At 39.9% G+C, this 115,343-nt stretch carries 92 protein-coding genes and 1 tRNA gene (2 of these 93 cut by a window edge); 86 read left to right on the forward strand and 7 right to left on the reverse strand.

The features are described from left to right. On the forward strand, positions 1-1,702 hold the 3' portion of the coding sequence (locus tag BLV53_RS09885) for a GH36-type glycosyl hydrolase domain-containing protein (protein ID WP_090300387.1). 1,013 nt of this gene lie to the left of the window's left edge; 1,702 of the gene's 2,715 nt are visible here — the last part of the coding sequence; its start codon lies beyond the left edge, outside the window; its stop codon occupies positions 1,700-1,702. Positions 1,703-1,820: 118 nt separating this feature from the next. Here the strand turns inward: BLV53_RS09885 and BLV53_RS09890 are convergent, their stop codons facing one another. Continuing rightward, on the reverse strand, positions 1,821-2,594 hold the full coding sequence (locus BLV53_RS09890) for a helix-turn-helix domain-containing protein (RefSeq protein WP_090300389.1): 774 nt from the start codon (positions 2,592-2,594) through the stop codon (positions 1,821-1,823). A gap of 379 nt (positions 2,595-2,973) precedes the next feature. Here BLV53_RS09890 and BLV53_RS09895 point away from each other — a divergent pair, with 379 nt between their 5' ends. The 5 genes from BLV53_RS09895 (at position 2,974) to BLV53_RS09915 (ending at position 12,435) form a co-directional block, all read left to right on the forward strand. Then, complete coding sequence (locus tag BLV53_RS09895; RefSeq protein WP_090300390.1) at positions 2,974-4,380, forward strand: ABC transporter substrate-binding protein; 1,407 nt, start codon at positions 2,974-2,976, stop codon at positions 4,378-4,380. A 103-nt stretch (positions 4,381-4,483) separates the two neighbouring features. Beyond that, the gene (locus tag BLV53_RS09900) at positions 4,484-5,449 is read left to right on the forward strand and encodes a carbohydrate ABC transporter permease (RefSeq protein WP_090300392.1); all 966 of its coding nucleotides are present in this window, start codon (positions 4,484-4,486) and stop codon (positions 5,447-5,449) included. Continuing rightward, positions 5,449-6,297, forward strand: a complete 849-nt coding sequence (locus BLV53_RS09905) for a carbohydrate ABC transporter permease (protein ID WP_090300394.1) — start codon at positions 5,449-5,451, stop codon at positions 6,295-6,297. The genes BLV53_RS09900 and BLV53_RS09905 overlap by 1 nt, the downstream gene beginning before the upstream one ends. A gap of 313 nt (positions 6,298-6,610) precedes the next feature. After that, on the forward strand, positions 6,611-10,414 hold the full coding sequence (locus BLV53_RS09910; protein ID WP_090300396.1) for a starch-binding protein: 3,804 nt from the start codon (positions 6,611-6,613) through the stop codon (positions 10,412-10,414). Positions 10,415-10,578: 164 nt separating this feature from the next. Continuing rightward, positions 10,579-12,435 carry an RsiV family protein gene (locus tag BLV53_RS09915; protein ID WP_090300398.1) on the forward strand — a complete coding sequence of 619 codons (1,857 nt, stop codon included), beginning with the start codon at positions 10,579-10,581 and terminating at the stop codon, positions 12,433-12,435. Positions 12,436-12,657: 222 nt separating this feature from the next. On the opposite strand, the gene BLV53_RS09920 is transcribed toward BLV53_RS09915, so the two are convergent. Further along, a tRNA-Glu gene (locus BLV53_RS09920) sits at positions 12,658-12,729 on the reverse strand. A 315-nt stretch (positions 12,730-13,044) separates the two neighbouring features. Between BLV53_RS09920 and BLV53_RS09925 the strand changes: the two genes are divergently transcribed. The 8 genes from BLV53_RS09925 to BLV53_RS09965 all read left to right on the forward strand — a co-directional run bounded on the left by BLV53_RS09925 (position 13,045) and on the right by BLV53_RS09965 (position 23,013). After that, positions 13,045-14,184 (forward strand): glucose-1-phosphate adenylyltransferase, encoded by a 1,140-nt coding sequence (locus tag BLV53_RS09925; protein WP_090300400.1) that lies wholly within the window; start codon positions 13,045-13,047, stop codon positions 14,182-14,184. Positions 14,185-14,187: 3 nt separating this feature from the next. Further along, positions 14,188-15,306, forward strand: coding sequence for a glucose-1-phosphate adenylyltransferase subunit GlgD (glgD, locus tag BLV53_RS09930; protein WP_090300402.1), 1,119 nt, complete (start codon positions 14,188-14,190; stop codon positions 15,304-15,306). 223 nt (positions 15,307-15,529) lie between these two features. Further along, positions 15,530-16,945, forward strand: coding sequence for a pyruvate kinase (pyk, locus tag BLV53_RS09935; RefSeq protein ID WP_090300404.1), 1,416 nt, complete (start codon positions 15,530-15,532; stop codon positions 16,943-16,945). A gap of 805 nt (positions 16,946-17,750) precedes the next feature. Then, positions 17,751-19,652, forward strand: coding sequence for a flagellin N-terminal helical domain-containing protein (locus BLV53_RS17660; protein WP_330388350.1), 1,902 nt, complete (start codon positions 17,751-17,753; stop codon positions 19,650-19,652). A gap of 166 nt (positions 19,653-19,818) precedes the next feature. Then, positions 19,819-20,343 carry an adenine phosphoribosyltransferase gene (locus BLV53_RS09950; protein WP_090300406.1) on the forward strand — a complete coding sequence of 175 codons (525 nt, stop codon included), beginning with the start codon at positions 19,819-19,821 and terminating at the stop codon, positions 20,341-20,343. A gap of 107 nt (positions 20,344-20,450) precedes the next feature. Then, on the forward strand, positions 20,451-21,170 hold the full coding sequence (tsaA, locus tag BLV53_RS09955) for a tRNA (N6-threonylcarbamoyladenosine(37)-N6)-methyltransferase TrmO (RefSeq protein ID WP_242879078.1): 720 nt from the start codon (positions 20,451-20,453) through the stop codon (positions 21,168-21,170). A 14-nt stretch (positions 21,171-21,184) separates the two neighbouring features. Next, a complete protein-coding gene (locus tag BLV53_RS09960; protein WP_090300408.1) occupies positions 21,185-21,751 on the forward strand; it encodes a cytidylate kinase-like family protein in 567 nt (188 codons plus the stop codon). Next, on the forward strand, positions 21,748-23,013 hold the full coding sequence (locus tag BLV53_RS09965; protein WP_090300410.1) for an ATP-binding protein: 1,266 nt from the start codon (positions 21,748-21,750) through the stop codon (positions 23,011-23,013). Before BLV53_RS09960 ends, BLV53_RS09965 begins: the two co-directional genes overlap by 4 nt. Here the strand turns inward: BLV53_RS09965 and BLV53_RS09970 are convergent. Further along, positions 22,993-23,793, reverse strand: a complete 801-nt coding sequence (locus tag BLV53_RS09970) for a biotin--[acetyl-CoA-carboxylase] ligase (RefSeq protein WP_090300412.1) — start codon at positions 23,791-23,793, stop codon at positions 22,993-22,995. The genes BLV53_RS09965 and BLV53_RS09970 overlap by 21 nt on opposite strands. A gap of 171 nt (positions 23,794-23,964) precedes the next feature. Between BLV53_RS09970 and leuB the strand changes: the two genes are divergently transcribed. The 42 genes from leuB (at position 23,965) to srtB (ending at position 80,770) form a co-directional block, all read left to right on the forward strand. Further along, positions 23,965-25,056, forward strand: coding sequence for a 3-isopropylmalate dehydrogenase (gene leuB, locus BLV53_RS09975; protein WP_090300414.1), 1,092 nt, complete (start codon positions 23,965-23,967; stop codon positions 25,054-25,056). 128 nt (positions 25,057-25,184) lie between these two features. Beyond that, positions 25,185-26,855, forward strand: coding sequence for a dihydroxy-acid dehydratase (gene ilvD / locus BLV53_RS09980; RefSeq protein WP_090300417.1), 1,671 nt, complete (start codon positions 25,185-25,187; stop codon positions 26,853-26,855). 266 nt (positions 26,856-27,121) lie between these two features. Beyond that, positions 27,122-28,792 (forward strand): biosynthetic-type acetolactate synthase large subunit, encoded by a 1,671-nt coding sequence (ilvB, locus tag BLV53_RS09985; RefSeq protein ID WP_090300419.1) that lies wholly within the window; start codon positions 27,122-27,124, stop codon positions 28,790-28,792. A 4-nt stretch (positions 28,793-28,796) separates the two neighbouring features. After that, positions 28,797-29,879, forward strand: coding sequence for a 3-phosphoserine/phosphohydroxythreonine transaminase (gene serC, locus BLV53_RS09990; protein WP_090300421.1), 1,083 nt, complete (start codon positions 28,797-28,799; stop codon positions 29,877-29,879). Next, positions 29,880-31,043 carry a phosphoglycerate dehydrogenase gene (locus BLV53_RS09995; RefSeq protein ID WP_090300423.1) on the forward strand — a complete coding sequence of 388 codons (1,164 nt, stop codon included), beginning with the start codon at positions 29,880-29,882 and terminating at the stop codon, positions 31,041-31,043. 1 nt (position 31,044) lies between these two features. Continuing rightward, positions 31,045-32,280, forward strand: a complete 1,236-nt coding sequence (locus BLV53_RS10000) for a DUF1015 domain-containing protein (protein ID WP_090300425.1) — start codon at positions 31,045-31,047, stop codon at positions 32,278-32,280. A 180-nt stretch (positions 32,281-32,460) separates the two neighbouring features. Then, positions 32,461-33,336, forward strand: coding sequence for a mechanosensitive ion channel family protein (locus BLV53_RS10005; RefSeq protein WP_090300427.1), 876 nt, complete (start codon positions 32,461-32,463; stop codon positions 33,334-33,336). Between the two features lie 14 nt (positions 33,337-33,350). Further along, entirely contained in the window at positions 33,351-36,257 is a 2,907-nt protein-coding gene (locus tag BLV53_RS10010) for an insulinase family protein (RefSeq protein ID WP_090300429.1), read from the forward strand. Between the two features lie 195 nt (positions 36,258-36,452). Continuing rightward, positions 36,453-37,361 carry a GTPase Era gene (gene era / locus BLV53_RS10015; RefSeq protein WP_090300431.1) on the forward strand — a complete coding sequence of 303 codons (909 nt, stop codon included), beginning with the start codon at positions 36,453-36,455 and terminating at the stop codon, positions 37,359-37,361. Positions 37,362-37,364: 3 nt separating this feature from the next. Continuing rightward, entirely contained in the window at positions 37,365-38,090 is a 726-nt protein-coding gene (recO, locus tag BLV53_RS10020) for a DNA repair protein RecO (RefSeq protein WP_090300433.1), read from the forward strand. Beyond that, positions 38,087-38,935 (forward strand): hypothetical protein, encoded by an 849-nt coding sequence (locus tag BLV53_RS10025; protein WP_090300435.1) that lies wholly within the window; start codon positions 38,087-38,089, stop codon positions 38,933-38,935. The genes recO and BLV53_RS10025 overlap by 4 nt, the downstream gene beginning before the upstream one ends. Before the next feature lie 28 nt (positions 38,936-38,963). Further along, entirely contained in the window at positions 38,964-40,361 is a 1,398-nt protein-coding gene (locus BLV53_RS10030) for a glycine--tRNA ligase (RefSeq protein WP_090300437.1), read from the forward strand. 43 nt (positions 40,362-40,404) lie between these two features. Beyond that, positions 40,405-41,103 carry a coiled-coil domain-containing protein gene (locus BLV53_RS10035; protein WP_090300438.1) on the forward strand — a complete coding sequence of 233 codons (699 nt, stop codon included), beginning with the start codon at positions 40,405-40,407 and terminating at the stop codon, positions 41,101-41,103. A gap of 58 nt (positions 41,104-41,161) precedes the next feature. Further along, a complete protein-coding gene (locus BLV53_RS10040) occupies positions 41,162-42,805 on the forward strand; it encodes a putative manganese-dependent inorganic diphosphatase (protein ID WP_090300440.1) in 1,644 nt (547 codons plus the stop codon). Between the two features lie 152 nt (positions 42,806-42,957). After that, the gene (gene rho / locus BLV53_RS10045) at positions 42,958-44,490 is read left to right on the forward strand and encodes a transcription termination factor Rho (RefSeq protein ID WP_090300442.1); all 1,533 of its coding nucleotides are present in this window, start codon (positions 42,958-42,960) and stop codon (positions 44,488-44,490) included. Positions 44,491-44,540: 50 nt separating this feature from the next. After that, positions 44,541-45,692 (forward strand): NAD(P)-dependent malic enzyme, encoded by a 1,152-nt coding sequence (locus tag BLV53_RS10050; RefSeq protein ID WP_090300444.1) that lies wholly within the window; start codon positions 44,541-44,543, stop codon positions 45,690-45,692. Positions 45,693-45,770: 78 nt separating this feature from the next. Next, positions 45,771-46,286 (forward strand): DUF4364 family protein, encoded by a 516-nt coding sequence (locus BLV53_RS10055; protein WP_090300446.1) that lies wholly within the window; start codon positions 45,771-45,773, stop codon positions 46,284-46,286. A 130-nt stretch (positions 46,287-46,416) separates the two neighbouring features. Then, a complete protein-coding gene (rpmE, locus tag BLV53_RS10060) occupies positions 46,417-46,623 on the forward strand; it encodes a 50S ribosomal protein L31 (protein ID WP_090300448.1) in 207 nt (68 codons plus the stop codon). A gap of 337 nt (positions 46,624-46,960) precedes the next feature. Then, complete coding sequence (locus tag BLV53_RS10065) at positions 46,961-47,884, forward strand: DUF1385 domain-containing protein (RefSeq protein WP_090300450.1); 924 nt, start codon at positions 46,961-46,963, stop codon at positions 47,882-47,884. Beyond that, on the forward strand, positions 47,884-48,714 hold the full coding sequence (gene prmC / locus BLV53_RS10070; protein ID WP_090300452.1) for a peptide chain release factor N(5)-glutamine methyltransferase: 831 nt from the start codon (positions 47,884-47,886) through the stop codon (positions 48,712-48,714). The genes BLV53_RS10065 and prmC overlap by 1 nt, the downstream gene beginning before the upstream one ends. A gap of 237 nt (positions 48,715-48,951) precedes the next feature. Next, the gene (gene prfA / locus BLV53_RS10075; protein ID WP_090300454.1) at positions 48,952-50,025 is read left to right on the forward strand and encodes a peptide chain release factor 1; all 1,074 of its coding nucleotides are present in this window, start codon (positions 48,952-48,954) and stop codon (positions 50,023-50,025) included. Positions 50,026-50,150: 125 nt separating this feature from the next. Beyond that, entirely contained in the window at positions 50,151-50,855 is a 705-nt protein-coding gene (locus tag BLV53_RS10080; RefSeq protein ID WP_090300568.1) for a LytR/AlgR family response regulator transcription factor, read from the forward strand. Continuing rightward, a complete protein-coding gene (locus tag BLV53_RS10085) occupies positions 50,856-52,214 on the forward strand; it encodes an ATP-binding protein (RefSeq protein ID WP_090300456.1) in 1,359 nt (452 codons plus the stop codon). A gap of 184 nt (positions 52,215-52,398) precedes the next feature. Continuing rightward, positions 52,399-54,300, forward strand: a complete 1,902-nt coding sequence (locus BLV53_RS10090) for an EAL domain-containing protein (RefSeq protein ID WP_090300458.1) — start codon at positions 52,399-52,401, stop codon at positions 54,298-54,300. A gap of 277 nt (positions 54,301-54,577) precedes the next feature. Further along, complete coding sequence (locus tag BLV53_RS10095) at positions 54,578-56,938, forward strand: glycoside hydrolase family 3 C-terminal domain-containing protein (protein ID WP_090300460.1); 2,361 nt, start codon at positions 54,578-54,580, stop codon at positions 56,936-56,938. 15 nt (positions 56,939-56,953) lie between these two features. Next, positions 56,954-57,505, forward strand: coding sequence for a GtrA family protein (locus BLV53_RS10100; protein ID WP_090300462.1), 552 nt, complete (start codon positions 56,954-56,956; stop codon positions 57,503-57,505). 232 nt (positions 57,506-57,737) lie between these two features. Further along, positions 57,738-60,662, forward strand: coding sequence for a glycoside hydrolase family 3 protein (locus BLV53_RS10105; RefSeq protein ID WP_090300464.1), 2,925 nt, complete (start codon positions 57,738-57,740; stop codon positions 60,660-60,662). A gap of 302 nt (positions 60,663-60,964) precedes the next feature. Beyond that, positions 60,965-61,981, forward strand: coding sequence for a glycosyltransferase family 2 protein (locus tag BLV53_RS10110; protein ID WP_090300466.1), 1,017 nt, complete (start codon positions 60,965-60,967; stop codon positions 61,979-61,981). Between the two features lie 219 nt (positions 61,982-62,200). Beyond that, positions 62,201-64,951, forward strand: a complete 2,751-nt coding sequence (locus BLV53_RS10115; RefSeq protein ID WP_170830818.1) for a PA14 domain-containing protein — start codon at positions 62,201-62,203, stop codon at positions 64,949-64,951. Then, on the forward strand, positions 64,951-65,496 hold the full coding sequence (locus tag BLV53_RS10120; RefSeq protein ID WP_090300470.1) for a hypothetical protein: 546 nt from the start codon (positions 64,951-64,953) through the stop codon (positions 65,494-65,496). Before BLV53_RS10115 ends, BLV53_RS10120 begins: the two co-directional genes overlap by 1 nt. Next, positions 65,496-66,269, forward strand: coding sequence for a hypothetical protein (locus BLV53_RS10125; RefSeq protein WP_090300471.1), 774 nt, complete (start codon positions 65,496-65,498; stop codon positions 66,267-66,269). Before BLV53_RS10120 ends, BLV53_RS10125 begins: the two co-directional genes overlap by 1 nt. Positions 66,270-66,285: 16 nt before the next feature. Beyond that, positions 66,286-67,179 (forward strand): hypothetical protein, encoded by an 894-nt coding sequence (locus tag BLV53_RS10130; protein WP_090300473.1) that lies wholly within the window; start codon positions 66,286-66,288, stop codon positions 67,177-67,179. 1 nt (position 67,180) lies between these two features. Continuing rightward, the gene (locus BLV53_RS10135) at positions 67,181-68,314 is read left to right on the forward strand and encodes a hypothetical protein (RefSeq protein ID WP_090300475.1); all 1,134 of its coding nucleotides are present in this window, start codon (positions 67,181-67,183) and stop codon (positions 68,312-68,314) included. Positions 68,315-68,332: 18 nt separating this feature from the next. Then, positions 68,333-69,226, forward strand: coding sequence for a class C sortase (locus tag BLV53_RS10140; protein WP_090300477.1), 894 nt, complete (start codon positions 68,333-68,335; stop codon positions 69,224-69,226). Between the two features lie 287 nt (positions 69,227-69,513). Then, positions 69,514-73,521 carry a vWA domain-containing protein gene (locus BLV53_RS10145; protein ID WP_090300479.1) on the forward strand — a complete coding sequence of 1,336 codons (4,008 nt, stop codon included), beginning with the start codon at positions 69,514-69,516 and terminating at the stop codon, positions 73,519-73,521. 40 nt (positions 73,522-73,561) lie between these two features. Next, on the forward strand, positions 73,562-74,953 hold the full coding sequence (locus BLV53_RS10150; RefSeq protein ID WP_090300481.1) for a SpaA isopeptide-forming pilin-related protein: 1,392 nt from the start codon (positions 73,562-73,564) through the stop codon (positions 74,951-74,953). 162 nt (positions 74,954-75,115) lie between these two features. Then, entirely contained in the window at positions 75,116-76,210 is a 1,095-nt protein-coding gene (locus tag BLV53_RS10155) for a DUF5979 domain-containing protein (RefSeq protein ID WP_090300483.1), read from the forward strand. Positions 76,211-76,229: 19 nt separating this feature from the next. After that, on the forward strand, positions 76,230-76,733 hold the full coding sequence (locus BLV53_RS10160; RefSeq protein WP_090300485.1) for a hypothetical protein: 504 nt from the start codon (positions 76,230-76,232) through the stop codon (positions 76,731-76,733). 15 nt (positions 76,734-76,748) lie between these two features. Continuing rightward, positions 76,749-77,474 carry a hypothetical protein gene (locus tag BLV53_RS10165; RefSeq protein WP_090300487.1) on the forward strand — a complete coding sequence of 242 codons (726 nt, stop codon included), beginning with the start codon at positions 76,749-76,751 and terminating at the stop codon, positions 77,472-77,474. Between the two features lie 16 nt (positions 77,475-77,490). Continuing rightward, entirely contained in the window at positions 77,491-78,348 is an 858-nt protein-coding gene (locus BLV53_RS10170; protein ID WP_090300489.1) for a hypothetical protein, read from the forward strand. A 1-nt stretch (position 78,349) separates the two neighbouring features. Next, on the forward strand, positions 78,350-79,402 hold the full coding sequence (locus BLV53_RS10175) for a MucBP domain-containing protein (protein WP_090300490.1): 1,053 nt from the start codon (positions 78,350-78,352) through the stop codon (positions 79,400-79,402). A 126-nt stretch (positions 79,403-79,528) separates the two neighbouring features. Beyond that, on the forward strand, positions 79,529-80,770 hold the full coding sequence (gene srtB / locus BLV53_RS10180; protein WP_170830819.1) for a class B sortase: 1,242 nt from the start codon (positions 79,529-79,531) through the stop codon (positions 80,768-80,770). Positions 80,771-80,936: 166 nt separating this feature from the next. Here the strand turns inward: srtB and BLV53_RS10185 are convergent, their stop codons facing one another. After that, positions 80,937-81,530 (reverse strand): hypothetical protein, encoded by a 594-nt coding sequence (locus BLV53_RS10185; protein WP_090300495.1) that lies wholly within the window; start codon positions 81,528-81,530, stop codon positions 80,937-80,939. A gap of 176 nt (positions 81,531-81,706) precedes the next feature. Here BLV53_RS10185 and BLV53_RS10190 point away from each other — a divergent pair, with 176 nt between their 5' ends. The 15 genes from BLV53_RS10190 to BLV53_RS10260 all read left to right on the forward strand — a co-directional run bounded on the left by BLV53_RS10190 (position 81,707) and on the right by BLV53_RS10260 (position 94,739). Then, positions 81,707-83,398 carry a VanW family protein gene (locus BLV53_RS10190; RefSeq protein WP_090300496.1) on the forward strand — a complete coding sequence of 564 codons (1,692 nt, stop codon included), beginning with the start codon at positions 81,707-81,709 and terminating at the stop codon, positions 83,396-83,398. Positions 83,399-83,415: 17 nt separating this feature from the next. Beyond that, on the forward strand, positions 83,416-84,405 hold the full coding sequence (locus tag BLV53_RS10195; RefSeq protein WP_090300498.1) for an AIR synthase family protein: 990 nt from the start codon (positions 83,416-83,418) through the stop codon (positions 84,403-84,405). Positions 84,406-84,618: 213 nt separating this feature from the next. Then, on the forward strand, positions 84,619-85,101 hold the full coding sequence (locus tag BLV53_RS10200; protein WP_090300500.1) for an Lrp/AsnC family transcriptional regulator: 483 nt from the start codon (positions 84,619-84,621) through the stop codon (positions 85,099-85,101). Then, on the forward strand, positions 85,098-86,270 hold the full coding sequence (locus BLV53_RS10205) for a pyridoxal phosphate-dependent aminotransferase (protein ID WP_090300502.1): 1,173 nt from the start codon (positions 85,098-85,100) through the stop codon (positions 86,268-86,270). Before BLV53_RS10200 ends, BLV53_RS10205 begins: the two co-directional genes overlap by 4 nt. A 119-nt stretch (positions 86,271-86,389) precedes the next feature. Continuing rightward, entirely contained in the window at positions 86,390-86,887 is a 498-nt protein-coding gene (trmL, locus tag BLV53_RS10210; protein ID WP_015550828.1) for a tRNA (uridine(34)/cytosine(34)/5-carboxymethylaminomethyluridine(34)-2'-O)-methyltransferase TrmL, read from the forward strand. Positions 86,888-86,904: 17 nt separating this feature from the next. Beyond that, the gene (locus BLV53_RS10215) at positions 86,905-87,780 is read left to right on the forward strand and encodes an energy-coupling factor transporter ATPase (protein WP_090300504.1); all 876 of its coding nucleotides are present in this window, start codon (positions 86,905-86,907) and stop codon (positions 87,778-87,780) included. Continuing rightward, entirely contained in the window at positions 87,770-88,624 is an 855-nt protein-coding gene (locus BLV53_RS10220; RefSeq protein WP_090300507.1) for an energy-coupling factor transporter ATPase, read from the forward strand. Before BLV53_RS10215 ends, BLV53_RS10220 begins: the two co-directional genes overlap by 11 nt. A 43-nt stretch (positions 88,625-88,667) precedes the next feature. Then, entirely contained in the window at positions 88,668-89,468 is an 801-nt protein-coding gene (locus tag BLV53_RS10225) for an energy-coupling factor transporter transmembrane component T family protein (RefSeq protein WP_090300509.1), read from the forward strand. 1 nt (position 89,469) lies between these two features. Next, the gene (truA, locus tag BLV53_RS10230; RefSeq protein ID WP_090300511.1) at positions 89,470-90,207 is read left to right on the forward strand and encodes a tRNA pseudouridine(38-40) synthase TruA; all 738 of its coding nucleotides are present in this window, start codon (positions 89,470-89,472) and stop codon (positions 90,205-90,207) included. A 163-nt stretch (positions 90,208-90,370) separates the two neighbouring features. Then, the gene (gene rplM, locus BLV53_RS10235) at positions 90,371-90,799 is read left to right on the forward strand and encodes a 50S ribosomal protein L13 (protein WP_090168074.1); all 429 of its coding nucleotides are present in this window, start codon (positions 90,371-90,373) and stop codon (positions 90,797-90,799) included. A 13-nt stretch (positions 90,800-90,812) separates the two neighbouring features. After that, on the forward strand, positions 90,813-91,208 hold the full coding sequence (gene rpsI / locus BLV53_RS10240) for a 30S ribosomal protein S9 (protein ID WP_090300514.1): 396 nt from the start codon (positions 90,813-90,815) through the stop codon (positions 91,206-91,208). Positions 91,209-91,467: 259 nt separating this feature from the next. Next, positions 91,468-92,523, forward strand: coding sequence for a DUF3795 domain-containing protein (locus tag BLV53_RS17665; RefSeq protein WP_090300517.1), 1,056 nt, complete (start codon positions 91,468-91,470; stop codon positions 92,521-92,523). Positions 92,524-92,763: 240 nt separating this feature from the next. After that, complete coding sequence (locus BLV53_RS10250; RefSeq protein ID WP_090300519.1) at positions 92,764-93,456, forward strand: flavodoxin family protein; 693 nt, start codon at positions 92,764-92,766, stop codon at positions 93,454-93,456. 104 nt (positions 93,457-93,560) lie between these two features. After that, positions 93,561-93,944: a VOC family protein gene (locus tag BLV53_RS10255; protein WP_090300521.1), complete on the forward strand. Its 384-nt coding sequence runs from the start codon at positions 93,561-93,563 to the stop codon at positions 93,942-93,944. 78 nt (positions 93,945-94,022) lie between these two features. Then, on the forward strand, positions 94,023-94,739 hold the full coding sequence (locus BLV53_RS10260) for a sulfite exporter TauE/SafE family protein (protein WP_242879079.1): 717 nt from the start codon (positions 94,023-94,025) through the stop codon (positions 94,737-94,739). A 131-nt stretch (positions 94,740-94,870) separates the two neighbouring features. On the opposite strand, the gene BLV53_RS10265 is transcribed toward BLV53_RS10260, so the two are convergent. After that, a complete protein-coding gene (locus BLV53_RS10265; RefSeq protein WP_090300522.1) occupies positions 94,871-95,746 on the reverse strand; it encodes a LysR family transcriptional regulator in 876 nt (291 codons plus the stop codon). A gap of 146 nt (positions 95,747-95,892) precedes the next feature. On the opposite strand from BLV53_RS10265, the gene BLV53_RS10270 reads away from it, so the two are divergent. The 4 genes from BLV53_RS10270 to BLV53_RS10285 are packed head-to-tail and all read left to right on the forward strand — an operon-like array spanning position 95,893 to position 97,792. After that, positions 95,893-96,117: a hypothetical protein gene (locus BLV53_RS10270; protein WP_026511960.1), complete on the forward strand. Its 225-nt coding sequence runs from the start codon at positions 95,893-95,895 to the stop codon at positions 96,115-96,117. A 15-nt stretch (positions 96,118-96,132) separates the two neighbouring features. Next, a complete protein-coding gene (locus BLV53_RS10275) occupies positions 96,133-97,134 on the forward strand; it encodes an alpha/beta hydrolase (protein WP_090300573.1) in 1,002 nt (333 codons plus the stop codon). Positions 97,135-97,146: 12 nt separating this feature from the next. Then, a complete protein-coding gene (locus tag BLV53_RS17565; RefSeq protein WP_278335390.1) occupies positions 97,147-97,269 on the forward strand; it encodes a hypothetical protein in 123 nt (40 codons plus the stop codon). After that, positions 97,250-97,792, forward strand: coding sequence for a cyclophilin-like fold protein (locus BLV53_RS10285; protein WP_139298947.1), 543 nt, complete (start codon positions 97,250-97,252; stop codon positions 97,790-97,792). Before BLV53_RS17565 ends, BLV53_RS10285 begins: the two co-directional genes overlap by 20 nt. A gap of 194 nt (positions 97,793-97,986) precedes the next feature. On the opposite strand, the gene BLV53_RS10290 is transcribed toward BLV53_RS10285, so the two are convergent. After that, positions 97,987-98,307: a winged helix-turn-helix transcriptional regulator gene (locus tag BLV53_RS10290; RefSeq protein WP_090300525.1), complete on the reverse strand. Its 321-nt coding sequence runs from the start codon at positions 98,305-98,307 to the stop codon at positions 97,987-97,989. Between the two features lie 102 nt (positions 98,308-98,409). On the opposite strand from BLV53_RS10290, the gene BLV53_RS10295 reads away from it, so the two are divergent. The 9 genes from BLV53_RS10295 (at position 98,410) to BLV53_RS10335 (ending at position 111,138) form a co-directional block, all read left to right on the forward strand. Continuing rightward, positions 98,410-99,732 (forward strand): MATE family efflux transporter, encoded by a 1,323-nt coding sequence (locus BLV53_RS10295; RefSeq protein WP_090300527.1) that lies wholly within the window; start codon positions 98,410-98,412, stop codon positions 99,730-99,732. A 209-nt stretch (positions 99,733-99,941) separates the two neighbouring features. Then, entirely contained in the window at positions 99,942-101,174 is a 1,233-nt protein-coding gene (locus tag BLV53_RS10300; RefSeq protein WP_090300529.1) for an EAL domain-containing protein, read from the forward strand. Between the two features lie 268 nt (positions 101,175-101,442). Beyond that, a complete protein-coding gene (locus BLV53_RS10305; RefSeq protein ID WP_090300531.1) occupies positions 101,443-102,540 on the forward strand; it encodes an MFS transporter in 1,098 nt (365 codons plus the stop codon). 69 nt (positions 102,541-102,609) lie between these two features. After that, positions 102,610-103,344 (forward strand): hypothetical protein, encoded by a 735-nt coding sequence (locus BLV53_RS10310; RefSeq protein ID WP_090300533.1) that lies wholly within the window; start codon positions 102,610-102,612, stop codon positions 103,342-103,344. A 4-nt stretch (positions 103,345-103,348) separates the two neighbouring features. Then, positions 103,349-104,911 carry an ABC-F family ATP-binding cassette domain-containing protein gene (locus BLV53_RS10315; RefSeq protein ID WP_090300535.1) on the forward strand — a complete coding sequence of 521 codons (1,563 nt, stop codon included), beginning with the start codon at positions 103,349-103,351 and terminating at the stop codon, positions 104,909-104,911. A 116-nt stretch (positions 104,912-105,027) separates the two neighbouring features. After that, positions 105,028-106,401 (forward strand): sodium-dependent transporter, encoded by a 1,374-nt coding sequence (locus BLV53_RS10320; protein ID WP_207646232.1) that lies wholly within the window; start codon positions 105,028-105,030, stop codon positions 106,399-106,401. 119 nt (positions 106,402-106,520) lie between these two features. Further along, positions 106,521-107,342, forward strand: coding sequence for a TrmH family RNA methyltransferase (locus tag BLV53_RS10325; RefSeq protein WP_090300539.1), 822 nt, complete (start codon positions 106,521-106,523; stop codon positions 107,340-107,342). Between the two features lie 19 nt (positions 107,343-107,361). After that, on the forward strand, positions 107,362-108,657 hold the full coding sequence (locus BLV53_RS10330; RefSeq protein WP_090300541.1) for an ATP-binding protein: 1,296 nt from the start codon (positions 107,362-107,364) through the stop codon (positions 108,655-108,657). A gap of 24 nt (positions 108,658-108,681) precedes the next feature. Further along, on the forward strand, positions 108,682-111,138 hold the full coding sequence (locus BLV53_RS10335; protein WP_090300543.1) for an amidohydrolase family protein: 2,457 nt from the start codon (positions 108,682-108,684) through the stop codon (positions 111,136-111,138). Between the two features lie 32 nt (positions 111,139-111,170). Here the strand turns inward: BLV53_RS10335 and BLV53_RS10340 are convergent, their stop codons facing one another. Next, the gene (locus BLV53_RS10340) at positions 111,171-112,811 is read right to left on the reverse strand and encodes an ABC-F family ATP-binding cassette domain-containing protein (RefSeq protein WP_090300545.1); all 1,641 of its coding nucleotides are present in this window, start codon (positions 112,809-112,811) and stop codon (positions 111,171-111,173) included. A 180-nt stretch (positions 112,812-112,991) separates the two neighbouring features. Between BLV53_RS10340 and BLV53_RS10345 the strand changes: the two genes are divergently transcribed. Then, positions 112,992-115,286 (forward strand): RelA/SpoT family protein, encoded by a 2,295-nt coding sequence (locus BLV53_RS10345; protein ID WP_090300575.1) that lies wholly within the window; start codon positions 112,992-112,994, stop codon positions 115,284-115,286. 9 nt (positions 115,287-115,295) lie between these two features. Continuing rightward, positions 115,296-115,343: the start of an MBL fold metallo-hydrolase gene (locus BLV53_RS10350; RefSeq protein ID WP_090300547.1), read on the forward strand. It continues 576 nt past the right edge of the window; the window shows 48 of its 624 coding nt (coding positions 1-48); the start codon lies at positions 115,296-115,298; its stop codon lies beyond the right edge, outside the window.

Consider the following 115,343-nt stretch of genomic DNA (forward strand, 5'->3'; position numbering starts at 1 on the left):
AGCCTTTGACGAGTTCATGGCATGGGTTGCATTCCAGCCATTTTTACGTAGAGTGTACGGTTGTTCATTCCTTCCATATCATGACTATGGCAGAGGCGGCAGAGGCTGGAGAGATTTGTGGCAGGATTGCCTTTCACTTCTTTTCATGGAACCAGATGATGTAAGAAAAATGATAGTAGCAAACTTTGGTGGCGTTCGAATGGATGGAACCAATGCCACCATCATCGGAGATGGCCTTGGAAACTTCATCGCTGATAGAAACGGCATCGCTCGTGTTTGGATGGATCATGCATACTGGCCACTGAAGACACTTCTTTTATACATCCATCAATCAGGGGATTATGAGATTTTAAAGGAAAAGGTTTCTTATTTTAAGGATTCCATCGTACACAGAGGAAATCTCATTGATAAGAAATTCGAGACAGAGGGAAACTACCAGTACACAGACCGTGATGAGGTTTATAAGGGCTCAATCATCGAGCATCTTTTAGTTCAAAATCTTTGCGCATTTTATGAGGTGGGAGAGCACAACGTATTAAAGCTTAGAGGCGCTGATTGGAACGACGCCCTTGATATGGGAAATAAAAATGGTGAATCAGTTGCGTTCTCATATGCATACGCAGGCAATCTTAAAGAGCTTGCAACGCTGGTTCAGGAATATTCAGCAAATGTTGGCATCGACACCATATTTATTGCAGAAGAGCTTAACATTCTATTAGATGCCACAAGTGAGATTTTTGAATCCGTAAATGCGAAGTCAGAAATCCTTGATAAATATATGAAGCTTGTGGAAAGAAATCTGTCTGGAAATCAAAAAGAGATTCCTGTTGCAAGCCTTGTAAGCAAGCTAAATGAAATGTCAGAATGGTTTACAAATCATCTGAACACACAGGAATGGATTACAGGCGAAAATGGCCAGGGATGGTTCAATAGCTATTATGATGATAGCAAAAATCGAGTAGAGCGATATGACGCTGATGATGAAAAGACTCGCATGATGCTCACAGGTCAGGTATTTGCCATCATGGGAGACGTGGCTACAGATGAGCAGATAAAGCAAATCACCAGTGCAGCAGATAGATATTTATATAAAGAAGAAATCGGTGGCTATAGATTAAATACAGATTTCAAGGAAATCAAAATGGACCTTGGAAGAATGTTCGGTTTTGCATACGGCGAAAAGGAAAACGGCGCGGTATTTTCACACATGTCAGTCATGTACGCCAACGCCCTTTACCACAGAGGCTTTGCAAAAGAAGGCTATAAATCACTTCACGCTCTTTCCGAATCATCCATGAATTTCGTCCGCAGCCACATGTATCCTGGCATCCCAGAATACTTCGACGCCAAAGGTCGTGGAAAATATCCATACCTGACAGGCGCAGCCAGCTGGTATCTACTCACCATGATCACAGAGGTGTTCGGTGTTCGCGGCGAATCAGGAAACCTGAAGTTTAGCCCAGCCCTCCTGGCCGAACAATTCGATAGCGAAGGCAAAGCGTCAATCACCATAAACTTTGCAGGCAAACGCTTCCATATCGTATATACGAATCGTAGCGGTAAGCAGGTAGGCGAATACATAATAAAAGAAGCAATCATAAACGGAAAAGAATTGCCACATGAAGAATCGAAACTCGTAATCCGTCGCGAAGACTTCCCAAGTCTGACCGACGTAAACGAAATAAGTATAATATTAGAATAACTATCACCTCTAGATGAGCCGGTAGTATACAAAGAATGGGTATCTTAAGCGAGACATTCCTAGTCGAGCGTAGATACCCATTTTTTGTATACGTAACCGGCGGACCAGAGGCTAGCCACTACCCTTCAAAATTCATTATATCCCCTTCAGTTCCTTTCCAGTGTGTTCCATAATATTTCTCACGATATTTCTTAGGTGTGAGTCCAGTCTCTTTTTGGAATAGCTGGCAAAAATGACTCTGAGAAGTAAAAGAGTAGTAGTTTGCAATATCCACAAGTGAATAATCGCTGTATCGTAAAAGATTTTTGGACGCCTCAAGCTTTGCCGACCTGATATAGTCACTTGTGGAAACTCCAAGCTCTTCTTTAAAGAGTCTGGAAATGTAGCTGGCAGAGTTGCTGGTGTATTCCGCTAAATCTTTTACAGTGATGCGCTCCTTCAGATGAGAGTATATGTAATTCATACACTCAGTCATTGGGCGAGAAAGCCCTGCATTCTGACGAATAATCTTCATTTTGCCAGTGTAGTCAGTGACCATCCTGTCGTGAAGCTGCTCCATCACTTCTATAGAAGTAATATCATCAAGCTGCTGAATATAAAAATCTGAAAGCCTGTAGGATTTTTCCATCTCCATTCCATTATCTACACAAAGACGTGAAATAATAGCCACCGAAACCACAAAATGATATTTCAAATTCTGAAGCGGATCCTTGGACAGTGTACCTACACCAGCCTGATTTAAAAACTCGTGATTCTCGCAATTCTTTCGAATCGCCTCCACATCCCCTTTAGCAACCTGCTGATAAAACAAAAGCTCAGCATTCTGATGACGGTGTACAATCTCATCCTCGTCATCTGCGTGAAATATAAATTTACTAGCGTCCTTGGTCATTCTTGTATACCTCTTTTATAACCCTATAACGTATCGCCCGTTGGTAGGCTGCAATCTATATATATTAACAGTTACACAACCTGGGCAAGCGCGAGCAGGAAGGCTCCATGCCGAGTGAGGAGCTACTGCACCGCAGCGAGAGTATGGAAGGTGGCCTGCGGGAGCACGGAACACTTAGAAACTGTTGATAGATATAGATTGTAGCCGTAACCAGCGTACACAACCTATATACTTTTAAATCGTAGAAAAGAATAGCATGAATTTATTATTTCTGCAATGAATTTGATATAGGAAAAAACCGCGAAATATTAATATAGTAAACGTTTAAGGGAGATACAAAAAATCTCCGAAGTAAGATTTCTTAAAGGAGGAAAACATAATGAAAAAGAGAGTAGTTAGTCTTATGCTGGCAGTTTCTATGGTAGCAGGACTTACAGCTTGCGGGGGAGACGCAGCTAACTCATCTTCAGGTAGCGACGCTTCAGCGGAGAGCGCATACGTAGCAGAAGGCGAGGAAGGAAAGGTTATCAACATCTACAGCTGGAACGACGAGTTCAGAACAAGAGTTGAGGCTGTTTATGACAAGGTTGACCATACATCAGAGGATGGTACAATCACATATCTTACAGATGGAACAGAAATTCACTGGACAGTAAATCCTAACCAGGATGGTGTATACCAGAGCAAGCTTGATGAGGCTCTTATGAATCAGGCAACTGCAGCAGCTGATGACAAGGTAGATATGTTCCTTTCAGAGACAGACTACGTTGTAAAGTATACAGATGCAGCAGCTGATGTAGCTATTCCACTTAAGGATTTGGGCATTGATCCAGACAAGGATTTGGCAGATCAGTATGAATTCACAAAGACAGTAGCTTCTGATGCAAATGGTGTTCAGAGAGGTTCTACATGGCAGGCTTGCCCTTGTCTTTTCGTTTACCGTAGAGACATTGCAAAGGATGCATTTGGAACAGATGATCCTGATGAAATCCATGCAAAGGTAGCTGATTGGGCTACAATGAAGGCTTCAGGCGAGGAGCTTAAGTCAAAGGGCTATTACACACTTGCAAGCTATGCAGATACATTCAGAGCATATGGCAACAGCATCTCAGCTCCATGGGTTGAGGAAGGCTCAACAGAAATCAACGTAGATCCACAGATTATCAACTGGGTTAAGGATTCAAAGGAATGGCTTGATGCAGGACTCCTTGATAAAAACGTAAAGGGTCAGTGGACAGATGACTGGAACAAGTCAATGGGCTCAGCTTCAAAGGTATTTGGTTTCTTACTTCCAGCTTGGGGTATCGATTTCGTACTTAATCCAAACTGGGACGGCGAAGCAGGTGAGTGGGCTGTAACAGACGGACCACAGGCATTCAACTGGGGCGGTTCATTCATCCACGGTTGTGTTGGAACAGACAATGCTGAGCACGTAAAGGAAATCATGCTTGCTGTAACAGGAAACAAGGATAACCTTATGAAGATTACAAAGGATTACCTTGATTTCACAAATACTCAGTCAGGCATGAAGGAAATTGCAGAGGATGAGAGCTTCGGCGCAGAATTCCTTGGTGGTGAGAACCCATTCAAGTACTTCCAGCCAGCAGCTGCATCTATCGAGATGACAACACTTTCACCTTATGATCAGGGTTGCGTAGAGCTTATCCAGAGCTCATTCGGTGATTACTTCCAGGGTCAGGTAGATTACGACACAGCAAAGGCCAACTTCGAAAAGGCTATCATGGAAAGATATCCAGATATCACAGCTGTAAACTGGCCAGAGTAACAAAAAAATAATAGTACCAATAAATTTTCATTCTTCATTCATCCCAAAACATTTTAAAAATATATAGGGGCAGGGTTTCCTGCCCCGGCTTTTAAGGAGACACATTATGAAAAAATCAAAAAGCATAAGCCGAGGAAAGTATGGCTATTTGTTTATATTGCCATTCTTTGTGACTTATTTCATTTTTTCATTGATACCACTTTTGGACACGATCAGGTATAGTTTTTATGAATATTACCGCTCAGGTCTTCGTATTGTAGGACCTAGTTTCGTGGGATTTGATAACTATATCAACGTAATGGGCAAGGATTTCTTCACATACATGGGAAATACCTTTATCCTTTGGATTATTGGATTTGTTCCACAGATTGTTATCGCACTCTTACTTGCCTCATGGTTTGTAGATGTGAGACTTAAAATCCGCTGCGAACAGTTCTTCAAGGTGGTGATATATTTACCAAATCTTATTATGGCATCAGCTTTTGCAATGCTGTTCTTCACATTGTTTGCCACATCAGGTCCTGTAAACAATATCCTTATAAACATGGGACTTGTAAAGGGACCAATCGATTTCATGGGAACTCCAACAGGAACAAGACTTCTCGTTGCACTGATGAACTTCCTTATGTGGTTTGGTAATACAACAATCATGCTTATGGCGGCAATTATGGGTATCAGCCCTGATATTTTCGAGGCTGCATCAATCGATGGCTGCACACCTAGACAGTCATTCTTCCATATTACATTGCCACTCATCAGACCAATTTTGACATATTCACTTATTACATCACTTATCGGTGGTCTTCAGATGTTTGACGTACCACAGATCCTTACAAACGGTCAAGGTAATCCAAACCGTACCAGCTATACACTTATCATGTGGCTGAACAATTTACTTCGCGCTCCAGATTACGGTAGAGCAGGTGCATTATCAGTTTACTTGTTCATTGTCAGCGGTATCCTTTGCCTTATTGTTTACAGAATGGTAAATGGTCAGGATAACGATGCCAAGGCAGAAAAAAAGGCTGCAAAGAAAAGAATGAAGGCAGCAAAGGGAGGTAAGAACTAATGGCAGGAAAGAATTTTGCATCAGTTGTCAGAAGCTTTATTGCACATTTTGTATTAATCATTCTTGCATTTATGTGCTTATTCTTCTTTTACATATTACTCATCAATTCAACAGCATCACATGCTGAATTGCAGAAGGGCTTTAGCGCATTACCAAAAAGCCACTTCATTGACAATTTCAAGGCTGTAGCAAACGACGGTACATTCCCTATGATGCGAGGCATTGGAAACAGTATTATTGTATCAACACTTTGTGCTGCTATCTGTACATATTTCTCAGCACTTACTGCTTATGGTCTTTATGTATACGATTTCAAGCTTAAAAAAGTGGCATTTACATTCATCATGATTATCCTTGTAATGCCAACTCAGGTTACAGCTTTAGGTTTCCTTAGATTGATTACAAACTTGGGCTTCTATGACACTCTAATACCACTTATCCTTCCTTCCATAGCAAGCCCAGCTGTATTCTATTTCATGTACAGCTACCTTCAGTCAAACCTTCAGCTTTCACTTGTTGAGGCTGCCAGAATTGACGGTTGCGGCGAACTTAAGATTTTCAACAAAATAATCTTCCCTATCATGAAGCCAGCAGTAGCAGTACAGGCCATCTTCACATTCGTAGGTGCATGGAATAACTACTTCGTTCCAGCCCTTGTACTTCAGTCAAAGGAAAAATCAACAGTACCTATCCTTATCGCTACACTTCGTGGCGCAGACTACATGAACTTTGATATGGGTAAGGTCTACATGATGATTACAGTAGCAATTGTGCCAATCATCGTAGCATACCTCTTCCTTTCAAAATTCATCATCGCCGGCGTAGCCCTCGGTGGAGTAAAAGAATAAAGGAAGGCTTCCCCCTGAGGGGAAGAGATAATGCTTTAGCGTTATCTGCCACCGCGGCGAGCGGGAAGCTGTCAGCGCCAGCTGACTGATGAGGGCCGTACCTAAAGGCTTCCAACACCCTAAATACTACTGCGCAACGTTGCGCAACAAACATGACAAAATAATGCTAGAGTTTTTCATTGACTCTAGCATTTTTTATGTGATATTTTAGGAGTCGGGGAAGAAATTCTCATAAATTATCAACAGCGCAACTAATTGCGCAAAACAAGCCTAGGCCACTTGTTTGAAACAATTTATGGGAGGATTCATTTTAATGAAAAAAATGAAGAAGGCGACCAAGAAGGTAGTCGCACTGGGCATGACCTTTGCCATGCTTGCCGGAGTTCCTGGGGGATCACTGAAGGCATTTGCAGCAAATGGTCAGAATTCAAATCAGACAGCATCCGCTGTCAGTCGGTCATCAATTCATGATGGCGCGATTTTACACGCATTTAGCTGGAATTTTAATACTATAAAGGAGAAAATGCCGGAAATTGCAGCCGCAGGTTACACAGCAGTTCAGACTTCGCCTATCAACGAATGTCTCTCTATTTATCCAGGATTAAAGCTTAATGGTACAACAAACGAAGAAGGAAAATGGTATTTCCATTATCAGCCAACAGACTGGGTAATCGGAAACTATCAGCTTGGTAGCAGAGATGAGTTTAAGGCGATGTGTGATGAAGCAGAAAAGTATGGCGTCGGTGTTATCGTAGATATTGATCCCAACCATACCACACCTACTTTTGATCAGGTTTCACAGAATCTTATTGATGCAGCAGGCGACAAGCTTGAGGATTTATATCACATCGGCAAGATGTCAGGTGATATGAACTACTCTGACAGAGTTTCCGTAACCTATGATGTTATGGGCGGTCTTCCAGATGTAGATACAGAAAATCCTGGCTTCCAGCAGTATTTCTACGAGTTCCTTAACGACTGTATCGCATGTGGTGCAGATGGTTTCAGAATTGATACAGCAAAGCACATCGCACTTCCAGATGATGGTGTTGCAAAGGAATATGAAGGACAGGAAGATAGAAACAATTTCTATCCTAACATGAAGACTGCAATTGATGAGTACGGCTCAAAGGACTATGCAGACCTTTTTGTTTACGGTGAAGTTTTAGATGGTGATGCTTCTCGACTTGCTGCATACCAGGATATGCTTGGTGGTACATGTGCCAGCAATTACGGCGGAACTATCCGTAACGCTGTTGACTCTCAGAACGTTTCTGTAAAGAGCCTCAGCGGCTATAAAATCAGCGATGATACATCTACAGGAAATGTTTACAAAGCAGATTCAAACAAGCTCGTTACTTGGGTAGAGTCACACGACAACTACATCAACGACAAGAGCTACAACGAGATTGACGATACAGAAGTAATCCTCGGTTGGGCAATCATTACAGCGCGTGCCGATGGAACACCTCTTTTCTTCAGCCGTCCAGATGGTAGCAGCGCGTCAAATCCATTTGGCAACAATCTTATCGGACCTGCAGGAAGCGATATCTACAAGGCTCCAGAGGTTGTAGCTGTAAACAAATTCAGAACAGCTATGGAAGGTGAGGCTGAAAATCTTCGCAACCCTTCAGGCAATTCTTCAGTTCTTATGATTGAAAGAGGGGACAAGGGTGTTGTAATCGTAAATGCAAGCGATGCAAATTTCGAGCTTGACAGCGAGACTAATCTTGCAGATGGCACTTACATAGATTCTGTAGAAGGCCACGACTCACTTTACACAGTTGTAGAAGGCAATATGTTTGGCACTGTCCCTGCAAAATCAGTTGTAGTACTTGATACTTTGGCTGATGGGGACTATTCCACGCTCTTCTTCCATAACACTAATCATTGGTCTAGCGTCAGCGCTGATGCTCTTGGCACTGATTATCCTGCTGAGGCGCAGGCTTATGACTGGTACAAAGTCACAATCCCAGCAGAAGCATTTACAGTAGTATTCAAGGGTGATGGAGAGCAGTCAGCAGAGTTTAATATCACAAAAGACTCAGGCAAATACATGACAGCTGCCACAGATAAGCTTTATGGTTCAAAGGCTGAGGCAGAAGAGGACCTTGGAATCACCACAAAGACCGTATATTTCCTTAATACAGAGGAATGGAGACCAGCAAACGCATACGCATGGCTTGATGATGGTACTCAGCTTCTTGGTGGATGGCCAGGTATGGCAGCTCAGAGCGACGAAGGATACTGGGTAAAGACATCAGTTAAATATCAAGGAGATGAAGATTTCTCTATCATCTTCAACGGAGATGACGGTCAGACAGTAGATGTGCGCATGGATGACATGTCAAAAAATTATATTGCCGTTACAGAAGTAAAGGATGATGGCAAACGTGAAGTTACTAAATTTGCTTCTAAGGCCGAGGCAGAGGAAGCAACAGGTATAGGCTCAGGCACTATCACAGTTCATTATTATGATGCAGCTGGATGGGGCAAGGTAGGCGTATACACATGGGGAGATGCACAAGTAGGTGAATGGCCTGGTAAGCTGTGTGAAGATGAAGGAGATGGATGGTATAAGGCGACAATCAATGCAGGTCCAAGCTCAAACTTGAATATTATTTTCAATAACTACGCGACAGGTGACGAGGAAGGTCACCAGACAGATGATATGAGAGCTGACAGCTTGAAAAATGTTTACTTCATCGGTGCCAGCTACAAGTATGGTTCAAAGACAGCAGCACTTAAGGCTCTTGAATCAGGTACACTTAAGCTTCAAAAGGGTGACCCTACACCTACTACAGGTGAAAAGGTTGACCGTGAAATCGGTGAGGAAGCTCCACTTGCAGATGATGAGACAAGAGTTTACATCAAGCTTGATGACGAGGGATACGCAAAGGGTGCAAACCTCTATTGCTGGACTGAAGGCGACAAGAATGTGGAATACTTTGGCGGATGGCCAGGAAAGGCTATGACACACATCGGAAACAATTGGTATTCAATCAATGTTAAAAATGAAATGCTTTTCTCAGAGGAAAAGGATTTAGAAGAAGAGCTTTTAGAGTCTGAAGATTTAGAGGAAGAGGAGCTTGAAGAAGCTTTGACAGAGGAAGATACAGACGAAGAATCTACAGATGTAGAATCAGAGGATGCTGATGTTACAGATGAAGAAACAGCAGAAACTGAGACAGAGACTGAGGATGCAGCAGAAGCTGAGGAAGACTCTGAAAGCTTAGTAGAAGAAATCACAGATACATTAGCTTCATTCTTTAATGTATTAGTTTCAGCATTTAGCCCACTTGAGGCACAGGCAGCTGACTATCAGTTGTTTAAGGATGGAATTCACCTTATTACAAACAACAACGATGGTTTTCAGGAAGATGATGTTCAGGTTAGATTTACTACAGTAAGACCTTCTGAATCAGAGTTAAACCCTGTAAAGGAAGAGCCAGTTGAAGTAGAGCCAGAGACTCCTGCACCATCAGAACCAGCTACAGAGGTTCCAACTGAGCCAGAGACTCCAGCTCCAGAGACTCCAGCTGCAGCAGAGCCAGTTGTTACTCCATCAGAGCCTGTAGCTACAACACCTGCTACATCACCTGAGTCAAACAATAATGGCTCGCAGACACCTGCACAACCTGCAGCTTCTACAGGAAATAGCTCAAATGCAGGCGCATCTGCACCACAGTCTGCAAGCCAGAGCACATCTGTTACAACAGCTACATCTGCTCCAACAACTGTAGCAATAGCAGACACTCAGACTCCAACAGCTGCCCCAGAAATAACAGTAGCTTCACAGCCTACAAAGACAGCTGCAGCTACTCCAAAGAAGACAAAGTCAGTAGCTGTTAAGTCAGAGTCAACAAATGATGAAAATGTTTCTGAATCAGAAGAGACAGTAGAAGCTGACTCTAAGCTTGAAGATGAGGTTGAAGATACAGCAGAAGAAGTAGTAGATGAAACAACTACTGCAGATGAAGCTGAAGAAACAATCGAGGAAGAAGCTGTTCCACAGGCAGCAGTCGAGAGCGGCTTTAATCCAGCAATACTCATTGCAATTATTCTTGTAGTTGCAGCAGCTGGCGCCGCAGGCGTCGTAGTATATCGCAAGAAATAGTTCATAAAAAACCAAACCTACCTCAGGGAGACTGACTCCCTGAGGTGTTTTCTTTTTAGAATATTTTTCTTCAATTGGTGAAAACATCCAACATGTGCTACACTAATTTCTGCTATTGAGTCACAATAATATGATTGTGCCCAATGTAGCGAAAGGAGAATATAATGAAAAGAAAAATGGTACTGCTTTTATGCATGGCTGTTGTTGCCACAAGCCTTGTCGGCTGTGCAAAGGATGTACAAAAGTCTGATTTAAGTAACCTAAAAAATAACATTGCAAATGAATTAGGCGAAGTTACACAAGAAACTGTAGGACGAGAATATACATTGTCTACTTATGCGGCTGGTTCCATGGATAATGTCTATACCATAGACGAAAATGGAAATGAGATTAATCACTATAATTTAAAGGATTATCAGTCAGTTTTTGACAAGCTTGGAGTAAATATCGAATCTGCTATCATCTCTGGCATTTATGATGGCATTATGTATTTTTATAATTACAACTACGATGCAGATGTTACAATGGTGGATTTCTATGCTTTGGATACTGCCACAAGCAAAACTGAAAAGTTTTTTTCTGTTAGCACAGATTATGGAGTTTCAAGGGTAGATTATTACAATGACAAGCTTTATATAGACATTCGTGAATACGAAACAAACAAGCATGAGGAACACGTTTTTGCCAAGGCTGAGGATTCTCTTACATTTACTGAAGAAGAATCTGCAATCAGCGATATTTTAGAGCAGGCTGGCGACAATTATGTCTATGCAGCAGATAAAGATTCTTGCTACACCAGATCCTATGATAAATACGGCTTCCTTATTTCTGTAGTTGCAGATGATAATGATAGTGAATTGTGGAGCTATTACAAGGTAACTACAGATGAAGCGATTGCTATAGATAGCCTTCAGAAGGTTAATCTGTCCTTTGATGGCTACAGTGATAAGTGGGTATACATGACCACCTATGGTCAGCCAGATACTGTCCTTGTTTGCTATGACATTGAGAATGATGTTCAACATAAAATTACTAAAGTAAGTAAGTCGGGACTCCTTCTTGGTTACGACAATGATACCGCTAAAGTCTACTATTACGAAGCTGCAGAAAAGAAATATGGCATTTCTGATTACAGCTTTTATTGCTATGACTGTAGCAAGGATTCAGCCACACCGCTTTATAAACAATCCACAATCCCAGGTACTGGCCATACAATCTTTGGTAAAGACGGCTTTACACTTATAAATGGGCAGATTTACGCAATAGAACTTGCAGGTAATACAGCTGGCTGGGTTAAATTTGATACAGATAAAAATATATTTGCTGATTTAAATATGCCTCTGGCTGAATACAGCGTTTTTAAATATGGCACAGTTAACTATGATAGCCATGAAGACCAGTGCCCATATTGCGGCATTGCAATTTATAAGGATTACACTGAAAATTTTGTTTTAGATCCTAAATATTCAGCCCACGCAGATGAGATAAACGCCCTTCTTGCACCTTCTTTAGAATATACTCCACAGGAGATTTCAGAAGCGGATTGTCAGGAAATGCATGCAGATTATCCGGAGCAGTCTTGTGAAACAGATGAAACTTACGTGGACAATGTGCAGATAATAAATGACAGATACCTTGCAGTAGAAATAACAGGCTACTGGTACGGTGGTGGAGCACACGGCATGCCATCTGACGGTCAACGTATATTTGATTTAACCACTGGAGAAGAGCTTGGCCTATACGATTTCTTCAGCGGCTCAGAAGATGAATTTAAAGCTCTTGTAGCTGAAAAAATAAAAGAGGACTATACAAAAAATCCATCACCATATTTCGCAGGATCTACCCAAGAAGCCTACGACCAGGCCTACGAGTACACTTCAGAAGGTGACGTATTCTTCGAATCCGACCACATCACCTACAAATTCGCACCATACATTATGGGACCATTTGCTTCAGGCTACATCACAGTAGATATCCCATACACAGAACTTTTAGGCACCACCACTCTAAACCGCCTATAAAGGAGGCTTCCCCCTCTGGGGGAAGCTGTCAGCGCAGCTGACTGATGAGGGTTAGCCTTCCCCTAGAGGGGAAGGTGTCAGCTTTAGCTGACGGATGAGGTGTCGTACCTAAATTCTCCCAACAACCTAAATCTAAAAAAGCTCCCTCGCCAGAGGGGGCTTAAAAAATATAAATGTATATATAAACAAAAAAAGCATCGCAACCATGCGACGCTTAAAACGCAGTTCCTAGCGGAATCGAACCGCTGTTTTCGCCGTGAGAGGGCGACGTCTTAACCGCTTGACCAAGGAACCAAATTTGTTTCATGTCCTTTCGACAAGACATATATTACTACGCTAAACCCTATCCGTCAACAAGAAATTTCAATTTTTCTATATTCAGAATTATTCCAACATTCAGACATCACACATCAAATGAAACCCAATAACAGACAACGTCATATTCAACAAAAAATCCTAAGAAAACTTTATGGCATTTTAACGGAAAAGTTTCGTCTTTATCGTAAAAAAGTACAAAATATATCCGTGTTCATTGAAAAAATTGTGCAAAACTATTAAACTAAATACATGAAGAGAAAGTAATGTTTCTAGAAAAGGGAGGTATAAGTTATGGCTCAAACTAACATGCTAGCCATGATCTTGGCTGGTGGACGTGGAAGTCGTCTTCATGAGCTGACTAATAAGGTTGCAAAACCAGCGGTTTCTTATGGCGGTAAATACCGCATCATTGATTTTCCACTTAGCAATTGTGCAAATTCAGGTATCGATGTAGTGGGGGTTCTCACTCAGTATGAGTCTGTTTTACTGAACAGCTATGTAGCTGCAGGTGGCAGATGGGGCTTAGATACCAAGGATAGTGGTGTTTTTGTTTTAACACCACGTGAAAAGGCAGATTCAGGTCTTGATGTTTATCGAGGCACAGCAGATGCTATTTCACAAAACATCGACTTTATCGATGCATATGACCCAGAATATCTTTTGATTCTTTCAGGTGATCATATTTATAAAATGAACTACGACAAAATGCTCCGTTTCCACAAGGAAAAGGGTGCAGATGCTACTATTGCAGTCAGAGGCGTGCCTATGAAGGAAGCCAGCCGTTTCGGCATCATGAATACAGACGGCAATGGTCGCATTATCGAATTCGAGGAAAAGCCTGCAAAGCCAAAGAGCAATCTTGCTTCTATGGGTATCTATATTTTCACCTGGAAGACATTAAGAAAGCTTTTGGTTGAAGATATGAAAAATCCAGAGTCAAGCCACGACTTTGGTAACGACATCATTCCAAAAATGCTTGGGGATGACAAGCAACTTTGGGCTTACGAGTTTTCTGGCTACTGGAAGGACGTAGGAACAATCGATTCCCTTTGGGAAGCAAATATGGATCTTTTGGATAGCGACAACGAGCTTAATCTAAATGATACATCATGGAAGATTTACACCGAGGACAACGGTATTGTTCCACAATATATTGCATCTACAGCTAAAATTGACGAGGCATACATTAATCAAGGCGCAGCAGTAGGTGGTACAGTGCAGCGCTCAGTTATTTTTACTAATTGCAAAATTGCTCCTGGAGCAAAGGTTGTAGACTCCGTTCTGATGCCTGGCGCGATTGTAGAAGAGGGGGCTGTTGTCACCAGAGCTTTGGTAGCAGAAAACATCAGAATAGGTAAAAACGCCAAGGTAGGCGATAAAAAGAGCGAGGAAATCCTTCTCGTGGCTAAAAATGTAAAGGGGGAGGATTAAGCTATGGCAAACAAAGCATTTGGCGTTATTAATTCGGCAGCAAACTATATCAGAGTAGAAGGACTTCACGATTACAGACCAATCGGCGCATTTTCGTTCCTTGGAAGATTTCGTGTAATCGATTTTCCTATTTCAAATTTTAGTAATAGTGGTATCAACCGTATTCACGTATATCTGAACAGCCGTCCACGCTCAATAGTCGAGCATATCGGCTCAGGACGTCACTATAACATCAACTCAAAGCGAGGCAACCTGCAGCTTCTGTTCACTCAGAAAAATGGTGCCAGCTCAATTTACAATACTGATATTAATGCCTATATCGAAAATTGTGAGCAGATAGAGCGCATGCCACAGGATTATGTAATCATTGCTCCTAGCTACATGGTTTACAAGCAGGACTTCCAGAAGCTTTTAGACGAGCATGTTGAAAGTGGCACAGACATCACCATTCTTTATCACAAGGTTGATCAGGCCAAGGAGTACTACAGAGCCTGCAATGTGGTAAATCTCAACAAACAAAAGGGTGTTGTCAGCTTGGAGCGCAACATGGGTACAGCCAAAGAAAAAAATATTTCCATGGATACCTATGTAATGTCTAAACAGCTTTTTGTAGATTTAGTCAGAAAGGCCAGGAGAGAGTCTTCTGCATATTCTCTTGCAGATATGATAGCTTTAAACTGCGATACGCTGGATATCCGAGGCTATCAGCACAAGGGATATTTTGCTCCAATCACCAGTCTTGATGACTATTACAGAGCAAATATGGAGCTCCTTGATTATGCAACCTCAATGGAATTTTTCAAGTCAGACTGGCCATTCTATACCAAGACCACAGATGCATGCCCAACCCAGTACTTCCACGGTGCTCAGGTTGTAAATTCCATGATATGTAATGCAGGTCTTATTGAGGGAACAGTAGAAAATTCAATCATTGGACGTAATGTCCATATTGGTAAGGGAGCAATAATTAAAAATTCTATCATTCTGTCTTATGCAGATATTGCAGATGGCACCTATATTGAAAATGCAGTCATAGACAAATGGGTAAAGGTGAAAAACGTCAAAAAGATTGTTTCAGATTCCGTAACCCCTGCCTATGTAAAGCGAAGTGACATTCTGTAGAATATACGACAGGGCGTGATAAATACATAAAGGCTCATAGTATGATGCTTTATTCGTCAGCTATGAGCCCTTTTTTTGTGTATTTATTGTTAAAAATGGAAAAAAATAACTTCTTATATTTACTGAAATGAAGAATGGTGCTATTATGTTAGGGATTTTTGATTTTTAATAATATGTGTGTTGTTATGTGTTGTTAAAAGTATTAAATAGAGGAGTTGTTAATATGAGAAAAACAAAGATTATCTGCACTATTGGTCCAGCATCCATGAACGAGGAGACACTCACAGCTATGGCAAAAGCCGGCATGAATGTTGCCAGAATGAATTTCTCTCATGGTGACCATGAAGAGCAGGGCATGAAGATGGATTTAGTAAAGAAGGTTCGTAAGAAGCTCAACCTTCCAATCGCAATCCTTCTTGATACAAAGGGACCTGAGTACCGTATCAAGACATTCAAGGATGGTTCAGTTACTGTAAAGGAAGGCGACGTATTCACATTCACAACAGATGATGTTGAAGGTGATCAGACACGCGTTTCAGTTACACACAAGAACCTTCACAACGACCTTTCAGTAGGTGATGTTGTTTCTGTATGTAACGGTATCGTATTCTTCGAGGTTACAGAAATCAAGGGTCATGACGTTATCACAAAGTGTACAGTAGGTGGTACAATGTCAAACAAGAAGTCTATGAGCTTCCCTAACAAGGTTATGTCAGGCCCATATCTTTCAGAGCAGGACAAGAAGGATATCCTTTTCGGTCTTGAGAACGACATTGATTTCGTAGCAGCTTCATTCGTATCTACAAAGCAGGATATGATCGAGCTTCGTTCATTCCTCGATGAGAACGGTGGTAAGGACGTAGTAGTTATCGCTAAAATCGAGAACCAGCCAGGTGTTGACAACGTTAAGGAAATCCTTGAAATCGCTAACGGTATCATGGTTGCTCGTGGTGACCTTGGTGTTGAGATTCCATTTGTTAACCTTCCAGCAGTTCAGAAGGAACTTATCGCTACAGCTCGTTCACTCGGCAAGAGCGTTGTTACAGCTACAGAAATGCTTGAGTCTATGATTTCTAACCCACGTCCTACACGTGCTGAAATCTCTGACGTTGCTAACGCTGTTTATGATGGTACATCAGCTATCATGCTTTCAGGCGAAAGTGCACAGGGTAAGTACCCAGTACAGGCTGTTGCTACAATGGCAGAAATCGCTGAAACAACAGAAAAGGATATCAACTACGAGAGACGTTTCCGCAAGGATGATATCGAAATCATCAACACTGCAGATGCTGTTTGCCACTCAACATGTTCTATGGCTATGGACGTTGAAGCAAAGGCTATCGTTGCTTGCACAATGTCTGGTTACACAGCAAAGCGTGTTAGCCGTTTCCGTTGCCCTGTAGACGTTATCGGTATGACTACAGACAAAAAGGTTTGGTTAAGACTTGCTCTTAGCTGGGGTGTTACACCAGTTCTCGTTGACAAGTTTACATCACTTGACGTTATGCTTCAGCACGCTACAACACGTGTTCAGCAGATGCTCGACTTAAAGTCAGGCGACAAGGTAGTTCTTACAGGTGGCCCAATCGACGGTACAGTAGGAAATACAAACACAATCAAGGTTGAGACAATCGCATAATAATTGCCAATACAAAGGGCTTCTCCACCAGGAGAAGCCCTTTTTTAATAAGGCTTCCCCAGAGGGGGAAGCTGTCAGCGCCAGCTGACTGATGAGGGCTTGGCCTTCCCCTTGAGGGGAAGGTGTCAGCATTAGCTGACGGATGAGGTGTCCGTACCTAACGGCCATATATCCATCCCTCTGCGCCAGCAGAGTACGCTCCCAAACCACTCCATCCACCACATACTTTATTCACAGACTATTCACACATCTACCACCATCTATACATAATTATCAGATATCATATACTCATCTCGAGAGAGATACAATTTTTTCATAACATTATTCTCCCTTTTAAAAGAGACGCTCCGCTGGCGTCTCTTTTACATGTGCACAAATTCAAGTTTTAAATATACTATCTTTATTTTTCACAATTTGGTCTAAAGTTTTTACACACATCACCGATAATTAAATTAGATGGAAGCAGTAAATTAATATTTTTGCTATCCACCTAGGCAGTTATTTTTCATAAATCGCGCGGAAGAATCGCTGCCAAAACAACTATAAGAACTGCAATATGGCAAATCCGATGTGCAGTTCAATGCAGCTTTACAATTGAATAAAGCGCATAGTTATACTACTAAGTTCCTACCTTGATAGCTTGGGGAGGTTGGTCACTCCTCTTGTTATATAGATACGGACTGTCGCCTATAGTATGTAGCATTCCATATCATTGAATAAACTTATTGAAATTAAAATTAACGATGCACGCCTAGCGTGCCTCTTATGAATGGAATCTTAAGAGTATCTACAAGGAGGTAGAAATATGGTAGTACAACACAATATGCAGGCAGCTAATGCTTCAAGAATGTTAGGTATAACAACAACAGCACAGGGAAAGACATCTGAAAAACTTTCTTCTGGATTTAGAATTAATAGAGCAGCAGATGATGCAGCAGGTCTTTCAATTTCTGAAAAGATGAGAAAGCAGATTAGAGGTCTGGATCAGGCTTCAACAAATGCGTCAGATGGTATTTCGGCAGTACAAACTGCTGAAGGTGCTCTTACCGAAGTACATTCAATGCTTCAACGTATGAATGAGCTGGCAGTTCAGGCAGCCAATGGTACAAACAGTGGCACAGACCGTCAGTCAATCCAGGATGAAATTTATCAGTTGACAACTGAAATTGATCGTGTAGCTGAAACAACAAAATTCAACGAAACATATCTGTTAAAGGGTGCTCCAGATGGTGTAAAACTTACAAAGAATGTAAGTGCACATGACGCTGGACTTGATGGAAAGCTTGTAGGGAATGCTGTAAATGGTACATCATTGTTTACACTTAACAAGAAACTCGAAGCTGGTGACAGAGTAATGATTGGTGGCAAGGAATACAACATTGGATCTGGTAAGTCTACCGATAGCTATAGAGATGTAGCTACATTACAGTCAACAGCACTGAAGGTAGGTGACAGTGTAACAGTAGATGGAAAGACTATTACACTTACAAAAGATGTGAAGGCAACTTCTGTAATCGGCACTACGCCAGTTGTTGGTGATCAGATTATTGCTAAGGATGGTACTGTATATGAATATAAGGCAGCATCATCTGTAACTGGTGGACCTGTAGCAGGCTGGTATGACAAGTCTACATATCAAGACACTGCTTTATATGGAGCAGAAAGTCATTCAAAGGCCACAGGTCAGATTGCGCTTGATGGAGCAACATGGAAACATGCTGATGCTGCTAGTGGCTTGAATGAGTTTAAGATTGTCGATAATATTAAAGATGGTGAAAAATCAGCCTTTGGTTTGGGCAGTGGTGGAACAATCACAGCAGATAATCTTAAAGGTAGTGCTCTTGCACCTGGTGATACAGTTACACAGAGTGGTGAGGAGAAAACTGCAGTAGCTACAGCTAATGCAACAATCAATTCACTTCAAGATGTAGCCAAGGCTATTGGTGCATTAGACAACACAAAGAAAGTTACCATAAGTAATATTGATGGAACAAATTCACAACAATATAACATCGCTGAAACGGCTGACCAAGAAAACAAGGCAACAAATACCCTTACTCGTGAACACATTATAGAGCTCTTAAAGGAGGGTCAGCAGGTTGATGTAGCTGGCACTAAGATGACAGTTGCAGGAGTTGAAGCAGCAGATACATCAAAGATTTCAAAGACACGTGCTTACACATTGATGGCAGAAGAACTTCAAAAGGCATCATCTATTGGTACAGATACAGAGGCTAAAGTTACAAACAACAACGATGGTACATTCCTCATCAAGCAGGGCACAGTAAGTTACGCAAGCTCGCTAACATTTAATCTTCATGTAGGCGCTGACGCTGATATGACAAATAAGATTAATGTTGAAATCGACACTATGAACGCAGCTTACCTAGGAATCAAGAAAATCAATGTTGCAGATGATACTGGTATTTCAGCAACTTATGCAATCGATGCTATTTCAGACGCTTTAGCAAAAGTATCTGCTCAACGTTCAGCGCTTGGTGCTGTTCAGAACAGATTAGAGCACTCAATTGCTAACTTAGACAATATCGTTGAAAATTCTACTGCTGCTGAATCACGCATTCGTGATACAGATATGGCGGACACAATGGTTACATACAGCAAGAACAATATTCTTGCTCAGGCAGGCCAGTCAATGCTCGCACAAGCAAATCAGTCAACACAGGGTGTTATGTCAATACTTCAGTAACATTAGCGTGGCCAAACGCATTAGTACAAAAGGCTTCGGCCTGGTACTATCCACAAAATTGGGGTCCCTTGGGGCCCCATTTTTTCTATAATCTTAGGATACTTGAAAAGAAAATTATATGAGAGTATAATCTTAATATATATGTTTATGTTTCAAAGGAGTTACAATGAAAAAAGTAGAAGATTACATAAGAACCATTCCAGATTTCCCAGAACCAGGTATTATGTTTAGAGATGTTACAACTATTCTTCAGGATGCTGAGGGCTTCAAGCTTGCCATCGATGAGATGATAAAGCTTCTTGATGGAGTAGATTGTGATGTTATAGCAGGTGCAGAAAGCCGCGGATTTGTTTTTGGCGCACCAATTGCATATGCACTTGGCAAGCCTTTTGTACTCATTCGCAAAAAGGGCAAGCTTCCTTGCGAAACTGTTGAAAAGACTTACGATCTTGAGTATGGCACAGCAACAATTGAGATGCACAAAGATGCAGTTAAGCCAGGCCAGAAGGTCGTTATTGTAGATGACCTTATTGCTACAGGTGGTACAATCGAAGCTGCATGCGCACTTATCGAGGAACTTGGCGGCGAAGTAGCTAAAATCGTATTCCTCATGGAGCTCAAGGGGCTCAACGGTCGTGAAAAGCTCGCAAAATACGACGTAGCTTCAGTAGTTTCATACGACGGCAAATAAATAAACGTATTTAGACTAAATTTTTGGGTAGTACATCAGTTCGCGTGTGCTACCCATTTTTGATTTTTTAGTACCGCTGCCAGCTGAGAGTAGCGAGAGCGTGCCGAATGAATACATATATAGTTTTGCTGGAGTATATTATTAGCATGGAATTAACAGAGATAGCACATATAAACACAGGATTTACACAAAAATTTGGTATACCTAGACAGAGTGGATTAGTTAGTGAAATAGGCCACATCATCTTCACCCCAGAATTTAGAAACCCCACATTCATAGAGGGTATCACAGAGTATGATTATCTATGGCTTCTATGGGGCTTTTCTAAAAATAAGCAGCTATCAGGTGGCACAGTACGCCCCCCAAGGCTGGGAGGTCAAAAGCACATGGGAGTTTTTGCTACCAGGGCACCATATAGACCAAATAATATTGGTTTGTCTTCTGTAAAACTTTTAGAGGTGCAGCAGTCTGAAGAATTTGGTTCAGTGCTTGTGGTGAGTGGTGTGGACATGTTGGATGGAACACCTATTTTTGATATAAAACCCTATATCCCATATGCCGATTCTCATCCTGAAGCCAGAGGTGGATTTACAGATGATTTATCAAAGGGTATACAGGTAAAGGTTAATTTTCCAGAGGAGCAATTGCAAAAGCTTCCTGAGGAAATAAGAACATCAGCCATAGAGCTTTTGTCCCAGGATCCAAGGGCGGGCTATGACCGTGGTAAACAGCGTGATTTTAAGTTGGCTTATCACGGATTTGATATAGTATTTATAGGTAAAGAAGGAGAAATAGTAGTAACTGATGTATTAAAAACTCATGTTTAAGGAGGGGCTCATTTATGTATGATTACATTACGATTGAACGTAAATATGGTAGCGGTGGACACAGCATCGCGGAGAAACTTGCAAAGAAGTTGAACTACCGTCTGTATGATCGCGGTGTAGTTGTGGAGACCTGCAAAAGAATGGGGCTGTCTTACGACCAGGTTTCAGGTATGGATGAGCAGACACCTATAAAGGCATTTTTTAAGGCACCTGGTGAGAATCTTTCGATGGAAGAAAAGATTTTTAACACTGAGGTAGAGATTATCAGAGAAGCTGCCGAACAGCCAGGATGCATTTTTGTAGGACGTTGTGCCAGCGAAATATTAAAAGACAAGAAATGTCTTAGAGTATTCATTACAGCAGATGAGCCGTTTAGAAAGGGCAGAGCTGTTTCAGTAGAAGGCATTGAGGGAGCAAAGGCTGAGGAAGTAATGCGCAAATTTGATAAAAAGCGTGAGAAATTCTTCCAGCTTCACTCTGGAGAAAAATGGGGTTCATCAGAGTATTTTGATTTGATTCTTAATTCGGGACAGTTAGGTGAGGATGCTTGTGTGACACTGTTGGAGGCGCTGGCTAAATGAAGGTAGACGTCTTAAAAAAGATTTTAACCGATAGCCGTTCTGTTGCCATGTCAAAGCCTTGTGATGTGCGTGAATATAGCTTTGAAAATGGTGTTAATTATATTTTGGGAGGCCTTAGACGCTGTGGCAAATCTTCTATCATGTGTAATCAGGCCAGACAATTACACGATAGAGGTGTTGCTTGGGAGCAGATTTTTTATCTTGATTTTTCAGATGAATGTCTGAAAGATTTTGTGGCAGAGGAATTCGATATGCTGCTTCTGACAACACAGACCATTTCTCCAGGAAAGACGTATTTTTTCTTTGACGAGATTGCCAGAGTGGAAGGATGGGAGGAATATATCCTGAAATTTGCAAAGACTGATTCACTTGTCTATGCATCTGTCAGCAATGGTTTGCCAACTGACTCTGGAATCCAAAGCCTTATAGAAGAAGGCTTTGAGTTTATGCCTATTTATACATATAGCATAAGGGAGTATTTGCTTGCAGCCAAAATTTCCTGTGATTCTGAGTCTCTTGCAAATCCCAAAATTGCACGTCTTGCGGATGATAGCTTTAGTGAGTATCAAAGCACAGGAGGCTTTCCATTTTCTGGTTCGTATTTACGTAAGAGGGACTATATTGAAGGCATTTTACAGAACGAAATATTGAGTGGGGCTATTGCCCATAATGAAATTAGAAATACCATGGGCTTTAGATTGATTCTCAAGAAAATGGCTGAAAATATTGGAGTGGAGCTGTCAAATCAAAAGCTTCATAGCCAAGTAGCCACTGCTGGGGTGGTGCTTTCGCGAGATGATTTTATGGATTACGTGGATTATGCCAAATCATCTTTTATAGTATTTTCCATAGATAATCATTACGCAAAAATTACTCCTGACAAGAACAGTGTGCCTAAATATTTCTTTACAGACGTGGGACTTTTGAACCAGGTAAGTATGCAAAATGATGTTGTATTATTAAAAAATATAGTTGCAGTTCAGCTAAAACGTAAATACGGTAATGATTTAGAATACTATAAATCAGGACAGCTGAATGTGGCAGTTGATTTTTATATTGAAAGCGAAGGACTGGCAATTATAGTGATTAATTATTTCCAAGGTCTTGAGCGAAAAAAAGGAATAACCAGCTTTGAGGTGTTAAAATCAAAACATCCAGAAATCACTAAGTTTTTAGTGCTGACAAAGTCACAGGAAGAAATAGAGGAGACTCCAAATATAAAGGTTCAGATTCTTCCTGTATTAAAATATCTTTTGAGCTAATAATTGATTAATTATTTCCGCTGCCAGTTGATTTTTTGTAACGGTGCTTGCACCAGGCGCAAAAATGCTGGCGGCGATTTCTTTTATATCGGTAGGAAATGAATTGATATCAGAATCAAAATTTATGCCAATTCCTACAACAATCCACTGTACATCCCCAGTTTCAAATTCAGTTCCTGCCTCGGTGAGGATTCCACATATCTTTTTTTTATCTATAAATAAATCGTTGATAGGCTTGATGTATGGTGTAAGCCCAGTGAGCTCATTTATGGCAGAACAAACTGAGCCACCAGTGGCTGTAGTAATTTCATCAGGCACCAAAGTCTTAAGATGTTCTGGTCTAAGCAAAATACTCATATAAAGCCCACCTTTAGGTGAATAAAAACTATGATCTCTGCGACCGCGACCTTCGGTTTGTTCAGAGGAAATAATCAAAGTTCCATGAGCTGCTCCAGTGATAGCCAGCTCTTTTGCAATACGATTAGTAGAATTAATAGTATCGTATATACGGATTAAATCAGTCTGATTTGAATACAATGCTTTTGCCGTCGGTTTTAGATAAGATAATATTCCAGCAGCAGATAAAATGTCATTTCCACTAGCCAGCATATATCCTTTGTTGCTGATAGCATCTATTGAATATCCATTTTTCCTAAGCTCATTTATTGCCTTCCAAATGGCGTTCCTAGAGAGCCCAAGCGCATTTGCCATTGCAGCACCTGATGTATAAGTATCTTTATTGTTTTCTAGAAATTCCAGTACTTTATCTTTTGAACTCATTTTCACCTCTGTTTAACACTTTAATGTAGTAAAGTTTACTAACACTCCAAATTTATTTTAGAAGTATTTAGGCTATTTTGTCAAAGATAAGAAAAAAGACTTAGCCTTCTTGAATTTCACGCTTTACTGTATTAAACTGTTTAAAATAGTTTTAATAGGGAAGGATTTATTATGACTTATAATGTAGGCGTAATTAAAGGAGACGGAATTGGTCCAGAGGTTGTTACCGAGGCGGTTAAGGTGCTTGATGCTGTAGGAACAAAATTTGGTCATCAATTCAATTACACAGAAATTCTTATGGGTGGTTGCTCTATCGATGCCACAGGTGAGCCACTGACAGATGAAGCTATTGCAGCAGCTAAAGCTTCAGATGCTGTGTTGATGGGTTCAATCGGTGGCAACACATCTACAAGCCCATGGTACAAGCTTCCTGCTGACAAGCGTCCAGAGGCAGGCCTTCTAAAACTAAGAAAGAGCCTTGGGCTTTTCGCAAATCTTCGTCCAGCATACCTATACAAGGAATTAAAGGAAGCGTGCCCACTTAGAGATGACATCATCGGCGAAGGCTTTGACATGATGATTATGCGTGAGCTTACAGGAGGTCTTTATTTCGGTGAGCGTTCCACAGTAGAAGAGGATGGTCAGCTTGTGGCAAGAGATAGCCTAACATACAGCGAAGGTGAGATTCGCCGTATTGCAAAACGTGGTTTCGACATTGCTATGAAGCGTCGCAAAAAGGTCACATCTGTAGACAAGGCAAACGTTCTTGATTCCTCACGACTTTGGAGAAAGGTCGTGGAAGAGGTGGCAAAGGACTATCCTGAGGTTACATATGAGCACATGCTTGTGGACAACTGTGCAATGCAGCTTGTTAAAAATCCAGGACAGTTTGATGTCATTCTTACTGAGAACATGTTTGGAGATATTTTATCTGATGAAGCATCAATGGTTACCGGTTCCATCGGAATGCTTTCGTCAGCTTCCCTAAATGATACAAAATTCGGTCTTTATGAGCCATCTGGAGGCAGTGCACCTGACATCGCAGGACAGGGCATTGCCAATCCTATAGCTACAATTCTTTCAGCAGCCATGATGCTTCGCTACAGCTTCGATTTAGATGCTGAAGCAGCAGCTATCGAAAATGCGGTAAAAAAAGTTCTTGAGGACGGCTATCGCACCATCGACATCATGCCACGTGGCGATGAGGTCGTGACACAGGTCGGTACAGTGCAGATGGGAGATTTAATCGTAGAGAGATTATAAAAGGCTTCCCCCCCCTTGGGGGAAGCTGTCACCGCAGGTGACGGATGAGGGCATGTACATACGACCCTCATCCGTCTGCTTCGCAGCCACCTTCCCCCAGAGGGGGAAGGCTTTGAAAGGAGTCAAAAATGAGAAGTGATAACGCAAGAGCTGGCATGCAGCAAGCTCCAGCTCGTTCTTTGTTTAACGCTTTAGGTTTCACACCTGAAGAAATGAAAAAGCCAATGGTAGGTATCGTATCTTCGTATAATGAAATCGTACCAGGCCATATGAATATTGATAAAATCGTGGATGCCGTAAAGTTAGGTGTAGCCGAGGCAGGCGGTGTTCCAGTAGTGTTCCCAGCTATCGCTGTTTGTGACGGTATTGCAATGGGACATATAGGAATGAAATATTCCCTTGTAACACGTGATTTGATTGCTGATTCTACAGAGTGTATGGCACTTGCTCATCAGTTTGATGCACTTGTTATGGTACCAAACTGTGACAAAAACGTACCAGGACTTCTTATGGCAGCAGCAAGACTTGACCTTCCTACAGTATTTGTATCAGGTGGTCCTATGCTTGCAGGTCATGTGGGAGGTCAGAAGCGTTCACTTTCATCTATGTTTGAGGCAGTCGGCGCACATGCCGCTGGCAACATGACAGAGGATGAAGTTGAAAATTTCGTAGAAAATGTATGTCCAACCTGCGGAAGCTGTTCAGGTATGTATACAGCTAATTCCATGAACTGTCTTACAGAGGCACTTGGAATGGGCCTCCGTGGAAATGGTACAATCCCAGCTGTTTATTCAGAAAGAATTCGTCTTGCAAAGCATGCAGGTATGGCAGTTATGGATATGTACAATAAGGGCATCACAGCTCGTCAGATTATGACAAAGGAAGCTGTTTTAAATGCTCTTACAGTAGATATGGCACTTGGATGCTCTACAAACTCAATGCTTCATTTGCCAGCTATTGCTCACGAAATCGGTTTTGATTTTGACATCGAATTTGCAAATCCTATTTCTGAAAAGACACCAAATCTTTGTCACCTTGCTCCAGCAGGTCCTACATACATGGAGGATTTAAATGAAGCAGGCGGTGTTTGGGCTGTTATGAAAGAGCTTGCAGATATAGGACTTCTAAATACAGACTGTATGACAGTTACAGGAAAGACAGTGGGAGAGAATATCGCAAATGCGGTAAACAGAAATCCAGAGGTAATCAGGCCTGTGGATAATCCATATACAAAGACTGGTGGTCTTGCAGTACTTAAAGGAAATCTTGCACCAGACGGTTCAGTAGTAAAGCGCAGTGCAGTAGTTCCAGAGATGCTCGTTCATGAAGGACCAGCCAGAGTATTTGATAGCGAGGAAGATGCAATCGCAGCCATCAAGGGTGGCAAAATCGTTGAAGGCGACGTAGTCGTTATTCGCTACGAAGGTCCAAAGGGTGGCCCTGGTATGAGAGAGATGCTTAACCCTACATCTGCAATCGCAGGTATGGGACTTGGTTCATCAGTAGCCCTTATCACAGATGGTCGTTTCTCAGGTGCCAGTCGTGGAGCTTCTATCGGACACGTTTCACCAGAAGCAGCCGTAGGTGGTCCAATCGCACTTGTTGAAGAAGGCGACATCATCGCCATCGACATTCCAAACTACACCATGACACTAAAGGTTTCCGACGAAGAGCTCGCAGCGCGTAAAGCAAAATGGCAGCCACGTGAACCACGCGTCACCACAGGCTATCTTCGCCGCTACGCAGCTCAGGTAACCAGCGGAAATCGCGGTGCGATTCTTCGTACACCAGAATTGTAATACTTTAGTTACGACTACAAGTATTATATTGCACTTTTAATCTATTGATTATTTACATGAGTAATATAATAGATTGTTATCTATCAGCTCATAGATGAGCCTGTAGCTGTCAAGGCTGTGTGTCACTTTTTGAGGAGTATAGCGATAAAGTGACATCAAATAAATTTGATGTCAGGAGGCTTTAGCCGACGATAGCGATTTCAAAAAGTGATACACAGACTTGATAGCGTAACAGGCGGACTAGGAAATGTGAGAAAGGTAAAGATATGTTATTAAGTGGTTCAGAGATAATTATAGAGTGTTTAAAAGAACAAGGGGTAGACACTGTATTCGGCTACCCAGGTGGTGCGATTCTTAATCTCTACGATGAGCTTTACAAGCACAGCGATGAGATTCACCATGTGCTTACCAGCCACGAGCAGGGCGCAGCCCACGCAGCAGATGGCTATGCCCGTTCAACAGGAAAAGTTGGTGTTTGCTTTGCAACTTCAGGTCCTGGTGCAACTAATCTTGTAACAGGTATCGCCACAGCTCACATGGATTCAGTTCCAATGGTGGCTATCACCTGCAACGTTACACTTCCTCTTTTAGGAAAGGATTCCTTCCAGGAGATAGATATAGCAGGCATCACAATGCCTATCACAAAGCATAATTTTATTGTTAAGGATGTAAAGGATTTGGCAGAGACTATCCGTCGCGCTTTTCTTATTGCAAAAAGCGGCAGACCAGGTCCTGTACTTATTGATGTGCCAAAGGATATTACAGCGCCAAACAATAAATACGAATACATGCCAATGAAACCAATTCCTACAGGTCGTGTTAAAAAGAGTATCACCGAGGATGCGTTAAATGAGGCTGTAAAGCTTATTAAAAAGGCTAAAAAGCCTGTGATTTTCGTAGGTGGTGGCGCAGTTCTAGCTAATGCAGCAAAGGATTTAAAGAAATTTGTTGATTTGGTAGATGCACCTGTTTGCGACACACTTATGGGAAAGGGCGCTTTCAATGGTACAGATGAAAGATACCTTGGGATGCTTGGCATGCATGGCTCAAAGGCTTCAAATCTTTCTGTATCAGATTGTGATTTGCTTATAGCAGTTGGTACCAGATTTTCAGACAGAGTGCTTGGCAACCCAGAAAAATTCGCAAGCAATGCCAAGATTCTTCAGTTTGATGTAGACCCAGCTGAAATCAATAAAAATATCATGACAGACCATGCAGTGGTAGGTGACGTTAAAGAGACACTTTCACGCATCAACAAAATGCTAGATCAGCAAAGCCACGCTACATGGGTTAAAAATTGTCAAAAGCTTTCTGAAAAATATCCTCTTACAGTTCCAGCAGAGGGACTTTCGGGCCAGTATATTGTGGCAGAAACCTATCGCCAGACAAAGGGCGATGCAATCATCACTACAGAGGTGGGACAGCATCAGATGTGGGCTGCACAGTTCTACAAATTTAAAAAGCCACATCAGCTTCTTACATCAGGTGGACTTGGAACCATGGGTTACGGTCTTGGCGCTGCAATCGGTGCAAAGACAGGAAATCCAGACAAGACAGTCATCAACATCGCAGGAGATGGTTGCTTTAGAATGAACATGAATGAATTGGCAACAGCGGCGAGAGAAAAGTTGCCAATCATAGAAATAGTTGTCAACAACCACGTGCTTGGTATGGTTAGACAATGGCAAACAATTTTCTACGGAAAACGCTATTCCGCAACTGTGCTTGATGATGGCGTGGATTATGTCAAGTTGGCTGAGGCAATGGGCGCAACAGGAGTAAGGGTTACATCTCAGGACGAGTTTAAATCCGCATTGTCGGAGGCACTTCGATCCGAGAAGCCTGTGCTTATTGACTGTATCATCAATTCAGATGACAAAGTATGGCCAATGGTAGCACCGGGAGCACCTATTAATGAGTTTTTCGAGGAGGATTAATGAAATGAGCAGAGTTTACAATTTTAGTGCAGGTCCAGCAGTATTGCCTGAGGAGGTTTTAAGAGAGGCAGCTGATGAGATGCTTGATTATAAGGGCTGTGGTATGTCCGTAATGGAGATGAGCCACCGTTCAAAGGTATTTGATGAGATTATCAAGGATGCTGAGGCAGATATCAGAACACTTATGAACATCCCTGACAATTACAAGGTACTTTTCCTTCAGGGTGGAGCTTCACAGCAGTTTGCAGCTATCCCTATGAACCTTATGAAAAATAGAAAAGCTGGTTATATCATCACAGGCCAGTGGGCAAAGAAGGCTTTCCAGGAAGCAAAGATGTATGGCGAGGCAGTAGAGCTTGCATCTTCAGCAGATGAGACCTTCAGCTATATTCCAGATTGTTCAGACCTTCCTATCACAGATGATATGGATTATGTATATATCTGTGAGAACAATACTATCTACGGCACAAAGTTTAAGACTCTTCCAAATACAAAGGGGAAAGATTTGGTTGCAGACGTTAGCTCATGCTTCCTTTCTGAGCCAGTTGATGTGACAAAGTACGGCATCATCTATGGTGGTGTTCAGAAGAACGTTGGACCAGCTGGTATGGTTATCGTAATCATCCGTGAGGACCTTATCCGTGATGATGTACTTGAAGGCACACCAACAATGCTTAAGTACAAGACTCAGGCAGATAATGACAGCCTTTATAACACACCACCATGCTACGATATCTACATCTGTGGCAAGGTATTCAAGTGGCTTCTAAAAAACGGTGGCCTTTCAGCTATGAAGGAGCTCAACGAGAAGAAGGCTAAGATTTTATATGATTACCTTGATTCTTCAAAGCTTTTCAAGGGTACAGTAAGAAAAGAGGACCGTTCGCTTATGAACGTACCATTTGTTACAGGCAACGAAGAGCTTGATGCTAAATTTGTTAAAGAGGCAACTGCAGCTGGTTTTGTAAACCTTAAGGGTCACAGAACTGTTGGTGGTATGCGCGCATCTATCTACAACGCAATGCCAATCGAAGGTGTTGAGAAGCTCGTAGAGTTTATGAAGAAGTTTGAGGAGGAAAATGCATAAATGTTTACTTACAATTGCTTAAATCCAATTTCAGATAAAGGTTTAGTTAACTTTTCTACAGACTACAAAAAGGTAGAGACAATCGGTGACGCAGATGCCTGCCTCGTTCGTTCAGCAGCTATGCACGATATGGAGCTTGGTAACAAGCTTGCATGTATCGCAAGAGCAGGTGCAGGAGTTAACAACATTCCTCTTGATAAATGTGCAGAGGAAGGTATCGTAGTTTTCAACACACCAGGAGCAAATGCAAATGGTGTTAAGGAGCTTGTTTTTGCAGGAATGCTTCTTGCATCTCGTGATATCGTAGGAGGTATCAACTGGGTTCTTGAAAATCAGGGAGATGAAAACATCGGCAAAACTGCAGAAAAGGCTAAGAAGGCTTTTGCAGGAACTGAAATTGCAGGCAAAAAGCTTGGTGTTATCGGACTTGGAGCCATCGGTGTAAAGGTGGCAAATGACGCTACACATCTTGGCATGGAAGTACTTGGCTACGACCCATACATTTCTGTAAATGCAGCTTGGAACCTTTCACGCAACGTAAAGCATGTTACTAACGTAGAGGATATCTATAAGGAATGTGATTTCATCACTGTTCATGTACCACTTCTTGATGCTACAAAGGGTATGATTAATAAAGAAGCTGTTCAGATGATGAAGAAGGGCGTTGTTATCCTTAACTTTGCCCGTGATCTTCTTGTTGATGAAAAGGCTGTAATCGATGGTATCGAAGCAGGCAAGGTTCGTCACTACGTTACAGATTTTGCAAATCCTACAACAGCAGGCAAAAAGGGCGTTATCTGCACACCTCACCTTGGTGCGTCTACAGAGGAAGCAGAGGATAACTGTGCAGTTATGGCTGTAAAGGAAATCATGGATTATATGGAAAATGGAAACATCATCCATTCTGTAAATTATCCTGATTGTGATATGGGTGTATGTACAGCAGAATCTCGTGTAGCTATCCTTCACAAGAATAAGGCAGGTCTTATTGCAAGCTTTACCACAATCTTATCTAAAGAAAATGTCAACGTAGATGACATGACAAATAAGAGCCGTGGCGACTATGCATACACACTTCTTGATCTTGGAAGCAAGCTTACTGATGCTGTAGTTGAAGAAATTAAAAATGTAGATGGAGTAATCAAAGTTAGGGTGGTTAAATAAAATGGCACATGTGATACCATTTAAAGCGATTCGTCCATCAAGAGAAGAGGCTGCTATTATAGCAGCCCTTCCTTATGATGTGTATAATCGCAAAGAAGCATACGAGAAGGTAAAAGAGCAGCCAGGTTCATTCCTTGCAATAGACAGGCCTGAGACACAGTTTTCAGAGGATGTGGATATGTACTCAGATGAGGTTTATTTAAAGGCTGCAGAAATGTTAAATAACTGGATTGAAAAGGGGCGATTCATCCAGGACAATGAAGAATTCTATTACGTGTACGAGCTTACTATGGATGGTCGTTCACAAACAGGAATTGTGGCAGCGGCATCCATTGATGACTATGCAAATTCAGTGATTAAAAAGCATGAAAATACCAGAGCAGAAAAGGAGCAGGATAGAATCCGCCATGTGGATACCTGTAGCGCTCAAACTGGTCCGATTTTCTTAGCCTATAAAGCTGATGAGACAATCACTGGAATTGTCGAAAAAGCAAAGACCAGAAATCCAATCTATGATTTTACAGCGGAGGATGGAATTAGTCATCGCTGCTGGATTATAGATGATATGATGAGCAGAGCTTTGATAGCTACTGCTTTTGAAAAAATGGAAAGCATCTATATTGCGGATGGTCACCATCGTGCCGCCAGCGCAGTAAAGGTGGGAATGAAGCGAAGAGAGGAAAATCCAGGCTACACAGGTCATGAAGATTTCAACTTTTTTTTGTCAGTACTTTTTCCAGATGACGAATTAAAAATCTATGATTACAATCGTGTGGTCAAGGATTTGAATGGACTTGCACTAGAGGAATTCCTTGAGGAATTAGATAGCATTGTTGATATTATTGAAACCTCAGAAGCTCCAATCAGACCTGCTAAAAAAGGTCAGTGGGCTATGCTTTTAGACTCCACCTGGTATTTGTGTCAGGTAAAAAGCGAGCTTCTTATAGATGACCCAGTGGAAGGGCTTGATGTATCATTACTTCAAAATTTAATTCTTGAGCCTCTTCTTGGAATTGAAGATCCAAAGACAGATGAAAGAATTGATTTTGTCGGAGGTATCAGAGGTCTTGATGAATTAGAACGTAGATGCCAGACAGATAGTAAAATAGCCTTTGCTATGTATCCAACCAGCATTGCAGAACTTTTTGCAGTTGCAGATGCAGGACTTTTAATGCCACCAAAGAGCACTTGGTTTGAGCCTAAGCTTAGGAGTGGGCTTTTTATACATAAGATATAAAATAGAATATACATATAGAGAACACCTCATCCGCCCTTCGGGCACCTTCCCCTCAAGGGGAAGGCAAAAAAGAAGGCTTCCCCTTGAGGGGAAGCTGTCAGCGCAGCTGACTGATGAGGTGTTTTTTTTGCGCATTTATGCTATACTTAATCAGATTGTAAAAAACTGGAGGCAATTATTTTGGAACCAATTACAGATACAGTTACAGCGGAAGAGCTAGTTCAAGATATACAAAAAGGAGTGCTTCAACGACAGATAGAAGCCATGATTCCAAAATTTTGGAGCTTTTTGTGGTGTATAGTCCTTGCGTTAGTGGTATTTTTCATAGGCACTAAAATCATAAAGGGAATAATCAAGCTTTTCCACAAAGCCATGGACCTTCGTGATTTTGATGCAGGCGTAGAGACCTTCTTAGAGTCGGTTATCAGATGGATATGCTATATCATCCTTTTTACCATTATTTTAGGCTTATTTGGCGTGACTACCACATCCATTTCAGCAGCGGTAGCAGGTCTTGGTGTCACTATTGGTCTTGCCTTACAGGGGGCACTTTCAAACTTCGCAGGTGGTATACTCATTCTTCTCATGCACCCATTCAGAGTGGGTGATTACATCATCGAGCATGCCACAGGCCAGGAAGGTGTTGTAGAAAAGATTAATATCATCTACACCACACTTAAAATGATAGATGGTCGTATGGTTCAGATTCCAAACGGCACACTTTCATCAGCATCTCTCATTAATTGCACATCTGTAACACGCAGAATGTTCAATGAAACAGTTGGCATCAGCTACGATAGCGATATTAAAAAGGCTAAAAAAATTATGCATGAAATCGCTGAAAAGCAGGACCATCTGATTACATCAGAGCCAATAAAGGTCTTCGTGGCAGAGCTTGCTGACAGCTCAGTACAGATTGGTCTTAGATTTTGGGTTGAGACCGAATACTACTGGCAGACAAAATGGGACGTGCTTGAAGAAATCAAAAACAGATTTGACAAGGAACACGTGGAAATCTGCTTTAATCAGCTTGATGTACACATAAAAGAAAAGTAATTTAGAGGTTTTTAATGAATAAATCATACGAATTATTAAAGGAAGAAAAGCTTGAGGGACTTGATTCTCTCGGATTTATTTTCGAACACAAAAAGACAAAGGCTAGGATTTGTTTCATCTCAAATGATGATCCAAACAAAGTCTTTTATATTGGATTTAGGACTCCACCAAAGGACTCCACAGGTGTGGCTCACATCGTAGAGCACACAGTATTATGCGGCTCAGACAAATATCCTGTTAAGGACCCATTTGTTGAGCTGGTAAAGGGAAGTCTTAACACCTTCCTTAACGCAATCACATATCCTGACAAGACGGTCTATCCTATCGCCAGCACCAACGATGCTGACTATATGAATCTTATCGATGTCTACATGGATGCTGTATTCCATCCAAATATCTACAAATATCGTGAGATATTTGAGCAGGAGGGCTGGCACTATGAAATGGAAAATGAGGACAGTGACCTTACTATAAACGGTGTAGTTTACAACGAGATGAAGGGAGCATTTTCGTCACCAGATGATGTGCTCAACCGTCAGATTTTAAACTCATTGTTCCCAGATACCACTTATGCTATTGAGTCAGGCGGTGACCCAAAGGATATCCCATCACTTACTTATGAGGATTTCCTTGCTTTCCATAGCAAATATTATCATCCTAGCAATTCATACATCTATGTTTACGGTGATGTGGACATCGATGAATTATTAGAGTACTTAGACACTAAATATCTCCGCCATTACGACTATCTTGAGGTTGATTCTGAAATTCAGCTTCAGAAGCCTTTTGACAAGCCTGTTGAGATGACCTTTGATTATCCAATTGCATCAGACCAGGATCCGGAGGACAGCACATATCTTTCATACAATGTCTGCATAGGTGATGTGCTTGACCCTAACATGTACAGAGCCTTTGATATTTTAAATTATGCCCTCGTATCTGCACCAGGAGCGCCACTTTATCAGGCTCTTATCGACGCCAATATCGCGGAGGATGTAGAGTGTTCATTCGAGGCTTCACAGCGTCAGATGTATTTCAGCATTGTAGCTCGTGGCGCCAATGAAAGAGATAAACAGCGTTTTGTCGATACTATAGAAAATACTCTTAAGGCTGAAATCAAAAAGGGAATTGATAAAAAGACACTTTTTGCTTCTATTAATGCAGAGCAATTTAGAGCGAGAGAGCTTGATTTCGGTAGCGCACCAAAGGGACTTATCATTGGTCTGCAGCTCCTTGATAGCTGGCTTTATGACAAGAATCAGCCATTCCTTCATCTGCACGCAGTAGAGATTTTAGATAAAATCAAAACAAGAGTTGAAAATGGCTTATTTGATTACATTGCAGATGTTTATCTGCTTTCAAACAATCATAAATCAATCGTCACTCTAAGACCAAAGCAGGGCATGACCAGCTCAGATGATAAAGAGCTTAAGGAACGTCTCGCTAAGCTTAAATCTGAAATGACACCAGAGCAGATAAAGGAGGTTGTAGAACATACAGCCTACCTCAAGGAATATCAGGAGACACCAAGCTCAAAGAAGGATTTAGCAAAAATCCCAATGCTTTCCAGATTTGATTTGACCAGAGAGGCCAGACCAATCGACCTTGAGGTGTTTGATGAGGATGGAACCACTGTCCTTCATCACAAGCTCAGCACCAATGGAATCCATTATTTTAACATGGTATTTGATATTTCAGATATTTCACTTGAGTGGGTTCCATATGTTTCAATGCTGGAACGTTTCCTTGGCTTGCTCGACACTAAAAATTACAGTTATACAGATTTCACTAATGAAATGTATTTGCACACTGGAGGTATAACCACCAATTCATCAATACATGAGGTATATCATTCTAAAGATGATTTTAAGATGACCTTCCAGGTTCGTTCAAAATTCATATATGACGAGGCTGATGCCGCAATTAATTTGGCTCTTGAGATGATGCTCAATACAGATTTTTCAGACGAGAAGCGCCTAAAGGAGCTTATTGTAGCTGAAAAGTCTCACCTTGAATCTATTTTAAGTGCCCGAGGCAATCAGATAGCAGCCACAAGAGCACGACTCGGAATCTCAAAGAAGGCCAATTTCACAGAGGCTGGTAGTGGCTTAAGCTTTTACCGTTTCCTCGTCGATTTAGAGGAAAACTTTGACGCTAAAAAATCTGAGACTATTGAAAAGCTAAATCAGCTTTGTAGAATAATTTTCTCACAGGATAGATTAATTGTTTCTTCAACAGGAAAACGCGAGGTACTTAGCCAGACAAGACGACTTGTTGATGAAATCAGACCAAAGCTTTCTGATGAGAAATACGTATTTGAAAAGACAGTATTTGCTCCACATAACGTGCGTGAAGCCTTAAAGGATGCTTCCCAGATTCAATATGTTGCAATGGCTGGAAATTTTGTTTCTGAGGGCTTTGAATACAACGGAACATATAGAATTCTTAACACCATTTTAGGTTACGACTATTTCTGGATTAAAGTTAGAGTCCAGGGAGGAGCATACGGTTGTAACATGAGCGCAGGACGCCAAGGTGATTTAGTATTCGTATCCTACCGTGATCCAAATCTTGCAGAAACCATCAAGGTTTTCGAGGAGACAGGAGAGTACTTAAGAAACTTCGACGCTGATGATAGAGATATGACAAAATACATCATCGGAACCATCAGTGGAATGGACACACCACTTACCCCATCCCAGCGTGGAATCAGAGGTCTTAATGCATACCTTTCAGGTATGACCTACGAAGACATCCAAAAGAACCGTAACGAAGTCTTAGATGCCACCGTAGAAGACATAAGAGCCCTTGCAGCCCCAATAGAAGCTGCCATAGCTCAGCGCAACATCTGCGTAGTAGGCAACGAAGACGCCATCGAAAGAAATCGTAACCTTTTCGACAACGTCGAAAGCCTATATTAAACAAGCGTACTCACACCGAACCTAATTTTTGCCCCAAAACGTACGCAAATAGAACACCTATCAAATTTAAATGAGCCTGTAGCTGTCAATGATAGCTGCCCATTTTTGAGGAGTATAACAAAGTGATCTCAAAAATGGGCAGGTATCATTGATAGCGTAACAGGCGGACTAAAGTAAATCAGAGGAACCAAAAATATGAGTAATTTTAAATCAGGTTTCGTAACCATAGTTGGTCGCCCAAATGTTGGCAAAAGCACACTGATGAACCATATCATCGGTCAGAAAATTGCCATCACAAGCAACAAACCACAAACGACACGAAACCGTATTCAAACTGTATACACAGATGAAGAAGTAGGTCAAATCGTATTTCTTGATACTCCAGGTATGCATCAGGCTAAAAACAAGCTTGGTGAATACATGATGACTGCTGCCAAAAGCACTATCAATGAAGTTGATTTGATTCTCTGGCTTATTGAGCCAGATACAAAAGTTGGTGCAGGAGATAAAAAAATCGCAGAGCTGTTATCCACAGCGGAGGCTCCAGTGATTCTTGTTATCAACAAAATTGACATGGCAGATGGTGCAAAAGTCGGTGAAACTATTCAGGCTTTCAAGGATTTATGTGAATTTATCGAGGTGGTTCCAGTGTCTGCTCTTAGAGGCGAAGGCTGTGATGATTTGCTTGCAACCATTTTCAAGCATCTTCCAGAAGGACCAGCTTTCTATGATGAGGAAACAGTCACCAATCAGACCTTAAGAGAAATCACTGCTGAAATCATCCGTGAGAAATCTCTTCATGCACTTAACGATGAAGTGCCACACGGCATTGCTATCGAAATCGACAGCATGAAGGAACGCCCAGGCAAAAAGGCAATGTGGGATATAGAGGCCACTATCATCTGCGAAAAGAACAGCCACAAGGGAATTATCATAGGAAAAGGTGGTGCAATGATTAAAAAAATCGGCACCAATTCCAGATATGAAATTGAAAAGCTCCTTGATGCCAAGGTTAATCTTAAGCTTTTTGTTAAGGTTAAAAAGGATTGGCGAGACAGCGAGTATGAGCTTAAGAATTTTGGATATAAAAAAGAGGATATTTAATTAATGGGACTTGTAACCCTTACCGGGATTGTTCTGAGCTGCTCAGATGTAGGAGAATTTGATAGACGTCTTGTGATTCTCACCAAAGAAGCAGGAAGGGTTACAGGATTTGCAAAGGGGGCTCGCAGGCCAAACAATCCAATGATTGCTGCCTGTTCACCATTTTGTTTTGGCACCTTTGAGGCATTTGAAGGTCGCAGCTCCTATCATGTAACAAAGGCCAACATCACCAACTATTTTCGCAATCTGGCCATGGACTATGACAAGGTATGTCTTGGTTCCTATTTTTTGGAGGTGGCAGATTATTTATCAGTTGAAGGCGCGGATGAAACAGCTAGGCTTGCACTTTTGTATCAAAGTCTTAAAGCCTTAGAATCTGATAAATTCTCCCATCGACTTTTGAAAAATATCTACGATTTAAAGACTTGGGTTATAGATGGTGAATATCCTAATGTATTTTCATGCATGACCTGTGGGAAAAAAGAAAATCTTGTTGCTTTTTCCGTGAAACTTCATGGAATGTTGTGCACCGATTGTGCAAAACGCGAATCCGGAACAGAAATATCCAATTCTACCTTATACACATTGCAATTCATTGTTTCATCTAAGATAGAAAAGTTGTATACTTTTGTACTGAATAATGAAACGGAAGAAGAATTGACTAGAATTTTAGCGGCTTATCGATTAAACTATAGGTCGCACAAATATAAAAGTGAGGAATTTTTATGACACAAAGTAGACCTGGTGGTTCGACAGGTACACGTGGTAGAAATTCTAGAAGTACTGGCAGTAGAAGTACCTCTAGTAGAAATACTGCAAGTAGAAGTACTGCAGGAAGAAGCTCTGCAGGTCGTCCACGACAGGGAGTTGCATCAAGAGAACTTCAGGCAACCAGAAGAAAAAGAAGACAGCGAGAGGTAATGCGTAATCGCATTTTATTTGGTATAGGATGTCTGGCAGTGTTAGCACTTCTAGTATTTCTTATTATCAAGCTTATAGGCTTTGTTATGAATTCTGGAAGCATAGCTGAAAATAGTACACTTACTTTCGATAAAAGCGGTAAAGTTGTTTTTGAAGAGGTCACAGATTTTGATACAGATATCTATTCTAAATCTGAGCTTAGAACCTACACCAAAGATTTGATAGATAGCTTTAACAATACTTATGGAGAAAAGGCTATCACACTTGATAAAATCAAAATCAGTGGTGATAAAGCCTACATCAAAACAACCTACAAAGATGCAGATGCATACAGCAGCTTTACATCATATCAGACTTTCAATGGAAGCTATGATGACGCTGCAGCTGCAGGCTATGATTTTGAAGAATTATTCTGTCAGGTAGCAGATGGTACAAAGGGGGAGGCGCAGGCTGTTATAGCAGGCGATACCTTCACGGGCTATCAGATTGCCATAGTTAACGAAAATGTTAATACCATAGTCCCTGGGCAGATTAATTATATATCAGAAACATCTACAGAAATTGTTGATGATAGTACAGTGAGCATCAAACAGGCTGATGGCAATGAGGATGCTACAGACACTGTATATATCATCTACACTATAGATAAATAGTTAACAATTGAGAGAGGAAATATTCATTATGGAAAAGACAATGGAGAAAATTATAGCTCTTGCAAAGACAAGAGGCTTTGTATATGCAGGTTCTGAGATTTATGGTGGACTTGCTAATACATGGGATTACGGAAATCTTGGCGTTGAGCTTAAGAACAACGTAAAAAAGGCATGGTGGCAGAAGTTCGTTCAGGAGAATCCATACAACGTTGGTGTTGATTGCGCTATTCTTATGAACCCACAGACATGGATTGCTTCAGGCCACCTTGGTTCATTCTCTGATCCTCTTATGGATTGTAAGGAGTGCCACGAGCGTTTCAGAGCAGACAAAATCATCGAGGATTTTGCAGCTGCCAATAATATTGAGCTTAAGTCTTCAGTAGACGGATGGAGCAAGGAAGAGATGAAGGAATTCATCGACAGCAACAACGTTCCATGTCCTACATGTGGCAAGCACAACTTTACAGATATTCGTGAGTTCAACCTCATGTTCAAGACCTTCCAGGGTGTTACTGAGGATGCTAAGAACACAGTATACCTTCGCCCAGAGACAGCGCAGGGTATTTTCGTAAACTTCAAGAATGTACAGCGTACATCTCGTAAGAAGGTTCCATTTGGTATTGGCCAGATTGGTAAGTCTTTCCGTAATGAAATTACTCCAGGTAACTTCACATTCCGTACACGTGAGTTTGAGCAGATGGAGCTTGAGTTCTTCTGCAAGCCAGGTTCACAGGACGAGTGGTTCCAGTATTGGAGAGCTTTCTGCCGTGATTGGCTCATTTCTCTTGGTATGAAGGAAGATGAGATGCGTCTTCGTGACCACGATCCAGAGGAACTTTCATTCTACTCAACAGGCACTACAGATATCGAGTTCTTATTCCCATTCGGTTGGGGCGAGCTTTGGGGTATTGCCAGCCGTACAGATTACGACCTTACACAGCATCAGAATGTTTCAGGTCAGGATCTTACATACTTCGATGATGAGACAAATGAAAAATATCTTCCATATGTAATTGAGCCATCACTTGGCGCTGATCGTGTAGTTCTTGCATTCCTTTGCGCAGCATACGACGAGGAAGAAGTAGGTAAGGACGGAAAGAGCGATGTTCGTACAGTTCTTCATTTTCATCCAGCCCTTGCACCAGTTAAAATCGGTGTTCTTCCACTTTCAAAGAAGCTTAACGAAGGTGCAGAAAAGATTTTTGCTGAGCTTTCAAAGAAATACAATTGCGAATTCGATGATAGAGGAACAATCGGTAAGAGATATCGTAGACAGGATGAAATTGGTACACCATTCTGTATTACATATGACTTTGATTCAGAGGAAGACCATATGGTTACAATCCGTCATCGTGATTCAATGGAGCAGGAGCGTATCGCAATCGCTGATTTGGATGCATATTTTGCAGACAAATTCACATTCTAATTTTAGAGTCTGACTCTAATAAAAAATAAGGAGAGAAAATGCTATGGAAAATATCAATGTAGAGCAGGTTCAGCTCGATGATGATGTTATGGTTTCAAATGCCGAAAAGCCAGAGTACGAGCAACAGGCACCTGCTATGAACGTCACATCAATCGAGTTTGACAATGGAGAGGATTTGCTCCTTGAACAAATTGATGCTTTTCGTGATAAGGCTACACAGCTTTCTCAGCTTATCGCTGCAAAAGAACAAAAGGCAGCTGAGCTTGAGGCTTTGGTTCGCGAAAAAGAAGCTATCAATATAAAGCTTCAGGAAGAGCTTAACAGAAAGCAGGAAGAGGCTGATAATCTTGTAGCAGATGTTGAGACTCAGGTAGATAGAATGATGCAGGTTGTTAAAAATAACATGGATCAATTAGAGCTTGACATTAAAGGACAAGTAAGTGATAATCAAGAGTCCTACGAAACTCATAACAGAAACCTTCAAGACACATTGCGCAATGTTTCAGCAGGTCTTGATACAATTCAAAATGAACTTTCAGAGAAGACACATTCTGAATCAGTTCATCTTTACAGAATGATTCAAGAACTATTAAAGGAACATGACAATAGTGAAGAGCAGGCTGTTAAGGCTTTAGAGCACTACAGCTCACTTAAGAAGCTTTCAGTAGTTGTTATTGTACTCCTTGCAGCATCGCTTGGGGTAGGAATAGTATCACTTTTGATTTCGCTTGGAGTAATTTAGGATTTTGTGGGGGTTTTACAAGGTAAATATTAATTAGCAATAGATATACGGAGTAGTTATGCCGAATAAAGTTTTTGTTATCGGACACAAAAATCCTGATACAGATAGTGTTTGCGCAGCTATAGGCTATGCTTATCTTAAGAACGCACTATCAAAGGGAACAGTTTACGAGCCTAAGAAAGCAGGTCAGCTTAATGCTGAAACACGCTATGTTTTAGAGCGTTTTGGAATTGAAGAGCCAGAGACTATCACAGATGTAGGCGCTCAGCTTACAGATATTGAATATCGTAATTTGGCTCCTGTAGATGGACACATCTCGTTAAAGCAGGCATGGGAAATCATGCTTGAGAGAAATGTTGTTACACTTCCTGTTGTAGGAAGAACAGGTAAACTTGAAGGAGTCATCGTAAATGGTGATATTGCATATTCATACATGGATGTTTATGACAATAGTATTCTTTCACGTGCCCGTACTCAGTACAGCAACATTATCAGCACACTTAATGGTACACTTGTCACAGGTAATCCACATGCTTACTTTGTAAAGGGAGCTGTTGTTATCGCATCTAGCAACCGTGAGGATTTGATGGATGACATCAACCGTGACGATTTAGCAATCGTTGGAAACATTACAGCACGACAGCTTATTTGTATTGAGGCTGGTTGTAGTTGTCTCGTTGTATGCGGCGCAAGCAGCGTAGAGCCTGAGGTTGCTAAATTAGCAGAAGACCATCAGTGTGTACTTATCACTACCGAATATGATACTTTCACAGTAGCCAGACTTATACATCAGTCAATGCCAATTCGTCAGTTTATGAAAACTGAAGATATTGTTAGCTTTGAATTAGATGACTATGTAGACGATGTTCGTGAAATTATGAAGACAGTTCGTCACCGAGACTTCCCTATTCTTGATGAAAACCGTCATTATGTGGGAATGGTTTCACGTCGTCTTCTCTTAAATATGCAAAAGAAGCGCATTATTCTTGTTGACCACAATGAAAAGTCACAGGCTGTTGATGGAATCGATCAGGCTGATGTGCTTGAGATTATCGATCATCACCGCCTTGGTTCGCTTGAGACTGTTTCTCCTATTTACTTCAGAAATCAGCCTCTTGGTTCTACAGCAACAATCGTTTCCCTCATGTACGAAGAACGTGGTGTAGATATGCCAAAACACATTGCAGGTGTGCTTTGTTCAGCAATACTTTCAGATACATTGATGTTTAGATCACCTACATGTACACCTACTGATGAAGCAATGGCTAGAAAGCTTGCTGAAAAGGTTGGCGTAGATGTTACTGAACTTGCTACATCAATGTTTGAGGCAGGCAGTGACTTCAAGGATAAGACACCTGACCAGATTTTCCACCAGGATTACAAGGTATTTACAAGTGGAGATATTCAGTTCGGTGTTGCACAGGTTAGCTCAATTTCAAAGACACAACTGTCACATATCAAAGATGGAATTCAGAACTATATGAGTACAGTTCAGTCTTCATCAGATTTAGATGCTGTATTTGTTATGCTTACAGATATACTCAATCAGAGTACAGAACTTCTTTTTGTTGGCGATTCAGCAGACAAGATTATTGCAGACGCCTTCAGAATGCCTGTAGCTACAGATAGCTACATTCTTGAGGGAGTTGTTTCACGTAAGAAGCAGCTCATTCCACCTATCATGGAATCATTACAAGAGTAATAATAAGGACTTCAAGGATTTTTTTTGAAAATCCTTGAAGTCCTTATGTTTGCAGTATATAATTCAACTAGCATCACTTGATAATTCATTAGTCGATTCGACTTTTAATTCCAATTGAATTTATTTATTTTTTATATACTAAGGAGAGTTAAATGAGAGAAAAATATGAAAGCTTGGCAGTAACAGTGCTGAAAGATTTGGCTAAAGCTAGGGGAATAAAGGGCGCATCCTCTATGAGAAAAGCTGAATTAGTTGAAGCAATGCTTGCGCAGGACGAGCTTGAGGCTAAAACATCAGAGCCTGAAGTAGAAGAACCTGTTGATAAGCAGGAAAAAAAAGAAAAAACAGAGAAATCTGAGAAAGCAGAGAAGGTCGAAAAGGCTGAAAGACCTGAACGTGCAGAAAGAGCGGAAAAAGCTGAGAAAATCGAGAGAAATGATAGGGCGGATAGGTCTGATAGACCTGAGCGTAGAGTTCGTCCAAGACCTCAGGCGGACATTGAAAAGTCTGTAGAAGAGCATAAAGAAGCTTCAGTTCCTCAGGATATTCCTACAGATGGTCTCCTTCCAGCGCGAGGAATTATCGAGGTAATGAGTGACGGTTTCGGTTTTATTCGTTGTGATAACTATATGCCAGGAACAGACGATGTGTATGTTTCACAGTCTCAGATTAAAAAGTTTAATCTTAAGACGGGTGACATCATTATTGGAAAGAAGCGTTTCAATAATCCTACAGACAAGTTCGCAGCTCTTATGATTATTGATACTATCAATGGCTACGACCCATCGGCAGCGACACGTCGTCCTAACTTCGAGGATCTTACACCTATTTTCCCTAATGAGCGTATTCGTTTAGAGCGCCAGCGCAGTTCAGTTGCAATGCGTATTGTTGATTTGGTTAGCCCTATCGGTAAGGGACAGCGTGGTATGATTGTAGCCCAGCCTAAAGCAGGTAAGACTACACTTTTAAAGGAGGTTGCTACATCTGTAAATTATTCACATCCAGATATGCACCTTATTATCCTTCTTATTGACGAACGTCCAGAGGAAGTTACAGATATGAAGGACACAATGAGAAATAGCAAAAACGTAGAGGTTATCTATTCTACTTTTGATGAAAGCCCAGAGCACCATAGACGTGTTTCTGAAATGGTTATTGAGCGTGCAAAGCGTCTTGTTGAGCATGGTCAGGATGTTATGATTCTACTTGACTCTATCACCAGACTTGCCAGAGCATATAACCTTACAGTTCAGCCTTCTGGTAGAACACTTTCAGGTGGTCTTGATCCAGCAGCTCTTCATATGCCAAAGAAATTCTTTGGTGCTGCAAGAAACATGCGAGAGGGCGGAAGCCTTACTATCCTTGCAACAGCACTTGTAGAAACAGGTTCAAAGATGGATGATGTTGTTTACGAGGAGTTCAAGGGTACAGGTAACATGGAACTTATCTTAGACAGAAAGCTTTCAGAAAAGAGAATATTCCCGGCTATCGATATTACAGCATCAGGTACACGTCGCGAGGATTTACTCCTTTCAAGAAAAGAGCTTGATGCGATGGAAATAATGCGAAGAGCTATCAATAGTGCCCGCAAGGAAGACGCTATTGAAACTATTTTAAATATGTTTGCACATACAAAATGCAATGATGACTACATCGACATGGTAATTCGCAAGAGAGTAATATAGTTCAATTATAAAATTGAATTAATTAATAGATATTTCAGGAGGGAATAATAATGGCATCAATTGACGAAACAGCGGTATTTTTACACAAGCAGTGGAACGGTAAAATCGAAACCACTTCAAAGGCACCTGTTAAAAACAGGGAGGATTTATCCATCGCCTACACACCAGGTGTAGCTGCACCTTGCCGTATCATTGCAGAGGACAAGGATCAGGCTTACAACTACACTATAAAGGCTAACACCGTGGCAGTGGTAACAGATGGTTCAGCGGTACTTGGACTTGGAAACATAGGTCCTTTAGCTGGTCTTCCAGTAATGGAAGGAAAATGTGTATTATTTAAAGAATTCGGTGGTGTCAATGCATTCCCTATCGTTTTAGATACTCAGGATCCAGACGAGATAGTAGCAGCAGTAAAGGCTATAGCTCCTACCTTCGGCGGTATTAATCTTGAGGATATTTCAGCTCCTAGATGCTTTGAAATTGAGGAGAGATTAAAAAAGGAATTGGATATACCAGTATTCCATGATGACCAGCATGGTACAGCTATTGTTGTACTTGCGGGTATTATCAATGCTCTTAAGGTTGTTGGAAAGCAAAAGGAAAACTGCAAGGTTGTTGTAAATGGTGCAGGTTCTGCAGGTATTGCGATTACAAAGCTTCTCCTTACTTATGGCTTTAAGGATGTTACAATGTGTGACCGTCAAGGTATCATTGGTCCAGATTATCCAGATTTAAATTGGATGCAAAAGGAAATGACAAAGGTTACAAACCTTTCACATGCTACAGGCTCATTAGCAGATGCTCTTGTAGGTGCTGACATTTTCGTTGGTGTATCAGCTCCTGGTATTGTATCAAAGGAGATGGTTTCATCAATGGCCAAGGATTCTATTCTTTTTGCAATGGCAAATCCTACTCCAGAGATTATGCCAGATGAAGCAAAGGAAGCAGGGGCAAGAGTAGTAGGAACTGGTCGTTCTGATTTCCCAAATCAGGTCAACAATGTAGTTGCATTCCCAGGTATTTTCCGCGGAGCGCTAGAGGCTCGTGCTACTGCCATCACTGAGGAAATGAAGCTTGCTGCAGCTGAAACAATTGCAAATCTTGTTGATGAGGATCAGCTTTGCGACAATTTCATTCTTCCAGAAGCCTTTGACCCACGTGTTCCAGTAGCAGTAGCAAATGCTATCAAAGCTTTAGTCTAATTTTTGTATTTTATCAAATATATGGTTATCAGGTGTTAAGCCAACACTTGGTAACCTTAAAATATAAGGAGGGATACCATGGCAGAACCGACCATGATTTATAAGATTACAATACTAGAATTACTTAATCGAAGTGGTTTCCCGCTTAGCAACAGTCAAATAACCGATTTCTTCTTAGAGGGGGATTTGACAGACTATTTCACAGCCCAGCAGGCCATCAGTGATGATGAGGATGCAGGCCTTATTATTTCTACTATAAACCATAACAATACTACATATTCGATTACAGATGAGGGCAGGAAGACCCTTGATTTATTTAAAGACAAAATAACCAAGGCTTTGTCCAAGGATATAAATAAATATTTAACAACCAATTCCATCACCATGAAGGAGGAGAATTCTTACAAGGCTTCTTACTTTAAGGCAGATAGAGGTGGTTTTGTGGTTCAGCTTCGTATCACAGAAAATGATATACCAACTATGGATTTGTCATTTCATGTAGCATCAAAGGAACAGGCTGAAACTCTTTGCAATAACTGGAAAGTTAAGTGTCAGGACGTGTATGATTCTATACTTGACATACTACTAAACTGATGTTATACTTGTGAAGCTGTTAATCGGGATGAAATGCGATTAACCTCGCATTTAAACAGCTCTTCGAGATTCTTAATCTCACAATTACAGTTGGAAATTGTAAACATTAAAAAATGAGAGGTGAAATTCAATGAGACAGGGTATCCATCCAGATTATTATCAGGCTACTGTTACTTGCAACTGCGGTAACACATTCGTAACTGGTTCTACAAAGGAGAGCATCCACGTAGAAATTTGTTCAAAGTGTCATCCATTCTACACAGGCCAGCAGAAAGCTACACAGGCTCGTGGACGTATTGACAAGTTCAACAAGAAGTACGGTATTAACGCACAGTAGTTTGTTTTATGGACTTTTAAGGGTTGAGATTCGTCTCAGCCCTTTTTCCGTGTATAAATACGTATAGCACATTTATGAATATATGCGTACATCATAATATTTCATGAATTACGTAGATTTCATTTATTAATGCAATAGTAAATTATTATATAGCCTACATCCCTAGATGAGCCTGTAGCTGTCAATGATACCTGCTCATTTTTGAGGAGTATAACAAAGTGATCTCAAAAATGGGCAGGTATCATTGATAGCGTAACAGGCGGACTAAAGTATAGAGACAACGTAGAAAAGAAAATAGGTGTACTTGGCTATTAGAGAGTATTAGGGGATTTTGACCATGAAATATTCAGGAATAGGTGGTCAGGCTGTGATGGAAGGCGTCATGATGCGCAACGGCAATAAATACGCCGTAGCAGTCAGAAAGCCAGATAAAGAAATCGCAGTAGACATTAAAAATACAAAAGATACCAATGATATATGGCACAAGCTTCCTATAATCAGAGGTGTCGTGTCCTTCATCGAGTCCTTGACCATAGGTCTTGGAACCTTGATGTATTCGGCATCCTTTTACGATGAAGACGAGGTAGATAAATCCAAGCTCTCAGAAGAGGAGCTTAAAAAGCTTGAAAAAAAGGAAAAGGCAGAAATGGGAGGCACACTTGTCCTTTCCTTTGCATTGGCATTAGGCGTTTTCTTTGCAATTCCTTATTTTATTTCCCTTGGTTTAAATCGTTTTGTAGAATCTCAGGCTTTGATTGCATTTGTTGAAGGTATCATTCGTATAGCCATTTTCATAGGCTATGTGGCGGTTATTTCACGCATGGACGATATCAAACGCACCTTTATGTACCATGGTGCAGAGCACAAATGTATTAACTGCGTGGAGGCAGGCAAGCCACTGACAGTTGAAAATGTTAGAGGAGCCACAAGATTTCACAAGCGATGTGGCACCAGCTTTATATTTATAGTTTTTATTATTTCAGTATTTGTATTTATGTTTATATCCTTTGATAATACATGGATTAAGCTTCTTGCAAGACTTTTGCTTATTCCAGTTATCGCAGGTATTTCATATGAGTTTATTCGTTTGGCAGGCAGATATGAAAATAAATTCGTAGATGTTATTTCCCAGCCTGGACTGTGGTTACAGCATCTTACAGTTATGGAGCCAGATGATGATATGATAGAAGTTGGAATTGCTTCAGTAGAGGCAATATTTGACTGGAAGAAGTTCCAAAAGGAAAATGAGGGTTGTTTCTAATGACTTTTAGACAAGCTTTAGAATATGGAGTTCAAATACTTGAGTCTGAAAATATTACAGACGCAAAAATAGATGCCTGGTTGTTGCTTTCCTACGTGAGTGAACTCACAAGGGCTCAGTATTTTCTCAAGCAAAATGATCAGATAGACGAACTTATTTTATACAAGTATAAGGACGTTCTATTAATGAGAGCTAAGCGCACTCCACTACAGCATATCACTGGAGAGCAGGATTTTATGGGGCTCACATTTTGGGTAAATGAGCACGTGCTTATTCCACGTCAGGATACAGAAACTCTTGTGGAGGAGGCTTTAAAGGTAATTCCTACCGGAAGTCATATTTTAGATTTGTGTACAGGCAGCGGATGTGTTATTATTTCACTTGCTGCACGTGGACAGGGCATCACCGGAATAGGTGTTGACATCTCTGAAAAAGCCATAGAGGTGGCTAGAGAAAACGCCCATCGTCTGGTTGGACAAAGGGTAGTCTTTGAAAAAGGAGACCTGTGGCAGCCAGTCACTGGTAAATTCAACGCTATCGTGTCTAATCCACCATATATTCCTTCAGCAGAAGTGGAAAAGCTAGAGACTGAGGTAAAGGACCACGAGCCAAGGTTGGCATTAGATGGTACAGAAGATGGCTTGTTCTTTTATCGTGAAATCACAGCCCATGCAGCCGAATATCTTAATGATGGAGGCTGGCTTTTAGTGGAAATCGGTTATGACCAAGGCCAGGCAGTTCATGACTTGTTCGTAGCAGGCGGTTTCAAAGACGTAGAAATAATAAAAGACCTACCCGGCAAAGACCGCGTAGTAAAGGGCCATCTATAGCGCCCTCCCACTACTTGCGTAGTGAATAACTGACGAATACTAGATATTTTAAATAGCATTCACTCTAAGTACCCCTTTAGATGCTTGTAAGCTATAAAGTTTATTTGTGAGAGTATAGTGAAAACGATGAGCAAATAAATTTTATAGCTTACAAGCTACACAGCCTAAAGTCCAAGTGATTGCGATATACAATTTATAAAGGTTACGAAGATACACACAACATGGAGGTATTTAAACATGTTCGACAGATTAGAAGATTTAGTTTTAAGATATGAAGAAGTTATGAACCTTCTCTCTGAGCCAGATGTTGCAAATGACAATGCCAGATTCAGAGCCTTAATGAAGGAACAGTCAGACCTTGCTCCAATCGTAGAAGCATACAAGCAGTATTCATCTCACAAGCAGAACATCGAGGATTCTCTTGCACTTCTTGAAGAGGAAACTGATGAGGAGATGAAGGAGCTTGCAAAGGAAGAGCTCAACGAGTCAAAGGCTGAGGTTGAAAGACTTGAGCAGGAGCTTAAGATTCTTCTTCTTCCAAAGGACCCTAACGATGACAAAAACGTTATCGTGGAAATTCGTGCAGGTGCAGGTGGAGAGGAAGCAGCACTTTTTGCAGCAGAAATTTACCGTATGTATGTACACTATGTTGAGTCACGTGGATGGAAGGTTGAGCTTCTTGAAGCAGATGAAACAGGTATTGGCGGTATGAAAAACATCGAGTTCATGGTTAAGGGAACAGGAGCATACTCAATCCTTAAATATGAATCAGGTGTTCATCGTGTACAGCGTGTTCCTGAAACAGAGTCACAGGGCCGTATCCAGACATCTACATGTTCAGTTGCAGTTATGCCAGAGGCAGAAGAAGTAGATATTCAGATTGATGAAAAGGATATTCGTATTGACGTAATGCGTGCATCAGGAAATGGTGGTCAGTGTGTCAATACAACTGATTCGGCTGTTCGTCTTACTCACTATCCTACAGGAATTGTTATTTATAGCCAGACTGAAAAGTCACAGCTTCAGAATAAGGAAAAGGCTTTTGCACTCCTTCGTGCAAAGCTCTATGATTTAGAGTTACAAAAGCAGCAGGATGCTGAGGCAGCAGAGCGCCGCTCACAGATTGGTACTGGTGACCGTGCTGAGAAGATTCGTACTTATAACTTCCCACAGGGCCGTGTGACAGACCATAGAATCAATCTTACACTTTACAAGCTTGATAAAATCATGAACGGAGATATTCAGGAAATTCTGGATGCTCTTATCGCAGCTGATCAGGCAGCAAAGCTCGCAAAGATGAACGAAAAATAATATTAAACTTCTAGTAGAGGCAAGCTTCTATAAAGGTGACTGATGGGGTTTTTTCTTCGTCAGTCACCTTTTTGCAATTGATGGCAGACTTGCACACTCCCAATTTAATATGCTATTTTATTATCATGACTAAAATATGTATTGTAGAAGATGAGGTCGACCAAGCCGAGTTATTAAAAAACTACATAAATCGCTACGCTAATGAGCATAGGCTGCCATTTTCTATTGAGCATCTTTCAGATGGTATCGATCTGGTGGATGACTATAAGGGCCAGTATGACATTATATTGCTAGATATCCAGATGAAGCATTTAGACGGAATGGCTGCAGCGGAAAAGATACGAAAGGTGGATTTAGATGTAATCATAATTTTCATTACATCTACAGTTCAGTATGCTGTTCAGGGGTATGCGGTGGATGCTTTGGGTTATGTGCTAAAGCCTGTTCCATATCCGCAGTTTGAGCAGATTTTCGATAAGGCCATTCAACGAGTGGAGTCCAAGCAGCATCATGTGTATATCAGGGTTTCGGTAGATGATAAACAGTTAAAACTGGATTGTGATACTATCATTTTTATAGAAAGCCAGCGTAATAACGTTATTATCCATACAGTGGATATGGATTACACTACACTGGGTCCTCTTAAAAAGTTTGAGGAAATGCTTATTAGTCATGGCTTCAGTAAATGCCATAATGCCTATCTGGTAAATCTTTCTTTTGTAGAAGGAGTGCAAAAGGAAGAGGTAATATTGGAACATAATATTACCCTTCCAATCAGTAGGGCAAAGAAAAAAGAATTTATGTCAGCATTAACGGAGGATATTCTTTAAATGGATTTATCAGCTTTTTTGGCGCCAATTAATATTCAGGATACACCACGACTTTTTACCGCTATAGCCGAATGGCTGGCGGTTTTTGTATATTTTAATATCTATAAAAGAAAATACCACGGTAAGATTTTTGTTTTTCAATGCATAATAGTTTTTGCTGTTCAGACTTTATTTCAGTTCATAGCCGGTTTACTGCCACTATATTTATGGATTTTAGCGATGATAGGAGCCGTGGGGCTTATGTATCTGGCGCTTTTTTTGATACTTGATATCAAACCTAAGGACTGTGGGGTAATCACCACCCACGCTTTTGTTTTGGCAGAGTTTGCAGCCAGTTTATATAAGCAGTTTTTTGTTTGGTATATGTTTTTTACAGGCCTTGATGGAATAGCTTCATCGGCAGCTGTAATGGTAGTGATTTTTGCCATAACATATGTGGTGTTCTATCATTTTGAGAAGGATAACATTTCTTCGGACAGAAATCTTAACATTACAAATACGGAGCTTATTAGTGTTTTGGCCACAGGAATTGGTGCTTTCATTATGTCAAACATCAGCTTTGTAAATACAAGAACCCCATTTTCTTCATCTGACAACATGCTTTATGTTCGTACACTGGTAGATTTCGGAGGCTTGCTTATGTTGATGAATCAGATGGGACGTAGAAATGAGCTTACTCTAAAAAATGAAAGTAATGAAATAAATCAGCTGTTTCAAAAGCAGTATGAACAGTACAGGCTGGCCATCGATAATTCAGAAGCACTTCGCAAGGAAATGCATGATATGAAGCATTATGTGATGGCTCTTAAAAATGAGGATGATCCAGCTCGTAGGGCAGAGGTTTTAGAGGACATGGAGCAGGCCATTGCCATTCAGGAATCCTTTATGAACACTGGCAATAAGGTCTTAGATGTTATTCTTACTACTAAAAGCCTGCAGTGCCAAAAGAAAAATATTACTTTGAGCGCCATGGTTGACGGAGATTTATTATCAGGCATTCACGTAAAGGATATATGTTCGCTTTTTGGAAATATTTTAGATAATGCTATTGAAGCCACCCAACAGGTACAGGATGTAGAAAAACGTCTAATTACACTTTCTGTAAGACGACGCAATCAGTTTATTATTGTGGAGTGTGAAAACCGTTCAGAGAGTGCTAACGTCAGACTTCGGAAAAATCAGACTAGAAGAATATTTGGTAGATCAAATCTTCCAAAAACTACCAAGGAAGATAACGTCAAGCATGGTTTTGGACTGAAATCAATTGCTCAGGTGGCGGAAAAATATGGCGGTGCTATGAAATGCTCCTACGAGGATGGTTGGTTTAAAGTTAAGGTTTTACTTTCAGCTCAAATTTAAAGTTTTATTGATTAACGGTATAGAAAAGCAAGGATATACGCCTTGCTTTTTTGTTTTATCATTTTATTACATAGAATAACTACTAAATGTTCACATCTATAGTGTATTATTAGCCCATAAAGTGACGTGTTATATTTTCTTGTCTATTCAAAAGCAAGAGACCTATATAGATTGAGAGCTGCTTATGTGGAACATGGATTATGCAATCCCAAGCTTAATGATTCTTACTGTTATTGTTGGACATTATGTTTCGCTTCCGAGATTGCCAGTAAAAAGGAATAGGACATTTGTATACCTGATTGTTATGGTTTATTTAGGTATAACGCTTGATATTGCATCAACGATGGCTGATATGAACTATCAGTCTTATAGTAGTGCTGTTCTTTACATTCTTAATTCCGCGTATTTTATATTCTTCTTGTGCGCAGGTTATTCATTCTTCTATTTTACAGCTGTAGTTTTAAATTCAAGTTTTTTAAAAAATACTGGTACTGTTTTCCTAAGTCAGCTGCCGCTAAATTTGACTAATCTTATTATTCTTAGTGCCCCTTGGACTAAATGGTTTTACTATATTGATGAGACAGGCTATCATAGCGCTCCATTGTATTATTTACTTTATGCAGTGTGGGGAATTTATATCATTTTTTCTTATGTGGCTATAGTATATCGACAATCAGAGGTTCTTAGAAAAAGAGAAATTCAAATCCTTACTGGATGCAACACAGTGCTTTTAATTGGTTTACTTGCACGATACCTGTTTCCGGCATGGCTGTTGGAGCAAATCTTTATTTTGGCTGCATTTATAGTACTGTTCTTAGGATTTGAAAATCCTGATATGCTTCTGGAAGAGCGTACATATATCTTTAATAAGGTGGCTTTGAGAGAATATGTAGGTGAATTGAATGGTATTAAGTCAATAGACGCCATAGTTATCTGTGACAGAAGCTACTCAGAAAAATTAGAGCTTTATGGTGCAAAGCAGACAAATCAGGGTGTGTATCTGGTTCAGAATTATATGCATTCTAAGTTCCCGGGTTATTTGATTTTCTACTACGGAAACGGCAGATTTATAATGTTTAACCGTAAGAAAACTGGTCATAATTGGGATGAAGTATACAGATTAATAAAAGATCGATTTATCAAGCCATGGGTTTCTAAGAATACAGAAATTTGGTTTTTACTAGGTGCAAGTACCATTCATTTGGAGAACGAAGAGATACCTTTTGAAACTATAATTCGTGTGTTCGACGAGGCTTTTGCGATAGCAGAAAATGGAAATGATGATAGCCTTCAAAAAATCGATAATACCATCATAGATAAAATAACTAAGGAACGAGAAATAATTCGCTCTTTGGATAAGGCCATTGAAGAAGATGGAGTGGAGATATTCTTACAGCCTATAGTAAATAGCGAAACAGGAAAGCTTGCCGGTGCAGAGGCACTTGCAAGAATAAGAGACTCAGAAGGAAAAATAATTCCACCAGGCTTGTTTATCCACATTGCAGAGAAAAATGGTAAGATTAATCAGCTTGGAAAACAGGTATTTAGAAAGTGCTGTGAATATTCTATTAATCCTGATATTCAAAAGCTGAATTTGTCCTTTATTAATGTTAATCTATCGCCTGTTCAGTTCATGAGAATGGATTTGGTCGAAACACTAAATAATTATGTAAAGGATACCGGTGCAAACGGTGATTTTATTCATCTGGAGATAACAGAAGAAGCATTGATAGATGAGCAGTTAATTGATAGACAGATTTCATTGTTGACCACAAATGGATTTAAATTTGTGCTTGACGATTATGGAACAGGCTATTCCAATATTTCGAGACTACGTAAAACACCATTTATCAACATTAAGCTGGATATGAGTATTGTTTGGGATTATTGCAAGAATCCAGATTATGTGCTACCTAGCGAAATCAGCGCATTTAGAAAATCCGGCTTTGAGATTACAGCTGAGGGTATTGAAGACGAGCAGATGGCTAAAACAATGTATGAACTGGGCTGCACCTATTTGCAGGGCTACTATTTCTCAAAACCTTTGCCTGTAAATGAGTTTATAGCTAAATATGAATCACAATAATTTGATAATGCAAGTTATCCGTGATTTTTTACAAGTTGTCCTTCGGGGCAACTTTTTTTATGTCGTCATGTTAAATTATTCTCATCTTAATAACAGCCGGTCGTATATAGATTTGGCCATTTTTACGAGCTGGTAGTCTGCAATCAATTGTGTTTCTAAAGCGAAGCATTCCAAGCTGAGTGTAGAAACATCATTGATTGTACTCGTAACCAGCGGATTAGTAGCTAGCCAAAGCTAAAACAAAAACGTTCGGCAGGCAAAAAAATGGAGGATATAAATGGACGCTAGAGAAATCATTTCACAGCTTACATTGATGGAGAAGGCCGCCCTCTTAAGCGGTAAAAACGAGTGGGAATCAAGAGATATACCACGTTTGGGGATTCAGTCTATCACATTTTCTGATGGACCACATGGTTTGCGTCGTCAGGAAGGAGCCGGTGATCATTTAGGATTAAATGCATCTCTTCCAGCTACCTGTTTTCCTACTGCAGCAACAGTAGCCAACAGCTGGGATCCTAGCATCGGAGAGGAAATCGGTGCAGCTCTTGGTGAGGAGGCAGTTGCTCAAAATGTAGATGTACTTTTAGGACCAGGTCTTAACATGAAGCGTTCTCCATTATGCGGACGTAACTTTGAGTACTTTAGTGAAGATCCAATCCTTGCAGGAAAGATGGCTGCTTCTTATGTAAGAGGTATCCAGAGCAAGCATGTTTATTCATGCCCAAAGCATTTTGCGGTCAACTCCCGTGAATATCGCAGAATGGCAATGAATGCTGTTGTTGATGAGAGAACACTTCGTGAAATTTATCTTACAGCTTTCGAGATAGCTGTTAAGGAGGGTGGCGCAAAGACAATCATGTCTGCCTACAACGAAGTAAATGGCAAATATGCAAATGAAAATGAGCACCTTCTTGTAGATATTTTAAGAAATGAGTGGGGCTTTGATGGAATAGTAGTTACTGACTGGGGAGCAAGCAACGACCATGTTGAGGGTGTGAGATGTCAGTCAAACGTTGAAATGCCAAACCCTGGCCTTGATTCAGCAAGAGAGCTTATCAAGGCCGCTACAGAGGGCGAAGGCAGAATCACAGAAGAGGAAATCGACAGAGCTATCCTTCCTATCATCGAGGCTGCTATTTACTTCAAGGAAAATGACCATACAAAGGGATTCGATAAAGAAGCTCATCATGCAATCGCAAAGAAGGCTGTTATTAATTCAGCTGTTCTTCTTAAGAATGATGAGGATATTCTTCCACTTAAGGCAGGCACTACTGTTTGTCTTAGAGGACCATTTGTGGATAAGCCACGTTATCAGGGCTCAGGAAGTTCACAAGTTAACTCTACAAAGGTTGAGACAATAAGAGAACAGATTTCAAACTACGATTTAAAGGTAGTAGATGATCCAGAAAAAGCAGATGTTGTTTTATTCTTCTTTGGATTAGATGAAATCGCTGAAAGCGAAGGCGCAGACAGAATGTCTATGGATGTTCCAGAATATCAGATTAAAGAGCTTGAGAGCCTTACAGTATATAACAAGCACATCATCGGTGTTATGAGTGCTGGTTCATCAGTAAAGATGCCATGGCTTGATAAATTACAGGCACTTCTTCACGGCTACCTTACAGGACAGGCAGGAGCATCTGCAATGCTTGACCTTCTTACAGGCAAGGAAATTCCAACTGGTAAGCTTTCAGAGTCTTATCCATTTGCTTTTGCAGATTGTTCAGTGGCTAACTACTCAGACACTGAAAAGAGAAATCTTCAGTACCGCGAGGGACCATTTATCGGATATCGCTACTATGATACAGCAGATGTGGCAGTTCAGTTCCCATTCGGATTTGGTCTTAGCTATACAACATTTGAGTATTCAAAGCTTTATGTTGGTGAAGAAGGTGTTAAGTTCACCATTAAAAATGTAGGCGATAGAGATGGTGCTGAAATTGCACAGCTTTATGTGGGCAAGGAGGAGTCAGGACTTATTCGACCAAAGAAGGAACTTAAGGGCTTCAAGAAGGTATGGATTAAGGCTGGTGAGTCAGTAGAAATTGAAATTCCATTTGATGATAAAACTTTCCGTTATTTTTCAACTGTATCAAATAAGTGGGAAATTGAAGGCGGTGAGTACCAGATTTACATCGGTTCAAATGTTTCTGATATCGAGCTTAAGGGACTTATCACAAAGGCTGGAACAATCGAAGAGCTTCCTTATGATATTGAAACACTTCCTAGCTACAAGACAGGAAAGGTTAGAAACGTTCACTATGAGGAATTTGAAAAGCTTTATGGCAATCCACTTCCAGAGGAAAAGGTAGGAGAGCTTGATATAAATGATGCTCTTTGCCAGATGAAGGATGCCAAGAGTGGTCTGTGCAGACTCGTATACAAGATACTAAAGAGCAAGCTTGATCAGTCTTATGAAAAGGGTGTGCCAGATTTGAATATCATGTTCATCTACAACATGCCATTTAGAGCAATGAGCAAGATGACAGCCGGTGCCGTATCCCGTGATATGGCCGAGTCAATCGTAACAGTAGCAAACGGCCATTTCTTCAAGGGACTTGGAGGCATAATCTCAGGATACTTTAAGAATGCTCGTGAGAATAAAAAATACGAAGAGCGTTTAAGTCATAAAGAATAACGAAGGAGACTAGAAATGAATTTTTGGAACAATTTTGCAGATAAACATCCTGCGATAGCCAAGTGGGTTCGTGAAGGCGGTTTATTCGTAGTGGTAAGTAACTTAATCACAGTATTTAAGTATTTATTACTTACTTTTTTACCAGCAGCCTTTGCATTCTTAGGTGACCGTTCATTTGGCTGGCCAGGAATTCCACTTACAATCGCAGGAGAAACATTCCAGTGGAATATTTTAGGATATGATCAGGCTCATGGTGGACTTGCATATTTTACAGCATACATGATAGCTATGATTATCGGTGAAGTAATCAACTTCCCAATTCAAAAGCTTGTAGTTTTCCGTAACCACGAAAAACCAGGCAAGCAGATTGCATGGTACATACTTGCATTTATCGTAATCACATGCATAGTTAACTCAATCAACTGTATCTGGGTTGCAGTAGCCGGAAAATTCGTTCCAGCCGCTGTCTACAACATAGGAACCACAGTCTTAAACGGAGGCGTTTCCATGGTGGTCTTCTTCTTCGTAAACAAGATCATCTTCCCAGAAACACCAAAGAATGCATAATTCGTTTATAAAAATCACGACTTATTAATGCACTTAGAGCTTTAGAGGAGCTGGACTGCATAACCTGGGCAAGCGCGAGCAGGAAGGCTCCGTGCCGAATGAGGAGCCACTGCACCGCAATGAGAGCATGGAAGGTGGCCTGCGGGAGCACGGAGTACTTGGAGTCCAGCGGACTAAAACTTTGAGATATATTTTTACTATTATGAGGAAATAATAGGAAGGAGAAGAGAGAATGTTATCAATCAACATTGCGGACGTTATCGCCGTCCTCAAAACAATGATCCCACAGCTGGTAGCTATCGGCGTAGGACTCGTTCTCGCAATCATCGTCACAATCGGTGCGATGAAAGCAAAGAAGCCTCTTAAGGGCTTTATCAGAAAGGAAGCATGGATTGCTTTCGCACTTGTAGTAATTATTGCAGCTAATGCAATTTTACTCGGACCAGTTTACTCAATGGTAAACATGGCAATGGGTGGTGGCACAATTTCAGATGAAGCCATCGACGAGGCAAAGGCACTTTGTACAGAAATCGCTGAGGAAGGTATTGTACTTCTTAAGAACGATGACAAAGAGCTTCCACTTGCAGAAGGTTCAAAGGTTAATGTATTTGGTTGGTCTTCAACAAATCCTATCTACGGTGGTACAGGTTCAGGTGCACTTTCAGATGCATACCCAACAGTAGACTTCCTTACAGGTCTTACTGATGCAGGCATCGAGTACAACCAGGATCTTGTGGATTTCTACAAGGGTTGGAGAGATGCAAGACCTACAGTAGGTATGATGGGACAGGATTGGACAATCCCTGAACCAAAGGTTTCAGAGTACTCAGATAAGATTGCAGCTGCAAAGGATTATTCTGATACAGCTATTTTCTTCATCGCACGTTCAGGTGGTGAAGGTGCCGATCTTCCAATGAGCTATGATGGCAAGGATACATTCTCTACAGAGGGTATGTTCGGTGCTTCTGGTGTTCGTTACTCTGATCAGGCAGATGATTTAGATGCATCTAAGTCATATCTTGAGCTTTCAAACAGAGAGCAGGCACTTCTTGATGAAGTTACAGCAAACTTCGATAAGGTTATCGTAGTAGTAAACTCAGCTAACGCTATGGAGCTTGGCTTTGTAAATGAGTATCCACAGATTAAGTCAGTTCTTTACTGCCCAGGTACAGGCCAGACAGGTTTTGATGGTCTTGGTGAAATCCTCGCAGGTAAGGTTAACCCTTCAGGTAAGACAGCTGATACATTTGTAGCAGATCTTACAGCAACACCTACATACAACAACTTTGGTGATTTCGATTACACAAACGTTGAAAAATTCGGGTTTGACAATATGTTTGCAGAGGGTGGCAAGGCTTACCCTACATTTGTAAACTATGTAGAAGGTATCTATGTAGGATACAAGTACTATGAGACAGCATTTGCAGAAGCAGAAGCTGGCAACATGGAGTTTGATTACGACTCACAGGTTCTTTATCCATTTGGTTATGGACTTTCATATACATCTTTCTCACAGGAGATGGGTACTATCACAAATGATGGTAAGACAGTATCATTTGACGTAACAGTTACAAATACTGGCGATGTTGCTGGTAAGGACGTTGTAGAAGTTTACTACAACCCACCATACACAAACGGTGGTATTGAAAAGTCAGCTGCAAACTTAATCCAGTTCGCAAAGACTTCTATGCTTGAGCCAGGTGCTTCTGAGACAGTTTCTATTTCATTTGCACTTGAGGATATGGCTTCATATGACACATACGGCGAAGGCTGCTATGTACTTGAAGCTGGTGATTATGAGATTTCTATCAACTCAGATTCACACAACAAGATTTCTACAGACACAGTAAATGTTGCATCTACAGTAGTTTACGATGATTCAAACAAGCGTGATTCTGATCAGGTTGCAGCAACAAATCAGTTCCAGTTTGCAGAGGGTGATTTAACATACCTTTCACGTGCAGATGGATTTGCAAATTATGCAGAAGCAACAGCAGCTCCAACAAGCTATGAGATGTCTGCTGAGGTTGAGGCTACATACTTCAACGAAACAAACTATGACCCTACAGTTTATAACAATGATGCAGATGAAATGCCTACAACAGAGGCAAAGAATGGTATCGAGCTTAAGGAACTTAGAGGTTTAGATTACGACGATCCTAAGTGGGATGAACTCCTTGATGAGATGAGTGTTGCTGATATGAATACACTTATCGAGCTTGGTGGATATGAGACTTCAGCAGTTGAGTCAATCGGTAAGGTTATGACTTATGACTGTGATGGTCCTGCTTCAATCAACAACAACTTTACAGGACAGGGTTCTATCGGATTCCCAGCAGCAGTTATGATTGCCTGCACATGGAACAAGGATATTGCTCTTGCATTTGGTCAGTCAATCGGCCGCATGGCAAACGATATGGACGTATCAGGATGGTATGCTCCAGCAACAAACACTCACAGATCTGCATTTGCAGGACGTAACTTCGAGTACTACTCAGAGGATGGCGTACTTGCAGGTTGGATGTGCGCTAACGCTGTAAATGGTGCTAGAGAGTGGGGCGTATACGCATACGTTAAGCACTTTGCTACAAACGATCAGGAAACAAACAGAACAAACTTCCTTTGCACATGGTTAAATGAGCAGTCAATGCGTGAGATTTATCTCAAGTCATTCGAAATCACATTCAAGAACTCTAACCCAGGTGCAACAATGGTAGCATTCAATAACATTGGTACTATTCCAGCAGAAGCTTGCCCAGAGTTACTTAACACTGTACTTCGTGGCGAGTGGGGATTCAGAGGATTTGCTGAAACAGATTACTTTGGTGGATACGGATATCAGGATTCTGACCGTATGATCAGAAATGGTTGTGACCTTATGCTTGCAACATACTCTACACCACAGTCAACAGTTACAGATCAGACATCTGCAACATCAGTTATCGCTATGAGACAGGCATCAAAGAATATTCTTTACACAGTAGTAAACAGCCGTGCATATGATTCAGATATCAGCGCAGGACTTCCTACATGGCAGAAGCTTCTTTATGCAGCAGATGTACTTCTTGTTGCACTTCTTGCATTCCTTGAGTACAAGGCTGTAAAGTCTTATCTTAAGAAGAGAAAAGAAATGGAACCAACAGTAGAAGCTGAATAAACAACATGAGGGGCTCGCAAGAGCCCCTTTTTTAAAAAGTCGATTATTGAATAAAAATATAGCATTTGCTAAAATAAATTAGTTTATAGATAACAATACTTGATATCACTAAAGCGAAGCATTTCAGGTGAATGTTAGTGACATCAATTATTCTTATCAATAAAAACTTTAGATGAGGTTTGTAGATAACAATGTTTGATATTACTAAAGCGAAGCATTTTAAGCTGAGTGTAGTAATATCAAGCATTGTTATCGTAACAAACCGGACTAAGATATTCATAAAATTAAGGAGATAAATTCTTATGAAATTACTTTCGTTTGCTGTACCTTGCTATAATTCAGCAGCGTACATGGAGCATTGCATTGAAACACTTCTTCATGGTGGTGAAGATGTAGAAATAATCATAGTTGATGATGGTAGTCAAAAGGACAACACAGCTGAAATTGCAGATAGACTTGCGGCAGAGCATCCAACTATCATAAAGGCCATCCATCAGGAAAACGGCGGCCACGGCCAAGCAGTAAACACAGGACTTAAAAATGCCACAGGTTTATTCTTCAAGGTGGTAGATTCTGACGACTGGGTAGATGCAGAAGCCTATGACAAGGTTCTAAAGACTCTTCGCCTTTCTGTTGAACATGGCAAAAATCTAGATATGCTTATTTCAAACTTTGTATATGACAAGGAAGGTGCAACTCATAAAAAGGTAATGTCATATTCAAATCTCCCTGTTAACCAATATTTTACATGGGATGATACAGGACACTTCCGAAAGGGACAGTACATTCTGATGCATTCAGTCATCTACCGTACAAAACTCCTTAGAGATTGTGGATTAGAGCTTCCAAAGCACACTTTCTATGTGGACAACCTTTATGTTTATTATCCGCTTCCATATGTTAAGACTATGTATTATCTGGATGTTGATTTCTACCGCTATTTTATTGGTAGAGATGATCAGTCTGTAAATGAAAAGGTTATGATTTCCCGTATTGACCAGCAGATAAGAGTCAACAAACTCATGCTTGAAGCATATGACTACAGAAATATCAAAAATTCACATGTAAGAAAATACATGTTCAACTATTTAGAGATGATAACAGTTGTTTCCACTGTGCTTCTTATGAAGAGTGGAACTAAGGAGCATCAGCAGAAGCGACGTGATTTATGGAAATACATCAGAAATTATGACTATTATCTCTATCGTAAGCTTCGTTATGGAATTATGTGTGGAACCACTAACCTTCCAGGTCACGGTGGAAGAGCAATTTCAATCACTGCATACAAGATTGCACAGAAAGTAGTAGGCTTTAATTAATCACCATTTTTAACAAAATAATGAAAAATTTAGGGGCTTTAACCGGTAAAATGGCCGGTTAAAGCCCTTTTTTTGCCATGAAAACCAATTTCTTGCCAGTTACTTTATCTTATAGAGATAGTGATTTAGTATAACATTTGGACACAGTGAGATATTTTAGTCCAAATATTGTGTAACTAATTGTCTTATGTTAAGGGGGATTTTGGTATGAGGAAACGTTTGCCAAAAATTAATAAGTTAATCGCCTTGATTCTCGCATTGGTGTTATTCACTTCGTCTTCCGTAGGAGTCTACGCAGAAGGTGATGTCAATATTACCTCAATCGAGAATATTTCTGTGGATACGTCATCTGAGGATGCATCAGAAGAAACAAAAGAGCCTTCTGTTAGGGAGAGGAAGGACGCTGATGCGCAGGGAGAATCTGAAGATGAGAGTACTGGAAAAAGTGAGAAGTCAGTCATTAATGACAAGACTTCTGACTCTACCCAGGATGAAGAAAAGGATAAAAATATAGAAGATAGTTCAGATAAAACCGATGAAGCTACTACGGTTACTGAGGATGAAAAAGAAAAAACTTCAAATAAAAACACTTCAAACAATGAAACTGAACTGAAGCATTCTGATGAGCATGAGCTTGAATATCAAAGCCTGGGAAATGGAAGACACAAGGTAACATGCACCCAGTGCGAAGATTTTGAACCAACTGAAGAGGCTTGTGATTTTGATGAAAATGGTAAATGCAAAGACTGTGATTTTTATGACGAAACCAAGGATTCTTCAAAAAAGAAGGTTCAAAAGGAAATGACTCTTTCATGTGAATATGAAGGTGTCAGATTTGAGGCCCATATTGAAGATGACACCTTTGAGACAGAGGAAGTGTCGCTTGTTGTCGCAGCTGTATCAGAAGATATAGAAAATCTTGTTAAAGAGAATGCTGAAAGTTTAGTAAGCTCTGGTTATAAAATCGAAGCACAAAATTTCGACATTAGCTTCAAACATGGCGATTCTGTCATTAAACCAAACAAGAAAGTAAAAATAACTGTATCTGGTTTAAAATTTGCACCAAAGGCTATCTCTCATATTAAAGGTAGCAATGTAGGTGTAGAGCTTGAACAAGGAACTGAGTGGGATATAAACGAAGATGGTTCTGTGTGGATTTCTTCAGAAGATTTCTCACCATTTATTTTTATTACATATGAGGAAAAGATGGCTGATGTTCCATCAGATGGAATTCTTTATGGTGGAAATCCAGAAAATCCAAATAGCCCATATGGTTTCGGTGGTACAGAAGAAAAGCATTTGGACAAGCTTTACCGCTTAAACGAAATTCAGGAAGGTTATTGTGCAGTAAGGATACTTAGTCACAATAGTGAGCATGATTCATATCCTGTTATCGCTCCATACACTTTACAACAGAATTTATATTTTGTGTATGATCCGGAAGGCGTCGAGAATTATTCTATTCATTTATATCTAAAAGCACCTGAAAATTATACGATTGCTTCTGTTTGTTTAAAGGGTGGTTCAAATATTACACCTAGTGAAGACGGGGCCTATAATATCCCTCTTGAAAAGATATCAGAAGAAAAAAATGTTAATGAAATCGTTGTAAACCTTAAGAAGATTGAAATTAAGTGGGATGACAACAGTGAGCCTACATATATCAGTGGGGGAACATTAGTAAATTATAAAGATTCAGAGATAGAAGACTCAAAAGGATATATTAGAAAGAACTTTGGAGATGCTTTTCATTTTAACCAGGGCGATGAGAGAAATCCAGCAAGTAACTATTGCTATTATCGACAGGTATATCAAGGCCTTGCCTCTGATACATACGATCCGGAAGATGGAGGATTTAAGCTAGCAAATGGCATTGATATCCTTTTTAAGAATAATTCTGAATACATTAAGGATTATCGCTCAAATGTAGGTATCGAGTTTAAAAAAGATGTAGATGGCTACTGGACTTTGGATAGTGATACATCCAGATATGAAATAGTTACAGAAGATGATAAAGATATTTTAAAACAGGTATCAGGAGAAAAATCCTTTAGACCATTTGGTGATGACGATCATTTTGGAATGATTCTTCCAATTGATTTTACAATTGATGGTGAGGGTAAAAATTCAGATGGCAAGGATACCATTTTCAAATTTGCAGGTGACGACGATGTATTTGTTTACATCGATGGAAAACTTGTATTGGATTTAGGTGGAATTCATGACTCTGTTAATGGTCAGATTAACTTTAACACAGGTGATATCCTGATTCAGGGTGATAATGAAAATATTCTTACATCAAGTGTTGATGGTAGCTGTTACAGATTAAAGAATTTAGGTTCAAAAAATCTTTACAGTATAGTAGGTCCTAAAAAGTCATTTGTAAGAGATAAGCATCAGCTCACAGTTGTATATTTTGAGAGAGGTGCACATCTTTCAGATTGCAGAATTAGCTACAATTTTAACGCTATCAATTTTGTTAAGGATCCAGGATACCTTAACATTGTAAAAACACTTAAGAATTATCAGGCGGAATTTGGAACAGCTGTGTCTGTGTTTGAAATCCAGTATAGGGATCCAGATGGAACAGCACATAGCTACACATACTCATATGATTTCAATGAGTCTGGAACAAAGGATTCAATATTGCTTGAATTGCCAGCAGATACCGAAATTACGGTATTTGAGTGTTATTCGGGAGCAAGCTACAGCCTTGAATCTATTAGTACAAAAGACGGAACAGTAACAGCTAGTGATAAGACGCCAACCGGTAAAGAGGCTGTTATTACTATTGCGGAGGGCGAAACCTCTAAAGTAGAATTTGTTAATAGCTATGATGGACGCACAAATTACGGCACTATTAGCATCACAAATGTATTTAAAAAGAATGCAGAAAACATATTTGAATTTTTAAAAAGAGTTTTGGGGTCAACATTTTTAGGAATAGAACTTGAGGGAGGTGAGCAGTAATGAATAAAAAAATGATATTTACAGTTGCTGCTTCACTTTTAGTTATTGGAAGTATTGCAGTAAAGCCAGCTATGGCATATTTTACCGATACTCACACAGGTAAAGGTTCGGTTGCCATGACAATGGAAATGGGGGACATGAAAATTGTTCCAGATGAAAATGTTAGTGTAATGACTAAAAAAATCACTGTTAAAAATACAGGTGATGTTCCGGTTATGGCTAGAGTAAAGGTCTTTGCAGGTAGTACACATGATCTCATATTTAGCTCTGAGGAGTCTTTAAACTGGAGTGAGAATTCTGATGGGTATTATTACTACAATGCAAAGCTTGAACCAACCATACATTCATCTGAACTGGTTTTAACCATTGATCCTAAAAATGAAACTTCAGGTTCATTTAATGTAATCGTGGTAGAAGAAGCAACAAGGGTTCAACCAGATGGAAGCTATGATTGGAACGAAAAGGTTGAATACACAGCAGAGGCCGAAGTAGTCATCAATGACGATGCAGAGGAAGAAACTACAGATGAAGGAGGTGCTAACTAATGAAAGTAGATGTTAAAAATCCTTTATTCATTTTAGCAGCAGGTGTTCTTCTAGTGACAGGCAGTATTGTGGGGGCTACAAAGGCTGCAGATTCAGGTACGCCTAAAGCTCAGGCAGTTACTTTTTCCACCGCCAACCTTAGTGTAGAGCTGCAGGAAAAGCAATCAGGAAAGTTTGTTACAATCCAGGAGACAAGAAATGCAGATGGTTCTTTGAACCCAAGCGCCCTTGGTAAGCTGGAATTTACTTCACTAGAAAAAGTAAATGCTGGTGAAGAAATGCCTGATCCTTCTATAACATACGATGAAGAAGTGCAGGTAAAAAATAATGGCGATTGCCAGGAGTATATAAGAGTTGTAGTTTATAAAAACTGGATCAATGCTGATAAATCTAAAAATGATGCACTTGATATTTCAAGCGCAAATTTACATTTAGTTAATCCAAGCGAATGGATAGTGAAGGAATCTGATTCCAAAGAATGTACAACATATTATTTGAAAAAGGCCTTAGATGCTGAAGATACAGCAAAACTGTTCGATACTATTTCCTTTGATAATAGCATCCTAAATTCAGTTCCAGAGGTGACAACAGAAAAAACGGATAAAGGAACTGTTACAAGAACAAATATTGTATATGAGTACAATGGCAAAATTCTTGAGGTTGAAATGAGAGTTGATGCGGTTCAGACTCATAATGCCAAGGATGCAATTCTAGGGGCATGGGGCGTCGAGCCTACAATAGATGCTAATGGAATTATCACAGGTATAAATTAGTAAAGGAGAGTAAGGTATGAAAAAGAGAATAATGAATTTCGTTCTTGCTCTTACAATTGTGTTAGCAGGAACAATTGGGGCTACAGCTTCTGTAAAAGCAAATGAGACAGCAAAAGATTGGATGACATTTACCTATAATGGAGGCAGTGAAACGGATTTTACAGCAAAGGCTGCTGACGGATTTACACCATTTTCAGATGTTATGCCAGGTGATACTATTACTTATAAAATAAAATATGTTAATGGTCACGACAAGACAGCCAGCTTCTATATGAATGCTGAGGTTGTCAAATCTTTGGAGCAGGCGAATAAAGAGGTGGGTGGAGCTTATTCCTATACAATTACAAATAACGGACAAGAGCTCTTTTCAAATAACAGTGTAGGTGGCGATTCAACTGAAAAGCTAGGACTTACACAGGTAAGTGGCGATACCGGTCTTTATTTTACACTTGGTGATGTTCCAGCTTCTGGAGAGGGTACAGTAGCTGTTTCTATTACTTTGGATGGAGACACGCAGGCAAACATATACAAAGATAAAATTGCAGAATTACAATTTTTCTTTAGGGCAGAGTCAGAGGCTTTAGGAAATAAAGTAATTATCAAAGAAAACGAAAAGGTAAATACATCAACAAGTGTTGTTAAGGAGTCTGGAACTAAAACTGTAAAAAAACAGGTGGTAAAGACACTTGATAATGGGGCTGAGGTCGTTCAGATTGATGACAGTAGTGTACCTCTTGCAGCAAATGATACAACAGTGTTGAATGACTCTACTAATGCAAATATAAATACACCTGTTACTGGAGATTCTATTCTTCCGTTACTGGCATGTGTTGTTGCATTTTTATCGGGGGTAGTTTTGATAATTTACTACTTCAAGCTTAAAGCAGACAAGAAAAGGGAGGTGGCCTAAGATGAAATATATTCTTAAGATTTTAGGAATCCTCCTTGCAGCAGTTGTTCTGATTAATTTAGCTTTCGGTACATCATTTTTTGTCAAGGCAGCTGAAAGCTATACTATAACTATTTCTCTTGGTAGTAATAAAGAAGCGTATTTTACAAACAGCTCTTCAAGAACAAAGTCATTTGTACTTCCTACAGGAAAAGTCAAGGTTTCTGATTTAGTAAAAGACATAGACATAAAGGCTGAAAGCGATGGAAGTATTAAGTATTCAGTTAAAGGAATCAGATTTTCAGGAGAAGATTATGTGTACACTGTTGATGATTCCATAAATGTATCAAGGGATGAGACATACGTGGTGGCTTACGGCGCATCAACTATCCAAAAGTATATTGTAAAATATACAGATGAAAACGGAGCGCTATTAGATGAATCAAAACTTGGAGCTGGAGTTAGTAATCCAGAAGAGTTTTATGGGGTCTATGGTGAAAAAATACTGGTTCCAGCTCGTCACGTACAGTATTACACACCAGATGAGGAGTCTAAGGTTGTAAAAAACGGCATAGACTCTAAGAATGCTGATGGAATTACAGAAATCACCTTTAAGTACTCAAAAGTAGAAAATGAAGTGGTGAAGGTTGTAGATAAAACAACCACGGTGGTAGTGAATGATGATCCTGTAATCCATTATGAATATGAGTACGTGGATGGACCAACAGCAGTTAGCACTACAACAAACACAAATCCACAGGTGGTGACAAACAGGACAGAAAGCTCAAATAACACTGGAACCGTTTCAAACCGCCAAACATCAACATCACAAGTGAATACAGCTCAAGAGCAAGCGGGTACTTTAGATGAACAGACTTCAACTACAGCAGAGGGCGATGGTAATAGTGACGCTGATTCGGCAGATAATACCACTATTTCAGATGAAGAAGTACCACTAGCTGGCAGCGACGACAAAGAAGAAATCAATATACCTGAAGAGGATGTGCCAACGGCAGCTCAGGTCAAGACCAGCCAAAGGGCTCTTATAATCTTAATAATGCTTGTCCTGATTGTAATAGCAGTATTTGTTATAATGTATGTTATGGAGCAAAGAAAAAAGGCTCCAATTACCCACAGAAAAAAGGATAAAAAATAAGAGCCGGGGTGGAAGCATATGAAACAAAAACTTGTTAAAATTGCCATGGTTTTATTGTTTTTATGTGGATTTGGATTTATTGCATATCCTACTGTTTCTAATGAATGGAATACCTATGTGCAAAGCACCATAATTAATGATTACGAGGACGTTTTAGCTGATTTTGATGAAAATGACTATGCTAAAGAATGGAAAGCAGCCAAAGATTTTAATGCTAATATTCAGGAAAATGCCATAGGTAGTGACTATTTTGAGACTGGTGCACAAGGAGATGCAGTTGAGCCAACTGATACATTTTTAACATCAGAATATTACAAAGTCCTAAATGTAAATGGTGATGGTGTGATGGGATATTTATCTATTCCAAAGATAAATTTAAAGCTTCCAATCATGCATGGAACTTTCGATAAATATCTTCAAAAAGCCCTTGGTCATATGAATGGAACAGCATTGCCAATCGGAGGTGTGGGAACACATTCTGTTATAGTAGGACACAGGGGGCTTCCTGCAGCAGAACTATTTACTAATCTTGATAAAATGCAAATAGGAGATAAGTTTTATATTCATGTGTTAAATGAAACCTTAGCCTACGAGGTGGATCATATAGAGCCCATGATAGAGGCAGAAGATTTGGATGCACTTACGTCAGCAATGGCGGTACAACCAGATAAAGACTATGTTACTTTATTTACATGTACGCCGTATGGAGTTAATACTCATAGGTTGCTTATAAGGGGCACACGTGTGGAATATATAGCCGAAGACGAGCCTCCAACAGGTACAGCAGCAGTTATTCAGACGGTCCATAATTATTATTTAGTAATAGCAATCATTGCGTTGCTAATGGTGGTAATCCTGACTATCATAATCAAAAGGGTACTAAATAAAAATAATAGTATTAATAATATATAATTGGAAAAAACTCAGAGGATGCGTAAATCCTCTGATTTTTTTTATGTAAAAATAAGAGGATTGAAAAAAATACTCATATTATGTTGCATGAGGCGTATGTTAATTTGCGGTATATTGTGCATGTTACGGAATATTTGTGTACCTAATAATGGAAATAATTGCCAAAAAACAGAATATTATTGCCAAAATGATGATTTAACAGATAAAAAAGGATATACTACTGTCTATGAAGTTATCCATCATAACTTCTAGGGGATCCGATAGGCTTGGTTAAGTGAGGATGAATTATGAAGAGAAAGAATTTGGTAAATAAAATTATCTCATTAACACTTGTCGTAATACTGTATTTGACTATGTCTGCAAGTTCGTTTGCATACACCGTTATGGATAAAGATGCGAATCATACTGATATAGTGATTCAGGACGAAAACAAGGCGGATGATGTATCAGATGTTTTGGAAGAAAATAAATCTGATACATTAGAGCAGAACATAGAGGCTTTAGAAGAGTCAGAAGCTTTAGAAGAGTCAGAAGCTTTAGAAGAGTCAGAAGCTTTAGTGGAACACAAGCCTGAAACAGAATCATCTGGAAATCAGCCAAGGGGTGGTATCAAAGAAGTGCTTGAAAAAGTTACTGAAGATGCTACTAGTCTTATTGAGACAAAGGAAGATGAAAACAAGTCAGAAGAAATTGTTCCTTCAGCAGAATCAGAAGATTCTCCAAATGAAGAGATATCCGATACTGATGAAACAAAAACTGATATTGACAAAAAAACATTAAATGATGATTCAATATCAAAAAAAATAGACAAGATCAAGAAGAAGGTTGAGGATAAGAAATCAAAGAAAATAAAAGATGCTAAGGAACTGGATGGAGATGAAGAGTCAGAAGATTCAGAAGATTCTGATAAAGACAAAATCCTTGAAGAAGATGAAAAGTTAACCAAAAAGAAAGAATGTGAGCACGAACTTGTTTACATTTCAAATAAAGATGGAACACACAATGTGCATTGTAATAAATGTGATATCGAAGAATACACAGAAAGCTGCGAATATGATGAAAGTGGTGTATGCATCTATTGTGGGGTTAAGAGGTTACCAGATCCTATTTTGACATACGAGGATGATGAGGTAATAGTAAAAGTTTCCGGAGCTGTTCCAGAAAATTCTGATTTAAAGGTGACTGCTATAAAGGAGGATAATGAGGAAACAAGAGAGATTTATGAGAATCTTGAAAACCAGTTAAATAGCAAAGCAGAAGATAAGGCATATGTTGTAACTGGTTTCTTAGCATACGACATTTGTTTTATAAATCAGGAAACAGATGATGAAGTAGAACCTAGTGGTGATGTAAAGGTAACACTAGAGTACAAGGGAGAGGTTCATCAGGGAGAATATTCTAGTGATAATGGTTCTAAAAGCGAGGTCTTGGTTCAACACTTCAATGAAATAACAGATGAGCTTGAGAACCTGACAGAAGCTGGAAAAGCTATTGTAGAAACAACAGATGAGCTAAATGTTACAAGTGCTGAATTTACAAGCGATAGTTTTTCAACCTATGTAATTACTTGGGTTAAAACAGAAAAACGTGAAGTAAAGCTAAATTTAAAGAATAAGCTTGAGGATGGAACAGAACTATCAGTTGGAGCAAATGAGAGAGTACTAAATCCGCCAACAAACAGTAGTGTATCTTATAATATCAAGGACGAATTTGTAGAAAAAAACAAAATAGATGGTTACACCTTTGTAGAAGCAAAATTCGGAGGTTCTACTGTTACAAAAGTTCAAATAACTCCTTCGAATGGTGAATACGCAATCCAACTATTTAATGGAAATAGGCAGGTAGGTGATACCCTTAGAACAAGTTCAGGCAGAACTAAGCTTTATGTGGACATTGATTTGATTTATAGAGCTGATACTAGACTCATAATTACAAATGTTGCAACAGGTGGTGCTGCTATAGATACCACTACAGCTTATACGTATCAGATATTAGATTCAGGCGGTATACCACTTGCAAATCATCCGTATGAGAGTGACAAAATTAGTTCTAATTCTCTAAAAACTAATGAAGAAGGAAAATTAAATATTGCACCAGGTGAGACGGTGAAACTACAAGATTTACCGGATGGTACATATACTATTACAGAGAGTGCAATAACAGGAAAATATTCTTTTGATAAGTTTATAACAAGAATATATCTTGCTGGAACCCAACAGGCCGAGTTTACACCGGATAATATGTCAGCTAGAACGATTCAGGTTGAACTTTCAGAAGCAAATATTCCAAGTATTAAATTTAAAAACTGTTATACCGAAACGAACATTACACCAACACAAACAGCAGAAAAATATAAATACATAAAATATATTGCTTCAAATGATAATTATGAATTGAGTTTCCAGTTCAAAGGCCCTGCTGAAAAAATTGAAACTACAGTAAATGACCAGGAAACATATGATGTTGCGAAAAAGAAAAACGTAGATATAGTACTTGTAATAGACAAGTCATATTCTATGAGAGATGATCCAAGCAGTTCAACGACCAAAAATATTGATTATGTTATTAATGCGGTTGATAGCATGATAACTGTTTTTAAAAGTAAGGATGATATTGATGCCAAATGGAAGGTTGTAGACTTCGGAACCACAGCAAAATTGGTTTCAGGTGCATGGATTAATACGGAAGATGTACAGGCAACAATAAAAAGAGAATACCTTGGTGGCACAAATTATCAAGCAGGTCTTGAGTTGGCACAATCGGAATTGACCTCAGGCGGAAGAAATGATGCGGAAAAAATAGTTATTTTTTTAACTGATGGACATCCTACTCAGTATAATACGGCTTCAGGAACAGGCGGAGGTGGTGCTTACACTAATGTAACAACCTATAATGCATCATTAACTGCTGCAGGGAAAATAAAGTGCTCTCAGTTTTATGTTATAGGTATGAATTTGGGTACGCTGAATGTATACAATTGGTATTGGACCCCGCTTTGGAATTCTAGCGCATTTTCAGAATCTGCACTGGTATTCCTGAACAAGTTGGCAGATAAAGCTACAGCAACAAAAAAAGAAGCTTACAACGTAGCTGCTAATGAGGTGGGAACTTTATTTGCAGGCCTTGCTGGTACTATATCATCAGAATCTACCGGAGGCGTGACCTCTGCTATTAGATACAATTATGCATCTAAAGTAACTATGGTTGACCAGCTTAGTGAATATGCAGACATAGTTCCTGGTTCAGAATTTAGAATTAGTGTTAGTAGAGGTGAAGATGATTCGCCGGTACTTAGACCAGGAGATACTGAGGAGCCAAGAACTTCAGGAGTTATAGGTGCTGACGGCACTATGACTACACCTGCATACTATTATCTTGAAGATAATGTGACACTAGAGGCGAGATATGATTCTGCCACCAAGACCATGAAACTGATTTTCCCTGCGGATTATAAACTTAGCAAGGGTTATCTTTATTCGGTCAAGATGGTCGTCCAGCCTAGCGACGCAGCCTATGAAAAATATATCGAACTAGGTAACAAATATAACGCCGTAGGTGATATTGGAACAGATCACTTTAGCGCAGAAGAGCCTACCTCAGGTGGTAAAGAAGGCTTCTATTCAAACGACGCACAAAATGCAAAGACATATTTCACTTATAAGGGATTACCAGATCATGTAGATTTCCCTAAACCTGTAATTCAGGTTCATATGGAAAATGAGTGGGAAATATATAAAACAGATGGCATTAAAGTGATAGATGATGAAGAAGTTCCTGAAAATATGCTAACAAATGCAAAATTTAATCTGGTCGAATACACTACAAATAGTGATTTAGAAGATGCAGATGAGTCCACCGATGTGAAATCCTACACAGGTATTAGTTCTGGAGATGTTGGCATAAAGGGATTGATTCGATGGTCAAAAGGAGAAAGCACGGAAGCTACATCCATAGAAACAAATAAGACCTATAAGCTCATCGAAACCGATGCACCTACAGGCTACATTAGAAATGCAGATTATTGGATTATTACTTTGGATTCAGACAATAAGCCTACTGTAGAGAAGTTTGATAAATCAGGACTTAGTCAGGGTGAGTATGTAGTAACACCTGTAAGAAATGGAAAAGTAATGACCTACAAATTCTATTTCAAGAATGTTAAAAATGAAACCAATTTACCAAATACTGGAGGAGGTGGAACGACACAATCAAGGAATTTAGGTTACATGCTGATGCTCACAGCGACAGTTATATCATATCTAAATTACTTTAAGCAAAAGAAGCAAAAAAAATAATGTAGTGGAAGTAAATGGGCTATTTTCAAAGGAGGCAAATATGAAAAGAATCAGAAAAATTTTAGTTTTTGCTCTTACCTTTGCCATGGTGCTTGGAATGACAATTACATCATCGGCAGCTGAAAGTGCAACAATCACAATCTCAGGATTGACGGATGGAGCAGTTGTTACTTACAAACAGATTGTAGAGCCAAGTGAAACATCTGCGACGGGTTGGAAAGCAGTAGATCAGCAAGTTGAGACAGCTCTCAAAACCCTTACTACTGAGGCTGAACCAGATCCTATTTTAGGTTATGAGAATGCTTCTGATAGTGATAGAATGGCAGCTCTTTCGGGAATTGCAACATCTACACAGGGTGGTTCAGTAATCACGGTTTCTTCAGCTGGTTTATATTTAATCAATGCAACGGATCCTAATGGAAAATATATCTATAAACCAATGATAGCATCTGTAGGATTTGATTTTGATGATGCTGGTACTCCTTCTCTTAAAAACGCTGCAGTTGTGGCAAAGAAGGGACCAGTAGAAGTTGAAAAAGTTGGTGATACACAGCATATCGAAATTGGTGATATTGTTAATTACACAGTTACATCGATAATTCCTTTTATTCCTGATGGAAGCACAAATCAAGTATTTACCATCACAGATACTATTACAAATGGTGAATTTGTAAAGAATGATGCGGGTGAGTTTCTAGTGAGCCTCACATACGGAAATAAAACAGAAGATAGAGTAGTTGCTGTAACAAAGAATGCTGATGGAAAAGAGACATTTACAATTGATTTATTTGATCTTACACAGCTTAAGGATGATGATGGAAAGACTAATGCAGCTGCTAATACAGAACTTACAATCAAATATTCTGCAAAGGCAACCGATGTAGTAATAACTAATGATGCTTATCCAACATATATGGATAATGTGCCAGGAGAACATGTTTCATTTAAGTCAGTAACTGGTTCTATTACAATTACAAAACTTGGTGAATACGAAGAAAAATTACCAGGAGCTAAATTTGTAATTATAAAGAATGGAAAGTTTGCAAAATTGGCAGAGGAAACTAATAAGCTGACAGGTTGGGTAGATACAATTGGAGATGCTACAAAACTAACAACTGGTGAAGATGGAACGGTAACAGCTTATGGTTTTGATAGAGATGTGGAGAATTACAAGGTACAAGAAGTTGCTGCACCTCCGGGATATTCTCTTAATGGTGATTTAGCAGATGTTAGGTGGATGACTGAGCCATTTACTCAGGATGGTGTATTAATTGAAGATCAGCAGGCTAAAGCAATGGTACAGAATACACAGCTTATCACACTTCCATACACTGGTGGTTCTGGCACAGCTTTATTCACCGCAATCGGTGTTATTCTGATGAGTGTTGCAGCAGGAATATATTTCGCAAACAAAAGAAAAATGTCTAAGTAAACTAATTATAGGGAAGACTCTCCAGCATGGATAAATGCTGGAGGGAGAAATCCCTTTTAAGCTTCATAGTTGAAAGGAGTACATTTGACAAGTGTAATCCTTTGAATAATGAAGAAATCTATAATGAATTTTATGGCCTAGTGGCTTGGAAGGGAGTCGCCAGTGATTAAAGGAATTAATAGAAAAAAAGGTCTGATAGGAATAGTATTAGCTGCAGCCTTGGTTGTAGGAACGTTAGGGGCTCATAGTATTCATGCAGCAGGTAGAGTGGACACTGATGCTACAGTTAAAATCACTGCAAATATAGATTCGGGGGATGGTTCTGTATTCGCATCGGAATATAAGGGAATAGTGGAAATTGGCATATATAAAGTTGCTACTGTAGATGAGGTGGGAACTTCACAACTTTTGGATGAGTTTAATGATGGCACTGTAGATTTATCAGTTCTTAAAATCGATTCTGAAAATAAGCCATCTGTAGAAAATATTACGTCCAAAATTGTAAATCCGGCTAAGGATATTATTGAAAAAAACGGTGATATAGAGCCAACAAGAATTATTACTTTAGATAGAAGTAAAGATGAAAAAACTTCCAGTGTTGACATCGAAGCTGGAGCGGGAATATATCTCTATCTTCCAAAAACCGTAAAGGATGAGAAATATAAATATGAATTTACACCATATATCATCTATGCTCCGACAAGTGATTATATTATGTCAGGCGGTGCAGGCTCAGATGAATGGAAGTATGAGTCTGTGTTTACACTTAAATCAAAAGCTACACCGCTATATGGCTCACTAAAGATTATTAAGCACCTGGATAAATTTAATGAGAACCTTCAGGCACAAAGTTTCGTATATACGGTAAAAGCTGTGTTGGATGGCGAAACAGTATTTAACTCGGTTTATAAAATTGATATGAATGGAGCAGGATCGGCAGAGAAGGTTGTAAACAAAATACCGGTGCAGGCTATAGTAACAGTTACTGAAAGCTATGCAGGTTCAAGTTACATCTCGACAGACGAAAGCAATGTAAAGACAGTTGATGGAATAGTGGCAAATGAAATAAAGACAGTTGAATTCAACAACACCTACAACGGAAAAAATATAATAGGTGGTATTGCAGCAGAAAACCAGTTTGTTGTTGAAAATGGTGTTACCTATTGGATTGATGAAAATGGTGACAAGATACCTCAAACAAAGCCAATAAACCAGGATTTGGAGCCAGAGGTACCGCAAGAAGAACTACCACAATAAGAGAGTGAGGTAAACGGGTATGAAGAGAAAGTGGTTAATACTAGCTGCGCTGGCAGTAGTCACACTAAGTACGATAGCTGTAACTCCTTCTATAGCTTACTTCACCGATACTGTACAGACTAATGGAGCAATTGAAGTAAAACTTGGTGATGGCAAGCCAAAGATTGATGAAGAAGTAAAAAACATGACTAAATATGTCACCATTAAAAATACTGGTGATTATGATATTTTTGTTAGAGCAAAAGCTATTTATCCTGATAATTGTACTTTAACCTTACAAAAAGAATCAGGATGGGAGCAGGGTGAAGGTGGTTATTATTATTATGAAGCACCCTTAGCACCAGGTAAGTCAACAGGCTCTCAGCTGAAACTAAAAATAACAAAAAATACAGATTTAGATTTAGACTTTAATGTGGTAATTGTCCAAGAAGCTACAAAGGTGGTTTACGATGAAGATGGTAACGCAACACCTGCCGATTGGACCAATCCTATATCTTCTGAAACAGAAATTCCAAATGATTAATAAGGAGGGATGAGTATGAAAAAAATAAATAAACGCCCTCTTGTGATTCTGGCACTTGGAATTTTAATTGTGGGTGCAAGTACAGTAACTGCCACAAGAGCAGCTATTGTTTACCAGACAGAGGCGGAGAGAGTAAATTTTTCTACAGCTGTATTTTCAGTTGATTTACAGGAAAATGTAGATGGCAAGTATGTTTCTCTTGATGATAAGACAGGTCTTCAGTTTCCTGAGATTAAAAAAGATGGTTCTCTTAAAATAGGAAAGAAATACACAGAGGATGTAAAGGTTGTTAATAACTCTAATCCTGATACAGGCTATAGTGAATATGTCAGAGTAGTCGTTAGAAAAAGCTGGGTTAGAAATGATAAAAAGCAAACAATTTTAGATCCGGAATTGATCAACATAGAAACAGCCAGTGGATGGATAGAGAATAAAGCTGAGTCTACAGATGAGATGTCAGTGTATTATAGAACCACTCCACTAGCCTGTGGTGAAGAAGCACCTTTTATCACTTCAGTGACTATTAACAGTGACATAACAAAATATGTTACAAATGTTGGAACTGAAACCGCTATTAAAAATGAATACACATACAATGGCGAATCAGCAAATATAGAACTTCAGGCAGATGCGGTTCAAACTCATAATGCAAAAGATGCAATGTATGCAGCATGGGGGGTAAAAGCAGAGTTTACAGCTGAGGATGATGGAAATATAACAAGCATTAGTCCTGTAGAATAGGAGAAAGGAGCAAGATATGAAGAATAAAATACTAAATTTAGTTCTTGCTCTGGCCCTTACATTATCGGGATTGGCTGGAACAAATAATATAGTTCTTGCTAAAAGCCAGACTGCAAGCTGGGATGTGACCTATACAGGAAGCAAGCTTGAATCCACCTATGATGTTTCTAAAAGTACTATCACAAATATGATGCCTGGAGATGAAATTACATATTCTGTAGGCTATAAGAATGATTCGGGTAAGGCTGTAGATTTTTATCTAAGTACAGATATTATAAACTCCCTTGAAGACAAAAGTGCCGATGGAGCAGATTCAAGTGCAGCCTCAGGTGGTGCCTATTCTTACAAAATCAGCAACCTGATAGATGGACAGGAAAAAGTGATTTATGATAGCGAAGTACTTGGTGGAGAAAGTGCTGTAAAAGGTCTCAATCAGGTGAAAAATAGTTTAGAGGATGGAAAGGCGGCTTATATTGGCCTAGGGCAGATAGCAAATGGCAATCAAGGGATTATAAAGGTTGATATTAAGCTGGATGGCAATTCTCAAGACAATTCCTATATGTACACGCTTGCTACACTGGATGTGAGATTCGGTGTAGAGGAAGTTAAAACATCATCTAATAATACAAAGGTAGTGGATGAAGTTATTACCAGAGATGTAGTTTATACTCTTCCAGGAGACCAACAGGTAGTAGTTATTGACGATCCAAATATCCCACTGGATGGTGGCCCAGTAGCCGGTATTGGTGGCAGTCCTGTAACAGGTGATTCGCTTGTGCCTATTATCGGATGTACGGTAGGTTTGCTGGTGGGAACGATGCTTATAGGCTGCTATTTTATCGTAGTAAAGAAAAATAGGGAGGAGGTAGCCTGATATGAAGCTAAAGAAACAGTTAGCTAGTTTAATACTGACATTTGCTTTCGTATTTGTCGGATTTATCTCTGTAACAGATATGGTTTCCGCGGCTGAAAGTGAAGGCTACACTTACACTATTAAAATTATCCTTGGTGGAACAGGGGAGGAAGGCGCAAGTTTTGTAAATTCAGATGGAGATTGTTTAAAATTTTCCGGATTAGAATATGGGCAGACATTTACTTTTAATCCAAAGGATGAAGTCAAAATTACTCCTAAGACCACAAAAGATGAGGCTGGTAACGAAGCAGCTTTTTCAAAATATTATGTAAAGGGAATGCGAAGAAGCGGTGCCAATGATGCAATCACAGAATCTGCCTTCAAAGTAACTCAGGATGAAACTTTTGTAATAGCTTACGGCGTTGGTTCTGTTGTGCCCTATGTAGTAAGATTTGTTGATGGTTCTGGAAATCCTCTTCTTGCTGATGCTACATATTATGGAGCTGCAGGAGAACAGGTTTCAGTACCTTCCAGATATATCGATGGTTATACTCCAGATAAACTTAATGAAACTATTGCTTCACTTAAAGAAAACCAGATAGTTACATTTACCTATGCAAGAAATACTGGTGGAGGTGGCGGTGGAACTATTTACAATACCTCTGAACGTGTAAATTATAGAACTGTTCAGGGTGAGGGCAATCAGGTTACACAGACAGTACCAGCCGGTCAGGCTGAAAATGCAGCTGGTGTCACAAATAACAGAAATCAGAATGCAGGACAAAATCCTCAGACCCCTAATGCAGCTCAGGATGAAGCAGGAAATGCTGGTGCCGCTGATGCAGAGGCAGATGTAGATGAAATACAGATAGGAGATACAGAGGTTCCTTTGGCTGGAGAAGATACAACTACCATTCCAGACGATGAGACTCCGAAGGGTGGAGAAGAGAATAATCCTCGTCAAATAAACTATTTTAGATATCTCATTATATTGATATTAATAGCAATATTTATAATTCTTATGACCTTGATTGGAATTTATAAGGTTGAAACTGAGAAAAGACGTAGAAAATAAGATATAACAGCTCTTTTAGATAGGGGAAAATCTTTTAGTAGAAGAAAAGGCAGCTTTATTTTAAGGTTGTCTTTTTTTCTGCAAAAGAAAGAATTATGTGGTAGGATGTTGCTAAAGGAGAGAATAATGAAAAAACTAGGGAATATTATAATTATTTTACTGATATTTATTTGTGCACCAATAGCTATTCCAAAGTTTATAGGATTTGGGGAGTTCAATGTTATATCAGGTTCCATGGAACCGGAAATACCTGTGGGTTCCTTAGTATATGTAAAACCAACTGAATTCGATGATCTAAAGGAAAGAGACATTATTGCTTTCGAATCTGGTGCAAGCGTAGTTACCCATAGAATAGTTTCTATTGAAAAAGATAACCAGTTAATTACTACAAAAGGTGATGCCAATTCTAACCCGGATTTTATGCCTGTGGCCTACACTAATATAATAGGTAGGGTTTCGCTACATATTCCGTTTTTGGGTTATGTGGCAGCAGGGCTTTCTAAACCTATTGGAAAGCTTATAGCTGCAATCATTTTAATCATAGGAATTCTCCTGACAAATTTTAGTGAAAAGTTGGCAAATAAAGATTGTAAAACAGAACGGGGTGCAAAACAATCTGTAAATCCTAATTTATTTTTAGCTTTAGGAATCGTAATTGTTCTTGGTTCCCTAGGTGGTTTTTTATACATTTTTTTAGGATACCAAAAAGATAAGGATTATTATGCGGAGATTCAGGATGAATATTTTAAGTGGCCGTACCAGCAGTATCCAGAAGGACCTCAAGGAGGTGAGTTTCCCTGGTACGAATCAATGTACGTTGACTTAGAGGGATTGCAGCAAATAAATTCGGATGTTATAGGATGGATATATATTGAAGGAACAGATATAAATTATCCTGTTTTATATTCAGGTGATGATACTGCCTATCTACGCACCAATCTAAATAAGGAACATGCTAATGCAGGTAGTATTTTTTTGGAAGGGTATAATCTTCCAGACTGGAGTGATAGTCACAATATCATCTATGGTCACAACATGAGGGATTTATCTATGTTTGGAAAACTCAAATATTACAAATCCGATGATAGTTTTTACGATGACCACAAATATTTTCAAATTATTACTAAAGAAGGAAGACAGCGCTACGAGATTTTTTCATATTTTGATACGGAGGCTGCTTCCTGGGTATACACGGTTCCATATTATGACAATCAGGAATTCGCAGATTACATAGAAAAACTAAATGCAGATTCCTACAAAAAAACTGGTGTAGAAGTAAAATCCTCTGATAAGGTGGTAACCTTGTCCACCTGCTCTGATACTGGTATACGATTTACTGTTCATGGTGTTTTGGTGGACACACAATAGTAGCAGATGTAGTTCTACTGGCTAATGATTTGGCAGCTCCTACTCTTAAATGGAGAGGACATACCATACTTGGAATAACAATGCTAGCTGGATTTTTGCGATTGGTAAAGTGAAAAAAGAGAAATAAATAATAAAGCCTGCAGAGGATTTTCCCTGCAGGCTGTTTTTAACTGATTTTTTGAAGGATTGCATCCTTAAGAAACAACGAACTTTGTTCAACCTGGTTTTTAAGTAAATCAAGCTTTGTATCCATTTGCCTGGCTTTGTAGCACTGAGCCAGCATAGTGTAGGACTCGCTGATATCAGTGCCAGCACCAACTGCAAATTCAAGCACTGAAATCACATCATCTATACGCTCGGCCTCCATCAGGCTTTCAGCATATTTGTTCAAAAGTACGCAGGTTCTATCAAAATCATCCCCAATTTTGCTCATAGTTTCAAAATTTGGCACTCCGTAGGCCAGCTTAAGGTCTGTGTTTGTCATACCTGTAAGGTTTAAAAGTCTATGAGTAGACAATTCCTGTAATTCTTTTTCGATTTCAATTACTTTTTCGTCGCTACTAAAATTTAATGGAAATTTCTCTATTGGAATGGTAATATATCTTAGATTAGATATATCTTTTGCAGGGGTGATGTTAGCCTGGCGTTCTCTTTCCCAGAATTCATTTTCCTGCTGCTCACGCTTGGCTTTCAGATAGTTTAGTCTCAAAGCCAAAAGTACTACAAATAATAAGAAAAAAGGTAAAATAGGAAAGCCCATGGCGACTCCTTTATAAATAATAAGAGGTGTTAATATGAAACGTTCAAAAAAACATCAGCTTGTAGCCAGCATTGTTTTAGTGGTTGTAGTTTTAAGTATGCTCATTACCACTATTGCCGCTGCTCTCATATAATTATTCTAAAAATATATGGTTTTAATGTCAAATAGAGGATGTTATGAAAAGAAAAATTATATCATTATTACTAGCGACAACACTAACCATAGCCGTCCCTACTACAGCTATGGCGGAAGAAGTAGATACTGCCACTGAAGAACAGGCCAATGAACAGGCCGAAGCAGTAGAGGAAGAAGTAGTTACTGATAATCGTATAATTCCTGATGGAATCACCATTGGAGGTATTGATGTATCTGGCAAGACTGTCACTGAGGCAGAGGATGCCATTCATTCATATTTTGCAGAATATGATGATGTGGCCTTCACACTTACAGCCAATGATCAGTCCATAAGCGCTACAGGTGGTGACCTTTCCATTGGTGCTAAAAATTCAGATATTGCAGCTAAGGCAGCCACCTTTGGCAGCTATGGAAATATAGCTGAGCGTTTCAAAGCAAATAAAGATATTTCAGAGGGGCGAGGCAAAGAGTTTGCATTGTCTCGTGGAGCAGATGTGAATGGTATTATTTCCTTTCTTAAATCTGCATCATCTCAGGTAAATGACGAGGCCAGCGATGATTACCTTACCCGTGAAAATGACCAGTTTGTTTTTCACGAGGGTAAATCAGGTGTGGTTGTTCAGATTGAGGAATCTGCAGCAGTCCTTAAAAATTTCATCGAAAATGAATGGGATGGTAATGAGGCAACAGTAGACCTTGTTACAGAGATAAAGGAACCACGTGGAAGCAAGGAAGAGCTTGCTGAAATCAAGGATTTGCTTGGTGCATTTTCCACAGATTACAGCTCATCATCTTCAGCCAGAAAAAACAACGTGGCAAACGGTGTAAGCTTTATTAATGGCACAATCCTTTATCCAGGAGATGAGCTTTCAGTATTAAATACCATCACACCTTTCTCTGCAGAAAACGGCTACATGCTTGCCGGCTCTTACGAAAACGGTACCACTGTTGAGACCTATGGTGGAGGTATCTGCCAGGTTTCTACCACGCTGTATGGCGCAGTACGTGCAGCAGAGCTTGGGGTTGTTACCAGAAGTGCTCATTCCATGATTGTCACATATGTAAAGCCTTCTATGGATGCAGCCATTTCAGAGTCTGGCAGCAAGGATTTTCAGATTAAAAACAACAAAAATTATCCTATCTACATAGAAGGGCATTGCGACGGAAGCAATGTTTATTTCAACATATATGGTAAGGAAGAGGATGACGCGGGACATTCAGTAGATTATGAAACAGAAATCACTGCTGTAAATGTCCAGAACACCACCTGGGTGGCAGATCCAAACGTTCCTCTCGGTAAAATGACTACCACAGTGAGTGGACATACAGGATACACAGCCCGCCTTTGGAAAATCGTATATGAAAATGGTGAAGAAGTCAGCCGTGATGTGTACAACAACAGCAAATACAATCCATCTAACAGAACTGTTACAGTAGGTATTGCATCAGCAGATCCAAATCTTTCTTATGCTATGCTTCAGGCTGTTGCATCACAGAATCCTACAACTATCGCAAATGCGATAGCGACCTACGCACCGGGAATTGGAAATTCTACATCATTTACAATAACACCAAAGTACCAGGTAACAAATCCTACAGACACAACTACAAAGTCAAACACAACAACTACTACACCTAGTACATCAGCTCCATCTACACAGACAGCACCAGCCACAGAGGCAGCACCTGCTACAGAGGAGCCAGCAGGTACGGCAGATGCACCTGCTATCTAATAAATAAAGGCAATAATATGGAAATTGGAAAACTACCAGAGAGCGTACTTAAGCGCTCTGTCATAAAACAACTACATGTAAAAAGACCGGAGGTTTCAAGCGGTCCAAGTGTTGGCGAGGACTGTGCAACAGTTCAGCTGGCACCTGATGAGGAAATGGTTTTATCCACAGACCCTATCACAGGAACAGCGTCAGATATTGGTGAGCTTGCAGTTACTATTTCGGTAAATGACCTAGCTTCAGCGGGAGCAGAGCCTGTAGGTATTTTGCTTACAGTGCTTCTTACACCACGCATGAGAGAAGCCAAACTAAAGCACATCATGGAGCAGGTTGATGCAGCCTGCAAACGCTACAATGTTCAGGTTATTGGCGGTCACACTGAAGTCACAGAAGCAGTCAATCAGCCTATCATTTCTGTCACAGCAGTGGGCAAGGTAAAAAAAGGCCAGATGGTTTCAACCGCCGGCGCCAAGCCGGATATGGATATCGTAATTACGAAATGGATTGGCCTTGAAGGCACATCTATAATTGCAAAGGACCACGAGGCTGAGCTTCTTACCAGATTACCACAGTCCCTTATAGATACAGCAAAGGGCTTTGATAAATATTTAAGTGTTCTCCCTGAAAGTAAAATCGCTGTTGAACACGGAGTAGCTGCCATGCACGATATCACTGAAGGCGGTATTTTTGGAGCACTCTGGGAGATGGGTGAAGCATCAGGTGTTGGTCTTGATGTGGATTTAAAATCCATCCCAGTAAAGCAGGAGACCATAGAGGTATGTGAGTTTTTTGGCATCAATCCATACGAGCTTATCTCATCTGGTTCAATGCTAATAGCCACCAGTGATGGCACTGGTCTGGTCAGAAAACTTGCGGACGCGGGGGTAGCATCCGCCATTATCGGGAAGTCCAACTCTTCAAACGACCGTCGCATCCTAAGCGGTGATGAAGTACGCTTCCTAGAACCGCCAAAGACCGACGCGCTATATAACGTAAATGCGAACTGAAAGTAATGTATAACTAAAAACATATTTATTATTGGCCACCATACAGATTAACGACTCTAGGTGAGCCCGTAGGCTACAAACTATATATCTCTTAAGCGAAGCATTCCAAGCTGAGCGTAGAGATATATAGTTTGCAGCCGTAACGGGCGGACTAAATTATTTGACTTCACCTAAAGCTGTAGTCTGTTGTCAGTGGCAGACAAGGGGTGAAAAATGAGAGAAAAGATTTTAACTTACATTGAGCATAACAGCAGAATAGATTTAGAGGATTTAGCAATGATGCTTGGCTGTGACCAGGCTACAGTAGTTAACGAGCTTGAGCGCATGGAGAAGGAGCACATCATTTGCGGTTATCCTACACTTATCAACTGGGAAAAGGCCAGCGTTGAAAAGGTTTCAGCACTTATTGAGGTACGTGTAACTCCACAGAGAGGAATGGGCTTTGACAAGGTTGCTGAACGCATTTATAACTATCCAGAGGTTGATGCTGTATATCTTATTTCAGGAAGCTATGATTTCATGGTTTCAATCGAGGGTCACACACTTAGAGAGGTAGCAGATTTCGTTTCTGCAAAGCTTTCTCCGCTTGACTCAGTGCTTTCTACACAGACCAACTTTGTCCTTAAGAAATACAAGGACCACGGTATTATCATGGCAGAAAAGCACGCTGATGAGAGGGAGAAGGTGAGCTTATGAGAAACCCTCTAAACAAAACTATTACAGAAATTAAGCCATCAGGTATCCGAAAGTTTTTTGACATTGTTGCTGAGATGCCAGAGGCTATTTCGCTCGGTGTAGGCGAACCAGATTTTGATACACCATGGAAAGTTAGAGATGAAGCCATTTATTCTCTTGAGAGAGGACGTACATTCTATACCTCAAACTCTGGTCTTAAGGAGCTTCGTATAGAAATCGCAGATTTTTTAAAGCGTCACTATGATTTGCATTACGACCCACTTACAGAAATGCTTATGACTGTAGGTGGTTCCGAGGGTATTGATGTTGCACTTCGTGCAATGCTTGATCCAGGAGATGAGGTACTCATTCCTCAGCCTAGCTACGTTTCCTACGAGCCATGTACTATTTTAGCTGGTGGTGTACCAGTTCCAATTCCCCTCAAGGAAGAAAACGAATTCCGTCTCAAGCCAGAGGAATTAGAGGCTGCTATTACTGATAAAACAAAGATATTAATTATGCCATTCCCTAACAACCCAACAGGCGCTGTTATGGAAAAATCAGATTTAGAGCCAATCGTTGAAATAGTTAAAAAGCACGATTTATTTGTGCTTACAGATGAAATTTACGGTGAGCTCACATACACAGGAGAGGGACACGTATCCATCGCTGCATTCCCTGGCATGAAGGAACGTACAATCTATATCAATGGTTTTTCAAAGAGCCATGCCATGACAGGATGGAGACTTGGTTATGTTTGTGCACCAAAGGAAATCACAATACAGATGACAAAAATCCATCAGTTTGCTATTATGTGTGCACCTACCACTAGCCAGTACGCAGCTGTTACTGCAATCCGTGACTGTGATGAGGATGTAGCAAACATGCGAGAAGAGTACAATGACAGACGTCGTTATTTGCTCAATCGCTTTAAAAAGATGAACATAAAATGTTTTGAGCCATATGGAGCTTTCTACATTTTCCCATCTATTGCTGAGTTTGGCATGACATCAGAAGAATTCTGTACTCGTCTGCTCAAGGAAAAAGAGGTAGCAGTAGTACCAGGCACAGCTTTTGGAGACAGTGGTGAGGGTAATGTGCGTATTTCTTATGCATATTCTCTTGAGGCGTTAAAAAAAGCCATGGACCGCATTGAAGAATTCGTTGAAGAATTACGTATACAAGAATAAAAAAAGTAATAAACTAAGGAGCAAAATGTAGGTGACAATCTCATGTCTCTTAAGCGAAGCGTTCTAAGCTGAGCGTAGAGATGTGAGATTGTTACCGTAACATTTTGAGCAAAGACTATATGTTAAATATTATATTACACGAGCCGGAAATTCCTGCAAACACAGGAAATATCGGCCGCACCTGCTGTGCCACTGGCACACGCTTACACTTGATTGAGCCACTTGGTTTTGTTCTCACAGACAAAACAGTTAAGCGTGCAGGTATGGATTACTGGGACAAGCTTGAAGTATTTCGCTATGATGATTGGGATGACTTCAAAGCAAAGAATCCAGATGCAAAGATTTATATGGCCACCACAAAGGCCAAGCGAACTCACACCGAAGTGAATTATGAACCAGACTGCTACATAATGTTTGGCAAGGAAAGTGCAGGCATTCCTGAGGAAATCCTTGTAGACAATGAGGAGAATTGTGTTCGCATTCCAATGGGGCATGATATTCGCTCACTTAATCTGTCAAATTCTGTTGCCATCATATTGTATGAGGCGCTCAGACAAAATGACTTCCTTGGACTTGAAACCGAGGGTAATTTACATAGACTCAACTGGAAAGAATAAAGGAATAGTGGGTACCAATGTCAATTATTAAATCAAAAGAATTAGTACATGAATATATAAGACGTGATGAAGAGGGCAACGTGGAATCTATCCAGGTGGCCCTTGACCATGTCAACCTAAATGTAGAACCAGGGCAGTTTATTTCTATTTTAGGACACAACGGCTCTGGTAAATCTACTTTTGCCAAACATATCAATGCACTTCTTACACCTTCAGAGGGAACTCTTATCGTAGATGGGATGAATACCTCAGATGATGAGTTTACCTTTGCGGTTCGTCAGACAGCAGGAATGGTTTTCCAAAATCCAGACAATCAGATAATCGCATCTGTTGTAGACGAGGATGTAGCATTTGGACCTGAAAATATCGGCGTTCCAACAGAAGAAATCATTAAGAGAGTGGAAAAGTCTCTTAAGATGGTTGGAATGCATAAATATAAAAATCATTCACCTAACAAGCTTTCAGGTGGACAAAAGCAGCGCGTAGCTATAGCTGGTGTTATGGCTATGGAACCGAAGTGCATCATTTTGGATGAGCCAACAGCCATGCTTGATCCTGACGGAAGAAAGGATGTACTACAGGCGGTTCACACTTTAAATAAGGAAAAGGGCATCACTGTCATCCTTATCACCCATTACATGGAAGAGGTGGTTGATTCTGACTATGTTTTCGTCATGGAGAAGGGTAAGGTTTTCATGGAGGGAACACCACGTGAAATATTTAAGGATGTAGAGCTTTTAAAGGAGCACAGCCTTGATGTACCACAGGTTACACTACTGGCTCATGAGCTTAGAAAAGAGGGCTTGCCTTTGCCAGAGTGCATTTTAACTCGTGAAGAGCTTGTTTCAGAACTTGTAAAACTAAAAAATGGAGGATACGTATATGGCAGATAATATTTTGATTTTGGACCATGTATCCTACAAATACAGTCCAGGTACTGCCTATGAGGTCACAGCCCTTGATGATGTAAGTCTTTCCATTAAAGAAGGCGAGTTCATCGGCGTTATTGGGCATACAGGAAGTGGTAAATCCACATTAGTTCAGCATCTTAATGGTTTGATTAAGGCTACTGAAGGTCACATTTATTTCCGCGGTCAAGACATCTATGACAAGGATTACGACATAAAGGAACTTCGTACTCAGGTAGGAATGGTATTTCAATATCCTGAGCATCAGCTTTTCGAGACTACCGTCTTCAAAGATGTACAGTTTGGCCCTAAAAATCAGGGCTTGGATGAAAAAGAACAGATAAAGAGAGCCTATGAGGCGCTTGGTCTTGTTGGTCTTCCAGAAGAATTTTATCTCGCATCACCATTTGAGCTTTCAGGTGGACAGAAGAGAAGAGCAGCTATAGCAGGTGTTCTTGCAATGAAGCCTGCGGTAATCATACTAGACGAGCCAACAGCTGGCCTTGATCCAAAGGGACGTGACGATATTCTTGGTATGATTTCTGATATGCATAAAAAGCGTGGAGATACTGTAATACTTGTTTCACATTCTATGGAGGATGTGGCAAATTATGTTGACCGTATCATAGTAATGGATTCAGGGAAGCCACAATTCGATGGAACTCCAAAAGAGGTATTTACACATTACAAGCAGCTTGAGGCTATGGGGCTTGCAGCACCACAGGTGACTTATGTTATGAACGACCTTAAGGATGCAGGTATGTCTGTGGATACAAGTGCCACAACAGTAGAAGAAGCAAAAAATGCTATTCTTGCTTCGCTTAAATAATTAGCCGAGACCAGCTTAAGGCTTGGACTTTAAGAGGAAAAATATGTTAAGAGATATAACTTTAGGACAATATTATCCAGCTAATTCAGTACTGCATTCCCTTGACCCAAGAGTGAAGCTTTTTGGAACCCTTATTTTTATTATCACACTTTTTTCAGCAAGCAATGTTATATTATTTGCAGCTGTAATATGTGTTCTTATTGGAATAATAAAACTAAGTCATGTTCCATTTTCATTTATGGTAAAGGGGTTGCGCTCAATTGTTGTGCTGCTTATTATAGCTGGACTTTTCAATTTATTTTTGACACCGGGCAAAACTCTGGTTTCATTTTGGATTTTTTCAATTTCAGATGTTGGTTTGAAAAATGCGGTTCTCATGACAAGCCGAATGATTTTGCTTATCATCGGTACATCTATCATGACCCTTACAACCACACCAAATCAGTTGACAGATGGTCTTGAAAAATCTTTAGGTTTCATGAAAAAAGCGGGAGTTCCTGTTCATGAAATTTCAATGATGATGTCGATAGCCCTCAGATTTATCCCTATATTGATAGAGGAGACTGATAAAATTATGAAGGCTCAAATGGCTCGTGGAGCAGATTTTGAGTCCGGTGGGCTTATAAAAAAAGCAAAAAACATGGTTCCACTTTTGGTACCGCTTTTTGTTTCCGCTTTCCGTCGCGCAAACGATTTGTCTTTTGCTATGGAGGCAAGATGTTATAATGGCGGAGAGGGACGTACCAAAATGCGTCCTCTAAAATATACAAGTCTTGACCAGAGAGCGTATATTTGCATAGCAATTTATTTGATAGTTTTTTATTCAGCAAAGGTAATTTTATAATATGCGAGTAATGATTGTTGTGGCCTATGACGGGTCAAATTACAGCGGTTGGCAGATTCAGCCAAACGGTGTCACAATTGAACAGAAATTAAACGAGGCTCTTACAGATCTTTTGCAAGAGCCTATCTCTATTATAGGAGCAAGCCGAACAGATGCAGGGGTTCATTCCCTTGGAAATGTTGCAGTTTTTGATACAAATTCACGTATGCCAGCTGACAAAATCAGCTTTGCTTTAAATCAGCGCCTGCCAGATGACATTGTGGTTCAGTATTCCTGCCAGGTAGAGGATGATTTTCATCCACGTTACGCTCCATGCCGCAAAACATACGAATACAAGATTTTAAATCGTAAAATGCCTGATCCAACCAAACGCAAAGATACATTCCATTATTACTACGATTTGGATGTGGAAAAGATGAATGAGGCAGCTGCTTATTTGATAGGGCAGCATGATTTTACGTCTTTCTCATCTGTTAAAGCTCAGGTTAAATCCCGCGTTCGTACCATTTATACAGCGCGAGTGTTCAAGGAAGATGATGTGATTCATATTCGTCTTACAGGCGATGGATTTTTATATAACATGGTCCGCATTATTGCCGGAACTCTCATAAAGGTGGGAGCTGGAGAGATGGATCCAATGTATATGCTTGAAATTTTCCGTGGCCGCAATCGAGAGCTTGCTGGCCCAACAGCTCCAGCGCATGGTTTGACCATGATTGGAATTGAATATGATTTTTAATATTGACGAATTAAAAAATGCATTGTATAATGTAACGGATGATGTAGTGAGAAGACTTGATTCTGTTAGCCCGGGGTCAGGTTTTACTATAACTTTTCCGAGACGGTGCCCGGACATCACTTTCTTGGAGCTTTTTTAAGATTTATTTAAGGAGGAATTCTCAATGAATACTTATATGCCAAACCCATCTCAGATTGAGAGAAAATGGTATGTAGTTGATGCTGAAGGACAGACACTTGGTCGTCTTTGTGCAGAAGTTGCAAAGGTTTTAAGAGGTAAGAATAAGCCAGTCTTCACTCCACACGCTGATTGTGGTGACTATGTAATCGTAGTAAATGCAGAGAAGATTAAGGTTACAGGTAAGAAGCTTGATCAGAAGATCTATTATCATCACTCAGACTATGTTGGTGGTATGAAGGAGACAACTCTTCGTGAGATGCTCAACACACACCCTGACAGAGTTATCGAGCACGCTGTTAAGGGCATGCTTCCAAAGGGACCACTTGGTCGTCAGATGTACACAAAGCTTTTCGTTTACGCTGGACCAGATCACAAGCAGCAGGCACAGAAGCCAGAAGTGCTTACATTTTAATAGGAGGTAGATCATGGCTAATACAACAAAGTATTATGGAACTGGTAGAAGAAAGTCTTCTGTAGCTAGAGTATATCTCGTACCTGGCACAGGCAAGATTACAATAAATAAGAGAGATATCGACGAGTACCTTGGTCTTGAGACATTAAAGGTAGTAGTTCGTCAGCCACTTGTTGCTACAGGTACTGTAGAGAAGTTTGACGTTATCGTTAACGTTAAGGGTGGCGGATACACTGGCCAGGCTGGTGCTATCAGACACGGTATCTCACGTGCACTCCTTGAGGTAGATGCTGAGTACAGACCTACACTTAAGGCAGCTGGATTCCTCACAAGAGATCCACGTATGAAGGAGCGTAAGAAGTACGGCTTAAAGGCTGCTCGTCGCGCACCTCAGTTCTCAAAGAGATAATCTTTCGAGATTCAAAAAGAATTTACAAACCTCAGAAACTCAGTGTTTCTGGGGTTTTTCTTTTATCTATAATTGTATTCAGTTGTGGTGAAACACAGAAAATTTTGTACCGTAATGGTCCCTGGGGACGGGGTTAGTGGTCCACTTTTGAGCTTAAAGATTAAGGATAAGGCTTGCCTATTTTAATATGACTTTATTAAAATGTAAGAAAGAACAATGGAATAATAATGCTGGATTAACCGATGAGAGAAGATAGATTATGGATAAATCATGGTCAGAAAACAATAAAGAAATACAGAAATTGCTGACGAAGGAAGCAACCTTTAAAGATGCTATTCAGAAGCTTTTGGCTTTCCGGGAGGAAATGTTTGAGCAAATTACTCAGATTGTGAGTGGATACCCGGATGAGGCCTTTGCCAAAATGCCTTTTGCGGGTGCAGATGGATATCACAGTAAAACCCTTGCCTATTCTATCTGGCATATTTTCAGGATTGAAGATATAGTTGCCCATGAGATGATAGCAGGGGATAGTCAAATCTTTTTTACACATGACTTTCATAATCGCATTTGCGCACCTATTATTACTACGGGTAATGAACTTCAGGGAAACGAGATTGCAGAGTTTTCAGAAAAACTGAATATTAAAGAACTATATCTGTATGTAAAAGCTGTAAAGGAGTCTACGGATCATATTCTTGGAGATCTGACATACAAGGATTTAAAGCAAAAATTCGGCGACGATGTAAAGGAAAAACTTATCCGCAGTAAATGTGTCAGTGAGAATGAGAATGCCTTTTGGCTGATTGATTACTGGTGCGGAAAGGATATAAAAGGACTGATTCAGATGCCATTTAGCCGTCACTGGATCATGCATATCGAAGCCATGCGCCGCATCAAGAATAAACTCTGCAAGATAGCACGAAAGGGTGTTGATCCTATTGCTTATTGTGGCTTTTCCTGTAATCACTGTTTCCTTTCAGAGTGGTGCGGATCCTGCAGAACGAAGTACAATGTCTGCTCTTTTGCCACCTGTGCTGAGGACAGAATATGTCCGAATGTGAAGTGCTGTAAGGAAAAAGATTTGGACGGATGTTATGAGTGTGATGAGCTCGAAAAATGCAATAAAGGATTCTATATCCCATCAAATGACGGAGCAAATGCAGCAAAGGCTCAGGCATTATATATAAGGAAATACGGAAAGAAAGAGTTCTTAAAGGTTCATGACAGACTACATGAGAAGTATGACTTCCAAAAGACACAGGAAGTTTTGGGACAGGATTATAAGGAAGGACTGAGAATTCTGGAGGAAACTTGAAAAAGCCTATAAATATGCTATTGTATCAACAACAGAGTTGCCAGGTGCGAATATCACTTGGGACCTAGCCGAGCGTGGAGCTTGGCTATTTTACTTTTTACATGAATTAAACTGAAAAGGACAGTATTACACTTTTGTGGAAAAATTATATTTGATAACAGGGCTCTGGTATAAGAATATTTTGTCTGGAATATTTCAGAATGGTAAAACTAGAGTTGTGAGAAGGGAGAAACAGAGGTTATGAAAATAGTAATTATCCATGGGCAGAGCCATAAAGGTTCCACGTATCATATAGCAAGAAAATTAGCAGAAAAAATCGGTGGGGATATTCAAGAGTTTTTCCTTCCAAGGGATTTTGATGAATTTTGCATTGGATGTACAACTTGCTTTGTCAAGGGAGAGGAGCAATGCCCACATCACGCAAAGCTGCAGCCAATTACAGAAGCACTTGATATGGCTGATGTGATAATCTTGGCAAGCCCTGTGTATGTATTTCATGTAACAGGTGCTATGAAGGCGCTATTAGATCATTATGGATTTCGATGGATGGCACATAGACCTGAGGAGAAAATGTTTAAAAAGCAGGGTGTATGTATTTCAACTGCGGCAGGGGCTGGCACAAAATCAACAAATCAGGACATGGCTCACAGCTTGTTTAATTGGGGCGTGCCTAGAATATATAAGTTAGGTTTTGCTGTGGCTGCAACATCTTATGATGGTATAAGCCCAAAGAAAAGGCAGGCAATAGAAAAGAAAACGGAAAAGATCGCAAATAAAATAAAGAAAGCTAATCAAAGGAGAATAAATCCAAATCTTAAATTACGCGGAATGTTTGCCATTATGCGTATAGTTCAAATACATGGTTGGAATCCAAAAGACATGGATTACTGGAATGCAAAAGGGTGGACTAAAGACAAGAGACCTTGGAGGTAAATATGCAAGAATTAGTATTACACAGAGTTTATAAGCATTGAGAAATTTTAGCCTGACAGGAAAATGTAGTGTTTATATGAGAAACTGAAGAAAAAGGTGAATGTATGAAAATTGAACACATAGCAATGTACGTAAACGACTTGGAAGCCACAAAAGATTTTTTTGTAAAGTATTTAGATGGAAAGGCTAATGATGGATACCACAATACTAAGACAGATTTTCGCTCATATTTTATTTCATTTGACGATGGGGCTCGACTTGAAATAATGAACAAGCCAGGCATGGTGGATGCAGATAAGCATTTAAATCGTACTGGATTAATCCATATTGCATTTTCTGTAGGAAGTAAGGAGCGTGTAGATGAACTTACAGGGCGCCTTAAAGCTGATGGTTATGATGTTGTAAGTGGACCAAGAGTAACAGGGGACGGCTATTATGAAAGCTGCATTGTTGTAATAGAGGGAAATCAGATAGAGTTAACGATTTAGCAGATAAATTAAAAGCATCTGCATACAGAAATCGTGAAAAACAATTGATAAGCCTGGATTTATAAGGGGGATTATTACTTGATTTTGTGGATAATTGCCACGCTGTGTGCGTTTTTTATAAAGGGACTTTGTGGTTTTGCAAATACATTAGTCTTTACATCTATTTTAGGATTTGGAGTGGCAAACGTTAATATATCGCCAGTGGAATTATTACTTGGGTATCCGACAAATCTAATATTGACTTGGAAGAATCGTAATAAGCTTGAGAGAAAAGTCTATATTCCTTTAGCATTGTTGGTTTTGGGTGGTAGTATTCCGGGAGCAATCCTTCTAAAGAATGTTGATGTTAGGCATTTAAAAGTGTTCTTTGGAATCGTTGTTATTCTTATAGCTGTTGAAATGTTTTTTAGAGAATATCAACGTACAAATGCAAAGGATTCTAATCTTTTACTAGGTATCATTGGCTTGATGTCTGGTATATTATGTGGCCTTTTTGGGATAGGAGCGTTGCTTGCTGCCTATGTTGGGCGAGTGACTAATTCAACGGATGAATTTAAAGCCAATTTAAGCGCGGTTTTTATTGTTGAAAATACTGTAAGAATCTTTACATATTATTTGCTTGGAGTATTTACACTTAATTCATTGAAACAAACAGTAATCCTTATTCCGTTCATGATTATTGGATTGTTTGCTGGAATGGAGAGTTCAAAAGTCTTGGATGAAAGAGTTGTAAAAAAGATTGTTATAGTTCTTTTGGTAATATCAGGGGTATTTTTAGTTGGAATGAATTTGTAGTGTTAACAGACATCGACAACTTCATATTATGATGAGATGCTTTCTGGGAAGGACTGAAAAATGGAATTAAGAAAAATAAACGAGAATGATGTAGATCTAGGGGGACGGGTTTAGTAGTTCAAAAAGATGGGTTATAACACTAGAACTTTTAGGTGTGATAAAAATCTTTCTGCTATAGGTGTAAATGCCTGATAGCGGTTCCATGCGAAATATATTTTGTTTTCAAGCTTAGGAGACAACGGTCTGAATACAAGGCCGTTGTTTTTTGATGTATCAATAAGGTGATTATAGGTGAGAAGATACCCAAGACCTTCCATTGTGAAAATAGAGCCATTGTAGGAAAGACGGAAAGAACCTTCAAGCTGAAGTTCAGAAAATCTGCTCCCGGCCCATTTCTTTATATCTCCGTTCCAAGCCTGATCTGAGCAGAAAAGAGGTAATCCTATCAGGTCATCCAAACGAATGGATTCCTTTTTTGCCAGATGGTCATTTTCAGGAATGATAAGTCCCCAGGTATCAGCCTGTGGAAATTCTATATATTCATACTTTCTGATGTCCGGCTGCTCAACAAGAACAACAAAATCAAGAAGCCCTTTTTCTGTTTTTTCAGATAGCTGCTCTGTATCACCACTTGTGATGTGATAGTGGAGATTGGGATAGCTTTCTTTAAAGGTCTTGATTGCTCTTGCAAGGAATCTTAGCTGATAAGATTCTGCAAGTCCCAGGTAAAGATCGCCTCCGCTTATGTCATCAAGTGAAACAAATTCCTGCTCGATTTTATCAGCCATGCTCACAAGATCTTCTGCGCGGTTTCTGAGAAGAATTCCTTCTTCTGTCAGCTTTATACTGAAACTGTGCCTTGTAAATAGCTTCTTACCCAATTCTTCTTCCAATGATTTTAATTGTTTGGATAGAGTTGGCTGAGTCACATGCAGTATCTCAGCGGCTCTGCTCATGTTTTCTTCTCTTGCTACAGCTAAAAAATATCTTAAAGTCCTGATTTCCATGGTGATTCCTTTCCTGTACTGCTCATTGCTGAATGATATGCCAAAATGGAATAATATGATATTCATTATAACTATTAGCAAAAAATCTTACAAGCTCATACAATAGAATTGTAAGTGAAATAGTTACATGGAAATGAGGAATACTCATGGATAAAGAATATCTAAAGCAAAGCCTTTCAGATGCGGGATGCTGTAATGAGGCAACAGACACTATCCTGGAAAGATTTGAGTCAGGCAGTATCGATGAAATGGTAAGGCTTCTGAAAAAAGAAAGATGCCGTGCCATGGACGAGTACCACGAAAGCGGGAGAAAAGTTGACTGCATGGATTTCATGCTAAGAAAAATCGAAAACGAAATGAAGCAGAGATGACGGAGGTATCAAATGATGATCAGAACAGAAGAACTTAATTTAGTAACAGAGTGGGATAAGACCTTTCCAAAGAGTGAGAAGATAGAACACAGCAAGGTGACATTTGCAAATCGCTACGGGATAACTCTTGTGGCAGATATGTATATACCAAAGGATACAGATGGCAAGCTTCCGGCTATTGCAGTATCAGGACCATTCGGAGCTGTTAAGGAGCAGTGTTCAGGATTATACGCTCAGACTATGGCTGAAAGAGGATTTCTTACAATAGCCTTTGATCCCTCTTTTACAGGAGAGTCAGGCGGCAACGTAAGATATATGGCATCACCTGATATCAATACAGAGGATTTTATGGCTGCAGTTGATTTTCTTTCACTTAATGAAAAGGTAGATCCGGAAAGAATAGGAATCATAGGAATCTGCGGATGGGGCGGAATGGCTGTCAATACAGCGGCTCTTGACACAAGAATCAAAGCTACAGCTGCAATGACCATGTATGACATGACAAGAGTTAATGCAAAAGGTTACTTTGATGCCGATGACAGTGAAGAAAAGAGATATGAAGCGAAAAAGGCTTTGTGCGCTCAGCGTCTTGAAGATTTAAAGAATGGAGAATATAAGCGCGCGGGAGGTGTTGTAGATCCTCTACCTGCAGATGCACCTTTCTTTGTAAAAGACTATTTTGATTACTACAAAACTGATCGTGGATATCATGCTCGTTCCCTTAATTCCAATGATGGATGGAATGTGATAGGCTGTGAATCTTTCGTGAATCAGCCAATCCTTAAATACAGCAATGAAATCAGAAGTGCAGTGCTTCTTGTACATGGCGGGAAGGCTCACTCCTGCTACTTCAGTAAAGACGCTTATGCTGACATGATAAAGGACAGCAAATATGCTGATAATAAAGAACTGATGATTATTCCAGATGCAGTTCATACAGATCTGTATGATGGAGGAGATAAGGATTATATTCCGTTTGACAAACTTGAGAGCTTCTTTAATGAATATCTTAAATAAGGAAAGATGACAATGAGTAAGGTGCTGATAATAAAGACAAGTCTGTTCTGTGGCGGAATAAATGACATGGGTGAAGCAGAAGGCAAAGAAGAGGAAAAGCGGGAGGCTTATGATTTTGGAAAATCTCTTTTGTAAAAATACAGGTAAAATGCTTACAGCATTATGTGTGATGGCTGTAACCCTCTATACTGGATGTGGATATAATGAGTATGCACAGGCTAAAACGAACAGTAATACGGCAACGGAAGATCACTTAAAGGATGAAGAAGACGTAATTACTAATGATGAAAGGTCGACAGAAAGTATGCTTAAGCTTTTTATAAATGATGAAGAGATACAGGTAATCTGGGAAGAAAATGAATCAGTAGAAGCTCTGAAGAATCTGGCTGAAGATAAACCTATCATCATTGATATGTCTATGTATGGCGACTTTGAGCAGGTTGGCTCTATTGGTCAGTCTATTCCAAGGAATGATAAGCAGATGACTACAAGTGCCGGGGACATTGTTTTGTATTCAGGTAATCAGCTGGTAGTGTTTTACGGTTCAAATAGCTGGGCTTATACAAAGCTCGGGCATATTGAAAATATATCTGCGGAAGAAATGAAAAAAAGGCTTGGTTCCGGGGACGTTAACGTAACAATAAGTATTACTGAATAAGCTTATGAGAAGCGAGGCAATATGATTGAAAAAAATGTCACCAGCCGCATACAGTAGCCTACCATACACAACAGGTAAACAGCAACTCGTAATGCAAATGCCTAAAACCATGCACTTAGAACTACAAGAAAGTTCTCAAAGAGATAACAATTATTTTTACTATATCTCCTCAGTTTCAAGGCTGAGGGGCTTTTTTATTCTAATGTTTTTTTATAGTCTTTTCCCCATGATTCCATAGAGCTTATGATAGGTCGCATGGATTCACCGAGGCCAGAAAGGGCATATTCAACTCTTGGAGGGACTTCTGGATAAACTGTTCTTGTTATAATCCCATCTTCTTCCATTGATCTAAGGGAATCTGTCAGAACTTTCTGGCTGATGCCTTCAAGACTGTTTTTTAGTTCATTAAAACGCCATGGTCTTACAAGAAGGTTTCGCATAATCAGTAATTTCCATTTGCTTCCTAAAAAATCACTGTATGGGGAATATCGGTACTGAAGAATGAATGGAATAATGGTATCGGTGCAATGTTAATGCAGCATCTGGGTTATGCGATTAACCAATTGTGAATATGGGATATTTCTCTTATCATTTAATCAAATGATAAGGGGGTTTTTATGAAGGAGTCTTTTGAAAAAAAGGTAATAAATATAGCGATACCGGTCGCACTTCAGTCAATGCTCCAATCGTCGTTTTCCATGATAGATCAGATAATGGTGGGACAGCTTGGGGAAAAGAGTATAGCTGCAGTGGAGATAGCAGGGAAGCCCGGATTTATCTATTCATTTGTTGTCGGTGCAATAGGCACTATAGCGGGAATCATGATATCCCAGTATATTGGGAAGAATGACAGGGAGACTGAGGAAAGAAGTATCTGTGTGAATTTTCTTGTAATGCTACTGACAGGAATAGCGTTCTTTTTTCTGTCAATGGTGTTTCCTTCACAGTTTATCAAGATGTTTACTGATGATGTGAGCGTCATTAATGAAGGAAGCGCATATCTGGGAATAATAGGGTGGACATTCATTCCGCTTGGTATAAGCAATATTTGTGGTGTTGCCTTAAGATGCAGAGGAAAATCCTCATGGCCATTATATGCGGGTTTTATTTCTGCGATAATTAATACAGGTCTTAACTATTGTCTGATATTCGGAAACTTTGGTATGCCGATGCTTGGAGTCAGGGGCGCGGCCTTTGCCAGCGTTATTTCCCAGATAGCGGGGGCTGTCCTGACAACCGTGATGTTTTTTGCCCTGTATGGCAGGATTGGCTTCTCGGTTTCTCTGGAAAAAGAAAGATTCTGGCAGTATCTGGCCATGCTTATACCTGTTGTATTAAATGAATTTCTGTGGTCTGTTGGTCAGAGCATCAATACCTTCGTATATGGTCATATGAGCACAGACGAACTTGCCGGAATGTCACTTACGGGTTCGGTTCAGGGACTTACTATTGGGGCACTTAGCGGAATCGCCCAGGCTGCAGGAATACTTGTAGGAAAGCGTCTTGGTGAAAGGGAGTATGATAAAGCATATCAGGAATCAAAAAAGCTATGTGTGTATGGTCTCGCTGGAAGTATCATACTGTCAGTAACAATAATAGTATTAAAAGCTCCTTATGTGCATTTGTTCAATGTGGCGGATGATGTAAGAACCATCGGCTTAGCTCTTCTAACCGCTTTTGCAGTACTTATGCCGATAAAGGTTCAGAACATGATACTTGGAGGCGGCATCATACGCAGTGGCGGCAGAACAAAATACATCATGATGATAGATATGCTTGGCACTTGGCTAATCGGAGTGCCACTTGCTGTTTTGACAGGTCTTGTATTCAAACTGCCCATTGTGTGGGTGTATTTTATTCTGTCACAGGAAGAACTGGTAAGGTTCATAATTTCAATATTCATGTTCAGAAGCAGAAAATGGATGAATACCATTGAGTGAGGAAGAATATGTGGGATGATTACGATGGTGGGCGACAGGTCGGAGAGTATCTCAGAAATATAACCTGATTGTTAAAGGAGTTGGCTATGAAAAGGGATTAAAAAACTTTCGCATTTTCACATAATCACAAATTTGATACATTTATCGAGTACAATAATACTAGGTGTATTTTGTGGACGTTGTAGACGTAAAAATTGAGAGTGATTAGTATGAACGATACAATGTATGAACAAATAGTTTCAGCTATAGAAAATAAAGAGCTACAGGCTTATTATCAGCCTCAGTACAATCCACGTAAAGGTGTGATTGGTGGAGCAGAGGCTCTAGTTAGGTGGATAAAACCTGATGGAGTTATTGTTTCGCCAAGTTACTTTATACCTGAACTAGAGGCAGCAAACAAGGTTGGTGTAGTGGATTGGTACATAGCTGAAGAGGCCTGCAAGACACTTAAAGAGCTTGGACCTAAAGCTGTGAAAATAAGTGTTAATTTTGGTCGGGAACATGCAAAAGATGAAAATTTTGTAGATAAGCTCAATAAAATTGTAGAAAAATATGACATTGATAGAAGCTTATTTGGTGTTGAAATTACAGAGTCTTATTTGGCAGCAGATAAGGACGCTGTTATAGAGTGGGTTTCTAGAGTGTCAAAAGCAGGCTACACAGTATCAATTGATGATTTTGGTTTTGGAATGTCTTCACTCTCCTTTGTAAAGGATGTTCCAGCAGAAGTACTAAAGATAGATAAATCCTTTTTAGAGGATAATTGTCAATCGGAAAAAGGACGAATTACACTTGAAGCAGTTTTTTATTTAACCCATAGACTCAGACTTACGACAGTAGTTGAAGGCATAGAGACAAAGGAGCAACTGGATTTCATCAATACCTGCGATTGCGACTATATACAAGGATTTATATTTTCAAAGCCTGTACCACATGATGACTTCATATACATGTGTACGAAAGAAAATCCAGTATTAAATGAGCATTTTGATCCCATATCTAGAAGTACCGCTTTTGGGCAGGCTATGATGCTGATAGATGCAGTATATAAAAAGTTTTCTATAATCATTTTTGCCAATCTGACAAATAATAGCTATCACGTGATGAAAAAAAGAAATTTCATCGATGCTATAATTCCGGAGACCGGTACCTATGATGAAGGTGTAGGGGTAGTAAAAAGTCTTTCGGATGAAATTGACTATCCTGAAATTGACAGGGCATTTTCTAGGGAAAATTTAATTGCAGCATACAATAGAGGTGAAGAGAAAGTCCTTAGGATAGTTAGACAGCATGATAATAATGGAGTGTATCATCGCATTGCTATAGAAGATTATTTTATGGATAACCCTGACAATGACGATATATTTATGGTCTGCTTTATCCATAGAGTTGAGTACGCTGATGAAGTGTATTTGAATAACACCAGGCCTATTAATGATTAATGATAATAAAGAATGTTATTTATAAGAAAATAGAGACAAATATTGGCTAATCGTTTACAAGAAATAAGCAATATGATAGACTTTCTGTGGTATAAAATGAAAGAAAGGAGGGCGTATTATGAATTGGAAAAATGAGAACATACATTTGATGAAAGGTTCTATTTTATTGGATTACAGGGGTAGTGCGCCCTTTTTTAGGCAATAAGTAGCTTAAATTACAAAGCGACACTATCTCCTGATTCTACTAAATAGATAAGGAGATTTTTTTATGCAAAAAATTAATATAAAAGCACAAATTAAAAAGTTATATTGTATAGATAGTTTTGGAGCACTTATGATAGCAGGTGGCTCCTGGGTGGCACTTTTAGCCGCCAGAGGATTTTCAACTATTGAGATTGGATGGTTTGAAAGCATATTTCACGTGGTAAGTATGATATGTGAAGTGCCATCTGGGGCAGTGGCCGATGTATTTGGCCGTAAAAAATCAATGGTTATGGCACAGCTTATGTCTATGCTTTCAGCTCTTGTGATGATTTTTACAGATTCATTTTTATCAATAGCAGTAGCCATGGGAGTCAGCGCCTTAAGCTATAATCTGGCTTCAGGAACCCGGGAGGCCTTGGCTTACGATAGTATGAAACAGGCAGGAACAGAAGAAGAGTACGAATCATTTGTATCCACGGATATGATTATTTATGAAGTATTTAGTTCTCTTGCAACCCTTCTAGCAGGTGTAGCATTAATGCTAGGATATAAAAAGGCATATCTTATTGATATTTTAATGGGAAGTGTAGCATTATTATTTGCTTTATCTTTGACAGAGGTTCATGCCAAAGGTCACGAAAATATGGATGTTGCATCACGTTTTAAGGATGTAACTATCGGCAGCATTAATTTCATCAGGGATAATCGAAAGGCCCGTCTTATTATTTTGTATAATGCGTTGATTGGAGCGGTGGCTGTGCTTATAGGATTTTTCCTTCAGGCGAAGCTGCCGGAGGTGGGACTAAAAGCAATTTACCTGGGACCAGCACTGTTTATCATTGGAATATCAGGTGCCATAGGCTCCAAGGCTATTACACATTTTAAACACTTTGGATATAAGTCAATTGCCCTAATCAGTCTTTGTGGAGTGGTTTTTGCTATATTATCAGTATTTATGGGCAATCCTTATATAATGATATTAGGCGCCTGCGTTGGAGCATTTGCTGATAGTTTTATAGAAATACGCTCAGACGTGGTGCTAAACAACATGATTCCATCTGCTCAGCGAGCAACACTTATGTCTATCAATTCATTTACTTTTTCTGTGATAATGATAGTGATGTCACCTGTTTTCGGACTCATTTTTCAATCTAAAATCTAAGCAATACAACAGTTTTTCACTCTTTTAAAACATTTCTATGGTACGCTTCATACATCGGAGGGAATACCCATGACCAGGATGATGAAGCGTGCCTTAATTAATTGGCTTTTCAGACTGTTTATTTTCATATCAATTTTTGGAGCATACCTATTTAAAAAGGAAATTTTGATTGAGTTCATGACACATGAATTTACATTTGGCATTTCCGAATATGGTATCAGCCCGTTGCATGTGCTTTGGGCTATTTTCATGATAATGATGCTTCAACATATTTTTCCTCATAAGGAGCTGTCCATGGCCTATAAAAAAGGTAAATTGGAGGAGTATGTTCCAGTGGAGGGCTTTTCAAGGCTTGAACTACTTGAGTTTGTCCAAGGGATGAATGTGAAGGCGTGGATAGTGATGCTTGTGTGGCTCACATTCAACGCAGTATTTGCAGTTTTGTATTTATTCAAAATCATTGGTGCTGCAGACATGCTGATGCTTACGGTTTTCTTTTATTTAAGCGACTATTTGTGTATAATATTTTTCTGTCCGTTTCAGACATTTATAATGCATAATAAGTGTTGTATTAACTGTAGGATATACGATTGGGGGCATTTTATGATGTTTACCCCAATGCTTTTTATTAAAAATTTCTTCTCATGGAGTTTGTTTTTTACAGCTCTTATTATTCTTATAAAATGGGAATACAATTACGCAAAGCATCCTGAGTTCTTTTGGTATGGAAGCAACAAAAGGCTTCAGTGCAACCAGTGTCAGGAGAAGCTGTGCGTAATCAAGAATAAAATAAAAGGAAAATAGATTTATGAGTATTTTAAATGTGGAGCATTTGTCCCACGGATTTGGTGACAGAGCAATTTTTGAAGATGTATCATTTAGGCTTTTAAAGGGCGAGCATATAGGACTTGTCGGAGCTAATGGCGAAGGCAAGTCTACTTTTATGAATATTATCACAGGAAAGCTTCAGCCAGACGAGGGTAAAATCGAATGGAGCAAGAAGGTTCGAGTGGGTTATCTGGATCAGCATACCGTCCTTGAAAAGGGAATGACCATAGGCACAGTTCTTCATAGCGCCTTTGATTTCCTGTATGAGATGGAGCAGGAGATGAATGACATCTATGCAAGCCTTGGTGACGTTACAGACGATGATGAAATGAATAAACGCATGGAGGAGGCTGGAACTATAGCAGATCTTCTTACCATGCATGATTTTTATATGATTGATGCAAAGGTGGAGGAAGTAGCGAGGGCCTTGGGTGTCCTTGATTTGGGCCTTGATAGAGATGTTACAGAGCTTTCCGGAGGTCAGCGTACTAAAGTATTAATGGCAAAGCTTCTTTTGGAGAAGCCAGATATCCTTCTTTTAGATGAGCCTACAAACTATCTTGATGTGGAGCATATCGAATGGCTCAAGCGTTACCTGAACGAATATGAAAATGCTTTTATTTTGATATCCCATGATGTTCCATTTTTGAATTCGGTTATCAATCTGATTTATCACATGGACAATAAGCAGCTGAATCGCTACGTGGGAGATTATGACAAATTCCAGGAAGTCTATGCCATGAAGCAAAGTCAGCTTGAGGCAGCCTACAACAGACAACAAAAGGAGATTGCCGAGCTTAAGGATTTTGTGGCTAGAAATAAGGCTAATGTAGCTACAAGAAACATGGCAATGTCGCGTCAGAAAAAGTTAGATAAAATGGACGTTATTGAGCTCGCCCAGGCAAAGCCAAAGCCAGAATTTTACTTCAAGGAAGCCCGTACTCCAAGCCGTGTTATCTTTTCTACCAAAAATCTTGTTATAGGATATGATAAAAATGAGCCTCTTACAAAGCCTTTAAATCTTGAAATGCAGCGTAAGCAAAAGATAGCTTTAATTGGCGCCAATGGTATTGGAAAGACCACTCTTTTAAAGAGTATCCTGGGGCTGATTCCACCTCTTGAAGGTACAGTTTATCAGGGAGAATTCCTTGAAATAGGATATTTTGAGCAGGAGATGGATCAGCATATTTCAACCACCTGTATCGAAGAAATATGGAACGAGTTTCCATCCTACAATCAAAACGAAGTACGTTCTGCATTGGCAAAATGTGGACTTACCACAAAGCATATTGAGAGTCTTTGTAGAGTGCTTTCCGGTGGAGAGCAGGCCAAGGTTAGATTATGTAAGCTTTTAAATCGTGAGACAAACCTGCTTGTTTTAGACGAGCCTACCAATCACCTTGATGTGGAAGCAAAGGATGAGCTTAAGAGAGCATTAAAGGAGTACAACGGTAGTATTCTCATGGTTTGTCACGAGCCAGAGTTCTACGACGGTCTTGCCACTGATGTGTGGGATTTCTCTGATAGTAGTTTGAAAATATAACAAAATTAGTTGAATTGTCACAATGGACAAATACTCCGAATCATAATAAAATAAAAAGGCGATTTAACAAGTTAAAGAGTTAAAAGATTAAATCGTTAAAGAGTTTTTGGAGGAGTATAAAATTGAACAAAAATAATCGCGGCAGCTTTTCAGGCAAAATAGGCTTTGTCCTATCGGCCGCTGGAGCATCAGTTGGTCTGGGAAATATTTGGAGATTCCCATATTTATGCGCAAAATACGGTGGAGGAATCTTCTTAATTGTATATGTTATTTTAGCGTTGACTTTTGGTTACACAATGATTGTTGCAGAAACCGCTATAGGCCGGCACACAAACAAAAGTCCTGTAGGTGCATTCAATCAGCTGAGCCACAACAGGTTCATGAGGTTAGGAGGCTGGATTAACGCCATTATTCCTATACTTATTGTGCCATATTATTCTGTAATCGGTGGTTGGGTAACAAAATACTTTTTTGAATACTTGCGAACCGATGCAAAGGTCATCGCAGGAGATAATTTCTTTACAAGCTTTATCACAAATGGCTATGAATCAGAGCTGTGGTTTATCGTATTTTCCATACTAGTCCTTGTTGTAATTTACATGGGCGTAGAAAATGGTATTGAGCGAGTTTCAAAGTTTGTTATGCCAATACTTGTGGTACTTGCGGTTATCATTTGTGCATATTCAGTTACAAGACCTGGTGCTTTGGCCGGAGTAAAATACCTATTTGTTCCAAACTTCAAGCATTTTTCCATAATGACAGTAGTTACTGCCATGGGCCAGATGTTTTATTCACTTTCAATTGCGATGGGTATTCTGATTACATTTGGTTCGTATGTTAAAAAAGAAGTCAGCATTGAGGAATCCACTGAGCAGGTAGAGATTTTTGATACTGCAATAGCTGTACTTGCCAGCCTTATGATTATTCCAGCGGTATTTGCTTTTTCAGGTGGTGACGAATCCACACTTAAAGCAGGTCCATCACTTATGTTTATCACCATGCCAAAGATTTTCGCCAGCATGGGCTTTGGCAGAATAATCGGAGTGCTTTTCTTTGCACTAGTATTATTTGCAGCAGTGACCAGTGCCATCGCATTAACAGAAAGTGCTGTTTCCACATTTTCAGATGAATTCAAATGGAGCAGAAGACGTGGCGTTACTATAATGGCAGTTATTATGGTAGTGCTTGGCAGCCTTTCATCCCTTGGAAACGGACCACTTGCAGATGTTAGAATCATCGGTATGCAGTTTTTAGATTTCTTTGATTTCCTTACAAATTCGGTGATGATGCCAATAGCAGCCCTTGCAACATGCATCCTTGTCACAAGATTTATGACAGTAGAAAAGCTAGAAGCTGAAGTAGAACAGGCCAATCATCCATTCAAGAGAAAAGCAATTTTTTCATTTATGATTAAATTTTTATGCCCACTTTTTGTTGTAATTATTTTAGTAAGTGCAATTTTAAATGTGTTTGGTATAATTTCTATGTAAGAATATATAAAACGAGGATATGGTATCCTCGTTTTATTTTTTAATTAAGATTTCTTTTGGTTAGCTTAGGAAAATGTTCAAAAGAATTTAAAAATCTATTTTTGAGGGTTTATTTTTATATGAATATTGTTAGAATAGATGACATTAAAGATGAGAGGGTATCCATCTTTACTGAATATAATGAAGCACAGTTGTATCATTTCTTTGAACCAAATGGTGGGATATTTATAGCTGAAACGCCCAATGTGATCGAAAGGGCATTGAACCGTGGCTGTGAGCCAATGGCCTTTTTTGTGGAGGAAAAAGCCTATGATACAGATGTAGTCAGAGAGCTTTTGTCAAAGCTTGATGTATCAGCTGTTATAGATATTTTCGTAGCAAAGCTTGATGTGATAAATAGAATCACAGGATTTAATCTTACAAGAGGAGTGCTTGCAGCCTTTAGAAGGCCTGCACTTCCTAATGTGGCAGATTTATTGGAAGCCAGCAACAAGGTGGCCATTCTAGAGGATGTGATGAATCCCACAAATGTAGGAGCAATATTTCGTTCTGCGGCAGCTCTTGGGGTGGATGCTATTTTTTTGACTCATGATAGCGCAGACCCTTTTTATCGTCGCGCCGCAAGAGTGGCTATGGGGACATCCTTTCAAGTACCGTGGACATACTTTGAAAAGGGCAGCGACTATGTAGATAAGCTTCATCAGCATGGATTTAAGGTGGTATCCATGGCACTGAAAGATAATGCTATAACGCTTGCATCTCCCCAGCTTAAAAATCACGATAAGCTTGCTATTATATTTGGTACAGAAAGCACAGGCATCAAGGATACAACTATAGCAAAAAGCGACTATGTTGCGATTATTCCGATGCATCATGAGGTGGATTCATTAAATGTGGCTGCGGCAAGTGCCGTAACCTTTTGGGAACTTTGTAGTAAGTAGCGAGAATTTGGAGGCAAAAATGTACGAACTTATTTCAAGACTATTAATGTTTGGTGATTTGACAGAGGATAGCATCCTTTATAGACTGGGGCGCACCATTGATAGGGTGGAATCCGGCGATTACAACAAACGTGAGGCTACCAGAGAGATTAATGCTATCTCCAAGGAGCTTTTGATGCTGGCCACAGACTATGGCTTTGATGACAATCTCTGGCACAATTACATAGCCTTTTACATCATTACAAATGAAAATCCATTTTCACTTGTTACTGAAAAAACAGATGTAAAGCCAGGCTCAGTTAATCATTTGGTGGAAAATGATTTCAAGATTTTAAAGGCCATTTTTGATTATGATTTTACAGCCCTTGAAGAGAATCTTAACCTTGAAAGCTTCTCCGTATTTACGAATTACACTGCAGTGAATAAGAATAAGCAGATGTATAACAGAAACGTGAGTGAGAAGGTTCGTACACTTTCAAAATCCCTTGAGGCTCAGGCAGATTATAAAGGATTCTTTACCGTAATTACGGATTTCTACAAAGCATATGGTGTTGGAATGTTTGGTCTTAACAAGGCATTCCGTATAGAAGAGGTGGGGGATAACGATATGAAGTTTGTCCCTATCAACAACATGGAAGAGGTTGTCCTTGATGATTTGATTGGCTACGAATATCAAAAGAAGCAGCTTGTAGATAACACCGAAGCCTTTGTTCAGGGCAAAAAAGCCAATAATGTGTTGCTGTTTGGTGATAGCGGCACAGGCAAATCCACAAGCATAAAGGCCATTGTAAATCAATACTATGACCAGGGCCTTAGAATGATTGAAATATACAAGCATCAGTTTAGATATCTTTCAAAAATCATCGCCAGCATCAAAAACAGAAATTACAAATATATTATTTATATGGATGATCTTTCCTTTGAAGAGCACGAAATAGAGTATAAGTTTTTGAAGGCTGTTATCGAAGGCGGTGTTGAGACACGACCTGACAACATTCTTATTTATGCTACATCAAATCGTCGTCATCTCATCAAGGAGACCTGGAACGATAGAAATGACCAGTCAAATGCAGATGACAGACATCATTCAGATACAGTGGAAGAGAAGCTTTCACTTGTACATCGCTTTGGTGTTACAATTAGTTATAGCAAGCCATCTCAAAAGGAGTACTTAGATATAGTGCTTGCTCTTGCAAAACGTGTAAATATTGCTATTTCAGATGAAGAGCTCATCGCGCAGGCGAAAATATTTGAAATGGAGCAGGGTGGCCTGTCAGGAAGAACAGCCCAGCAATTTATAAATTATATTAGTTAAAACAGATAAATGGAGGTTTTGAGAATGACATATTTCACATGTTTTTTTCTTGATAATGAAAAGGATATAATCGTAAATCTTTACAAGGATTTAGACAGGATGTTTTACGTTCTCAAGACCCCAAATCATGCCACAGGCAATCTCATCAGAAACATCGCAAAAATCTGCGACCTGCCTTTGACAGAGGATGAGGATGGAATGCTCATTATCGAGGGGGAGGTTCCATGCTACATCGATGGGAGAAATGCTGAAAGCTACATTTTTATGCTAAAGGGCACAGAGGTTGCAAATATCTACAACGATGGTTTTGTTAAGGTCAAGGCTACCATATCAGCTATCGCAAAGACCTTGATGAGCCAGACTAAAAATTTTGCTCTTCCAGTTGGAAAAACTATTTTTAAAACGTATATACGTAGAGAACTTAAATTCAGAGCTGATATGCACACTCACATGAATGGAAATCTTTCCGGAGATGTGCTTATCGCATTAGGTATTTCCCATCAAATCAGATACCCTTTGTATTATGTTAAAAAGCTTGATTTGAAGCTTACAGATGTTCAGTGGAAGCTCCTTTATGAACAGCGCGAAAAGGTTGCAAGACAGTTTGTTACATCAGGGCTTCAGGGGAAATACTTAGATAGAAGAATTAATGATAATACATTTATCAATTTTGCAGACTTGATTTTAAACAACATCGATAATGCAGAAGAAAATATCGTTAAAATCCGAGGCTCACTTGCAGTAATCAAGGACGGTCAGGCTGTATTTACTAACCTTGAAAAGGTTTATCTGTATCGCTATGTATTCTGTAAGGGAGTTGAAAGCGAAAGCAAAATCACATTATCAAAGGTTGAAATGATTCCTGATGAGGATGTTAAAAATTCCTTGCTTCAGATGATTAGGGATAAGGAAAATCCTGCCTATTACAGGAACACTATTTTTCAGGACAAGCTTTTATGGATTGCCAGAAGCTATAAAAAGCAGGGTATCTACTACGCAGAAATCAGTGATACAACTCTGGTAAAAAAATATGAATCTCTTGAAATGCTTCGTCAGATTCATCAGGTAATGCCAAGCATTTACAAGGAAACTGGAGTTATGATTCGTTTCCTTGCTGCAATGCGTCGTATTCCACTTACCATCATCAAGGATGCCGTGACACCTGAAAATTACTTAGAGCAAAACTTAGAGGTGCTTAAGGCCACAGCATTAGATCCTTATGTGGCTGGTTGTGATTTTGTAGGAGAGGAGATTAACGATATTATCACCTTAAAGCCTGCATTCAAAGAATTGGTAAAGATAGCCAGCAAAGACCCAAGCTTCGTAATTCGTGTGCATGCAGGAGAAAACGACAGTCAAAAGGATAATATTTCACATTCTATTTTGTGTGTAAAGGAATCTTTGGCCCCTGGCCAGCCTATGCCTAAAATGCGTCTAGGGCACGGTCTTTACACCTATAGCCCAAGCAGTAAAAAGGGTAGAGAAACCTTGAAGCAGCTCAAGGAAAATAATGTGGTCCTTGAGTTTCAGATTACCAGCAACGTTAGACTTAATAATCTAAACTCCCTGGAGAATCATCCGCTGAAAAACTATTTAAAAAATGGAATCAGCTGTGTTCAGGGAACGGATGGTGCCGCTTTATATGGTACAGATGCCATAGAAGAGCAGCTTTCCTTGGAAAAGATGCTTGGACTTTCTGATGATGAGCTTCGACTTATGAAGGAAGCGGAAACCACCATTATTGAGGATGCTCAAAGGTCATATTCAGAGAAAAAAGTAGCTTTTGCAGAACTTCTAGGGGACAGGGATTTAGAGGATGTCCTTCTTGAAAAGATGCAGACTGTGAAGATTTCAAATGGCAAGTCAAGGGGAGCAGCAAAGCTCGATGCCAACACAGAGCTTAAGGAACAGATTTCTGAAATCACCTGGGACAGACTGCCTGTTGTTATTATAGGTGGAAGCTTTAATACAGAAAATCGCTCGACCAAGCTAAGCGCCAATGCCACCAGCCAGATAGATGAGATGTTAGAATACTTAAATCCTGAGGAGGTATGCTTTGTAATAGGGCATAAGCTGTCAGGCTATGAAAAATATCTGTTGGAGCATAACACAAAGGGATTTAGGATTTATTCCTTTGTACCAGCCGTTATTACAAAATCAGAGGCAGAGCGCATTAAAAATTCTGATGTAAAGGTTAGAGTTTCAACAGAATCTCAGGGAATGGGCATCTACAAGAGCTTCAATTACGAGATTTTTGAGCGTCGTCCATCCATGGTGGTAGCTTTTGATGGAAATAGTGCAGCTACCAATCTTATTCAAGAAGCAAAAAATGGAAAGGGTAAATCTGCTATTTTCGTTTGGGCAAACTCTAGAACATTGATGCAAAAGGCACAGTCGTTGCATGGATACGTTCATGCTTTTGACAATGATAACACACTGGTTTCAGCCATTGATGAGACCATAAAAAAGGCTTCCCAATAAAAAACTGGGAAGCCATATTTTTACTTGATCAATTAATCATCAGCAAGCTCGTCAGAAGAAAGTTCAAGAACTGTACGCTTACGAGCCATTTCATCAGACTCAAGGTACTCATCGTATGTTGTCATCTTGTCGATCATCTGTCCGTTTGGAAGGATTTCGATGATACGGTTTGCAGTGGTCTGCACGATTTCGTGGTCACGAGAAGAGAAGAGGATTACACCTGAGAACTTCTGGAGACCAGTGTTAAGTGCTGTGATTGATTCCATGTCAAGGTGGTCAGTAGGCTCATCAAGCATAAGAACGTTGGAGTTTTCAATCATCATACGAGAAAGAAGAACACGAACCTTTTCACCACCGGATAATACCTTCATCTTCTTAGCGCCGTCATCACCAGCGAAAAGCATACGACCAAGGAAACCACGTACATAAGTAGCATCCTTAATCTCAGAGAACTGTGTAAGCCAGTCTACAATGAGAAGGTCTGTGCTGAAGATTTCAGTGTTGTCCTTAGGGAAGTATGACTGTGAAGTAGTAACACCCCACTTGTAGCTTCCTTCGTCTGGTTCCATCTCGCCAGCGAGAATCTGGAAGAGAACAGTTTTAGCTTTTTCGTTCGAACCAACTAAAGCAATCTTGTCTTCGCGGCCTACGTTGAATGAAAGGTGGTCAAGGATTAACTCGCCATCAATAGTCTTTGTAAGGTTTTCAACTGAAAGAACTTCATTTCCGATTTCACGAGCTGGTCTGAAATCGATGTATGGGTACTTACGGCTTGAAGGACGGATATCATCAAGCTGAATCTTTTCTAATGCACGCTTACGAGATGTAGCCTGCTTAGACTTAGAAGCATTAGCAGAGAATCTCTGGATGAATTCCTGTAATTCCTTAATCTGTTCTTCCTTTTTCTTGTTAGCTTCCTTACGCTGCTGGATGATAAGCTGTGAAGACTGATACCAGAAATCATAGTTACCAGCGTAAAGCTGAATCTTGCCGTAATCGATATCTGCTGTATGTGTACATACTTTGTTAAGGAAGTATCTGTCGTGGGATACTACGATAACTGTGTTTTCGAAGTTGATAAGGAACTCCTCAAGCCAGCCGATAGCATCTAAATCAAGGTGGTTAGTAGGCTCATCGAGAAGAAGAACATCTGGTGAACCAAAAAGTGCTCTTGCAAGAAGAATCTTGACCTTAAGGGCACCTGGAAGCTCAGACATCTGTGTGTAGTGATATTCTGTGTCCACGCCAAGTCCGTTAAGAAGAGTAGCGGCGTCTGACTCTGCATTCCAACCATCCATCTCTGCGAACTCTGTCTCAAGCTCAGCAGCGCGGATGCCATCTTCGTCAGAAAAGTCTTCCTTCATATAAATAGCGTCCTTTTCCTTCATGATGTCGTAAAGGCGCTGATTTCCCATGATAACAGTATCAAGTGCAGTAAATTCATCATATTTGAAGTGATCCTGCTCTAAGAATGAGAGACGATTGCCTGGACTCATGGTGATTTCACCGCTTGTAGGCTCTAACTGACCTGATAAAATCTTAAGGAATGTAGATTTACCAGCGCCGTTTGCACCGATGATACCGTAGCAGTTTCCTTCAGTAAATTTGATATTAACTTCTTCGAAAAGAGCTTTCTTTCCGAAACGAAGAGTAACATTATTTGCTTGAATCATTGAAATTTTCCTTTCAAAAAAATAACTAATTAAAAAAGCCTGAAATATCTTAACAAAAAAATATAAAAAAGTCTATAAATTCACAGAATTTTCGGTATCTGCATTATTGCTTTTTAGAGTGTTAAATTATATAATGTTTAATAAAAATTTTTCAGGAAGGGTGGTGATATCGTGGCAGAGATGGATAAAGCTGAATTAGAAAAACTTGAACACAAAATCTCTATGGAAAATCGCGGTGTCATCGCTACAACAGATTTTGTAGACCCGGATGAGCTCTATAGAGAGCTTATTTCGCGCGTCCAGAAATACCATCCTAATACAGATATTTCCATGATTGAAAAGGCTTATCACATTGCAGCTGAAGCCCATAAGGATCAGCGACGCAAGTCAGGTGAGCCTTATATCATCCATCCACTTTGCGTGGCTATTATCCTAGCCGATTTGGAGCTCGATAAGGAAACCATCGTGGCTGGTATTCTTCACGATGTTGTTGAGGATACCATCTACACCAAGGAGGAGCTTGCAGAGCTGTTCTCAGACGAAGTTGCAGAGCTAGTTGATGGCGTCACCAAATTAGGCCAGTTAAACTACGATGCAGATAAAGTGGAAATCCAGGCAGAGAACCTCCGAAAGATGTTCCTTGCCATGGCAAAAGATATCCGTGTCATCCTTATAAAGCTTGCAGATAGACTTCATAACATGCGTACTCTTAAATACATGAGGCCTGAAAAGCAAAAGGAAAAAGCCCGTGAGACCATGGAGATTTATGCCCCATTAGCACAGCGTTTGGGTATCAGCAGAGTTAAAATCGAGCTGGATGATTTATCACTGAAATATCTCGAACCAGACTCATACTATGATTTGGTACAAAAGATTGCTCTCAGAAAGAGCCAGCGTACTGAATATATTAATTCTTTAGTAGTAGATGTTAGAAAGCACATTGAGGCTGCTGAAATTAAGGCGGAAGTTTACGGTCGTGCCAAGCATTTCTTCAGCATCTATAAAAAGATGGTCAACCAGCACAAAACCATCGATCAGATATACGATTTATTTGCAGTCCGCATTATAGTAGATTCCATCAAGGACTGTTATGCTGCGCTTGGTGTTATCCACGAGATGTACACGCCTATTCCAGGCCGTTTCAAGGACTATATCGCCATGCCAAAGCCTAACATGTATCAGTCCTTGCATACCACTGTTATCGGCCCAAATGGCGCACCATTTGAGATTCAGATTCGTACCTACGAAATGCATCGCACCAGCGAATACGGTATCGCAGCTCACTGGAAATATAAGGAAAGTGGCGAGGGCTCTTCAGTTGTAGGCGAAGAGGAAAAGCTTTCATGGCTTCGTGAAATTTTGGAGTGGCAGCAGGAAATCTCCGACAATAAAGAATTCTCTTCTTTATTAAAATCGGACCTTAATCTGTTTTCAGATACAGTTTTCTGTTTTACACCTAGTGGAGATGTTAAGAACCTGCCAAATGGCTCTACACCAATAGATTTTGCTTATTCCATCCATTCAGCGGTAGGCAATCGCATGATAGGTGCCAAGGTCAACGGCAAATTGGTTCCTATCGACTACGTTATCCAAAATGGTGACCGAATCGAAATCGTTACATCTCAAAACACCAATGGACCTAGCCGAGACTGGCTTAATATCGTAAAGTCATCACAGGCTAAAAATAAAATCAACCAGTGGTTCCGCACCCAGTCAAAGGACGAAAATATTGCCAAGGGCAAGGAACTTCTCATAAATTCTGCCAAGCAAAAAGGCGTGGATTTGGGTGACATCAACAAGCCTAAATACCAGGAGCTCATCAAAAACAAATACGGCTTCCATAGCTGGGAGGATACCCTTGCAGCCATAGGCCAGGGTGCCATCAAGGAAGGTGCAGTAATCAACAGAATGTTTTCTGCATGGCAGAAAGAACATCCTATAAAGGTTACTGATGAGGATGTATTGGCAGAGCACGCAGCAGGCTCAGATAAGATTAAGCCAAAGTCTAAAAATGGTATTACCGTTAGTGGACTTTACGATGTTTCTGTGCGCTTTTCTAAGTGCTGTAACCCTGTTCCGGGAGACGAAATAGTAGGCTTTGTTACCAGAGGCCGTGGTGTTTCTGTCCACAGAACAGACTGTATTAACATGATTAATCTTCCTGATTTTGAGAAGGAGCGCCTAATCGAAGCAGAGTGGGCTCCAGGCATCGAGGAAGAGGGCAAGCGTGGCGGTGTTTACCTTACAGAAATCAACATCTACGGGAACAACCGTACTGGACTTCTCGTAGACATCACACGTATTTTCACAGAGCGTGAAATCGACATTGATTCTATCCATTCAAAAACCAGCAAGCAGGGTGTTGCCACAATCACTATCAAATTTGGCACCCAGAGCAAGGAGCAGCTTCGTTCCCTTGTTGAAAAAATCAAACAGGTAGAATCGATTATAGACGTAGAAAGACCTAGAGGATAATTTTTTTAAATGAAAGTAATGCATATATTGTTGCCAGTTTGCGCCATGAACTGCTAT

Source organism: Pseudobutyrivibrio sp. ACV-2, assembly GCF_900107545.1.
In the GTDB taxonomy this organism is placed as follows: domain Bacteria; phylum Bacillota; class Clostridia; order Lachnospirales; family Lachnospiraceae; genus Pseudobutyrivibrio.

What these genes read in the sequence shown, in the direction of transcription:
- BLV53_RS09890 (WP_090300389.1), bottom strand. Translation starts at nt 2,594, where the DNA reads ATGACCAAGGACGCTAGTAAATTTATATTTCACGCAGATGACGAGGAT.
- BLV53_RS09895 (WP_090300390.1), top strand. Translation starts at nt 2,974, where the DNA reads ATGAAAAAGAGAGTAGTTAGTCTTATGCTGGCAGTTTCTATGGTAGCA.
- BLV53_RS09905 (WP_090300394.1), top strand. Translation starts at nt 5,449, where the DNA reads ATGGCAGGAAAGAATTTTGCATCAGTTGTCAGAAGCTTTATTGCACAT.
- BLV53_RS09910 (WP_090300396.1), top strand. Translation starts at nt 6,611, where the DNA reads ATGAAAAAAATGAAGAAGGCGACCAAGAAGGTAGTCGCACTGGGCATG.
- BLV53_RS09915 (WP_090300398.1), top strand. Translation starts at nt 10,579, where the DNA reads ATGAAAAGAAAAATGGTACTGCTTTTATGCATGGCTGTTGTTGCCACA.
- BLV53_RS09925 (WP_090300400.1), top strand. Translation starts at nt 13,045, where the DNA reads ATGGCTCAAACTAACATGCTAGCCATGATCTTGGCTGGTGGACGTGGA.
- glgD (WP_090300402.1), top strand. Translation starts at nt 14,188, where the DNA reads ATGGCAAACAAAGCATTTGGCGTTATTAATTCGGCAGCAAACTATATC.
- pyk (WP_090300404.1), top strand. Translation starts at nt 15,530, where the DNA reads ATGAGAAAAACAAAGATTATCTGCACTATTGGTCCAGCATCCATGAAC.
- BLV53_RS17660 (WP_330388350.1), top strand. Translation starts at nt 17,751, where the DNA reads ATGGTAGTACAACACAATATGCAGGCAGCTAATGCTTCAAGAATGTTA.
- BLV53_RS09950 (WP_090300406.1), top strand. Translation starts at nt 19,819, where the DNA reads ATGAAAAAAGTAGAAGATTACATAAGAACCATTCCAGATTTCCCAGAA.
- tsaA (WP_242879078.1), top strand. Translation starts at nt 20,451, where the DNA reads ATGAATACATATATAGTTTTGCTGGAGTATATTATTAGCATGGAATTA.
- BLV53_RS09960 (WP_090300408.1), top strand. Translation starts at nt 21,185, where the DNA reads ATGTATGATTACATTACGATTGAACGTAAATATGGTAGCGGTGGACAC.
- BLV53_RS09965 (WP_090300410.1), top strand. Translation starts at nt 21,748, where the DNA reads ATGAAGGTAGACGTCTTAAAAAAGATTTTAACCGATAGCCGTTCTGTT.
- BLV53_RS09970 (WP_090300412.1), bottom strand. Translation starts at nt 23,793, where the DNA reads ATGAGTTCAAAAGATAAAGTACTGGAATTTCTAGAAAACAATAAAGAT.
- leuB (WP_090300414.1), top strand. Translation starts at nt 23,965, where the DNA reads ATGACTTATAATGTAGGCGTAATTAAAGGAGACGGAATTGGTCCAGAG.
- ilvD (WP_090300417.1), top strand. Translation starts at nt 25,185, where the DNA reads ATGAGAAGTGATAACGCAAGAGCTGGCATGCAGCAAGCTCCAGCTCGT.
- ilvB (WP_090300419.1), top strand. Translation starts at nt 27,122, where the DNA reads ATGTTATTAAGTGGTTCAGAGATAATTATAGAGTGTTTAAAAGAACAA.
- serC (WP_090300421.1), top strand. Translation starts at nt 28,797, where the DNA reads ATGAGCAGAGTTTACAATTTTAGTGCAGGTCCAGCAGTATTGCCTGAG.
- BLV53_RS09995 (WP_090300423.1), top strand. Translation starts at nt 29,880, where the DNA reads ATGTTTACTTACAATTGCTTAAATCCAATTTCAGATAAAGGTTTAGTT.
- BLV53_RS10000 (WP_090300425.1), top strand. Translation starts at nt 31,045, where the DNA reads ATGGCACATGTGATACCATTTAAAGCGATTCGTCCATCAAGAGAAGAG.
- BLV53_RS10010 (WP_090300429.1), top strand. Translation starts at nt 33,351, where the DNA reads ATGAATAAATCATACGAATTATTAAAGGAAGAAAAGCTTGAGGGACTT.
- era (WP_090300431.1), top strand. Translation starts at nt 36,453, where the DNA reads ATGAGTAATTTTAAATCAGGTTTCGTAACCATAGTTGGTCGCCCAAAT.
- recO (WP_090300433.1), top strand. Translation starts at nt 37,365, where the DNA reads ATGGGACTTGTAACCCTTACCGGGATTGTTCTGAGCTGCTCAGATGTA.
- BLV53_RS10025 (WP_090300435.1), top strand. Translation starts at nt 38,087, where the DNA reads ATGACACAAAGTAGACCTGGTGGTTCGACAGGTACACGTGGTAGAAAT.
- BLV53_RS10030 (WP_090300437.1), top strand. Translation starts at nt 38,964, where the DNA reads ATGGAAAAGACAATGGAGAAAATTATAGCTCTTGCAAAGACAAGAGGC.
- BLV53_RS10035 (WP_090300438.1), top strand. Translation starts at nt 40,405, where the DNA reads ATGGAAAATATCAATGTAGAGCAGGTTCAGCTCGATGATGATGTTATG.
- BLV53_RS10040 (WP_090300440.1), top strand. Translation starts at nt 41,162, where the DNA reads ATGCCGAATAAAGTTTTTGTTATCGGACACAAAAATCCTGATACAGAT.
- rho (WP_090300442.1), top strand. Translation starts at nt 42,958, where the DNA reads ATGAGAGAAAAATATGAAAGCTTGGCAGTAACAGTGCTGAAAGATTTG.
- BLV53_RS10050 (WP_090300444.1), top strand. Translation starts at nt 44,541, where the DNA reads ATGGCATCAATTGACGAAACAGCGGTATTTTTACACAAGCAGTGGAAC.
- BLV53_RS10055 (WP_090300446.1), top strand. Translation starts at nt 45,771, where the DNA reads ATGGCAGAACCGACCATGATTTATAAGATTACAATACTAGAATTACTT.
- rpmE (WP_090300448.1), top strand. Translation starts at nt 46,417, where the DNA reads ATGAGACAGGGTATCCATCCAGATTATTATCAGGCTACTGTTACTTGC.
- BLV53_RS10065 (WP_090300450.1), top strand. Translation starts at nt 46,961, where the DNA reads ATGAAATATTCAGGAATAGGTGGTCAGGCTGTGATGGAAGGCGTCATG.
- prmC (WP_090300452.1), top strand. Translation starts at nt 47,884, where the DNA reads ATGACTTTTAGACAAGCTTTAGAATATGGAGTTCAAATACTTGAGTCT.
- prfA (WP_090300454.1), top strand. Translation starts at nt 48,952, where the DNA reads ATGTTCGACAGATTAGAAGATTTAGTTTTAAGATATGAAGAAGTTATG.
- BLV53_RS10080 (WP_090300568.1), top strand. Translation starts at nt 50,151, where the DNA reads ATGACTAAAATATGTATTGTAGAAGATGAGGTCGACCAAGCCGAGTTA.
- BLV53_RS10085 (WP_090300456.1), top strand. Translation starts at nt 50,856, where the DNA reads ATGGATTTATCAGCTTTTTTGGCGCCAATTAATATTCAGGATACACCA.
- BLV53_RS10090 (WP_090300458.1), top strand. Translation starts at nt 52,399, where the DNA reads ATGTGGAACATGGATTATGCAATCCCAAGCTTAATGATTCTTACTGTT.
- BLV53_RS10095 (WP_090300460.1), top strand. Translation starts at nt 54,578, where the DNA reads ATGGACGCTAGAGAAATCATTTCACAGCTTACATTGATGGAGAAGGCC.
- BLV53_RS10100 (WP_090300462.1), top strand. Translation starts at nt 56,954, where the DNA reads ATGAATTTTTGGAACAATTTTGCAGATAAACATCCTGCGATAGCCAAG.
- BLV53_RS10105 (WP_090300464.1), top strand. Translation starts at nt 57,738, where the DNA reads ATGTTATCAATCAACATTGCGGACGTTATCGCCGTCCTCAAAACAATG.
- BLV53_RS10110 (WP_090300466.1), top strand. Translation starts at nt 60,965, where the DNA reads ATGAAATTACTTTCGTTTGCTGTACCTTGCTATAATTCAGCAGCGTAC.
- BLV53_RS10120 (WP_090300470.1), top strand. Translation starts at nt 64,951, where the DNA reads ATGAATAAAAAAATGATATTTACAGTTGCTGCTTCACTTTTAGTTATT.
- BLV53_RS10125 (WP_090300471.1), top strand. Translation starts at nt 65,496, where the DNA reads ATGAAAGTAGATGTTAAAAATCCTTTATTCATTTTAGCAGCAGGTGTT.
- BLV53_RS10130 (WP_090300473.1), top strand. Translation starts at nt 66,286, where the DNA reads ATGAAAAAGAGAATAATGAATTTCGTTCTTGCTCTTACAATTGTGTTA.
- BLV53_RS10135 (WP_090300475.1), top strand. Translation starts at nt 67,181, where the DNA reads ATGAAATATATTCTTAAGATTTTAGGAATCCTCCTTGCAGCAGTTGTT.
- BLV53_RS10140 (WP_090300477.1), top strand. Translation starts at nt 68,333, where the DNA reads ATGAAACAAAAACTTGTTAAAATTGCCATGGTTTTATTGTTTTTATGT.
- BLV53_RS10145 (WP_090300479.1), top strand. Translation starts at nt 69,514, where the DNA reads ATGAAGAGAAAGAATTTGGTAAATAAAATTATCTCATTAACACTTGTC.
- BLV53_RS10150 (WP_090300481.1), top strand. Translation starts at nt 73,562, where the DNA reads ATGAAAAGAATCAGAAAAATTTTAGTTTTTGCTCTTACCTTTGCCATG.
- BLV53_RS10160 (WP_090300485.1), top strand. Translation starts at nt 76,230, where the DNA reads ATGAAGAGAAAGTGGTTAATACTAGCTGCGCTGGCAGTAGTCACACTA.
- BLV53_RS10165 (WP_090300487.1), top strand. Translation starts at nt 76,749, where the DNA reads ATGAAAAAAATAAATAAACGCCCTCTTGTGATTCTGGCACTTGGAATT.
- BLV53_RS10170 (WP_090300489.1), top strand. Translation starts at nt 77,491, where the DNA reads ATGAAGAATAAAATACTAAATTTAGTTCTTGCTCTGGCCCTTACATTA.
- BLV53_RS10175 (WP_090300490.1), top strand. Translation starts at nt 78,350, where the DNA reads ATGAAGCTAAAGAAACAGTTAGCTAGTTTAATACTGACATTTGCTTTC.
- srtB (WP_170830819.1), top strand. Translation starts at nt 79,529, where the DNA reads ATGAAAAAACTAGGGAATATTATAATTATTTTACTGATATTTATTTGT.
- BLV53_RS10185 (WP_090300495.1), bottom strand. Translation starts at nt 81,530, where the DNA reads ATGGGCTTTCCTATTTTACCTTTTTTCTTATTATTTGTAGTACTTTTG.
- BLV53_RS10190 (WP_090300496.1), top strand. Translation starts at nt 81,707, where the DNA reads ATGAAAAGAAAAATTATATCATTATTACTAGCGACAACACTAACCATA.
- BLV53_RS10195 (WP_090300498.1), top strand. Translation starts at nt 83,416, where the DNA reads ATGGAAATTGGAAAACTACCAGAGAGCGTACTTAAGCGCTCTGTCATA.
- BLV53_RS10200 (WP_090300500.1), top strand. Translation starts at nt 84,619, where the DNA reads ATGAGAGAAAAGATTTTAACTTACATTGAGCATAACAGCAGAATAGAT.
- BLV53_RS10205 (WP_090300502.1), top strand. Translation starts at nt 85,098, where the DNA reads ATGAGAAACCCTCTAAACAAAACTATTACAGAAATTAAGCCATCAGGT.
- trmL (WP_015550828.1), top strand. Translation starts at nt 86,390, where the DNA reads ATGTTAAATATTATATTACACGAGCCGGAAATTCCTGCAAACACAGGA.
- BLV53_RS10215 (WP_090300504.1), top strand. Translation starts at nt 86,905, where the DNA reads ATGTCAATTATTAAATCAAAAGAATTAGTACATGAATATATAAGACGT.
- BLV53_RS10220 (WP_090300507.1), top strand. Translation starts at nt 87,770, where the DNA reads ATGGCAGATAATATTTTGATTTTGGACCATGTATCCTACAAATACAGT.
- BLV53_RS10225 (WP_090300509.1), top strand. Translation starts at nt 88,668, where the DNA reads ATGTTAAGAGATATAACTTTAGGACAATATTATCCAGCTAATTCAGTA.
- truA (WP_090300511.1), top strand. Translation starts at nt 89,470, where the DNA reads ATGCGAGTAATGATTGTTGTGGCCTATGACGGGTCAAATTACAGCGGT.
- rplM (WP_090168074.1), top strand. Translation starts at nt 90,371, where the DNA reads ATGAATACTTATATGCCAAACCCATCTCAGATTGAGAGAAAATGGTAT.
- rpsI (WP_090300514.1), top strand. Translation starts at nt 90,813, where the DNA reads ATGGCTAATACAACAAAGTATTATGGAACTGGTAGAAGAAAGTCTTCT.
- BLV53_RS17665 (WP_090300517.1), top strand. Translation starts at nt 91,468, where the DNA reads ATGGATAAATCATGGTCAGAAAACAATAAAGAAATACAGAAATTGCTG.
- BLV53_RS10250 (WP_090300519.1), top strand. Translation starts at nt 92,764, where the DNA reads ATGAAAATAGTAATTATCCATGGGCAGAGCCATAAAGGTTCCACGTAT.
- BLV53_RS10255 (WP_090300521.1), top strand. Translation starts at nt 93,561, where the DNA reads ATGAAAATTGAACACATAGCAATGTACGTAAACGACTTGGAAGCCACA.
- BLV53_RS10265 (WP_090300522.1), bottom strand. Translation starts at nt 95,746, where the DNA reads ATGGAAATCAGGACTTTAAGATATTTTTTAGCTGTAGCAAGAGAAGAA.
- BLV53_RS10270 (WP_026511960.1), top strand. Translation starts at nt 95,893, where the DNA reads ATGGATAAAGAATATCTAAAGCAAAGCCTTTCAGATGCGGGATGCTGT.
- BLV53_RS10275 (WP_090300573.1), top strand. Translation starts at nt 96,133, where the DNA reads ATGATCAGAACAGAAGAACTTAATTTAGTAACAGAGTGGGATAAGACC.
- BLV53_RS17565 (WP_278335390.1), top strand. Translation starts at nt 97,147, where the DNA reads ATGAGTAAGGTGCTGATAATAAAGACAAGTCTGTTCTGTGGCGGAATA.
- BLV53_RS10295 (WP_090300527.1), top strand. Translation starts at nt 98,410, where the DNA reads ATGAAGGAGTCTTTTGAAAAAAAGGTAATAAATATAGCGATACCGGTC.
- BLV53_RS10300 (WP_090300529.1), top strand. Translation starts at nt 99,942, where the DNA reads ATGAACGATACAATGTATGAACAAATAGTTTCAGCTATAGAAAATAAA.
- BLV53_RS10305 (WP_090300531.1), top strand. Translation starts at nt 101,443, where the DNA reads ATGCAAAAAATTAATATAAAAGCACAAATTAAAAAGTTATATTGTATA.
- BLV53_RS10310 (WP_090300533.1), top strand. Translation starts at nt 102,610, where the DNA reads ATGACCAGGATGATGAAGCGTGCCTTAATTAATTGGCTTTTCAGACTG.
- BLV53_RS10315 (WP_090300535.1), top strand. Translation starts at nt 103,349, where the DNA reads ATGAGTATTTTAAATGTGGAGCATTTGTCCCACGGATTTGGTGACAGA.
- BLV53_RS10325 (WP_090300539.1), top strand. Translation starts at nt 106,521, where the DNA reads ATGAATATTGTTAGAATAGATGACATTAAAGATGAGAGGGTATCCATC.
- BLV53_RS10330 (WP_090300541.1), top strand. Translation starts at nt 107,362, where the DNA reads ATGTACGAACTTATTTCAAGACTATTAATGTTTGGTGATTTGACAGAG.
- BLV53_RS10335 (WP_090300543.1), top strand. Translation starts at nt 108,682, where the DNA reads ATGACATATTTCACATGTTTTTTTCTTGATAATGAAAAGGATATAATC.
- BLV53_RS10340 (WP_090300545.1), bottom strand. Translation starts at nt 112,811, where the DNA reads ATGATTCAAGCAAATAATGTTACTCTTCGTTTCGGAAAGAAAGCTCTT.
- BLV53_RS10345 (WP_090300575.1), top strand. Translation starts at nt 112,992, where the DNA reads ATGGATAAAGCTGAATTAGAAAAACTTGAACACAAAATCTCTATGGAA.